Source organism: Hymenobacter ruber (assembly GCF_054783255.1).
Genome location: NZ_BAAGQX010000002.1, coordinates 631,654 through 744,894 on the forward strand (window position 1 = coordinate 631,654; position 113,241 = coordinate 744,894).

General features: G+C 61.7%; 97 protein-coding genes, 1 tRNA gene and 1 riboswitch (1 of these 99 only partly in view). Of the genes, 48 read left to right on the forward strand and 50 right to left on the reverse strand.

The annotated features are described in order from the left end of the window. Positions 1-106: 106 nt before the first annotated feature. The gene (locus tag ACYVM5_RS03335) at positions 107-493 is read right to left on the reverse strand and encodes a T9SS type A sorting domain-containing protein (protein WP_460616761.1); all 387 of its coding nucleotides are present in this window, start codon (positions 491-493) and stop codon (positions 107-109) included. 173 nt (positions 494-666) lie between these two features. On the opposite strand from ACYVM5_RS03335, the gene ACYVM5_RS03340 reads away from it, so the two are divergent. The 3 genes from ACYVM5_RS03340 (at position 667) to ACYVM5_RS03350 (ending at position 3,881) form a co-directional block, all read left to right on the forward strand. Next, positions 667-1,785 carry an NAD(P)/FAD-dependent oxidoreductase gene (locus ACYVM5_RS03340; RefSeq protein WP_460616762.1) on the forward strand — a complete coding sequence of 373 codons (1,119 nt, stop codon included), beginning with the start codon at positions 667-669 and terminating at the stop codon, positions 1,783-1,785. Between the two features lie 187 nt (positions 1,786-1,972). Beyond that, positions 1,973-3,163: a type III polyketide synthase gene (locus tag ACYVM5_RS03345; protein WP_460616763.1), complete on the forward strand. Its 1,191-nt coding sequence runs from the start codon at positions 1,973-1,975 to the stop codon at positions 3,161-3,163. Between the two features lie 16 nt (positions 3,164-3,179). Beyond that, positions 3,180-3,881, forward strand: a complete 702-nt coding sequence (locus ACYVM5_RS03350) for a class I SAM-dependent methyltransferase (RefSeq protein WP_460616764.1) — start codon at positions 3,180-3,182, stop codon at positions 3,879-3,881. Between the two features lie 52 nt (positions 3,882-3,933). Here the strand turns inward: ACYVM5_RS03350 and ACYVM5_RS03355 are convergent, their stop codons facing one another. Then, positions 3,934-4,833, reverse strand: coding sequence for a histone deacetylase family protein (locus tag ACYVM5_RS03355; protein ID WP_460616765.1), 900 nt, complete (start codon positions 4,831-4,833; stop codon positions 3,934-3,936). A 223-nt stretch (positions 4,834-5,056) separates the two neighbouring features. Further along, a complete protein-coding gene (locus tag ACYVM5_RS03360; protein WP_198075124.1) occupies positions 5,057-5,398 on the reverse strand; it encodes a hypothetical protein in 342 nt (113 codons plus the stop codon). Between the two features lie 405 nt (positions 5,399-5,803). Between ACYVM5_RS03360 and ACYVM5_RS03365 the strand changes: the two genes are divergently transcribed. Together ACYVM5_RS03365 and ACYVM5_RS03370 are read left to right on the forward strand one after the other, a co-directional pair. After that, entirely contained in the window at positions 5,804-6,211 is a 408-nt protein-coding gene (locus ACYVM5_RS03365; protein ID WP_460616766.1) for a cupin domain-containing protein, read from the forward strand. Between the two features lie 161 nt (positions 6,212-6,372). Next, on the forward strand, positions 6,373-6,813 hold the full coding sequence (locus tag ACYVM5_RS03370; RefSeq protein WP_460616767.1) for a nuclear transport factor 2 family protein: 441 nt from the start codon (positions 6,373-6,375) through the stop codon (positions 6,811-6,813). A gap of 104 nt (positions 6,814-6,917) precedes the next feature. Here the strand turns inward: ACYVM5_RS03370 and ACYVM5_RS03375 are convergent. Further along, positions 6,918-6,992: transfer RNA gene (locus tag ACYVM5_RS03375), tRNA-Val, on the reverse strand. A gap of 189 nt (positions 6,993-7,181) precedes the next feature. On the opposite strand from ACYVM5_RS03375, the gene ACYVM5_RS03380 reads away from it, so the two are divergent. The 6 genes from ACYVM5_RS03380 to ACYVM5_RS03405 all read left to right on the forward strand — a co-directional run bounded on the left by ACYVM5_RS03380 (position 7,182) and on the right by ACYVM5_RS03405 (position 16,341). After that, the gene (locus ACYVM5_RS03380) at positions 7,182-7,862 is read left to right on the forward strand and encodes a porin family protein (RefSeq protein ID WP_460616768.1); all 681 of its coding nucleotides are present in this window, start codon (positions 7,182-7,184) and stop codon (positions 7,860-7,862) included. An 86-nt stretch (positions 7,863-7,948) separates the two neighbouring features. Beyond that, on the forward strand, positions 7,949-8,461 hold the full coding sequence (locus ACYVM5_RS03385; protein WP_460616769.1) for a DUF6992 family protein: 513 nt from the start codon (positions 7,949-7,951) through the stop codon (positions 8,459-8,461). 249 nt (positions 8,462-8,710) lie between these two features. After that, positions 8,711-9,829: an alpha/beta hydrolase gene (locus ACYVM5_RS03390; protein WP_460616770.1), complete on the forward strand. Its 1,119-nt coding sequence runs from the start codon at positions 8,711-8,713 to the stop codon at positions 9,827-9,829. A 231-nt stretch (positions 9,830-10,060) separates the two neighbouring features. Next, complete coding sequence (locus ACYVM5_RS03395; protein WP_460616771.1) at positions 10,061-11,260, forward strand: efflux RND transporter periplasmic adaptor subunit; 1,200 nt, start codon at positions 10,061-10,063, stop codon at positions 11,258-11,260. 156 nt (positions 11,261-11,416) lie between these two features. Continuing rightward, the gene (locus ACYVM5_RS03400) at positions 11,417-14,728 is read left to right on the forward strand and encodes an efflux RND transporter permease subunit (RefSeq protein ID WP_460616772.1); all 3,312 of its coding nucleotides are present in this window, start codon (positions 11,417-11,419) and stop codon (positions 14,726-14,728) included. Between the two features lie 47 nt (positions 14,729-14,775). After that, entirely contained in the window at positions 14,776-16,341 is a 1,566-nt protein-coding gene (locus tag ACYVM5_RS03405) for an outer membrane factor lipoprotein domain-containing protein (protein WP_460616773.1), read from the forward strand. 90 nt (positions 16,342-16,431) lie between these two features. Here the strand turns inward: ACYVM5_RS03405 and ACYVM5_RS03410 are convergent, their stop codons facing one another. The 3 genes from ACYVM5_RS03410 to ACYVM5_RS03420 all read right to left on the reverse strand — a co-directional run bounded on the left by ACYVM5_RS03410 (position 16,432) and on the right by ACYVM5_RS03420 (position 19,505). Further along, positions 16,432-17,010, reverse strand: coding sequence for a type 1 glutamine amidotransferase domain-containing protein (locus tag ACYVM5_RS03410; protein ID WP_460616774.1), 579 nt, complete (start codon positions 17,008-17,010; stop codon positions 16,432-16,434). Between the two features lie 103 nt (positions 17,011-17,113). Beyond that, positions 17,114-18,979 (reverse strand): sensor histidine kinase, encoded by a 1,866-nt coding sequence (locus ACYVM5_RS03415; RefSeq protein ID WP_460616775.1) that lies wholly within the window; start codon positions 18,977-18,979, stop codon positions 17,114-17,116. An 82-nt stretch (positions 18,980-19,061) separates the two neighbouring features. Beyond that, positions 19,062-19,505 carry a BLUF domain-containing protein gene (locus tag ACYVM5_RS03420; protein ID WP_460616776.1) on the reverse strand — a complete coding sequence of 148 codons (444 nt, stop codon included), beginning with the start codon at positions 19,503-19,505 and terminating at the stop codon, positions 19,062-19,064. A 373-nt stretch (positions 19,506-19,878) separates the two neighbouring features. Between ACYVM5_RS03420 and ACYVM5_RS03425 the strand changes: the two genes are divergently transcribed. Together ACYVM5_RS03425 and ACYVM5_RS03430 are read left to right on the forward strand one after the other, a co-directional pair. Beyond that, on the forward strand, positions 19,879-21,204 hold the full coding sequence (locus ACYVM5_RS03425) for a HupE/UreJ family protein (RefSeq protein WP_460616777.1): 1,326 nt from the start codon (positions 19,879-19,881) through the stop codon (positions 21,202-21,204). Positions 21,205-21,315: 111 nt separating this feature from the next. Next, positions 21,316-22,710: a DUF3500 domain-containing protein gene (locus ACYVM5_RS03430; protein ID WP_460616778.1), complete on the forward strand. Its 1,395-nt coding sequence runs from the start codon at positions 21,316-21,318 to the stop codon at positions 22,708-22,710. 167 nt (positions 22,711-22,877) lie between these two features. Here ACYVM5_RS03430 and ACYVM5_RS03435 read toward each other — a convergent pair whose 3' ends face one another. Continuing rightward, positions 22,878-23,411, reverse strand: a complete 534-nt coding sequence (locus ACYVM5_RS03435; protein WP_460616779.1) for a hypothetical protein — start codon at positions 23,409-23,411, stop codon at positions 22,878-22,880. Positions 23,412-23,555: 144 nt separating this feature from the next. Between ACYVM5_RS03435 and ACYVM5_RS03440 the strand changes: the two genes are divergently transcribed. After that, a complete protein-coding gene (locus tag ACYVM5_RS03440) occupies positions 23,556-24,239 on the forward strand; it encodes an SGNH/GDSL hydrolase family protein (protein WP_460616780.1) in 684 nt (227 codons plus the stop codon). Positions 24,240-24,387: 148 nt separating this feature from the next. Here ACYVM5_RS03440 and ACYVM5_RS03445 read toward each other — a convergent pair whose 3' ends face one another. Both ACYVM5_RS03445 and ACYVM5_RS03450 read right to left on the reverse strand, forming a co-directional pair. Further along, the gene (locus tag ACYVM5_RS03445) at positions 24,388-25,461 is read right to left on the reverse strand and encodes a PKD domain-containing protein (protein WP_460616781.1); all 1,074 of its coding nucleotides are present in this window, start codon (positions 25,459-25,461) and stop codon (positions 24,388-24,390) included. A 183-nt stretch (positions 25,462-25,644) separates the two neighbouring features. After that, positions 25,645-27,987, reverse strand: coding sequence for a mechanosensitive ion channel family protein (locus ACYVM5_RS03450; protein WP_460616782.1), 2,343 nt, complete (start codon positions 27,985-27,987; stop codon positions 25,645-25,647). Between the two features lie 241 nt (positions 27,988-28,228). Here ACYVM5_RS03450 and ACYVM5_RS03455 point away from each other — a divergent pair, with 241 nt between their 5' ends. Further along, positions 28,229-30,088, forward strand: coding sequence for a M1 family metallopeptidase (locus ACYVM5_RS03455; RefSeq protein ID WP_460616783.1), 1,860 nt, complete (start codon positions 28,229-28,231; stop codon positions 30,086-30,088). Between the two features lie 156 nt (positions 30,089-30,244). Here the strand turns inward: ACYVM5_RS03455 and ACYVM5_RS03460 are convergent, their stop codons facing one another. Further along, positions 30,245-30,757: an acyl-CoA thioesterase gene (locus ACYVM5_RS03460; protein ID WP_460616784.1), complete on the reverse strand. Its 513-nt coding sequence runs from the start codon at positions 30,755-30,757 to the stop codon at positions 30,245-30,247. A gap of 175 nt (positions 30,758-30,932) precedes the next feature. Here ACYVM5_RS03460 and ACYVM5_RS03465 point away from each other — a divergent pair, with 175 nt between their 5' ends. From ACYVM5_RS03465 to ACYVM5_RS03480, 4 genes are read left to right on the forward strand one after another with little or no spacing between them, the layout of a single operon-like run. Beyond that, a complete protein-coding gene (locus ACYVM5_RS03465; RefSeq protein ID WP_460616785.1) occupies positions 30,933-32,939 on the forward strand; it encodes an FAD-dependent oxidoreductase in 2,007 nt (668 codons plus the stop codon). 45 nt (positions 32,940-32,984) lie between these two features. Continuing rightward, positions 32,985-34,589, forward strand: a complete 1,605-nt coding sequence (locus ACYVM5_RS03470) for a hypothetical protein (protein ID WP_460616786.1) — start codon at positions 32,985-32,987, stop codon at positions 34,587-34,589. Between the two features lie 54 nt (positions 34,590-34,643). Next, the gene (locus ACYVM5_RS03475) at positions 34,644-35,003 is read left to right on the forward strand and encodes a hypothetical protein (RefSeq protein ID WP_460616787.1); all 360 of its coding nucleotides are present in this window, start codon (positions 34,644-34,646) and stop codon (positions 35,001-35,003) included. Positions 35,004-35,060: 57 nt separating this feature from the next. Then, positions 35,061-35,477, forward strand: coding sequence for a hypothetical protein (locus tag ACYVM5_RS03480; RefSeq protein WP_460616788.1), 417 nt, complete (start codon positions 35,061-35,063; stop codon positions 35,475-35,477). 17 nt (positions 35,478-35,494) lie between these two features. On the opposite strand, the gene ACYVM5_RS03485 is transcribed toward ACYVM5_RS03480, so the two are convergent. Then, positions 35,495-36,094 carry a Uma2 family endonuclease gene (locus ACYVM5_RS03485; RefSeq protein ID WP_460616789.1) on the reverse strand — a complete coding sequence of 200 codons (600 nt, stop codon included), beginning with the start codon at positions 36,092-36,094 and terminating at the stop codon, positions 35,495-35,497. A gap of 75 nt (positions 36,095-36,169) precedes the next feature. Then, on the reverse strand, positions 36,170-37,636 hold the full coding sequence (locus ACYVM5_RS03490; RefSeq protein ID WP_460616790.1) for an aldehyde dehydrogenase family protein: 1,467 nt from the start codon (positions 37,634-37,636) through the stop codon (positions 36,170-36,172). A gap of 383 nt (positions 37,637-38,019) precedes the next feature. Here ACYVM5_RS03490 and ACYVM5_RS03495 point away from each other — a divergent pair, with 383 nt between their 5' ends. Together ACYVM5_RS03495 and ACYVM5_RS03500 are read left to right on the forward strand one after the other, a co-directional pair. Beyond that, positions 38,020-39,087, forward strand: a complete 1,068-nt coding sequence (locus ACYVM5_RS03495) for a phosphatase PAP2 family protein (RefSeq protein WP_460616791.1) — start codon at positions 38,020-38,022, stop codon at positions 39,085-39,087. 106 nt (positions 39,088-39,193) lie between these two features. Continuing rightward, positions 39,194-39,676: a DinB family protein gene (locus ACYVM5_RS03500; RefSeq protein WP_460616792.1), complete on the forward strand. Its 483-nt coding sequence runs from the start codon at positions 39,194-39,196 to the stop codon at positions 39,674-39,676. Positions 39,677-39,812: 136 nt separating this feature from the next. Here ACYVM5_RS03500 and ACYVM5_RS03505 read toward each other — a convergent pair whose 3' ends face one another. After that, positions 39,813-40,481, reverse strand: a complete 669-nt coding sequence (locus tag ACYVM5_RS03505; protein WP_460616793.1) for a hypothetical protein — start codon at positions 40,479-40,481, stop codon at positions 39,813-39,815. A gap of 237 nt (positions 40,482-40,718) precedes the next feature. Here ACYVM5_RS03505 and rluF point away from each other — a divergent pair, with 237 nt between their 5' ends. From rluF to ACYVM5_RS03530, 5 genes are all read left to right on the forward strand, one after another. Continuing rightward, positions 40,719-41,807 (forward strand): pseudouridine synthase, encoded by a 1,089-nt coding sequence (gene rluF / locus ACYVM5_RS03510; protein WP_460616794.1) that lies wholly within the window; start codon positions 40,719-40,721, stop codon positions 41,805-41,807. 45 nt (positions 41,808-41,852) lie between these two features. After that, complete coding sequence (locus ACYVM5_RS03515) at positions 41,853-42,698, forward strand: hypothetical protein (protein WP_460616795.1); 846 nt, start codon at positions 41,853-41,855, stop codon at positions 42,696-42,698. A gap of 11 nt (positions 42,699-42,709) precedes the next feature. After that, a complete protein-coding gene (gene rlmF / locus ACYVM5_RS03520) occupies positions 42,710-43,687 on the forward strand; it encodes a 23S rRNA (adenine(1618)-N(6))-methyltransferase (protein ID WP_460616796.1) in 978 nt (325 codons plus the stop codon). 163 nt (positions 43,688-43,850) lie between these two features. Next, complete coding sequence (locus ACYVM5_RS03525; protein ID WP_460616797.1) at positions 43,851-44,654, forward strand: class I SAM-dependent methyltransferase; 804 nt, start codon at positions 43,851-43,853, stop codon at positions 44,652-44,654. A gap of 131 nt (positions 44,655-44,785) precedes the next feature. Beyond that, positions 44,786-45,265, forward strand: coding sequence for a cold-shock protein (locus ACYVM5_RS03530; RefSeq protein WP_460616798.1), 480 nt, complete (start codon positions 44,786-44,788; stop codon positions 45,263-45,265). Positions 45,266-45,345: 80 nt separating this feature from the next. On the opposite strand, the gene ACYVM5_RS03535 is transcribed toward ACYVM5_RS03530, so the two are convergent. The 4 genes from ACYVM5_RS03535 to ACYVM5_RS03550 all read right to left on the reverse strand — a co-directional run bounded on the left by ACYVM5_RS03535 (position 45,346) and on the right by ACYVM5_RS03550 (position 47,985). Continuing rightward, positions 45,346-45,591, reverse strand: coding sequence for a hypothetical protein (locus ACYVM5_RS03535; protein WP_460616799.1), 246 nt, complete (start codon positions 45,589-45,591; stop codon positions 45,346-45,348). Between the two features lie 51 nt (positions 45,592-45,642). Continuing rightward, positions 45,643-45,993, reverse strand: a complete 351-nt coding sequence (locus tag ACYVM5_RS03540) for a hypothetical protein (RefSeq protein WP_460616800.1) — start codon at positions 45,991-45,993, stop codon at positions 45,643-45,645. 112 nt (positions 45,994-46,105) lie between these two features. After that, positions 46,106-47,239: a putative sensor domain DACNV-containing protein gene (locus ACYVM5_RS03545; protein WP_460616801.1), complete on the reverse strand. Its 1,134-nt coding sequence runs from the start codon at positions 47,237-47,239 to the stop codon at positions 46,106-46,108. Positions 47,240-47,397: 158 nt separating this feature from the next. Beyond that, positions 47,398-47,985, reverse strand: a complete 588-nt coding sequence (locus ACYVM5_RS03550) for a YdeI/OmpD-associated family protein (RefSeq protein WP_460616802.1) — start codon at positions 47,983-47,985, stop codon at positions 47,398-47,400. 142 nt (positions 47,986-48,127) lie between these two features. On the opposite strand from ACYVM5_RS03550, the gene ACYVM5_RS03555 reads away from it, so the two are divergent. Together ACYVM5_RS03555 and ACYVM5_RS03560 are read left to right on the forward strand one after the other, a co-directional pair. Beyond that, positions 48,128-48,640: a nuclear transport factor 2 family protein gene (locus ACYVM5_RS03555; protein ID WP_460616803.1), complete on the forward strand. Its 513-nt coding sequence runs from the start codon at positions 48,128-48,130 to the stop codon at positions 48,638-48,640. 368 nt (positions 48,641-49,008) lie between these two features. After that, a complete protein-coding gene (locus ACYVM5_RS03560; RefSeq protein WP_460616804.1) occupies positions 49,009-49,614 on the forward strand; it encodes a hypothetical protein in 606 nt (201 codons plus the stop codon). A gap of 180 nt (positions 49,615-49,794) precedes the next feature. On the opposite strand, the gene lpdA is transcribed toward ACYVM5_RS03560, so the two are convergent. Together lpdA and ACYVM5_RS03570 are read right to left on the reverse strand one after the other, a co-directional pair. Beyond that, positions 49,795-51,201 carry a dihydrolipoyl dehydrogenase family protein gene (gene lpdA / locus ACYVM5_RS03565; RefSeq protein WP_460616805.1) on the reverse strand — a complete coding sequence of 469 codons (1,407 nt, stop codon included), beginning with the start codon at positions 51,199-51,201 and terminating at the stop codon, positions 49,795-49,797. A gap of 142 nt (positions 51,202-51,343) precedes the next feature. Next, entirely contained in the window at positions 51,344-53,014 is a 1,671-nt protein-coding gene (locus ACYVM5_RS03570; protein WP_460616806.1) for a M1 family metallopeptidase, read from the reverse strand. Positions 53,015-53,129: 115 nt separating this feature from the next. Here ACYVM5_RS03570 and ACYVM5_RS03575 point away from each other — a divergent pair, with 115 nt between their 5' ends. Then, positions 53,130-54,056 (forward strand): DMT family transporter, encoded by a 927-nt coding sequence (locus tag ACYVM5_RS03575; RefSeq protein WP_460616807.1) that lies wholly within the window; start codon positions 53,130-53,132, stop codon positions 54,054-54,056. A 198-nt stretch (positions 54,057-54,254) separates the two neighbouring features. Beyond that, positions 54,255-54,644, forward strand: coding sequence for a group III truncated hemoglobin (locus ACYVM5_RS03580; RefSeq protein WP_460616808.1), 390 nt, complete (start codon positions 54,255-54,257; stop codon positions 54,642-54,644). 4 nt (positions 54,645-54,648) lie between these two features. On the opposite strand, the gene ACYVM5_RS03585 is transcribed toward ACYVM5_RS03580, so the two are convergent. The 3 genes from ACYVM5_RS03585 to ACYVM5_RS03595 form a co-directional block, all read right to left on the reverse strand. Continuing rightward, on the reverse strand, positions 54,649-55,188 hold the full coding sequence (locus tag ACYVM5_RS03585) for a DUF4126 family protein (RefSeq protein ID WP_460616809.1): 540 nt from the start codon (positions 55,186-55,188) through the stop codon (positions 54,649-54,651). Positions 55,189-55,394: 206 nt separating this feature from the next. After that, positions 55,395-57,059, reverse strand: coding sequence for a 2-oxoglutarate dehydrogenase complex dihydrolipoyllysine-residue succinyltransferase (gene odhB / locus ACYVM5_RS03590; RefSeq protein WP_460616810.1), 1,665 nt, complete (start codon positions 57,057-57,059; stop codon positions 55,395-55,397). A gap of 99 nt (positions 57,060-57,158) precedes the next feature. Next, complete coding sequence (locus tag ACYVM5_RS03595) at positions 57,159-60,083, reverse strand: 2-oxoglutarate dehydrogenase family protein (RefSeq protein WP_460616811.1); 2,925 nt, start codon at positions 60,081-60,083, stop codon at positions 57,159-57,161. Between the two features lie 72 nt (positions 60,084-60,155). On the opposite strand from ACYVM5_RS03595, the gene ACYVM5_RS03600 reads away from it, so the two are divergent. Then, on the forward strand, positions 60,156-60,416 hold the full coding sequence (locus ACYVM5_RS03600) for a hypothetical protein (RefSeq protein WP_460616812.1): 261 nt from the start codon (positions 60,156-60,158) through the stop codon (positions 60,414-60,416). Between the two features lie 251 nt (positions 60,417-60,667). Beyond that, positions 60,668-61,042 carry a hypothetical protein gene (locus ACYVM5_RS03605; protein ID WP_460616813.1) on the forward strand — a complete coding sequence of 125 codons (375 nt, stop codon included), beginning with the start codon at positions 60,668-60,670 and terminating at the stop codon, positions 61,040-61,042. Positions 61,043-61,131: 89 nt separating this feature from the next. Here the strand turns inward: ACYVM5_RS03605 and ACYVM5_RS03610 are convergent, their stop codons facing one another. From ACYVM5_RS03610 to ACYVM5_RS03625, 4 genes are all read right to left on the reverse strand, one after another. Beyond that, positions 61,132-62,304: an NHL repeat-containing protein gene (locus ACYVM5_RS03610; protein ID WP_460616814.1), complete on the reverse strand. Its 1,173-nt coding sequence runs from the start codon at positions 62,302-62,304 to the stop codon at positions 61,132-61,134. A gap of 134 nt (positions 62,305-62,438) precedes the next feature. Continuing rightward, a complete protein-coding gene (locus tag ACYVM5_RS03615) occupies positions 62,439-63,131 on the reverse strand; it encodes an SHOCT domain-containing protein (RefSeq protein WP_460616815.1) in 693 nt (230 codons plus the stop codon). Positions 63,132-63,156: 25 nt separating this feature from the next. Next, positions 63,157-63,885, reverse strand: coding sequence for a hypothetical protein (locus ACYVM5_RS03620; RefSeq protein WP_460616816.1), 729 nt, complete (start codon positions 63,883-63,885; stop codon positions 63,157-63,159). Positions 63,886-63,909: 24 nt separating this feature from the next. Continuing rightward, complete coding sequence (locus ACYVM5_RS03625; RefSeq protein WP_198075081.1) at positions 63,910-64,164, reverse strand: hypothetical protein; 255 nt, start codon at positions 64,162-64,164, stop codon at positions 63,910-63,912. Between the two features lie 134 nt (positions 64,165-64,298). On the opposite strand from ACYVM5_RS03625, the gene ACYVM5_RS03630 reads away from it, so the two are divergent. Next, entirely contained in the window at positions 64,299-64,487 is a 189-nt protein-coding gene (locus ACYVM5_RS03630; protein WP_198067526.1) for a hypothetical protein, read from the forward strand. A 100-nt stretch (positions 64,488-64,587) separates the two neighbouring features. On the opposite strand, the gene ACYVM5_RS03635 is transcribed toward ACYVM5_RS03630, so the two are convergent. Then, positions 64,588-65,400: a class I SAM-dependent methyltransferase gene (locus ACYVM5_RS03635; protein WP_460616817.1), complete on the reverse strand. Its 813-nt coding sequence runs from the start codon at positions 65,398-65,400 to the stop codon at positions 64,588-64,590. A 115-nt stretch (positions 65,401-65,515) separates the two neighbouring features. Here ACYVM5_RS03635 and ACYVM5_RS03640 point away from each other — a divergent pair, with 115 nt between their 5' ends. Further along, positions 65,516-67,582 (forward strand): alpha/beta hydrolase family protein, encoded by a 2,067-nt coding sequence (locus tag ACYVM5_RS03640; protein WP_460616818.1) that lies wholly within the window; start codon positions 65,516-65,518, stop codon positions 67,580-67,582. A 164-nt stretch (positions 67,583-67,746) separates the two neighbouring features. Then, positions 67,747-69,672: a sensor histidine kinase gene (locus ACYVM5_RS03645; RefSeq protein ID WP_460616819.1), complete on the forward strand. Its 1,926-nt coding sequence runs from the start codon at positions 67,747-67,749 to the stop codon at positions 69,670-69,672. A gap of 147 nt (positions 69,673-69,819) precedes the next feature. Here ACYVM5_RS03645 and ACYVM5_RS03650 read toward each other — a convergent pair whose 3' ends face one another. The 4 genes from ACYVM5_RS03650 to ACYVM5_RS03665 all read right to left on the reverse strand — a co-directional run bounded on the left by ACYVM5_RS03650 (position 69,820) and on the right by ACYVM5_RS03665 (position 73,960). Then, positions 69,820-71,973 carry an FUSC family membrane protein gene (locus ACYVM5_RS03650; RefSeq protein WP_460616820.1) on the reverse strand — a complete coding sequence of 718 codons (2,154 nt, stop codon included), beginning with the start codon at positions 71,971-71,973 and terminating at the stop codon, positions 69,820-69,822. A gap of 132 nt (positions 71,974-72,105) precedes the next feature. After that, positions 72,106-72,390 carry a hypothetical protein gene (locus ACYVM5_RS03655; RefSeq protein WP_460616821.1) on the reverse strand — a complete coding sequence of 95 codons (285 nt, stop codon included), beginning with the start codon at positions 72,388-72,390 and terminating at the stop codon, positions 72,106-72,108. A 139-nt stretch (positions 72,391-72,529) separates the two neighbouring features. Beyond that, entirely contained in the window at positions 72,530-73,492 is a 963-nt protein-coding gene (locus ACYVM5_RS03660; protein ID WP_460616822.1) for a bestrophin family protein, read from the reverse strand. Between the two features lie 57 nt (positions 73,493-73,549). After that, positions 73,550-73,960, reverse strand: a complete 411-nt coding sequence (locus ACYVM5_RS03665; RefSeq protein WP_460616823.1) for a RidA family protein — start codon at positions 73,958-73,960, stop codon at positions 73,550-73,552. Positions 73,961-74,145: 185 nt separating this feature from the next. On the opposite strand from ACYVM5_RS03665, the gene ACYVM5_RS03670 reads away from it, so the two are divergent. Next, entirely contained in the window at positions 74,146-74,961 is an 816-nt protein-coding gene (locus ACYVM5_RS03670; protein WP_460616824.1) for an energy transducer TonB, read from the forward strand. A 208-nt stretch (positions 74,962-75,169) separates the two neighbouring features. Next, positions 75,170-76,696: a DNA integrity scanning protein DisA nucleotide-binding domain protein gene (locus ACYVM5_RS03675; RefSeq protein ID WP_460616825.1), complete on the forward strand. Its 1,527-nt coding sequence runs from the start codon at positions 75,170-75,172 to the stop codon at positions 76,694-76,696. 221 nt (positions 76,697-76,917) lie between these two features. Here ACYVM5_RS03675 and ACYVM5_RS03680 read toward each other — a convergent pair whose 3' ends face one another. From ACYVM5_RS03680 to ACYVM5_RS03700, 5 genes are all read right to left on the reverse strand, one after another. Next, entirely contained in the window at positions 76,918-77,415 is a 498-nt protein-coding gene (locus tag ACYVM5_RS03680; protein WP_460616826.1) for a PaaI family thioesterase, read from the reverse strand. Positions 77,416-77,431: 16 nt separating this feature from the next. Then, positions 77,432-77,959, reverse strand: a complete 528-nt coding sequence (locus tag ACYVM5_RS03685; RefSeq protein ID WP_460616827.1) for a PPC domain-containing DNA-binding protein — start codon at positions 77,957-77,959, stop codon at positions 77,432-77,434. Positions 77,960-78,018: 59 nt separating this feature from the next. Further along, positions 78,019-79,311: a hypothetical protein gene (locus tag ACYVM5_RS03690; RefSeq protein ID WP_460616828.1), complete on the reverse strand. Its 1,293-nt coding sequence runs from the start codon at positions 79,309-79,311 to the stop codon at positions 78,019-78,021. Continuing rightward, the gene (locus tag ACYVM5_RS03695; RefSeq protein ID WP_460616829.1) at positions 79,308-80,093 is read right to left on the reverse strand and encodes a hypothetical protein; all 786 of its coding nucleotides are present in this window, start codon (positions 80,091-80,093) and stop codon (positions 79,308-79,310) included. Before ACYVM5_RS03695 ends, ACYVM5_RS03690 begins: the two co-directional genes overlap by 4 nt. Positions 80,094-80,221: 128 nt before the next feature. Then, the gene (locus tag ACYVM5_RS03700; RefSeq protein WP_198067510.1) at positions 80,222-80,800 is read right to left on the reverse strand and encodes an RNA polymerase sigma factor; all 579 of its coding nucleotides are present in this window, start codon (positions 80,798-80,800) and stop codon (positions 80,222-80,224) included. Positions 80,801-81,004: 204 nt separating this feature from the next. Further along, positions 81,005-81,093, forward strand: a riboswitch (SAM riboswitch). Between the two features lie 269 nt (positions 81,094-81,362). Between ACYVM5_RS03700 and ACYVM5_RS03705 the strand changes: the two genes are divergently transcribed. From ACYVM5_RS03705 to ACYVM5_RS03745, 9 genes are all read left to right on the forward strand, one after another. Continuing rightward, the gene (locus tag ACYVM5_RS03705; RefSeq protein WP_460616830.1) at positions 81,363-82,121 is read left to right on the forward strand and encodes a phosphoadenosine phosphosulfate reductase family protein; all 759 of its coding nucleotides are present in this window, start codon (positions 81,363-81,365) and stop codon (positions 82,119-82,121) included. A 138-nt stretch (positions 82,122-82,259) separates the two neighbouring features. After that, positions 82,260-83,174: a sulfate adenylyltransferase subunit CysD gene (gene cysD, locus ACYVM5_RS03710; RefSeq protein WP_460616831.1), complete on the forward strand. Its 915-nt coding sequence runs from the start codon at positions 82,260-82,262 to the stop codon at positions 83,172-83,174. A gap of 110 nt (positions 83,175-83,284) precedes the next feature. After that, on the forward strand, positions 83,285-84,577 hold the full coding sequence (locus ACYVM5_RS03715; RefSeq protein WP_460616832.1) for a sulfate adenylyltransferase subunit 1: 1,293 nt from the start codon (positions 83,285-83,287) through the stop codon (positions 84,575-84,577). A gap of 15 nt (positions 84,578-84,592) precedes the next feature. Further along, positions 84,593-85,402 carry a uroporphyrinogen-III C-methyltransferase gene (gene cobA, locus ACYVM5_RS03720; RefSeq protein WP_460616833.1) on the forward strand — a complete coding sequence of 270 codons (810 nt, stop codon included), beginning with the start codon at positions 84,593-84,595 and terminating at the stop codon, positions 85,400-85,402. A gap of 45 nt (positions 85,403-85,447) precedes the next feature. After that, complete coding sequence (locus ACYVM5_RS03725; RefSeq protein WP_460616834.1) at positions 85,448-87,262, forward strand: diflavin oxidoreductase; 1,815 nt, start codon at positions 85,448-85,450, stop codon at positions 87,260-87,262. Positions 87,263-87,419: 157 nt separating this feature from the next. Next, positions 87,420-90,320 carry a TonB-dependent receptor gene (locus ACYVM5_RS03730; protein WP_460616835.1) on the forward strand — a complete coding sequence of 967 codons (2,901 nt, stop codon included), beginning with the start codon at positions 87,420-87,422 and terminating at the stop codon, positions 90,318-90,320. A gap of 127 nt (positions 90,321-90,447) precedes the next feature. Then, positions 90,448-92,160 (forward strand): NADPH-dependent assimilatory sulfite reductase hemoprotein subunit, encoded by a 1,713-nt coding sequence (locus ACYVM5_RS03735; RefSeq protein WP_460616836.1) that lies wholly within the window; start codon positions 90,448-90,450, stop codon positions 92,158-92,160. 20 nt (positions 92,161-92,180) lie between these two features. Next, the gene (locus ACYVM5_RS03740) at positions 92,181-93,704 is read left to right on the forward strand and encodes a TSUP family transporter (protein ID WP_460616837.1); all 1,524 of its coding nucleotides are present in this window, start codon (positions 92,181-92,183) and stop codon (positions 93,702-93,704) included. Positions 93,705-93,761: 57 nt separating this feature from the next. Further along, positions 93,762-94,310: a hypothetical protein gene (locus ACYVM5_RS03745; protein WP_460616838.1), complete on the forward strand. Its 549-nt coding sequence runs from the start codon at positions 93,762-93,764 to the stop codon at positions 94,308-94,310. A gap of 84 nt (positions 94,311-94,394) precedes the next feature. Here ACYVM5_RS03745 and amaB read toward each other — a convergent pair whose 3' ends face one another. The 13 genes from amaB to ACYVM5_RS03810 form a co-directional block, all read right to left on the reverse strand. Next, entirely contained in the window at positions 94,395-95,999 is a 1,605-nt protein-coding gene (amaB, locus tag ACYVM5_RS03750; RefSeq protein ID WP_460616839.1) for an L-piperidine-6-carboxylate dehydrogenase, read from the reverse strand. A gap of 65 nt (positions 96,000-96,064) precedes the next feature. Then, positions 96,065-97,249, reverse strand: a complete 1,185-nt coding sequence (locus ACYVM5_RS03755) for an AAA family ATPase (protein WP_460616840.1) — start codon at positions 97,247-97,249, stop codon at positions 96,065-96,067. A 323-nt stretch (positions 97,250-97,572) separates the two neighbouring features. Beyond that, positions 97,573-99,075 carry a S1C family serine protease gene (locus ACYVM5_RS03760; RefSeq protein WP_460616841.1) on the reverse strand — a complete coding sequence of 501 codons (1,503 nt, stop codon included), beginning with the start codon at positions 99,073-99,075 and terminating at the stop codon, positions 97,573-97,575. Between the two features lie 245 nt (positions 99,076-99,320). After that, entirely contained in the window at positions 99,321-99,842 is a 522-nt protein-coding gene (locus ACYVM5_RS03765; protein WP_460616842.1) for an Hsp20/alpha crystallin family protein, read from the reverse strand. Between the two features lie 233 nt (positions 99,843-100,075). Continuing rightward, entirely contained in the window at positions 100,076-100,894 is an 819-nt protein-coding gene (locus ACYVM5_RS03770) for a hypothetical protein (protein ID WP_460616843.1), read from the reverse strand. 63 nt (positions 100,895-100,957) lie between these two features. Next, a complete protein-coding gene (locus ACYVM5_RS03775; protein ID WP_460616844.1) occupies positions 100,958-102,157 on the reverse strand; it encodes a M20 metallopeptidase family protein in 1,200 nt (399 codons plus the stop codon). Positions 102,158-102,392: 235 nt separating this feature from the next. After that, positions 102,393-102,950 carry a hypothetical protein gene (locus ACYVM5_RS03780; RefSeq protein WP_460616845.1) on the reverse strand — a complete coding sequence of 186 codons (558 nt, stop codon included), beginning with the start codon at positions 102,948-102,950 and terminating at the stop codon, positions 102,393-102,395. Then, complete coding sequence (gene deoC, locus ACYVM5_RS03785; protein ID WP_460616846.1) at positions 102,931-103,599, reverse strand: 2-deoxyribose-5-phosphate aldolase; 669 nt, start codon at positions 103,597-103,599, stop codon at positions 102,931-102,933. The genes ACYVM5_RS03780 and deoC overlap by 20 nt, the downstream gene beginning before the upstream one ends. 106 nt (positions 103,600-103,705) lie before the next feature. Next, positions 103,706-105,424, reverse strand: coding sequence for a T9SS type A sorting domain-containing protein (locus ACYVM5_RS03790; RefSeq protein ID WP_460616847.1), 1,719 nt, complete (start codon positions 105,422-105,424; stop codon positions 103,706-103,708). Between the two features lie 135 nt (positions 105,425-105,559). Continuing rightward, positions 105,560-108,970 (reverse strand): preprotein translocase subunit SecA, encoded by a 3,411-nt coding sequence (secA, locus tag ACYVM5_RS03795; protein WP_460616848.1) that lies wholly within the window; start codon positions 108,968-108,970, stop codon positions 105,560-105,562. A 145-nt stretch (positions 108,971-109,115) separates the two neighbouring features. Next, positions 109,116-110,294 (reverse strand): UDP-galactopyranose/dTDP-fucopyranose mutase family protein, encoded by a 1,179-nt coding sequence (gene glf / locus ACYVM5_RS03800; protein ID WP_460616849.1) that lies wholly within the window; start codon positions 110,292-110,294, stop codon positions 109,116-109,118. A gap of 86 nt (positions 110,295-110,380) precedes the next feature. Then, positions 110,381-111,685, reverse strand: a complete 1,305-nt coding sequence (locus ACYVM5_RS03805) for a glycosyltransferase family 1 protein (RefSeq protein WP_460616850.1) — start codon at positions 111,683-111,685, stop codon at positions 110,381-110,383. Positions 111,686-111,862: 177 nt separating this feature from the next. Then, entirely contained in the window at positions 111,863-112,366 is a 504-nt protein-coding gene (locus tag ACYVM5_RS03810; protein WP_460616851.1) for a GNAT family N-acetyltransferase, read from the reverse strand. 129 nt (positions 112,367-112,495) lie between these two features. Here ACYVM5_RS03810 and ACYVM5_RS03815 point away from each other — a divergent pair, with 129 nt between their 5' ends. Together ACYVM5_RS03815 and ACYVM5_RS03820 are read left to right on the forward strand one after the other, a co-directional pair. Further along, a complete protein-coding gene (locus tag ACYVM5_RS03815; protein WP_460616852.1) occupies positions 112,496-112,948 on the forward strand; it encodes a MarR family winged helix-turn-helix transcriptional regulator in 453 nt (150 codons plus the stop codon). Between the two features lie 45 nt (positions 112,949-112,993). Next, on the forward strand, positions 112,994-113,241 hold the 5' portion of the coding sequence (locus ACYVM5_RS03820) for an organic hydroperoxide resistance protein (RefSeq protein ID WP_460616853.1). 187 nt of this gene lie beyond the right edge of the window; 248 of the gene's 435 nt are visible here — the first part of the coding sequence; its start codon is at positions 112,994-112,996; its stop codon lies beyond the right edge, outside the window.

The following is a 113,241-nucleotide window of genomic DNA, read 5'->3' on the forward strand; positions in this document are numbered from 1 at the left end:
TTACTCCCATCCCGGTGCGGGCCCGGTAATTTCTCCGTTTTTGACAATAAAAAAAGCAGCCCAAAAGCTGCTTTTTTTATTGTCTGATAATTGACTGGTTTTGCGATTAGCGAATAACTAATTTGCACATCTGGCTGGTATTGTCCGATTCGAGCCGGACGTAATACAGGCCGTTGGCGAACTTGCTCAAATCGAGCGTCCGCGAATATTTGTCGTTGAATTCCGTTACGGTTTCGTGGTACAGCACCGAGCCAATTACGTTCAGCACGCTCAGCTCCACTTTCTTGCCCTGCAAGTTGTTGATGGTGAGGTGGACGATGCCGGTGCTGGGGTTGGGGTACACGAGCAGGTTTTTGTCGTCGCCGGGCCGGGCTTGCTGGCCGTGGCGGTGCACAACGGCGGCCGAAGCAGCGGGCACCGTGCGCAGTAGTGGCCCCACTCCGAGGCTAAGACAGACAAATAATAACAGAGGTAAAAGTAAGCGTTGCATCATAGTATTAATTAGTGGGTTGGTAGAAAGAGCGGCAGGTGTAGAAGTAACGAAAAAGGTTGCTTTTGGTTGACAAAGGTACGGTGCTTATTTAGTAAGCTACACCAGAATATCCAAAAACCTCGATAGACTACGTTACTTTCGCCACCATTGTTCGTATTCTCCCGACCAATTAAATGGACATTTTATTGATTGGCGGTGGCTTGGCCGGTTTAGCGGCAGCCCTGGACCTGGCCCGGCGCGGCCATCAGGTGGCGGTGGTGGAGCGCAAGCAGTATCCGTTCCATAAGGTGTGCGGCGAGTACGTGAGCAACGAGGTGCTCCCTTACCTGCGCCGTCTCGGGGCCGACCCGGCCGAACTGGGCCCGGCGGCCATTTCCAGGTTTCTGCTGTCGTCGCCGGGTGGCCGCATGCTGAGTAGCCCGCTCGACCTGGGCGGCTTTGGGGTGAGCCGCTACGTGCTCGATGACTTTCTCTACCAGAAAGGCTTAGCAGCGGGCGTGGTTTTTCACTTGAAAAGCACGGTGACGGATGTGGCCTTCGACCCCGCCGCAGACCAGCACACTGTGACCCTGGCCGACGGCCGCACCCTCACGGCCCGCGTGGTGCTGGGCACCTATGGCAAACGCGCCAACCTCGACCGGCAGCTGCAGCGGCCGTTTTTTGCGCAGCGCTCGCCCTACCTCGGGGTGAAGTACCACCTGCGGCTGCCGGGCTTTCCACGCGATGTGATTGCGCTGCACAATTTTGCCGACGGCTACGCGGGCATTTCGGCTATTGAGGAGGACAAGCTGTGCTTTTGCTACCTCAGCACCCGGCAGAATTTGAAGAACCACGGCACCATTCCGGCGTTGGAGCGGGAGGTGCTGGCCCGCAACCCGCGCCTGCGTGAAATCCTGGACGCGGCCGAAGTGCTGTACCCGCAGCCCGAAGTCATCAACGAAATATCCTTCGCGCCCAAGCAGCCCGTGGAGCAGCATGTGCTGATGTGCGGCGACGCGGCCGGCCTCATCACGCCGCTGTGCGGCAATGGCATGGCCATGGCGTTGCACGGCGCGGCGCTGGCCGCAGCGGCAGTCGACCGTTTTTTGGCGGGCCGCACCAGCCGGCTGCAGATGGAAGCGGACTATGCCCGGGCCTGGCAGGCACAGTTTGGGGCGCGGCTGCGGGTGGGCCGGGCAGTGCAGCAGCTCTTTGGCGGGCCGCTGCTGAGCGAGGCGGTGGTGGGTGGCCTGCGCCACTGGCCGGGGGCCGTGCGGGCGCTGATGCGTCGCACCCACGGCCAGCCGTTCTAAAACCTGGCGGCGGCACAGCGGGTTGCTGAGCGGAGGCCGGAATGTTGTTGGCCTTTTTTGGGGGCCGAATGTGCAAAATCATGCCTTATTCCGTAAGTAGGAGACCAATGTGCGGGGCCGCCCGTACTTTCAGCCGTTAGGCGCGTTGGTTGTCATCCGTTTTCAGAATCCGAAAATCCTTCCCGGAATGCCGAGTTACTTAGGTGCCATTGGCACTGCCAATCCTGCCCACCGCATTGCGCAGCCACAAATTGCCGATTTCATGGCCCAGGCCCTGCAATTTGGCGAGGACGACACGCGCAAGCTGCGGGCACTGTACCGGGTTTCGGGCATTGCGCACCGCTACTCGGTGCTGCCCGACTACGGCCGGGCCAACGGCGACTACACGTTTTTCCCCAACACGCCCACGCTGGAGCCATTCCCGAGCGTGGGCCAGCGCATGGCCGCGTACCGCCGCGAAGCCCTGCCGCTGGCTACCGAGGCCGTGCGTGAGTGCCTACGTCAGGTGCCCGACGTGGCAGCAGCCAGCATCACGCACTTGGTCACGGTGAGCTGCACGGGCATGTACGCGCCGGGGCTGGATATTGAGCTGGTGCAGGCGCTGGGACTGCGCCCCGACGTGCGCCGCACCTGCGTGAACTTCATGGGCTGCTACGCGGCGGTGAATGCCGTGAAGCTGGCCGATGCCTTCTGCCGTGCCGATGCCGAGGCCCGCGTGCTGATTGTGAGCGTGGAGCTGTGCACGCTGCACTTCCAGAAAAGCCCCGAGGAGGACCACCTCATCAGCAACGCGCTGTTTGGCGACGGGGCGGCGGCCTGTCTGGTGCAAGCCCAGCCGCTGCCCAATGGCGTACCCAGCCTGGCTTTGCAGGCCTTTCACTGCGGCCTGGAGCCTGACGGGCACGACGACATGGCGTGGCACATCAACGATTTCGGGTTTGAGATGACGCTGAGTAGCTACGTGCCGAAGCTGATTCAGCGCGGCATCCGGAGCCTGACGGACGGGCTGCTGGCCAGCCTGCCCGTGGAGCTGGGCGACATCCGGCACTTCGCCATTCATCCCGGCGGGCGCAAGATTCTGGAAACCATCGAAACCGAGCTGGGCCTGACCCACGACGACAACCGCCACGCCTACCGCGTGCTGCGCGACTACGGCAATATGTCGTCGGCCACGGTGCTGTATGTGTTGCGCGACGTGCTGGCCCACGCCACTCCGGCTGATAATGGCGCGCCCGTGCTCAGCTTTGCTTTCGGCCCCGGCCTGACGATGGAGGCGATGCTATTGCAGTTAACAGTTAACAATGACCCGTTAGCAGTTGTGGCACAACATCAGGAAGCAGCAGCAGCGCAGGCTTCAGAGCTACTCACTGTTCTCTGATAACTGCTCACTAAACATGTTTGAAAAACGAGCCTCCGGCCCGGAACTGATGGACGACCTGACGCTGGCCAATGACGCCCTGCGCCAGAACCTCGACGAGCTGGAAACCATCAATACCTGGCTGGGCGGCTACGAGCCGGTGCTCAATGCGCTGCAACGGCTGAAAATCGGGTTTCCGGCCAGCCGGCCCCTGCGCCTGGCCGACCTGGGCAGCGGCGGCGGCGACACCCTGCGCCACGTGGCCCGCTGGGCCCGTAAAAATGGCGTTTGCGTGGAACTGACAGGAATTGATGCCAATGCCTTCATGCTAGAATACGCCACTGCCAAAAGCCAGGAGTATCCGGAAATCAGCTACCGGCAGCTCGATATTTTCTCCCCGGAATTTCAGGCCCAGCCCTACGATGTACTGACGTGCAGCCTGTTCTGCCACCATTTCACCGATGAGGAACTGGTGGCGCTGCTGCGGCAATGGCAGCAGCAGGCTGGCGTGGCTGTCATCATCAACGACTTACACCGGCACTGGCTGGCCTACCACAGCATCAAGTGGCTGACGCGGCTGTTGGGCGGCTCCTACCTCGTGCGGCACGATGCGCCGCTGTCGGTAGCGCGGGCCTTTCGGCGCCAGGATTGGGTGGCGCTGCTGGCACGGGCGGGCATCACGCGCTATGAGTTGCGCTGGCGGTGGGCCTTTCGTTGGCAGGTGATAATTAGTGATTAGTGATTAGTGGTTAACGGTTAGTAACTCACCATTTACCACTAACCGTTAACCACTAATAAAGTCCGGCCGCCACGCGGTAGGTATTGGCGTGGGCTTCCACGATATCGATGATGCGCTCGGAATAGCCGCCGCCCATGCACACCACCACGGGTAGGCGGTGGCGGTGGCAAAGGCCGAGCACCAGCTCGTCGCGTCGGCGGCAGCCCTCGCGGGTGAGGGCCAGGTGGCCGAGCTTGTCGGTGGCCAGCACATCTACGCCGGCCAGGTAGAACACGAAATCGGGCTGCACTTCATCAATGAGGCGAGGCAGGGTTTCGGCCAGCAGCTGGAGGTAGTGGGCGTCGTCGGTGCCATCGGGCAGAGGCAGGTCGAGGTCGGAGGTTTCTTTGCGGGCGGGGTAGTTGCGGCCGCCGTGCATGGAAAAGGTGAACACCCGGGGCTCGTGCTGAAAAATGGCGGCCGTGCCGTTGCCCTGGTGCACGTCGAGGTCTACGATGAGGACGTTGCGCGCGTGGCCGTGGGCCAGCAGCCAGGCGGCAGCTGCGGCCTGGTCATTCAGGAGGCAAAATCCTTCGCCCCGCGCCCGAAACGCGTGGTGCGTACCGCCCGCAATATTGAACGCCACGCCGTGCGCCAGCGCCCGCCGGGCTGCCTCGATGGTGCCGCCCAGGATGGTTATTTCGCGTTCAAACAGCTCCTTCGACCACGGGAAGCCGGTGGCCCGCTCCTCCTGCCGGGTGAGCTGGCCGGTGCGCAGGCGGTGGTAGTAGTCGGCATCGTGCACCCGCAGAATGTCTTCATCAGGCGGCGGCTGGGCCACGAAAAAATCGGCGGTGGTGGCGGTGCCTTCGTGCAGGAGCTGCTCGGGCAGCAGCTCGTATTTGAGCATGGGAAAGCGGTGGCCGGCGGGCAGCGGATGGGCGTAGCAGGGCGCGAAAGCAATGGGCAGCATCGGGGCAAAAGTCGGTAGTACGGCCCGGGGACAGGCTACGCAATTTTATAACATCAGGACCGGGCTGAAATGCTTGTCTTTGTGCGGCCCGGTGTGCTTCTTGCTGCTGTGAATACGGCCACCAGCTGCTGGCAAAGCTGAGGAAACCCCAGAGACATCAAAAAACGCCCCGGCGGCTGAAGTCGGGGCGTTTTTATTGGCTTTCAGCGAGGGGGTTGAAGCGTTAGGGCTGCTCGCCCACGCGCCGTTTCCATTCGGCCTGCGCCGCCGCGCCATACCATACCGTGCACCGGGTAAGCAGGGCGGGGTTGCCGGGCTCGGCAAACAGCTCCAACGGCCCGATGCCCAGCAGCGGCACCTCATCGCGGCTCACGAGGTGGAATCCGTCGAGGGCGGTGTCGATGAAAACACTGGCCGCGTAGTCGTAGAGCAGTTCCGCGTCCTCATCGGGCACGTACTCGCCGGCCGCCAGCAGCACCCGGCGCAGGGCCGTGGCCAGCGGGTACTGACGGTGCCGCAGGATAGCATCGGCGAGCAATTGCTGCTCAGCGGTGACTTCGGCCATTTTTTATAACAGATTCCCCATGTCGAACAAGCCCCGCTGGTAGGCGGCTGCCGCAACAAGCAAGTGCCCGGCTACCCAAACGGCGAGGCTATCGTTAACAACCCTCGGCCTCAAAAGTACCAGCCCGAAGGCCAATGCCTGGAATTGGTGCCGAAATAGCCTTGCCGCAGATTAGGTCCGGGGCTTTGGTGATGCATAGACAGTTTTGACTATCCGGCCGGGTAAGATGAAGCGCTGAAGCTTTTTAGCTAAAGTGCATCCGAACTCGCGCGATTCTGTGCTACCCAGATTGTTTGGTTTTTATACGCATTGGGTTGGTTCCTGCTCATGGCCAGCATGGCACTTTTGAACCCTTGTTTCGTAACACCCCAATCTGCAACCCGCAGCGACAAACAACCCTGTTTTATGAGCAATCAAGAAAAACCAATGGCCCCGGCCGGGGCCCAGCCCGCCCAGGCCCAATACTTCACCGGCAAGGCCTGGGTGAAAATGATGGCCCCCGCCGCCAATGCCACTGACTGTACGGTGGGCGACGTTCTCTTCGAGCCCAGCTGCCGCAACAACTGGCACTCGCACCCGCACGGGCAATTGCTGGTGGTGACCACCGGCACGGGCATTTTTCAGGAAAAAGGCCAGCCTGCCCGCTTGATTCGCGCTGGCGATACCGTGGTAATTGCCCCCAATGTGGTGCACTGGCACGGGGCCACGGCCACCGACTGGTTTGCCCACTTGGCCATCAATCCCAGTGCCAGTCAGGGCGCACCCGTATGGCTAGAACCGGTAACGGATGCCGACTATCAGGCCGCGCAGTAAGCCCGGCAGCCCTGAAGTTGGCCCATGAACATGGCCGAGTTCGGATATGCCGCCTGTTTTCAGCACTTCTTAAGGCCACGCACCGCCACCACGCCGCGTGCTTCTTGCCAAGTGGCGGGCGTAGTGGCTTTCATGCACTGGTTATTTTTCAGCAATTTCCCATGGCAAATAAATCAACGCTGCTAGTGATGGTAATTCTGGCGGCTGCCGGTTGCAGCCGGGCAACCGATGAGGAAGCCGCTATTCGGCAGGTGCTGGAACGGGAAGCGGCCACCTGGCGGGCTGGCGACGCGCCGGGCCACGCTGCCTGCTGGCACATTCAGCCCTACAGCCGCATCCTGGTGTCGACGGCCGATGGCAAGGCGCTGGATATTCCCCCCGCCCTGATGGTTTCGGCATCGCCGGCAATGGGCCAGGGCGGCCAAGCAGTGCAATCAAACTTCAAGATGAGTATTGCCGGCAACAGGGCCTGGGTGAGCCACGACGAAGAATCGACGGCCAAAAGCGGACAGAAAACCTTTTCCTACGAAGTCCGGCTGCTCGAGAAGATTGATAACCAGTGGAAGCTCGTAGGGCAGTCTATTCATGCCTACAAGCCCTAAAAAGCTCAGCCCGATGAGGAAGGACGCACCAAACCCTATCTGCAACGAAACCGGGGGCTAAGTAATAAAAAAACCCTCACTGCGCCGTGCAGTGAGGGTTTCCGTGAGGCGTATTGGGCTCGAACCAACGACCTCCACCGTGTCAGGGTGGCGCTCTGAACCAACTGAGCTAACACCCCGGAGCCGGCCATGCCCGTGGGCCGCTACGCCAAAGGTAGCGCCGCCCGGCGCATAACGCGAAATGAGCCCTTTTTTTTCAGGGTAAAAAGTGAAGTCAGGCAACCTTCTGGTCCCGGCAAAGTATAGGGGCAAACGGGAATAGTAATTTTCCCGGGCTTCTGGCCTATTACCCTCACTTCATTTCACCCATGAAAAAGACTCTCCTATTGTTGCTGCTGGCCATTACTTCAGCCTCTTCTGCGTTTGCCCAAGCGGCTCCCGGTGGTGCCCTCTCTTCGAAAGACTATACCGGCGGCAAAACTACCGATTCGCGCAATACCGGCTTCGGCGTGAAGGGCGGCTATAACCTCAACGGCCTGCGCGGTGATGATGTTAAGGGCATCGACCGCAACTCGCATAGCGACTTCCATGCCGGCGTGTACGGGCAGTTTGGCTTCGATGACTTTTCTTCGGTACAGGTGGAACTGCTGTACTCGCGCTTGGGCTTCACGGGCAATACCGGCCCCGGCAAGGCTGAGCAAACCTACCGCACTACGTACATCCAGCTGCCCATCATGTATGTGGGCAACTTCACCGACAACCTAAGCTTTCATGTGGGTCCCCAGGCCTCGCTGCTTATCAATGCCACGAAAGACGGTTCGACCCTGGGCTTAGCCGACAACGGCTTCAACACCTTTGATTTTGGCGGCGTGGGCGGCTTGGAAGCCCGCATTGGTCCTGCCCGTATAGGCGCCCGCTACAACCTGAGCCTGGGCAAGGTATTTGAAGACAATATTCCCACCGGCAAAGCCATCGACCCGGCGTTCGGCAACGCCAAAATCTACAACAACCTGTTGCAAGTTTACGTGGGCATCGGCTTCACGCAATAGGCTTACAGTCTTTAGCATTGTTTGAAAAAGGAAGCTCTGCCAGGGCTTCCTTTTTTTCTTTCCCTCTATTTATTCCCTTCCCTGCCATGCCCGCCGCTCCTGCCGCCGTCAATATTACTAGCCTCTTCATGGCCCGCGAGCTGCTGCTGGGCCGGGGGCTGGCCGTGCTGGCAGCCTGGGTGCTGCTGAACCTAGTGGGCAGCGGCTACTACCTGGCGCGGAGCGACCGACGGCACGAGCCGTACTATTTTCACGGCATGAACGTAGGCTGGGGCCTGGTGAATGCCGGGCTGGCCGCTTGGGGCATTCTGCACCTACACTTCGTGGCCCCCGCTGGCTTGGTGCCCGCCGAGCTGTTCCAAACCCAGCTCTTCAACGAAAATCTGTTTTTGCTCAATGCCGGGCTCGACGTGGCTTACATCATGACGGGCTCCTACCTGCGGGCGCGGGCCCTGGCACCGGGGCAGGCGCTCCCCGTGCGGCTGCTGGGTTTCGGCCGCTCGCTGTGGGTGCAGGGCGGTTTTTTGCTGGTGTTTGATGCCACAATGTGGAGCCTTGTGCACTGGGTGGGGCGCGACTGGTTTCAGCTGCTGGGATGAAAGCCGTAATTATCCCAAAATGAGAATACCGGCCCAGTTTGAGAAAACCCGGTTTTCGTTCGCACGGCGATTGGAGATGTAAGGCGGGAGAAAAGGCTGATTCGACGGAAAACGGCCGCCTGGGAAAACGATTAGCAGAGCTTTGCGTAGCTGTCACACCACGGCCCTCACCCCAGCATCTGGGAAGGCGTGGTTTTCAGTTCCCTGCTTATGTGCCCTTTTTTCTCCGTTCTCTTTTCTATATGCCTGTTGTTGGCTTTTGGCGCGCAGGCCAGCACCCTTGACCGGGTGGAGGCCGTGGTGCTCTCGTCGCCCGCTGGCGGCACGCGCCTCAACGGCATTCTGCGGTTGCCCACTGGCGTCGGCCCTTTCCCGGCGGCGGTGCTGCTGCCCGAGCACGCAGCCGGCACCCTGGCTCCCAACGAGGCCGATAAGCAGTTGCTGAGCAGCCTGGCCGACTACCTCGTGAGCCAGGGTATGGTGGTGTTGCGCCTCCAGGAGCGCGGCCCCGGCGAAGGTGTCGGCACGGTGGCCGACCGCTCGGCCGATGCCTTGGCGGCCCTGAACTACCTGCGCACCCGCCCCCAGGTTGACGTGACGCGGCTGGGTCTCATTGGCCACGGCGAGGGCGGCAACGTGGCCCTGCTGGCCAGCGCGCAACTGCAAGCTCCTACGTTTGTGGTGGCGCTGGCCGCATCGGGCCTGCCCGGCCGCGAGCTGCTGGCCGCCCAGCCCACCATGTACGGCAAGGTGCTGGGCAACGACTCCACCGACGCGCAGCGCCAGCGCAAATACCTGCTCGACCAGGTGGCCGCCGAGCAAGAGGCCGCCAAGCTGCGTGCCCACGGCTCGAACAGCGCCCAGGTGCAAACTTACTTGGACCAGCAGCGCCTGCGCCAAAAAATGGCCATGCGCCGCGACGAGGAAAACCTCGTGAAGCACCAGCGCGCCATGCTCGAAATAGTGCGCCAAACGCCCGATAATGCCCAGGCCCAGGCCATTCTCAGCAACATGCTGCGCCAGCGCTACCCCGGCATTGCCCCGCAGGATGTGCAAGCCAGCGTGCAAACCCTGACCACGCCCGCCTACCGCAACTACCTGGCCTTCGACCCCGTGGCTGCACTGCCGAAAGTGCAGTGCCCCGTGCTGCTGCTTCACGGCGACGACGATGCCGAAGTAAACACCCCGGTCAACCTGGCGCTGCTCAAAAGAGGCCTTCGCAGCAATGCCCGCGTGACGGAAATGCACGTGCCAGGCCTCAACCACGCCCTGCAGCTGAGTAAGGCAGAGGCCGCTGGCATGTCGCCCGCGCCTATTTCGCCCGATGCCCAGGCCAACATTTACACCTGGATTATGAGCCAGAAATAGCCCTGGCGGCTTTCCGATTTCTTATCTGAAATAGCATATTGAAGCCCGGCACTTTGGTTTGCCGGGCTTTTTTATTTCCAGCCAAATCAACTGGCTTGGTCAGCAAAGTTGGGCCGGTGGTCGGGCAGGCACCGGGCCAGGCCGATTACCGCCGGCAGAAATCGGCTTTTTGCAACCGGCTTTCGTATCGGTAAGCGGCTCGCATACAAATGTGAAGCGCTGCTACTGCATATGAAACTATTTTTGCCCGGCCGGGCGGCCCTGCTGCTGGTGCTACTGAGTGCGGCAGCCTGCAACTCGAAGAAGAAAGACGACGAAGCCGGCGGCCCCGGTGGCAAGGGCGGCAAGGATGGCGGCCCCGCGCCCATCAAGGACTACCCGGTGCTGGTGGTGCGGCCCGATACCGTGACGCTGTTCCAGGACTATCCTGCCACCATTCAGGGGCAGCAGAATGTGGAAATCCGGCCCAAGGTGGACGGGTTTGTGGAAGCCATTTACGTGGACGAAGGCTCCAGTGTGAAGAAGGGCCAGAAGCTTTTCCACATCAGCGCGCCGCAGTATGAGCAGGAAGTGCGCACGGCCCGCGCCGGCATCAAAACCGCGCAGGCCGACGTAGATGCCGCCCGCATGGGCGTAGAGAAAGTGCGGCCGTTGGTCGAAAAGGGCATCATCAGCAAGTACCAGTTGGAAGGCGCGCAATACACGCTCGAATCGAAGGAGGCCGCGTTGGCGCAGGCGCAGGCCACGCTCGCCAACGCCCTCACCAATCTGGGCTACACCACCATCACCAGCCCGGTGGATGGCGTGATGGGGACCATCCCCAACAAAATCGGCAGCCTGGTGAGCAGCACCTCGGCTGACCCGCTCACCACTATTTCCAGCACCGGCAACGTGTTCGCCTACTTCTCGCTCAGCGAAAAGGCGCTGCTGGATTTTGCCCGCCGCCGCCCCGGTAATACCCTCCAGGAAAAGCTCTCGAACGTACCCGACGTGCTGCTGGTGCTGGCCGACGGCAGCGTGTACCCCTACCACGGCCGCGTGAAAACCGCCATCGGCCAGATTAACACCGAAACCGGCGCCAGCAGCTTTCGCGCTACCTTCCCCAACCCGCAGGGGCTGTTACGGAGCGGCAGCAGCGGCTCGGTGCGCACCCAGCGCCCGCTGGATAATGCCCTCATTATCCCGCAAAGCGCCACCTACGAGTTGCAGGGCAAGCGCTTCGCCTACGTGGTGGGCCGCGATACGGCCGCGCACGCCGCCGCCATCACGGTAGTGCCCACACCGGACGGCGCGTCGTTTGTGGTGCAGAAAGGCCTGAAAGCGGGTCAGCAAGTAGTGCTCGAAGGCATCAGCGGGCTGAAGGAAGGCTCGAAGATTCGGCCAAAGGTGGTGAAGGCCGTGCCGAAAAAGCCGGACGTGGCGGGTAGCTGAACGGCTGAAAAAGACCGTCATGCTGAGCGCAGTCGAAGCATATCTACCGCAACACTAACCAATGACGACTGCAACGAAGCGGTAGAGATGCTTCGACTGCGCTCAGCATGACCGCCGACCTATAAAAATTGCCTGATAGAAGCCTGATAGAAGATTATGCTAAAAGTATTCATCGAGCGCCCCGTGCTCTCCACCGTTATTTCGGTGATAATTGTGCTGTTGGGCGTGCTGGGGCTGCTGCAGCTGCCCATTGCGCAGTACCCCGACATTTCGCCGCCCACCGTGCAGGTATCGGCCAGCTACGCGGGTGCCAACGCCGACGTGGTGCTGAAAAGCGTGCTGGTGCCGCTGGAGGAGCAGATAAACGGCGTGGAAGGCATGACTTACATGACCTCCTCGGCCACCAACGAGGGCGCGGGCAGCATCCAGGTGTACTTCAACGTGGGCACCGACCCCGACCAGGCGGCCGTGGACGTGCAGAACCGCGTGGCCAGCGCCACCAGCCTGCTACCCCAGGAAGTAACCCTGGCCGGCGTGACGGTGCGCAAGCAGCAGAGCAGCAACCTGCTGATTTTCGCGCTCTACTCCGACAACCCGGCCTACGACCAGACTTTCCTCCAGAACTACGCCCAGATTAACATCGTCCCCCAAATCAAGCGGGTGAACGGCGTGGGCAACTCCAACGCCTTCGGCTCGCGCGACTACGCCATGCGGGTCTGGCTCAAGCCCGATGTAATGGCCATCTACGGCCTCACGCCGGCCGATATCTCGGCCGCGCTGGCCGACCAGAACGTGGAAGCCGCCCCCGGCAAATTCGGCGAAAACTCCGACCAGAGCTTCCAGTACGTCATCAGGTACACCGGTAAGCTGGTGTCAGTGGAGCAGTTCGAGAATATTATCCTCAAGAGCACCGGTTCGGGCCAGCTGCTACACCTCAAGGACGTGGCCCGGCTGGAGCTGGGCGCCCAGGCCTACAGCAGCAACAGCGCCACCTTCGGCAAACCCTCGGTGGGCATTTCGGTGAACCAGACGCCGGGCTCCAACGCCCGCGACGTGATTGAGAAGTCACTGGAGGTGCTGAAAACGGCCGAAAAGTCGTTTCCGGCCGGCATTCATTACACCAACCTGGTCAACATCAACGACTTTCTGGACGCCTCCATCAGCAAGGTGATTCACACGCTGCTGGAGTGTTTTGCGCTGGTTTTCCTGGTGATTTTCATTTTCCTGCAGGATTTCCGGTCTACTATTATCCACGGCGTGTCGGTGCCGGTGTCCATTATCGGCACGTTTTTCTTTCTTAAGGTTTTCGGGTACAGCATCAACCTGCTCACGCTCTTTGCGTTGGTGCTGGCCATCGGCATTGTGGTCGATGATGCCATTGTGGTGGTGGAGGCTGTGCACGCCAAGCTGGAAGGCGGCTACACTTCTCCGCGCAAAGCCGCCATCGATGCTATGAGCGAGATAACCGGGGCCATTCTCAGCATCACGCTGGTAATGGCGGCGGTGTTTCTGCCGGTCACGTTCATCACCGGTTCGGTAGGGGTTTTTTATAAGCAGTTCGGCATCACGCTGGCGGTGGCCATTCTGATTTCGGCCGTGAATGCCCTGACGCTGTGCCCGGCGCTGGCGGCCCTGTTCCTGAAGCCACCGCACCACGAGGGCGAGGCTGGAACTGAGGCAGCGAAAAACGGCGAGAAAACCACCGACCCCAAAGCAGCTGCCGAAGCAAAAGATGCGCAGAAACCGCCGCAGAAAAAGGGCTTCATGAAGCGGTTCAGCATTGCCTTCAATGCGGCCTACGATGCGCTGGTGGGCAAATATACCAAGGCCGTGACGTTCCTCTCGGCCCGCAAGTGGCTGTCGCTGATTGCGGTGGCGGGCTTCGGGGCGGGGCTGTATTTCCTGATGACGACCACGCCCAGCAGCTTCGTGCCGAACGAGGACATGGGCACCATTTTCGTGAACGTGAGTTTGCCGCCGGCCTCCACCCTGGAGCGCACCACGGCCGTGAACACCGAAGTCGATAGCCTGATTCGGACCATTCCGGCGGTGAAGGGCACGCTGCGCATCACGGGCCAGAACTTCCTGGCCGGGCAGGGCAGCGCCTACGGCATGGTCATCGTGCGCCTCAAGCCCTGGGACGAGCGCAAGAAGATGAACAACGAGGCCGTTATCAAAGAGATAAGCAAGCTCACGGCCAACATTCGGGCCGGCGATATCCGGGCCATTTCCCAGCCCACCATCACGGGTTTTGGCGCTACTGGCGGCTTCACCTTCCAGCTGCAGGACAAGGGCGGGCATACCACGGCCGAGTTCTTCAAAGTGGCGCAGGATTTCCTGGCCGAGCTGAATAAGCGCCCCGAAATCCAGTACGCCAGCACGGCCTTCAACCCCGGCTTCCCGCAGTACCAGATGGCCGTGAACGTGGCCAAAGTGAAGCAGGCCGGCCTGACGGAAAAGGACGTGCTGAATGCCATGCAGGTGTTCTACGGCGGCTCTTACGCCTCCAACTTCAACCAGTTTGGCAAGCAGTACCGGGTGATGGTGCAGGCCGACTCGGCCTACCGCGCCAATCCCGAGGGCCTGAGCAAGGTCTTCGTGCGCAACGCCGACGGCGTGATGGCCCCGCTCACCGAATTCGTGACCCTGACGCGCATTTACGGCCCCGAAAGCCTCTCGCGCTTCAACCTCTTCACCTCCATTTCGGTGAACGGCTCGCCCAAGGAAGGCAGCAGCTCGGGCGAGGCCCTGATTGCCATTCAGGAAGTGGCGGCCAAGCTGCCGGCCGGCTACGGCTATGAGTTTTCGGGCATCAGCCGCGAAGAACAGGGCAGCGGCAAGCAGTCGCTCTACATTTTCGCGCTGTCGCTGGTGTTCGTGTACCTGCTGCTGAGCGCGCAGTACGAGAGCTACATCCTGCCGTTCGCAGTGCTGCTGTCGATTCCGATTGGCTTGTGCGGCACGTATTTGTTTGCCAAGATTTTCGGCATCGACAATAACATCTACCTGCAGATTTCGGTGATTATGCTCATCGGCCTGCTGGCCAAAAACGCCATTCTCATCATCGAATTCTCGCTGGCCCGCCGCCGCGACGACGGCATGGAAATTCTGGAAGCCGCCATTGAAGGGGCCAAAGCCCGTCTGCGCCCTATTCTGATGACTTCGTTCGCCTTCGTGTTCGGGCTGATGCCGCTGCTGTTTGCCAGCGGCGCGGGGGCCAATGGCAATAAGAGCATCGGGGCCGGGGCCATCGGCGGCATGCTGTTTGGCACGCTGGTCGGGGTGTTTTTCATCCCCGTGCTGTTTCTCGTGTTTGAGGGCTTGCAGGAAAGCATCAGCGGCCCGCCCAAGACGAAAGAGCAGCTCGAAAAAGAGGAAACCGAAGGCGGCCCGCCTGCCAAGGATGGGGATAAGAAGCCGGATAACAAACCCGAGGACAAGCCGCAGCCCGAACCCGCTGTGGCCTAGCGTTGCCAGTGCTCCACTGCCCGCGTACCAGTATTAATTCCACTGCAATGACTGCCAGCAAATTTCTCAAGTATCTATCTCCTGTGCTCGCGCTGGCGGCTGGCTGCCAGCTGCTGCACCCCTACAACCGCCCCGAAACGGCTACCACCGGCCTTTTCCGCGACGCGGCCACGACGGATACGACTTCCCTGGCCGCCCGCCCCTGGCAGCAGCTCTTCACCGACCCGCAGCTGCAAAAGCTCATCACCGAAGGCCTCGCCAACAACCGCAATCTGCAAGTTGCCCTGGCCCGCATCGAGCAAAACCAGGCCCTGCTGGCCCAGAGCCGCGCTGCTTTCCTGCCCAGCCTGAGCGGCCGGGCCACCACCACCCTCTCGCGCATCGGCGGCGCTTTCGTGAGCACCGGCACCGGCGGCAGCACCACTACCACCGGCACAACTACGGGCACCACGACTGGTGGAACAACCACCGGAGGCACCACGGGAGGCACTACCACCGGCGGGACGACTACCGGCACCACAACCGGTGGCACCACTACGGGCACAACTACCGGCACCACCACCACCGACCAATCCTCAGTGGTGACCGGGGGCACGGCCCACCAGTACCTGCTGGGCCTGAGCAGCAGCTGGGAAGCCGATGTATGGGGCAAGCTGCGCAGCACCAAACGCTCCTACGCCGCCGCCGTGCGCCAGAGCGAGGCCTACCGCCGCGTGGTGCAAACCCAGCTCATCGCCGACATCGCCGATAACTACTACGCCCTGCTGGCCCTCGATGCCCAGCTCGATATCACCCAGCAAACGGTGCAGAACCGCATCAAGGACGTGGAAACCATGCGCCTGCTGCTGGAAGGCGACGTGGTGACCGGCGCGGCCGTGGTGCAAAGCGAAGCCCAGCGCTACGCCGCCGAAGTCACCATTCCGGACCTGCAACGCAACATCCGGGAGACGGAAAACCTGTTGGCCACCCTGCTGGGCCGCACGCCCGGCCCCATCGACCGCGGCACGCTGGCCGCTCAGGACGCGGCCCCGCCCCTGCTCACCGGTGTGCCCGGCCAGCTGCTGCGCAACCGTCCCGATGTGCAGCAGGCCGAATTTGCCTTCGAGTCCACTTTCGAGCAAACCAACGCGGCGCGGGCCTACTTCTACCCCAGCTTCACCATCACGGCCAATGGCGGCCTGACCAGCACCACGCTCACGGATTTGTTCTCGCCCACGGCAGTTTTCGCCAGCATCGTGGGTGGCCTGGCGCAGCCCATTTTCAGCCAGGGGCTTAACCGGGCACGCCTGCGCCGGTCCGAAGCGCTGCAGAAAGAATACCTCAATACTTATCAGCAAACGATGTTCGTGGCCGGCCAGGAGGTTTCCAATGCCCTCTTCTCCTACCAAAGCGCCGCCGATAAAGCCCGTCTGCGGGCCCTGCAGCTGGAGTCGCTCCGCAAGTCGGTCGAATACACGCAGGAGCTGTTGCGCGCCGGTTTCGCCAACTACACCGAGGTGCTCACAGCCCGGCAAAACCTGCTGCAAGCGCAGCTAAGCGGTGTGAACGACCAACTACAGCAGCGCCAAGCCGTCACGGATTTGTATCACGCACTGGGCGGCGGCTGGCGGTAGCAACTTGAACTGCTGGAATTCAACGAACAAAAAAAGACCGTCATGCAGAGGCACGACGGTCTTTTTGTTCAACTGAAAATGGAAGCCACCCTAGTTCTGACCGCCGTGCTGGGGCTCCAGCATCTCTTCCACAATTTTCTTGTTGAAGGCCGGAATGTCTTCCGGTTTGCGGCTGGTGATGAGGCCGTGGTCGCAGACTACTTCGGAGTCTTCCCACTGCGCCCCGGCATTTTTGAGGTCGGTGTGCACGCTGGGCCAGCTGGTTACGCGTTTGCCGCGCACCACATCGGCCTCCACCAGCAGCCACGGGCCGTGGCAGATGGCGGCCAGCACCTTGCCCGAGCCGGCAAACTCTTTCACGAAAGCCACCACGTCCTTGTTCATACGCAGGATATCGGGGTTCATCTGGCCGCCGGGCAGCACCAAGGCGTCGTAGTCGGCCGGCTTCGCGTCGGTGATGACTTTGTCGACATCAACTTTGTCGCCCCAGTCCTTTTTGGGGCCGTCCCAGCCCTTGATGGAGCCGCTTTTGAGGGAGATGACGTGGGTTTCGGCGCCCTCGCCTTCGAGGTATTTCTTGGGCTCGTCGAGCTCGGCCTGCTCGAAGCCGTCGGTGGCAATGATGGCAATTTTCTTGCCCTTGAGTTTGTCGCTGCTGAAAATGCTCATAGTGTTTTGAAAGAGAAATAGCGGAAATAGTAAAAGGCCGGGATTGCGCCCGGCCCTTTGCTTTACGCCCGCTTCATGCCTTTCGTTGAAGAAGATTATGGCATCAGGCCCCAAACCAGTGCACCGTGAAGGTGGTGCCCTCGCCCACGGTGCTGCTTACCTCCAGGTGCCCGCCGCGGCTAGCCACAATGCGCTGCACGAGGTACATGCCCACGCCGGCCCCGGCAATGTGCGGGTGCTGGCGGGCAAAGGGCTGGAACACCGGGGCCCGGTGGCTGGGCAGTTTCATGCCCAGGCCATTGTCCTGCACCGCGAGGAAGGGCTGGCCGGTTTCGGCAACGCCGCTGCGCACCTGGATGTGCGGCGGCCGCGCGGGGTCGGCAAACTTGAGGGCGTTGCTCAACAGGTTGTGCAGGATGGAGCGCAGGTTGGCCCGGCCGTAGGTGAGCATAGGCGCCGCCGCAAAATCCAAGTCGATGACGGCCCCGGATTCCTGCACTTGGGTGCGCAGACCCAGCAGCACCTCATCGGCCACGCTGCGCAGCTCCAGCGTTTCGGGGGTGGCCGAAAGGCCGCGCTGGTCCTCCACGGTAGCGGCCAGCTCCTGCAAGGTGGCATCGAGCTGGCCCAGCGCCTCGTCCAGCATGCCCACGATTTCGCCTTCCTGTGGGTCGTCGAAGGTGGCGGTGCGGCGCAGCTCGTCAAACAAGCCGCGCAGGTTGAGCAGGGGCTGCTTGAGGTCGTGCGAGGCCGTGTAGACGAAGGTATCGAGGTCGCGGTTGGTGCGGGCCAGCTCGTCGTACTGGGTTTGCAGCACCTCGCGCAGGCGGTGCTGGTCGTCCACGTCGGTGCAGGCCCCAAACCAGCGCGGGCCGCGTTCGTCGGCCAGCTGCCGCGCCCGGATGATGTGCCAGCGGTAGCGCCCATCGTGCCGCCGCATCCGGAACAGGCCCTCGTAGGGCTCGCCCGTGGCAATGCTGTGCACCCAGCGGCGGGCGGCCCCGGCCTGCTCGCTGGGGTCGAGCAGGTTTATCCAGCCGGTGGGGCCCAGTTCGGCCTTGGTCAGGCCCGAGTATTCGGCGGTGTATTCGTTGTAGTAATCAATGAAGCCCTCGGCCGTGGCCGTCCAGATAAGCTCCGGAATGCTGTCGGCCAGGAAGCGCAGCTCGGCCTCGCCGCGGCGCAGGGCTTCGGCCAGCTCGCGCTGGTCGTGGATTTCGGTGAGGGCCCCGTGCCAGAACACGGCCTGGTCGGGGCCGTGCAGCTCGGGCAGGGCGCGGCTCAGCAGCCAGCGGTACTGGCCGTCGTGGCGGCGCAGGCGGTACTCGTAGCTCCAGCCAATGCCGGCCGCCCGGGCCGAGTCGGACTGGTAGAGCACGCGCAGGCGGTCGTCGGGGTGAATGAGCAGGGGCCAGATGGCGTTCAAATCGGCCGTGGGCGGCTGCCCGGTGTAGTAGTACCACTGCGGGCTCACATATTCGTACTTGCCGGCAGCATCCACCGTGAAGGTGATTTGGGGCACCGTTTCGGTGAGCACCCGCAGGCGCGTGTCGAGGCGGCGGGTTTCGATGGACAAGTGGTGGGCCTTCTGCCGGGCTTCCTCCTGCACCGTCACGTCCACGGCAAACAGCAGCAGGCCGCTCACGGGCCCGTCGCCCTCGCGCACCGGTTCCAGGGCAATGTCGAAGTAGCGCGGCGTGGGCGGCTGGCCATCAGAAGCGGGCAGCGGAATGCCGTAAGCCTTGGCCACGTAGGGCCGGCCCGAGCGGAACACCTGTTGCATCACTTCCAGCAAATCGGCGGGAATGGTGCCGGGATGCTCGGCCACGGCCTGGCCTTCCTGCACGGACGCGCCCAGCACGTTTTGCATGGTTTCGTTCACGAAGCCAAAGCGCAACGCTTCGCCCTGCAGCGTGGCCACACCGGCCGGCATGTGCCGCAGAATATCTTGTAGCTGGTGCTCATGCATGGCTCAAAGCGAAAGAGAACAAGGAACGCGCCGCACCAGCAAAGATGCATCCGACAGCGGGGCGCCCATTTTCTGGCGTCCGCTACGCATCGGCGGGGACCGGGGCGACGTTGGCCCCGAACACGGCCAGCTTCACCAGGTCAACCAGCATGGCGTCGGCAATACTGAGCGAACTGGGCGGCGGCGGCAGGTGATGGGGCAGCAGAAAGCCCTGCAGGGCCTCGAAACCACTGGGCTCGATGGGGTGAAAAGCCATCGACCAGTCCTCAAAGCTGCGGGCACTGATGGGCTTGTCCACCAGCTTCACCACGTTGGAGTGCCGGCCGTCGCGCGAGATGACTTCGAACAGCGGTTCCAGCACCTCTTTTTCGCCTTCGATGAGCTGGGCGATGTTGCCGTGGCTGTAGAACAGCACGCCCGTGACGTTGCGCGCGGCGTTGTCGCGGCGGCACTGGTCGAGCAACACCTGCAAATCCTGGTCGGAGAGCGGGCGCACCGCCCGGCTCATGTACACGATATGAATCATACTAATAGACAGCCTTGAACGCGGCGGTGCCGTTGAGGCAAACAGAAACGAATAGTAAGAACTGCCCTACTACGCAGCAAGGTCAGATAAGATATGCGCTTTCTGAAAATCACCGGTTCAATAGCTTCCGACCGCCTTGCGGGTTGGTAAAAATACAGTCTCAGCCGGCTTTAGCCTCGCAGTGGCGACAAGGCTGCGCCGTTCATGCCACCAGCTCGCCAACAAACCTGCTGGCAGTGAAGCCATTTTGATGCGGTCGGCTGCAGGGCGGCACTCGTCGGGACTAGCGGGCAAACGGACGAATACGTTTTGGGCAGCAGCCAGGCTGCGGGATTTTTGGGCAATTCTTCCTTCTGATAAGCTCCCCAATCACATGGTCCGGCAACGTTTTCTGTGTTGTTTCCTGCGGCTGCGGCGGCCAAGCTTGTGGGCGTTGGTAGCCTGGCTGAGCGTAGCCGCCGCCAGCGCCCACCCCATGCCCAACTCGGTGGTGCTGCTCGACCTGCACCCCACCGGCGTGGGGGCCGAATTGCAGCTGCCGCTGGGCGAGTTGCAAGCCGCCTTCGGCCACGACGTGGCCCGGCACCCCGAAACCCTGGTGGCCCGCCTCGGCCCCGCGCTGCGCGAGTACCTCGCCCAGCACGTCCGCCCTATGAGCCCCGACGGCAACGCCTGGACCGTGGCCGTGCGCGACCTGAGCGTGCACGCCGCCGAGCAAACCAATACCGGCCCCTTCCAGCAGCTCACGGCCCACCTCTGGCTTACGCCGGCCGCCGGCGAAACGCCCCGCGCCTTCACGTTTTTTTACGATGTCATCGTGCACCAGGTCGTAACGCACGTTGCGTTGGTGTCCGTCCGCCGCGACTGGGAAACCGGCCGCGTGGGCGCGGACACGCCCAGCGAAGTCGGCATTATCCGGCTCGATGTGCGCGACAATTTCATTCCGCCGCTGGTCATCAACCAGGCTGCGGGCAGCTGGTGGGCGGGCTTTCGGGGCATGGTGGGCCTGGGCGTGCGCCACATTGCCGAAGGCACCGACCACCTGCTGTTTCTGCTGGTGCTGCTGTTGCCCGCGCCGCTGCTGCTCACCAAGGGCCGGCGCTGGGGCCGGTTTGGCGGGGTGCGCTACAGTCTGGTTCGGCTGCTACGCGTGGTGACGGCCTTCACGCTGGGGCACTCGCTCACGCTGCTGGCCGGGGCGCTGGGCTGGCTGCGGCTGCCGAGTCAGCCCGTCGAGATTCTGATTGCGGTGTCCATTCTCGTGTCGGCGGCGCACGCGCTGCGGCCGTTGTTTCCGGGGCGCGAGGCGTGGGTGGCGGCGGGTTTTGGGCTGGTGCATGGGCTGGCGTTTGCCAGCACGCTGGCCGAGCTGCACCTGCCGGCCGGCCCCATGGCCCTCAGCATTCTGGGCTTCAATTTGGGCATTGAATTGATGCAGCTGTTCGTCATCGCCCTCACCGTGCCGTGGCTGATTTTGCTGAGCCGCACGCCCAGCTACGCCGCTGTGCGCGTGGGCGGAGCCATTCTCGCCGCCGTGGCTGCCCTGGCCTGGATTGTGGAGCGCACTTCGGCTCAGGCCAACCCGCTGGCGGCGCTGGTGAGCCGCGTGGCGCACTGCGCGCCGTGGCTGCTGGCGGCATTGGCCGTGGCGGCTATTGGCAGCTACTGGCAGCAGCGCAAGACTTCCGTCAGCTTGTAGGGGCGGGGCTTGTCCCCGCCCGCCTTCGGAATCGTTGAATCGGCTCGCACACCCGGGCGGGTGCAAGCCCCGCCCCTACTTCTCATCGTCCACTTTTTACCTCGCCTTATCATGAACAAATTCCTACTGGCAGCGCCCCTGCTATTCGCCTCCCCGGCCCTGAACCGGGTCGCGGACTTCTTCGCGCCCTCAGCCCCGGCCGCGCCCACCGCCCTGCGGTTGCCTGCTGCCGCCAAAACCCTGAAAGGCACCAAAGGCACCGCCGCCACCGTCACCGACGTGGTGAACGCCGCCAACGCCTTCATTGCCACGCTCAGCACGGCCCAGCAGGCCACGCTGCTCCAGGCCTTCAACTCGACCACCGTCACCAAATGGTCGAATCTACCAGTGAACTCCACCAACCGCATCGGTCTGCGGCTTGATGCCCTCAACGCCACCCAGCAGGCCGCCGCGATGGCCGTGGTGCAGGCCGCCACCGGCACCGTGGCCGGCGATGGCTACAATGAGATTCAGCAAATCCGGGCGGCCGACGACAACCTGGCGGCCAACGGTGGCGGCTCGGCCTACGGCAGCGGCGTATACCTCATCGCCTTCCTGGGCACGCCCAGCACCACCGGCACCTGGATGCTGCAATTCGGCGGCCACCACCTGGCCACCAACATCACCTATGGCAATGGCACCGTCACCGGGGCTTCACCCAAGTTTGAGGGCGTGGAGCCCCTCACCTTCACCACGGCCAATGCCAACGTGCTGCCCACCGGCACGGTGTGCGCGCCGCTTTCCAACGAAGGCTCGGCCATGCTGGCCATGCTCAACAGCCTCACCACCGCTCAGAAAACCACGGCCAAGCTCAGCACCACGTTCAGCGACGTGGTGCTGGGGCCGAACGGCAACGGCCAGTTTCCGGCCACCAAAGTGGGGCTGGCCGTGAGCACCCTCACCACCGCCCAGCAGCAACTGGTGGTGGAAGCCATGCGCCCCTGGGTGCAGGATTCCGACGATGCCACCGCCGCCAGCCTCATGGCCATCTACACCAACCAGCTGGCCGGCACCTACATCGCCTACTCCGGCACCGGCAACTTCACCGCACAAGGCGACTACGTGCGCATCGACGGCCCCAACGTCTGGATTGAGTTTGTGTGCCAGGGTGGCATCGTGTACCAGAGCCAGATTCATTACCACACCGTGTGGCGCGACCATGCCCGCGACTACGGCGGAAACTTCTACACGACAGTAACGGGCACGAAATCGGCCACGGCGGCCCAGCAGTTTTCGGTGTACCCCAACCCCGTGGGCACCGGCCAGGCCCTGCAAGTGCAGCTCGCCAACCCTGCCACCGCCGCCACCTACACCCTGCGCAACGCCCTGGGCCAAGCCGTCCTCACCGATACCTTCCGGGGCAGCGGCGTGGCCGTACCCATCGCCAGCATGGCCGCTGGCCTTTACCTGCTCAGCGTGCAGGCCGATGGCAACGCCGCCGCTACGCAGCGCGTGACGGTGGAGTAGCAGTCGATTTTCTGTGATTGAAACGGCCCGTCTGGAAATTCCAGACGGGCCGTTTTTGTGGGATGTAGCTGCTCCTGCTGGCCGGCGCTGAGGTTATCTAGCTCCTCAAGCAGTACCCGTATTTGCAGCAACGAGAGCTCGGTGCAGGTGGATAGTTGAGTATTTACTTATTGCCACTTGATTGAATTAATCATCTGCCGAAACATGGCTCGGGTATTCTTGTCAGTAGTTCCAGGATGGCTCACAGCCATGCCCATCAGACTAATCATCTTATTCTCTTTTTTATAAAACGCACAGGTTATTGCTAAGTCCAATCGTAATTCCAGATTACGGCAAGTCGATTCTACTATTGCCAAATTTCCGTTATGAAGTAGCGTATCATGAGATGCAAGCAGTTGCATCTGATTTGGCACACTGAAATTTTTCACCATTTCCGTGGCCGCTTTATCGACGTGCTTAATTCCTTCACGTTCATCAATCATCACCACAAGCGTCTCGCGCACGGTATCCCGAGAAGCCGTATTTAGGAAAAGAAACCGTTTGTACTTACGCGTCGGCACTGAATCCAAATTGGTATAATCGGTCGATTTCCAGACTTCAGGAATCGTAATTGAAACGGTACCTAAGTCGTATGTTTTAGTTTGATTAATTACTGCTTCCTCTTGTGGATGTTCAGGCGCACAACCAACGAGCAGGGCCATTACTAAAGCGTAACTCGTCCGGAATAATGGCGACATGTCGTGAAATTATTTTGACTGAAATGAAACTTGATTCCACCGGTTTCCAAAAGCCAAAATAACGGTTAAATAAGCTAGGCCAACCTTACCCCACCAGTATCTCCCGATATGAAAAAGCTTCTCCTGTTTCTGTTGCTCCTGCCGGCCCTGCTGCCCGCGCAAACCCCGGTGGCGTCGGACAAGGCCCTCAACATCTTTACCCTGGGCGACAGCAACGGTACGTTTCCGCACAGCTGGCCCAAGCAGCTGGAGTTGGCCCTGCCCCGCGCGCAGGTCTTCAATATCAGCAAATCAGGCCGCACCATCGGGTTCGTGAACAACGGCGACAGCACCTTGAATTCGCTGCTGGTCATCGACGAAAACCTGCGCAAAGCCGCCGAGTTCACCAAGGACCAGCCGTTCGATTTCGTGGTGCTGGAACTGGGCACCAACGACAGCAAAGCCGTTTTTGCCGACCGCCAAAAAGAAGTCCCGGCGAACCTGGAAACCCTCCTCCACAAAATCAAAACCTGCCCCTACCCCGCCATCCGCCAGGCCCGCATTATCATCATCTCCCCGCCGCCCTACGGCACGAAAGCCGAAGCCCTGCCCAAGTACCAGGGCGGCAACGAGCGGGTCCGCGCCATGAGCACCGCCTTCCAAAAGGTGGCAAAACGCACCCACTCCCTCTTCGTGAACGGCTACCAAACGCCGGGCCTCGACATCAACACCATGACCGCCGACGGACTGCATTTGGATGCTGCTGGTTCCCGGCTATTGATAGCGCCTGTGCTGGCCATTATGGCGCGCTAATCAGGGTATTGAACGAGGTAGAGACGCATACTTGCGTCTCGTCGTTGAACGAAATTGGTAAGTCTTACCCAACGGCTGCCGTCCAACGACGAGACGCAAGTATGCGTCTCTACATCAAGATTCCTCCCGCTGGCGCGCGTTCATCTTTTCACTTCACGGCCACGTCCCACACTTTGGCCATGCGGGCTTTGCCGGCCGGGCCGTCCACGTCCAGCACTACGAGGTACTTGCCAGCGTCTTTATAGCGGTGCACGGGGCTGGGCTCGGTGGAGGTGGTTCCATCGCCGAAGTCCCAGTGCCAGCGCTTGATGGGGCCACGGCTTTCGTCGAGGAAGGTTACCTGACGGTGGGCCATGTCGGTGACGCGGAAGGACCATTGCGCCGCTAGTTTCGGCAGGTATTGCTCGGCCAGCGGCAGCAGCGTGAAGACGGTACCCAGGCTGGAATTGCCGTACATCTTGTGGTTCTTCGACAGGTTCCAGAAGCCTTTTTTGCTTTCGTCGGCCACGTCGTCGTAGTCAATCACGGCCCAGGTGAGGCCAATTTTCTTGCCCTCCGTCAGCACCGATTCCACGGCGCGGGCCGGGCCCTCGGCCCCGGCGTAGTCGAAGGGCGTAATCCAGAACTCGGCCGTGAGCTTGCCGGGTTGGCCGGGTTTGAAATCGTAGCTGTAGGCGATGTTCGAGTAGGGCAGGTTTTTAATCCAGGGCTGCGCACCCCAAGCCAGGCACCAGTCTTTACCCTCGGCAGGCATGAAAATGTGGTAGTTCTGCGCGTGCACGCCGTGGAAGGCGAAGTAGCGCTCCATCAGCGGCAGTTCCTGGTTGGGGTGCTGCTCGGCAATGAGCGGACCGCCGGAAAGGTCGCCGTCCACCACAATTTCAAAGGTGTCGTTGTGCAGGCCCGGCAGGCTGAAATCCCAGTAGTTGTCGTAGGCTTCGTAGAGAAAATAGAGCCGGTTCAGGCCCGCTACCCAGGCCACGCGCACCTTCACGTCGAGGTTGGTGGAATCGGCTTTGGGGTAGTGGCCGGAGTCGTCGCGCAGCTGGTCGGTGCCCACAATATACTCCTTCGGAAACGTGGCCCAGTCGTCGGCCTTGCCGTCGATGCGCGGAATCATGTTGGCCGGAAACTGGTAGACTTTGAAGCCCCGGTCTTCCTGCGCGTGGGCGGCGGGGCCGAGGGCACAAAGCAGCAGGGCCGGCAAATAGAACGGTTTCATAAGGGGACGCGGGCCGATGGAGAGACGCAAGCACCAGGTTTTTCGCCCCACAACCCTCCTGCACTCTGCTGCGCAACATCCCTGTAGGCGGCATTTTTGGCCGATTGTAGGAACGGGGCCTAACCGGTGCGCGTGGCGCGGGCAGGGTGGCAGGGGTATAGCGACGCAATAGTTGGGGCGGGTCTAGCTCAGCGTTAATCCCTCCGCCGTAAATCGCCGGTAAATCCCCGCCAGAATCTCGCTTTTGGTGAGCTGCTCCTGCCGGATGTTGGTAATCCAAAACAGCACTTTCAACTCGTACACCTGGCCGTTGATGCTGCTGAGCAGGATTTCGGGCGGCAGGTTGTGCATGGTGTAGGGGCTGGTTTTGATTTCTTCCTGGATGAGCTCGCGGGCCTTCTGGAGGTTGGTCTGGAGGTCGTCGGTGCCGGAAGTCATCTTCAGCGAGAGGTCCGTGCGGATGTGGTCGTTGGTGCGCGTCCAGTTGATGACGTGGTTGGAGAGCAGGTCGCCGTTGGGCACAATGATTTCGGAGCCCGTGACGGAGGTGAGCTTGCTGGACCGGATGCCGATGTCCTGCACCCGGCCCGATTTGCCGGCCACTTCGATGAAATCGCCGACGTGAAACGGCCGCTCGAAAATCAGGATAATGCCCGACACGAGGTTATTCACAATGCTCTGCAAGCCCAGGCCGATGCCCACGCTGAGCGCCCCGAATACGATGGCGATTTTGCTCAGGGGCAAGCCCGTGGCGGCCGTGGCCAGCGCAAAGCCCACCAGCACCAGCAGCAGCCGCAGCGCCACCAGCCACGAGCCGCGCTTGCGGGCCTCGGAATCATCGTCGCCCACCTCGCCGAAGAAGTAGCCGATGTACCGTTGCAGCAGCGCCGAAATGTAGAGAATGAGGAAGAACAGCCCGATGTTGCCAAACGTGAAAACGGTGCTGCCGATGGTGTGCGGGGCCGTCAGAAAATGCTCGAACAGGCCGTAGATGAGGTTGTACAGGTTCAGGTTGGAGGTGAATACCACCAGCCACAGCGCGCCCGCCAGCACCGTGAGCAGGCGCATGAGCTGGGGCTCGATTTTGTCGTAGTCGAAGGCCGCCGTGCCACCCTCGCTGCCCCGGCTGCACAGGATTTGGAGGTGGAAGGCCTCAGTGAACGCCTCGATGAATACGGCCAGCCCAATGCCCTGCGTGAGCCCGAAAATGGCCGCCGTGCTGAACATTTTGGCCAAGCTCAACTTGCCCACCGCGTTGCAGATGATGGCCAGGCCATTGAGCCCGATGAACAGCCAGGTGATGGGTAGCAAAAACCGCATCTGGGCCAGCGTGTCGCGTAGCCGCCACAGCAGCAGCGCGCCCACACCCACCGCCAGCGCATTGAGCCCCAGCAGTCCCCAGCGCGCGCCCAGGCCGGTAGCAGCGTTGGCATTCGTCACCGACAGCCACACGAAAAATGCCACCAGCCCCAGCCAGTACAAAAACAGCCGACGCGGCCAGCTCCGGGCAAACACGGCCGTGAGGGCCACCAGCAGCAACAGCTGCAGCACCGCTAGGTACACGGGCGGCGGGTGCAGCTCCAGGGCCGGCGCCAGGCTGAACATCACTACCAGCGTGGCCGCAATGGGCCCGGGCCGCAGGTAGCGGAAGGGCTCGGTGAGCACCAATTCCTGTTTTTTGGCCCGGCGGTAGTTGAAGGACACCCAGCCATAGAACACCAGCCCGATGAGGGCCATGTAGGCCCAGTTGTCCCAATTGTTAGCGAAGTAGAAGTTGATGATTTCGCGGCGGTACTGGCCGGCTTTGCGGGCTTTGGGGTCGGCGGGCAGCTTGGGCGTGGCCTGCGCTTCCCAAAGTGGCGGGTAGTTGAGCTTGGCGGTGGTGCGGCCGTAGCGGCGCAGCTGGTCGCCCACCTCGTCCTGCAATTCCATGCCCTGGATGTAGCTGGCGGCCACCTGCGTTTGCAGCTGCTTCACTTTCAGAAACCGCTTGGCCAGCAAACCGCCGATGCGCTGCTGCCGCGCCAGCAGGGCCGAATCGGAGCGTTCCAGGGCCAGGGTGGTGGCATCGGGGTGGGCGGCGCGCGGGGGCGGCGGGGCAATGGTTTTGAGCCGGGCCTGCATGGCGGCCAGCTGCGTGTGGGCTTCGGCCAGGCTGGTGCGCCAGTCGGCCAGCTCGTCCTGCAGCGTCACCAGCATGAGCTGGCACATTTGCAATTGCTTGATGTCGACCACCTCGCCCTTCTGCTTGAGGGTGTACTGAATGGCTTTCAGATTCTCCACCACATCGGGCAGCTCTTCGGCCAGGCCCCGGGTATCAAACACCTTGCGCACCTGCCCCGAAATGCTGCTGAGCGTGGTGTAGCCCACTTCGAGGCGGTAGGAATCGTCGCGGGCCACGGTGGTGTCCACGGCCATGCTGTCTTCTTTCACGACGGTGCTTTGGGCGTGGGCGGGGGCCAGCGCCAACAGCAAAAAAAGGGTGCTGAACCAGGCTGTTTTCAACGGCTTTGTGCGGGTCGGCAAGGGATTTGGAACGGGCATACTGGAGCTTTAGACGGGAAAAGTACGCGCCACAGGGTAGGGTTTATTCGGACAAAAGATGTGGCCCGAGGTTATGCCGCTGAATGGGGCCATTGCATCGACGGGAACCGTAGTGTGGACTCTGTGAGTCCGCGCGGCGTCAGAACGTGCGCTCGGGCGCGGACTCGCAGAGTCCACGCTACATCTTTGCAACGCTCTTTCGCTAACCCCGTCTGTCTTTGCTATGAATAAACCACTCCTAACACTCCTGCTGCTCGCCGGACTCGCCGACACGGCCGCCGCGCAAACGCAGCCGCTTTACATGCCGCGCGACATCAAAGCGGCATTCAACAAAGGAACCCGCAGCCCCGACGGCCGCCCCGGCCCCAGGTACTGGCAAAACCGCGCCCGCTACGACATTACCGTGCAGGCCGCCCCGCCGGCCCGCGACATCCGCGGCCGCGAAACCATCACCTACACCAACAACAGCCCCGACACGCTGAAACAGGTGGTGCTGCGCATCATCCAGAATATTCACAAGCCCGGCGCCTCCCGCGACGGCGACGCCTCGGCCGATTACCTCACCTCCGGGGTGGTCATCGACACTTTCCGGGTGGCCGGCCAGCTCAAGGCCATGCCCCAAAACCTGGGCACCGCGCCGGGCGTGCGCCTGCCCCGCCCCCTGGCCCCGCACGATTCGGTGAAGTTTGCCGTGGCCTGGCACTTTCCTATTTCGGTGGAAAGCGGCCGCGAGGGCATGATTGACCCCACCACTTTTTTCCTGGCCTACTTCTACCCCCGCGTGGCCGTGTACGACGATTACAACGGCTGGGACCGCCTACCCTTCGTCGACAGCAAAGAGTTCTACAACGATTTCAACGACTACACCCTGCGCGTGCAGGCTCCGGCCAACTACATCGTGTGGGCCACCGGCACCCTGCAAAACCCTGACCAGGTGCTCCAGAAGCCAGCTGCCAAGCGCCTCAAGCAGTCGATGACCAGCGACGCAGTGCTGCACATTGCCACCGCCGCAGATTTGGCCAAAAAGAGCATCACCGCCCAGCAGCCCACGAACACCTGGGTGTGGGCCGCGAAGGAGATTTCCGACGTGACTTTTGGCCTGAGCGACCATTACGTATGGGACGCCGCCAGCGTGATTGTGGATGCCAAAGCCAAACGCCGCACCAGCGTGCAGGCCGCCTACGCCGACTCGACGGTGGATTTTCGGCAGTCGGTGAAGAATGCGCAGTACGCACTGGGCTGGTTCTCGAACCCCAATAACTGGCCCGGCGTGGCCTACCCCTTCCCCAAAATGACGGCGTTCCAGGGCTTTGCCGACATGGAATACCCAATGATGGTGAACGACAGCCCGCAGAAGGACCCCAAGTTTGCGCAGTTTGTGCAGGACCACGAAATCGCGCACACCTATTTCCCCTTCTACATGGGCATCAACGAAAGCCGTTACGCCTACATGGACGAGGGCTGGGCCACCACGTTCGAGCTGCTCATCGGCCGCACCGAAAACGGTGTGGAGGCCGCCGACAAGCTCTACAAAATGTTCCGCGTGAACCGCTGGATTAACGACCGCGCCACCGCCGAGGACCTGCCCATCATCACGCCCAGCAGCGAGCTGCGCGCCGGCTACGGCAACAACGCCTACGGCAAGCCCTCCCTCAGCTACCTGGCCCTGAAAGACATGCTCGGCGATGCCCTCTTCAAGAAAAGCCTGCACGAATACATGGACCGCTGGCACGGCAAGCACCCCATTCCGTGGGATTATTTCAACTCGATGAGTAGCGCCAGCGGCCAGGATTTGAACTGGTTTTTCAACAACTGGTTCTTCACCAACAACTACATCGACCTGGCCGTGACGGCCAGCGGCAGCACCGTCACCGTGCAAAACATCGGCGGCTTTGCCGTGCCCTTCGACATGAACGTGGAGTACACCGACGGCACCAAAGCCACGTTGCACCAGTCGCCCGCCGTGTGGCAGGCCAACCAGAAGCAAGCCACCATCACCGTGCCCAAAGCCGTGAAATCGGTGAAGCTGGACGGCGGCATCTTCATGGATGCCAACGAAAAGGACAACTCGTTTGGGGGGTAGGGCTTCGTCCCACTAGCGCCTTCTGTCATCCTGAGCGCAGCGAAGGACCTTATCACGACTGAACAAGCAGCATCATTATTTAATGCAAGTCGTTCAGTCGTGATAAGGTCCTTCGCTGCGCTCAGGATGACAGACGCCCCCAACTATTAGCTCAACTCACCCTTCCCGCCGCAGCTTCTTTAGCTCCTGGCGCACCTCTTTCACGCGCTCATCGAAGCCGTCGGGGTCGTAGCTCACGCTTTCCACGTCGAGGTCGTCGAGCAGGTCCATCATGGCGTTGGAGTGGTCGGTGCGGGTGCCGGCGGGCATGCTCACGAAGGTCATTTCCGACCACAGCAGGGCCAGCAGGCGCTGGCCGTCCTCGCTGCGCATCTGCATTTCGAGCACCAGGTTGGAATTATCGAAGTGAATGAGCTGGCTCAGGATGCGGACCCGCACGCCCTGCCGCGCCGGCTTGAGGTAGCTGATGTGGTGCTTGGTGATGACCCAGCCGGCCTTCTGCTCGCGGGCTATTTCGCCCATGTTCAACTGGTAATGCTCAGTGGTGTGGTCTTCGCGGGCGTTGAGGAAGTAATCGAGGTAGCGGGCGTTGTTGAGGTGGCCCAGCATGTCGCAGTCCTGGAAGTGGACGCAGTACGTGGTTTCGGGCGTTTGGAGGAGCTTGGGCATGGGGTGTAGGGTGTCTTGGGAGTGCAAAGGTCGCCGTCAGAACGTCATGCTGAGCGCAGTCGAAGCATGACGTTCTTTTTTGCTACCCCCACACCCTTTCACCTCAAAAACTACTCGGCACGCCTAACACTTAGCGGAAAAACCCTTACCTTTTACCATCCAAAATTCCCGCCGCATGTTTTCGCTTACGCCCGCCCGCTCCGCTGTCCTCTTAGCCCTGGCCGACACCTTCATCCCCGCCCTACCCGATGGCAGCCCCGCCGGCTCCACTGGTCTGAATCTGGACAAGTTGCAGGAAGCCATCCGCGAACAGCCGGAGGGCGCGCAGAACGAGTTCGGCCAGCTGCTCGACCTCATGGAGAAGCCGCTGCTGGGCCTTACCTGGTTTGGCCCCCTGAAACCTTTCCGCAAGCTGGAACCGGCCCAGCGCGAGCAGCTGCTGCAAAGCTGGGCCGCCAGCAACGTGCCGCAGTTGCGCAAGGGCTTCAACGCATTGCGCAAGCTGTGCACGCTGCTGTACTACGGCGGCAGCATGGCCGAAGTACCGGCCGCATGGGGTCGCCTCGGCTACCCCGGCCCCGATGAAAAACCGGTGGATTCGCCCAAGCCCATCCGCACCCTACACCCCACCGAAAGCACCACGTATGAGTGCGACGTGCTGGTAATCGGCAGCGGGGCAGGCGGTGGTGTGATGGCTGGCGAGCTGGCCGAAGCCGGCTTTGATGTGCTGGTCATCGAAAAAGGCCCCTATTGCCACGGCTGCGACTTCACGCAGCGCGAAGTAGACATGCTGGGCACGCTCTACGACGCCAAAGGCACCCTCTCAACCCAAGACGGCAGCATCGGCATTCTGGCCGGCTCCTGCCTGGGCGGGGGCACCACCGTAAACTGGGCCGGCGCTTTCCGCACCCCCGACTACGTGCTGCAGGAATGGGCCCGCGAGCACAACGCGCCTCATTTCACCACGCTGGAGTTCAAGGAAAGCCTCAACGCCGTGGCCCGCACCATTGGCGTGAACACCAACTACACGCGCCACAACGGCCAGAACCAGGCCCTCTGGGACGGCTCGACCAAGCTGGGCCAGGAAGTGAAACTGATTCCGCGCAACGAAAAGGGCCTGACTGACTCAGATAGCCACTTCCGCAGCCTCGGCTACACCACGCTGGGCGACGCCCACGGCATCAAGCAAGGCACGCTAAACACGTATTTGCTTACTGCTTTCGAGCACGGGGCCCGCATTCTGGCCGACACCAAAGTCGACCGCGTGACCATCAGCCAGGGCCGCGCCACCGGTGCAGCCGCCGTGCACACCACCGCCGACGGCCGTCAAGTACAAATCACGGTGAAGGCCAAACGCGTGGTAGTGGCCGGCGGGGCCATTCAAACACCCGCGCTGCTGCTGCGCTCCGGCCTGAAGCACCCGCACTTGGGCCGCCACCTGCACCTGCACCCCACGGTGGTGGTGGGCGCGCGCTACCCGCAGGCCATGAATTCCTGGCACGGCCCCAGCATGAGCGTGGTGAACGACACCTACACCCAGCTGCACGGTACCAATTTCGGCGCGAAGCTCGAAACGCCCCCCACCCACCCCGGCCTGCTGAGCATGGTGCTGCCCTGGCTATCCGGCAAGCAGCATCACGAGCTGCTGCGCGATGCCGACCACCTCGGCTCGTTCATTGTGCTCACCCGCGACCGCGACGGCGGCCGGGTCAGCATCGACAAAAACGGCGCGCCGCTGATTGACTACACGCTGTCGGATTTCGACCGCGCCAACCTGCTGGAAGGCGTGCGTGCCGCCGCCCAAATCCACGTCGCGGCCGGGGCCTCAACAGTGTACCTGCCTCACGGCACCCTGCCCACGCTGCACGCTAAAGATGGCGTTTTGCAGAACCCCGAAGTGCTCGACAAGCTGCCCCACCTGAGTTGGAAGCCCAACCAGTTCGGCCTCTACAGCGCCCACCAGATGAGCACCTGCCGCATGGGCGGCGACGCCGCCACGCACCCCCTCAGGCTCAACGGCGAAACCGTGGAGGTGCAAAACCTCTTCGTGGCCGATGCCTCGGCGTTCCCCGCGTGCAGCGGCGTGAACCCCATGCTCACCATCATGGCACTGGCGCACTTCACAGCCCAGGGCCTGAAAGCCGGCCGTGCCGTGGAATCCCAAGCTGCGGCCCTGGCCTGACGCCCCGCGCCGGAAGCTACCTTTGGGGTCGATTTCAGGCACTTCATGGGGAAGATTGACAATACAAAACGGCGGATTGCAACCGGCCTGTTTTTCGGGATTTTATTACTGCTCGGCCCGCTGCTGGTGCGCGACTACGGCATGGGCTGGGACGAGCGCGCCGACCGCATGGTGGGCTACATGAGCCTGCGCTACGTGGCTCAGCTGCTGGCCCCGCAGGTGCTGGCCGCCGGCCATTTCGCTGGCATCCACGAGCTGGCCACCCACGGCGACGCCGACCACGGTCCAATATTCCAGATGCTGCTGGCGGGGCTGGAAATCGTCTTTTTCCGCCACGACCCGCGCGGAGCCGGCTGGATGCGGCACCTGCTCACCTTCGGCGTATTCGTGGCCGGCGTGTGGGCGGTGTACCGGCTGGGGCGGGCGCGGTTTGCCAGCTGGCGCTGGGGGCTGGTGGGCGCGGCGCTGCTGGTGCTCTCGCCACGCATCTTCGCCGAGGCGTTTTACAACTACAAGGACATTGTGTTCCTGAGCCTGTTTGCGCTGGCCGTGCTCACACTCACGCGCTTGCTGCACCGGCCCACGGTGCGCGGCGCGCTGCTCCACGCGCTGGTCTGCGCCCTGGCCACCGATGTGCGCACCATGGGCATTCTGCTGCCGGGCCTCACCGTGGCTTTCGGGGCGCTGGAGATGTGGGCACGGCCGGCGCGGCGGGAGGCACTGCTGCGGGCCGGGACGTGGTACCTGGGGGCGCTGGCGCCGCTAGTGGTGCTGTTCTGGCCGTTTTTGTGGGAAGCGCCGGTGTCCCGGTTCTGGGCGTGTTTCGGCAGTTTCCGGCGCTACCGGCAGACGATGAAGGTGTTTTACCTGCGCGAACTGATATCCTGCCAGCGGCTGCCGTGGCACTACCTGTCTGTGTGGCTGCTGGTAACCACGCCGGTGGCCTACACGGCGCTGGCCGTGGGTGGGGCCTGGGCGGTGCTGCGCGGGCTGTTGGCCCGCCCCACCGCCTGGTTGCGCCATACCACCAACCGGCAGGACCTGCTGTTCGGAGCTTGGCTGCTGGGGCCATTGGTGGTGATAGTTGCCATTCAATCAGTAGTATATGATGGCTGGCGGCATGTTTATTTCATCTATCCGGCCTTTGTGTTACTGGCGCTGCGCGGGCTGCGAGCGGGGGTGCGCGCCTGGCAGGAAGTTCCGCCGGCTTCGGTGGGCCGGCGCGTGGGTTGGCTCACTGGCGGGCTGCTGGCTTTGGGGGTGATGCACACAGTCTTCCGGCAGGTGCACGACCACCCGTACCAGTACGGCTACTTCAGCTTCCTGCCCGGACGGGTAGCGCAACGCCTGTTCGAGCGCGACTACTGGGGCGTATCGGGCCGCGACGGGCTGGCATGGGTGCTGGCCCACGACTCCAGCGCCACCGTGGCCGTCAGCGACACGCTGCCCCAGAAAATAGTCCTGCACAACAATTCGCTGCTACTCCCGGCCGCCCAGCGCGCCCGGCTGCGCTTCGTACCCCACGCGCAGGCCCAATACTTTCTGGGAATCTACCGCTGGCACCCCGGGCCGTATGAGCCGCAATTTGGTACGCCGGTGCATAATATCCAGGTTGACGGCATGACAATTCTAACCATGTTCCGGCGCTAAGGTGGACGCGGGTTAACTTTCTGTTCATGCGCATTTTACCGTATGTTTGAATAGATGAAACGCCGCCCGCCGCTGCCCTATCTGTGCCTGTTGCCATTGGTAGCAATACTATTGTTCGGCAACTGCAACGGCGGGGTTAACCGCTTCCTATACAATCTGGAACGCACCAACCACCTGGTCCGGCTCGACAGCCTGCTACGGGAGCGCCAGGTGTTGCGCCTGCAGGCCCGCAAGCTGCACGGCCAGCCGCGCCGCGACCAACTGCGCAGTATCGAGCGGCGCACCAATGAGCAGACTCAGCTGCTGTTGTCCTCTGAGTGGCAACGCCAAAAGCTCGCCCGCCGGCGGCCCAAGATAGAACGGCGTCTCCGCCAGGGTACCCCGCTCAAACGGCCCTGGTTTGTGCCACAATAGCTGTTTGGGTGTCCATCGCCGTATAAGGGTTTAGCCGGCCAAAACCGGCTTTTTCTTATGCTTACTTCTCCCCTCCGTTTGCCGCTGCTGCTGTCCGCCAGCCTGATTTTTGGCAGCTGCTCCATCTTCCATCACCGCGACAAGACTGCGCCCGTGGTCGAAACCGTGCGTACCGCCGACTCGCCCACGCCGCCCACCGCCGCCCGCGACCTCGCCGATGTGATGGCCACCGACCTCCAGCTCACGCCCGAGCAAACCGGCCGGGTGCGCAGCATCCTCAGCAATACCGTGACGCAGGCCAACGCCGCCAAGGAGAAATTCCCGCCCCAGTCGCCGCAGCTGCTGGCCGAACAAAAGCGCATCAACGCCGCCTCCCAGCGCGAGTTGCAGCAGACCCTCGGCCCCGTCAAATTCAAGCAATTCATCGCCAACCAGCGCAAAATGGCTGCCGAGATGCAGCAGCGCCAGAAGTAGGTGTTGCGACCTGGCGGCTACGCTTCCGGCGAGGCCAGCGGTAGCAGCGGGGCCACGTCGGTGTCGTCGTACGCGTCGGCCAACGGCAGGCGCAAGTTTAAATCCGGGATTTCCAGCACGTCTGCCGGGTCGCTGAGTACGGTGTAAATCCACTGCCCCAACTCGTCGCGCCGGAACCACTCCAGTACCCAGGCCGTCTGCGAGACCAAGATGTAATGGCGTAGCGACCCCATTTTCTTGTATTGGTTGAACTTCTGGCTGCGGTCGTACTCGGCTGTGGAGGGCGACAGCACTTCCACGATGAGCACGGGCTGGCGCACCAAATAAGGGTCGCGCCGGTCAGTGGGGTCGCAACTCACCATTACATCGGGATATGTATAGTGAAAGTTGTCTTGCACCGCTAGTCGCACATCTTCCATAAACACTTGGCAGCCTTTACCACGCAATGCTCCTCGCAGGCTGAGTGCGATATTTTGCGTGATTAAGTTGTGTGACTTAGTGCCACCTGCCATCGCAAACACCTCGCCATCAAAAAATTCATGCCGCAGTTCGCTCTTCTCTTCCAAAGCAAAATATTCGGCGGAAGTGTAATGACGTTGGATTTCTGGCTGGCCCATAGCTGGAATGGAAAATAAATAGCCCTCAAAGATAAAAACGGCAAACCGGCCTCGCTTCTGGTTGCGCTGGCCCCACTACAGATACTTCACCAGCAGCGCTACCAATTGCTTTACCCGCCCGGTATAGGGCGGGTACATGGCCTTGATGCCGGTGAAGCCCACGCGCTGCCGCATCACGCCCTTCTCGTTGCTAAACGCCAGGAAGCCAGCGTGGCCGTGGGCCTTGCCGAGGCCGGAATTGCCCACGCCGCCGGTGGGCAGTTCGGGGTGGGCGAAGTGCAGCACCGTCTCATTCACCCCCGCGCCGCCGGCCGAGACGTTTTCGAGCAGGTAGCGGCGGTTTTCGGCGCTGGTGCTGAACACGTACTGCGCCAGCGGCTTGAGGCGGGCGTTGATATATTCCGTGGTTTCGCGCAGGGTTTTGAAGGTGAGCACAGGCAGCAGCGGGCCGAAAATTTCTTCCTCCAGCACGCGGGCCGTGGCCGGCACGTTGGTCAGAATGGTGGGTTCGATGTAGTTCTGGGTTTCGTCCACAGTGCCGCCGGCGGCCACGGTCGCCCCTTTGGTCTGAGCATCTTCGAGCAGGCCGGCGAGGCGGGCAAAGTGCTGCGCGTTCACGATGCGGGCCAATGAATCGGACTGTTCGATGCCTGCCCCATCGGGATTATAGGCCCGCTGGATGGCGGCCGTGAGCTCGGTCAGCAGCGCGGGCTGCACGCTTTCCTGCACCAGCAGGTAGTCGGGGGCCACGCAGGTCTGGCCGTTGTTGAGAAACTTGCCCCACACGATTTTCTCGGCCGCGTCGCGCAGGTCGGCGGTTTCGTCCACCACGGCGGGATTTTTGCCGCCCAGCTCCAGCGTGAGGCCCGACAAATGCTCAGCGGCGGCGCGCATCACAATCTTGCCCACCGCCGGGCTGCCGGTGAAGAAAATATGGTCCCAAGGCAGCTTCAGCAGTTCGGTGGCCGTTTCCTTACCGCCTTCCAGCACCAGCACCTCATCGTGCCGAAATAGGTCTTCGCACAGCCGCCGCAACAGAGCGGAAGTGGCCGGCGTCTGTTCAGCGGGCTTGATGACCACGGCGTTACCGGCCGCGATGGCCGAAATCAGCGGCCCCACGGCCAGGTAAAACGGGTAGTTCCAGGGCGCGATGATGAGCACCACCCCCTTGGGCTCCACCTGCACCCAGGAGCGAGTGCCCAGCAGGGCCATGCTCACGCCCACTTTGCGCGGGGCCATCCACTTTTTGAGGTGGCTGCTGGTGTGCTTGAGCTCGACTAATGAGGTCCAGATTTCGGTCAAATCGGTTTCGGTGGCGGGCTTGCGGAAATCGGCATAAAGGGCCTGCTGAATCTCGGTGCGGTGCGCGTGCAGCCAGCTGCTGAGCTTTTGCAGCCGGGCCCGGCGGGCTACCACGCCCTCGCTGCGCAGGGCGGACGTACGCTGCCGCAACGCCTCAAACTGCGCTTGAAATTTGTTTATCAGGTTCATCGGCGCGGCGTGCTCTTCCGCAGCATCATTCACTAAAACAGCAGGTTGCATAGAAAGCGCAATTAGCTCTGCCGGCCTCCGCGGCCAGCTTTGCAGAAAGATACGCGGCTTGCACAACATTTCGGGTAGCTGTGCGTCTGCACGCTTGTCTTTGGCTTGTAGGTACATCCAACGTGAAGTAGGTGTTACCTTTGCAGCTTGCTATTTGGGCTCCGGCCCGCGTTTTTTCATCCTATACCACCCGCCCCGCCGGCGCTAAAACCGGCCCGGCCCGCTGATATTACTGGTACTTTTTTTCCGTGATTTCTCTTTATCCCCGTCGCATTTCGCGGCTGTTTGTTGCGCTTCTGGTTCCCTTGCTTGCTACTTCCACCGGCCTCACGCAGGCCCGGGAGCGGCATTTCACAAACCATGAATCGCTCATTGTCAACACTATGTCAGCCGACACGCTGGCCGTGGCAGCCCAAAAGCCCAAGCCGACCCGCCTGACGCCCCTGCCGATGGATTCGCTGCCGCACATCCACCCGCGCGACGCCAAAGGCCGCATCACCGACTACACCGTGGCCCCGGGCGTGACCTGGCACTACGACAAGCCCAAGCCTTTCGAATGGGCTTACCACATTCCACGCGATTTGGGCCAGTTTCCGGGCTTCGCCTTCCGCAAGGAGAACAAGGAAACGCTCATTGAGCTGGCAGCCGGCTCGGTGGTGCTGTGGGCGGCCGACCAGTACATCATCGACTGGAGCCAGGATGTAGGCAAGCAGTTGGGCCTGAAAGCGGCCAGCACCCAGCGCACGCTGGTGCATGTCCCTTTCCACATCGGCTCGGCCAACCTGCCCTTCGAGTTCAACGTGCCCGATAACCTCAACAGCACGTTTTACTTCCTTGGCGACGGCTGGACGCACCTCACGGTGGCCAGCAGCTTCTGGATTTACGGCGGCATCAAGAAGGACAACCGCGCCCTGCGCACGTCCAGCCAGCTCGGCGAGGCCATTTTCAGCACCGGCCTGGTGGTGCAAACCATGAAGCGCCTCACCGGCCGCCAAAGCCCTTACGTGGCCACCAAGGACCGCGGCGAGTGGCACCTGTTTCCGTCGTACAACACCTACCAGAACTTCGTCCCGAACTACGACGCCTTCCCCACCGGCCACCTGGCCACGGCCATGGCCACGGTCACGGTCATCGCCGAAAACTACCCCGAATACCACTTCATTCGGCCCGTGGGCTACGGCCTGATGGGCCTGCTGGGCTATTCGATGCTGAACAACGGCGTGCACTGGGCCTCCGACTACCCGGTGGGCATCGCGCTGGGCTACGCCTTCGCCAAAATTGCGGTGCGCAACGGCCGTACCCGCGTCGAGCAGCCCGAAGCCGCCGACCCGGCCGTGCACGGCACCGGCTTCCAGGTGCTGCCGCACCCCAAGCCGTGGTACCGCCGGGGCCTGTTTGCGCCCTACACCTACGGGCCGTTTACGGGAGCCAGCTGGTCGTTGCGGCTGTAGAACGAGCAAATATCGCCATTCATCTATTTATTTACCACAAAGCCTGACCGGTGGTTTAACTTGATTGTATCAATTGGGCCTTTCCCCAACAGTTAGCGTTACCACTATGGCTGTTTACTCCCCCTCGCTTGCCACCCCAACCCTCACCGAGAGCTGCACGCAGCTGGCCGAACAGCTCGACCTGCTAGCCCGCTATTGGGGAACGTATTCCGAGGCCGACCTGACCGAATACCCCGGGCCCGGCCGCTGGAGCCGCAAGGAAATACTGGGGCACCTCATCGATTCGGCCCTCAACAACTACCGCCGCATTGTGCTGGCGCAGTTGGGCCCGCCCCCGCACCGGCTGCGCCCCTACGACCAGGATGCCTGGGTGCGCATCGGCGACTACCAGCACCTGCCCAGCGCCGAGCTGCTCACCCTCTGGACCAGCCAGAACCGCCTCATTCTGCACGTGCTGAACCGCCTGCCCGCCGAACTGCTCGACCACGAGTACCTCACCGTCAACGGCAATCCCACCACCTTGCACTGGCTCATTGCCGACTACGTGCTGCACCTGGAGCACCACGTCCGGCAGATTATTCATTATTAATCAAAACACAAAAAAGCCCGCTCCTGAACTGGAGCGGGCTTTTTTGTAAACTGTCCTTCCAACGAAGGCGGAATCTGAGAGAAGCTCTTCAAATGGCTTTACCCCGATTTCTGCTGCGTCGGAATGACAAAAGTGCTTATTTGAACAAGCCTTTCTTTACGGTGCGGTTGCCGTTTTCGTCGATTTTAATCTTCGTGCCGTCGGCGCGCTTGATTTTCACCGAGCCGTCGTCGTCACGCTTGATTTTAGCGCCGTTTTCGTATTTCACTTTGTGGTCGCCGTCGTTTTCATTGTCCACTTTTTTCACGCCTGAACCCTGGCCCACGCTACCGCCGGTGCGGTGCACGGTGGTAGTCGTGGTGGTTACCGTGCCGGGAACCAGCGAGTAGGGACCTTCGCCGTAGTTGGCGCGGTTGGAGGAGTAGGTGTTGTAGTACGCCGGGTTGTTCAGGTCGGTGCGGATGGCGTTATCGGCCTCGTCGTTGGCCTGGCGGATGGCAGCGTAGCGGCCGGTGGTGTCGGTGGCGTACTGGGTTTGCAGCGCGTTGATTTTGCGGCCGCGGGTGTAGTAAGTGCGCTCGATGCGGCGCACCACGGTGGTGTCGGTCAGCTTGAGGTCTTCGGCTACGCGGGCGGCCATGCGGCGGGCGTCGTCGTAGGCGGCCATCGTGTCCACGGTGGTCGTGGTGGTTGTAGTCGTGGCTTCCGGCGTGGTCGTGGTGGTAGTTTCAACCTTTTTGTCCTGGGTGCAGGAAGCGGTGGTGAGCGCGGCGGCGGCCATCAGGCCGAGCAATTTGAAGTTCATGGAATGCAAAGATTAAGGAATTAAAAACGGCCATTTAACCATTTTTAGGGGCTGATACGGTGGCGCTTGTCGGGAAGTTGTGCCGGCCGGCGCGGCAGCCCGGTGCCAGGACCGAGCAAAATGCCCGTTTTGCGCTCCGTTTGGCACCCATGGGGCATCGGGTCGGCCCCGTTTCTGCACGGCGTACCTTTGTTGGGGCGCTTGTGCGCCGCGTTTCTTCTTTTTGATTTTTTGCCCATGCCTGCTGCCTCGTACACGCGCCTCAATAAGTTCATCAGCGAAAGCGGCCTGTGCTCGCGCCGCGAGGCCGACCGCTACATTGCCGAAGGCGCGGTGCTGCTCAACGGCAAGCCCGCCCAGATTGGCGACCAGGTGGGCCCGCGCGACCGCGTGACCGTGAACGGCCACAAGCTGGAACCCAAGCAGGCCGAAGACGCCGTGTACCTGGCCTTTAACAAGCCGGTGGGCATCACCAGCACCTCGGAACCGGGCGTGCGCGGCAACATCGTGGACTATGTGAACCACGCCGCCCGCGTATTTCCCATCGGGCGGCTCGATAAGGACTCGTCGGGCCTGATTTTCCTGACCAGTGACGGCGACATCGTGAACAAGATTCTGCGGGCCGGCAACCAGCACGAAAAGGAATACGTGGTGACCGTGGACCGCATCCTCACCGACCGCATGCTGGACGAAATGGCCCACGGCATCCCCATGCTGGGCGTAGTCACGAAGCGCTGCGTTATCGTGAAAGAAACGCCCTACATCTTCCGCATCACGCTGGTGCAAGGGCTGAATCGCCAGATTCGGCGCATGGTGGAGCATTTCGGTTATGAAGTGACCAAGCTGGAGCGCGTCCGCATCATGAACATCAGCCTCAAAGGCCTGCCCGTGGGCGACTGGCGCGAGCTGACCCCGGAAGAAGTGGCCGGCATCATGAAAATGGTGGCCCATTCGAGCGGCACCGAGGAAGCCTCCGGCGGCCGCAGCCGCGCCAAAACGACCAAAGTTGCGCCACAAGCCAAAGCCACGGGTGAAGGCCGCCCCGCCCCGCGCCCCCGCAAGCCCGGCCCGCCCACGATGTACAACCCCTCGGGCACCGGCTGGTGGGGCCCCCGCCCCGAAAAGCCCGGCGCATCCGGCACCAAGCCCGGCCTGGGCGGCACCAAGCGCCCGGCCAAAGCCGGCCCCGGCGGCGGCTCACGCCCCAAAAGCAGCGGCGCTGGCGGCCCTGCCCGTCCTAAAACCGGCAACCTGGGCACCCGCCCGGCCGCCAGTGGCAAAGGCAAATCCGGCGCGGGCCGCAAAGGCCCGGCCCGGCCGCGCTAGTCCGGCGGCGGAATTATCACTCCCCGGTTTGCCGTTAGCCTTCGGATGAAGCATTTTTTCCTGCTACTCTGCCTCTGGCTGCCCGGCGTGGCCGCGTGGGCCGGCCCCGCGCCGCTGCTTCCGCCGCTCGTCATTGCCGAGCAGTTTGTGGCACCCGCCGGGTGGCCCGCCATGAAAAGCTACCTCTGCTGTGAGGTGGCCGGCCAGGCCAAGCGCCAAACTCTGGGCCAGCAGATTCCGCCCCGCGTGCAGCGCGCCTGCCAGCTGGTGCGGCAGGATTCGGCCACGGCCGTGGTGGCCGTGGAGCTGCGCGACTCAGCCAGCCGCCGCGATTTCTACCTGCACTTTCGCCGCGAGGCCGAAGGCTGGAAACTAAGTGCCATCCGCAACCTGGCCATGACGCATCTGGGGCCGCCCATGGTGGCGCTGCTGGCCGCCATGCCGCCCGCCGAAGTGGCCGACTACAACCGCAAGCACCCCGACGCCAGCCACGCCTTCACCATCGGCAACCTGCGCCTCTGGACCAGCGCCGATGCCGACATTGCCGCCCACTTCTACCAGCACCGGGCTGCCTTTCAGGAAGTATTGAGCCGAGTTCAAAGCGGCCGGTTTTTCGACCCTGCTATTGGGGCCGACGAAGCCACCGACGAGCAGGCTGCCAACGCCGACCCGGCCGTGCACGCCCTGCTGCGGCAGCTTTACCTAGGCCGCGTCACGCGGCGTGCCACCGATTGCGGCAGCTGCTTGGAGTTCGTCATCGGCGGCAAAATCGACAGCACGGTGGGCCTGCTCTACCAGCCCGAGGCGGCGCTATTGCCCGCTATGCAGCCCGATGGCCTCATCGTGCTCCGGCCACTGGGCGATGGCTGGTATCTCTATAAAACGACGTAATTACCCCATTAATGAAGCTCGACACTACGCCTCCCCCACTCGCCGAAAAAGACCAGCTGCACCCGCGCAACCCGCACCGCGCGCCCTACGATTTCCCGCTCCTCAGCAAGGTTAGCCCCGAGCTGGCGGCCTTCGTGCGGCCCAACCCACACGGCAGCTTGTCGATTGATTTCGCCAACCCTGCCGCCGTGAAGGCGCTGAACCGCGCCCTGCTGAAGCATTTTTATGGCGTCGAACACTGGGATATTCCGAAGGGCTACCTGTGCCCGCCCATCCCCGGCCGGGCCGACTACGTGCATTACCTGGCCGACTTACTGGCCGAAAGCAACGGCGGCGTGCTGCCCCCCGGCGAGGAAATAACCGTGCTCGACGTAGGCGTGGGCGCCAATTGCATCTACCCCATCATTGGCCGGCGCGCGTATGGATGGCACTTCGTGGGCTCCGACATCGACGGCGTGGCCGTGCGTGCCGCCCAGCAGATTGAGGCCGCCAACCCCGCCCTGGCCGGGGCCATAGAAGCCCGCCTGCAACCGGCCCGTACCCGCATTTTCGACGGCCTCATCCAGTCGGGCGAGGTGTTCGACTTGACCATGTGCAACCCGCCGTTTCACGCTTCGGCCGCCGCCGCCGCCGCCGGCTCGCAGCGCAAAACCGCCGGCCTGGGCACCGGGCGCGGTCCCCGGCCGGTCCTGAACTTTGGCGGCCAGAACAACGAGCTGTGGTGCGAGGGCGGCGAGGCCAGCTTCATCCGGCGCATGGTGCAAGAGAGCGGCCGGCGGCCCCGCACCGCTTACTGGTTCACCTCGCTCGTCTCCAAAAAAGAAACCCTGCCCGGCGTGTACCGCGCCCTGCAAACGGCCGGGGCAACTGAAGTGCGCACCATTGAAATGGCTCAGGGCCAGAAGAAAAGCCGCCTCGTGGCCTGGACCTTCCTCTCGCCCGCGCAGCGGGAAACCTGGCGCAAAACGCGGTGGGCGGCTTCGCATTAAACACCCCTTGCCAACCACCATCCGCCGCCTGACTGTAATAATCAGGTTAACTGGCGTTTCACATAAAATCGTTTACTTGCCAGTGCGCTGACCATTTTATTCCGCCATTTTCCGCTCTGCCAAACTGCACCCGGTTTTCTTTCCACCCGCCTGTCGCTTACTTATGAAAATCCGGAATAAGCATTTGTTATTTCTCTATTGCAAGCTGCGATACCTGCGTAACCACCAAACACTCAAGTCCCTGAAGGTTCTCAACGAAGGACGGTTTTTCATTTATGACCTGGGTGATATTCGCATCGCCAGCGAGTCATTTAGCTGGTACCTGACCCGGGCACACTTGACTAAAGAAGTACAACGGGTGAGCGCGCATTACTATACCCCCCAGCCGGGCGACACCGTAGTGGACGTGGGCGCAGGCCTCGGCGAGGAAACCAGCATTTACACCGACTTGGTGGGCCCAGCGGGCATGGTATATGCCATCGAAGCCAACCCGGCCGTGTACCAGGTGTTGCGTCAGTTGATTGAGGACAGCCACCTACGCAATGTGAAGCTATTCAACCTTGCCATCAACGATAAGCCGGGCCCTGTCATCATTGACGATGCCCCCACCAGCTATTTGTCTTCTTCGCTTAACAGCCAAAGCGCTGGCACGGCCTACGAGGTACCCGGACTGCCGTTTGAGGATTTTTGCGCGGCTGAGGGCATCAAACGAATCGACCTGCTGAAAATCAATATTGAGGGGGCGGAGCGGTTCTTCAGCACCGTGTTTGCCCGGCCCGAACTGGATATCCCCAACGTGGCCATTGCCTGCCACGATTTCCGGTTTGAGGCCGAAGGCAATGAATTTTTCCGGACCAAGCAGCTTGTGATGGACTACTTGCAGGCCAATGGCTACGACACTTGGTCGCAGGAAACCGGCACCCGCTACATCGACGATTGGGTGTATGGCCGGAAGTTGCCGGCCTAAGCATGGCCTCAGCAAAAGCGGAATCTTGAATACCCTTCAGTTATTTCGTATCTTCGTCGTGTTCACTCCCCCGCTTGCCTTTCTCATCAGATTTGCGTCAGGCGGATACAATGATTTAGCAACAAAAAACTATGGGTAGGTCTCAAGAGACATTTGGTAAGAAAGACAACGAGAAAAAGCGCGCGAAGAAGAAAACCGAAAAGGAAGAGCGCAAAGCCGAGCGCCAGGCCAACGCCAAGTCCGGCGCGGCCTTAGAGGAAATGTTTGCTTACGTAGACGAAAACGGCAACATTACCTCTACCCCGCCCGACCCCACCAAAAAGCGGGTCATCAAGGACGAGGACATCCGCATCAGCATTGCCAAGCAGGAAGACCGCGAGCCGGAGGACACCGTCCGCACCGGTTCGGTTACCTTCTTCAACGACTCGAAAGGCTACGGCTTCATCAAGGATTCGGTGACGCAGGAGAGCATTTTCGTGCACGCCAACGGCCTGGCCGGCGGCCCCATCTCGGAAGGCGACAAAGTAAACTTTGAAGTGGAAATGGGCGCCAAAGGCCCCAACGCCGTGCGCGTGAAGAAGGCCAGCGCCACGCCGCCAGCCGCCGAATAGCGTCTCGACTTATACCGAAAAGCCCCGCTTCTGAAGCTCTCGCAGCTTCGGAAACGGGGCTTTTCGGTGAACAGGTAGTTTTAGGCGTTGGCGTCCAGCGCGGCGAGGCTGTCCTCGGCGGCGGCAGTATCGGGGCTGGTGGCTTTGCCGTTGCGCTTCGCCAGCATGCCTAAGCCTACAGCAGCTAGTGCCGCGCCGGCCAATACCTTTTGGGTGGTGGTGAGCTTGCTTTTGCGCAGCTTTTTGAGCGATTTGGTGGCTCCGCCGAGCAGGGTTTGCTTTTTGGCGGGCTTGTTTTTGGCGGCTTTATCCTTGGTCTTTTTCATAGCGCGGGCTGATTGAGGGTGACGCGGGACCGGGCGGGCACTTGCCGCCGGCTATTCCTCGGAAAAATGCTTGGGGGCTTTGCGGTGGCGGTGGGGCGCCGCAACGGCATCGGCACCATCGGGCAAGGCTTTGGGGTCGGAGTTGGCAGCCGTTTCGTCGGTTTCGCGGGTGGCCAGGTAAACCAGGCCGGCGGCGGCCAGCGCCAGGCCCCCCACCAGCTTCTGGCCGGTGCTGAGCTTGGAAATTTCCTTGGTCACCTTCCGAAACTTCTTGATTGACAGGGCCACGGCATCCAGAACATTCTCCGAAGTCTGGTCCTTCTTCGAGTGCTTCTTTTTGTCCTTGCCCATAAGAAGTTGCGGTAAAACGGTTTCTAACAGGAATTGGAAGGGGAAAGCCATGGCGATAAATGGCAAGTGCAGAGCCAGATGAGCCCGGCAGCGCGGTTAGCTTAGGGTATTCGCAAGAGGCTGCCGGAAGGTTGCCGTTTTGTTGGTGCGGCTGCCTGTGACATCACAGCAGCAGCACGTCAATCTTATGCGCGTGCACCAGTTGCAAGGAATCTGACCACGCGAAGACCGTGAAGAACCCATCCACCGACGCCACCAGGGCAATGGTGTCGCGCTGGTCGTGCACGAACTGGGCGGCGGCCAGGTGGCGGGTGCCACCGTTCTGGGCGGGGTGCAGGTTGCGGGGCTCGCTGCCCACCACCGGCTCGGTAAGGACCAGCTGCTCGACGGGCGTGCTGGTTTTGGCCCGCGCCACTTTGGCCCCGAAAGCCAGCAGCGTGTATTCCTGGGTGATGACCGTGGCCCCATCTACGGCCGTGAAGCCGCCCACGATGCCGATGTTGCGCCGCAGCGCGGCCTGCCACTTGCGCCTCGACTGGCCCGGCCGCTGCACGGCCCGGATGCCGGTATAGGCCGGAGCCACGGGGTAATTCAGCGGCTGCACGATGGATTTTTGCCACTGCTCGGAACCGGGCGGCACCACCAGCACCAGCCCGCCCCGGCCGTGGGCGCGCATGGCGGCGGCCAGTTCCAGCAGCACGTTGTCGGTTTCGCCGGTTTCGGGCGACGGCAGGCTGCGGCCGGGCAGGAAGGCCCGCAGGGCCGCGCAGTCGCTAAGGCCGCCGTGCTCTTCATCAACGAGCTGGAGGTGGTCGCCGCGCAGCACGGCCACGTTCACAAACTTGCCGAAGCCGCCGGCGCGGCGGTGCTTCACCACCAGCAGGCCGGGCTCGACCACCTCCAGCACGAAGCACAGCGGCGGCACCCGCGTGGCCGTGCCCCACACATAGAGCCCGTCGGCATCGTGCCACACGCCGAGGTGCAGGCCGGGCTGCTCCACGGCGGGGGCCAGCTTGAGCAGGTTGGCGGGCGTGAGGTGGCGGCGCTGGCCAAACACCAACGGCTGCCGGGCCTGCTCCAGCGGCAGCAGCGCCAGCGAAATGCGGGGCGGGTGGCCCTCCTCCCGCCGCAGGCTGGCCCAGAAGGCCGCATCAATCACGGCTTCGACCCACTGCGCTTCGGGTGGGGAGGCGAGGCGTTTTTCGTCCTCCACGCTGGCAGCCCGGTGCCGCGCGAAGTGGGCTTCAACCATGGGGGCGGCCATGCGGGCCGTGAGGTAGGTGGGTTCGGAGAGCATGGGGCAAAGATGGGGACGGGTGGCGGGGTGAATGAGCAAGTCTTGCCCAGTCATGAAATGGTGTAGAGACGCGACACTTCGCGTCTCCTCGTTGAACGTCCGTACTCGAACAAGTCTGGCCCCAATTGTTTAACGAGGAGACGCGAAGTGTCGCGTCTCTACATCCGGTCGAAGTTTGCCCGCTTGCCCAGCGCTGCCATTCGCACAGCTTCGGTCACGCGGCGGGCGCGGGTTGCGGGCTGCTTCGCGCCCAGCACCCAGGTCAGAATTCCTTTGCGGGCCGAAAGCGAGAAGGCGGCGAAGTGCCGTGCGGCCGCGTCATCAGCGGCTAAAGCTGCGGCCAGGTCTTCGGGCACCAAGCCGGCTTCGGCGGCATCTAGGCTTTCCCAGGCGCCGTTTTGCTTGGCGCGGGCAATGGCAGCCAGGCCGGCGGGCATCAGCTGGCCGGCAGCTTCCAGGCGCTCCAGTCGTTCTTTGTTCACCTTGCTCCAGCCGCTGCGGGGCTTGCGCGGGGTGAAGAGCAGTTGCGTGCGCTCGGCGTCGAGCTTGCGGGGGTGCGAGTCAATCCAGCCGTAGCAGAGGGCTTCTTCCACGGCTTCGGCGTAGCTTACGCTGGGCTGGCCACTGGCTTTTTTGAAGTAGACCAGCCACACGCCGGGGGCGCTGGCGTGGTGCTCGGCCAGCCACTGCCGCCACGCGGCGCGGCTGGTGGGCTGGGCCTGGGCGTAGGCATCGGTGCGGGACATTGGGTGCTACGTTTAATTTAGAAGCTGCGGTGGGATTGCAAGGCCGGGGTAGAGACGCATATTTGCGTCTCGCCGTTGGCCGGTTTTGTTCAACGACGAGACGCAAATATGCGTCTCTACATCTTTCCAACCGCTTTCATGTATGCGTAGCGCCATCGCCACTCTCCTGCTGCTTTTTGCTCTTTCAGCCACTACCGCCCACGGCCAGAGCACGCCGCGCCAAACGGGGACAACCAGTCCGCCACCAGCGGCGGCCTCAAAGCCCCTTACCAAAGAGGAGCTATACCAAACGGTGGCCCGGCTGGATACGGAAATGTTTGCCGCCTTCAATGCCCACGACGTGAATAAGCTCATGTCCTACTTCGCCGATAACCTGGAGTTTTACCACGACAAAGGCGGCCTGGGCAACTTCACCCAGACCAAAGAAGGCTTCACGCGCCTCTTCGCCCAAAGCCCCGACATCACCCGCACGCTGGTGCCGGGCACCCTGGAGGTCTACCCCGTGAAAGAATACGGCGCCATGCACATCGCCACGCAACGCTTTTGCCACCAGGAAAACGGCCGCCAGGACTGCGGCAACTCCAAGTTTGTGATGGTGTGGCAGCAGCAGGCCGGCACCTGGAAAATCACCCGCGTCGTGAGCTACGACCACTGATAGAAGGTTTGTGCTTCGGAAGGAAGGTTTGTACTTCGGCACGAAGGTTTGTGCTTCGGAAACGGTTGGCGAGCGTCCCGAAACGGTTGGTGGGTATCCGGAAGCGTTTGGCGAGGCTTCGGACGCCAAGGTTTGTGGTCCGGAAACGTTTGGCGGGCATCCGGAAACGGTTGGCGAGCGTCTGGAAGGGAAGGTTTGTGGTCCGGAAGCCGCTGGCGGGGCAGCGGAGGCGGTGGGCGGCTGGGTGGCGGGGGCTCACCCCGCTCTCTACTGACGTGCATCAGCCAAGAAGAAACATAAGCGTAGATTTGGAAAGAATACGTTGCAAACCAGGGCTTGGACTCTAATAAATTAACTTTTGAAAATGTATGGAAAAGGAAGATAACAAAACAACGGAATGGGATTGGCTTCCTTTTTTATCTAACTGGCATGAAAAAGAATATGAGCGAAGGTTTACACTCGATAGTGCTGTTTCAATTCCAATAAGTTTACTGACTGGTATTTTTGCGATACTATACATTCTATCAACTCAATACGATTACACTGTTTTTCCTTTTATAGTCAACTGTATTTACATAGCATCTATTGGTGTCACTTTATATTTCGCATGCGTCGGCTCATACTTTATTTATAAATCGTACGCTATAGTCAAAAACAAGTCATATAAGAACCTCTCTCCAGCGCTTGAATTAACGTCTTATTTAAGCGCGTTAAAAAACCACTATGGTAAAAACAATGAGCATCTTGCAAATGCGGAGTTTAAAACATGGTTTGTTGGCGAATTAGCGGACCAACTTAATGTGAATATCGAAAACAACGATGTTAGAACCGAGAATTTACAAGATGCCAAGCCTAAAGTTATGTACTCACTATTATGCATCGCTATACCGTGCATTTTTTTAATTTTCAACAATTTATATAAGAAAGAACCGGTTCATCAGGTTAAATTCGTATCCACTTCATCACAACCATAATATGTCCACATCTCAACCTACTACCGTACCTCAGCCTCCTAAGCCAAGGGAAATAAGAAGCTTACCTGGAAGCCCTTACCCTAAAAAACCAGCTTGAGGCATTATATAAAGAATGCATAAAAAAGAGGCTGAAGCTCATGTAGCTTCAGCCTCTTTCTGTTTCTGCCGCAGGGCGGGGTATTACATATGAATGGCGCGGTTCTCCGTGGCCGCCAAACACGCTTCTTTCATGGCCTCGGCGTAGGTGGGGTGCGAGTGGCTCATGCGGGCCACGTCCTCGGCGGAGGCGCGGAACTCCATGGCGGTCACGGCTTCGGCGATAAGGTCGGCGATGCGCGGGCCAATCATGTGCACGCCCAGGATTTCGTCGGTGGTTTTGTCGGCCAGCACCTTCACGAAGCCGTCGGTGTCGCCGCTGGCGCGGGCACGGCCGCTGGCTTTGAAGGGGAAGCTGCCGATTTTGTAGGCCTTGCCCTGCTCCTTGAGCTGCTCCTCGGTGTAGCCCACGCCGGCCACTTCGGGCCAGGTGTACACCACGCCGGGGATGAGCAGGTAGTTGATGTGCGGCTTCTGGCCCACGATGGTTTCGGCCACGAACACGCCTTCTTCCTCGGCCTTGTGGGCCAGCATGGCGCCCCGAATCACGTCGCCGATGGCGTAGATGCCGGGCACGTTGGTTTGCAGGTGGGCATCGACCTTGATGCTGCCGCGCTCTTCCATTTCCACGCCCGCAGCTTCGAGGTTGAGGCCGGCGGTGTAGGGAACGCGGCCCACGGCCACCAGGCAGTAGTCGCCTTCAAATTTTACCTCCTCCCCTTTTGGGTTGAGGGCGGTCACGGTCACGCTGTCGCCCTCGCGGGTGGCGCCGGTCACTTTGTGGCTCAGGAAAAACTCGATGCCGATTTTGCCCAGCACGCGCTTCAGCTCCTTGCCCAGGCCACGGTCCATGGTCGGGATGAGCGAATCCATGAACTCGACTACCGACACTTTCGCGCCGAGGCGGGCGTAGACGGAGGCCATTTCGAGGCCAATCACGCCGCCGCCAATCACAATCATGTGCTTGGGTACTTCGCGGATGTTCAGGGCCTCGGTGCTGGTGATGATGCGCTCCTTGTCCTGGGCAATGAACGGCAGCACCGTGGGCTTGGAGCCGGTGGCGATGATGACGTTTTTGGTTTCAATCTGCTGGGCTTCGCCGCCCGCGGTGGGTGCGATGCTGATGTGGTTTTTATCAACGAACGAACCCACGCCGGTGATGACGTCGATTTTGTTCTTCTTCATCAGGTAGGAAATGCCATCCACGTTGGCCTTCACCACGCCGGCCTTGCGGTCAATCATGCGGTTCATGTCCACGGTCAGGTTGTCGAGGCCGATGCCGTGCTCGGCAAATACCGAATGGGCGTTGTGGTAGTGCTCGGAGGAGTCGAGCAGGGCCTTGCTGGGGATGCAGCCCACGTTGAGGCAGGTGCCGCCCAGGGTGGGGTATTTCTCGATGATGGCCGTTTTGAGGCCAAGCTGGGCGCAGCGGATGGCCGCTACATAGCCGCCCGGGCCGGAGCCGATGACGGTGACGTCGTATTGATTCATGAGGAAGTATTCGATGATTGTACGCTCGGGCGAAGGTACGGCACAGCGGATGCGGGTGAAGTGGTTTTTTGTAGCATGGACGCTGTGAGTCTGCGCATCGCCAGTGCCGTCTCGCCCAGATGGACTCGCAGAATCCACGCTACTAATCAACCAGCACGCCGATGTAATAGTTGAACGTGTCCACCTCCAGCGTTTCTTTGGTCGCGCCGGCCAGTTCCTTCATCTCCGTAAACCGGGTGGTGGGCTTAATAAACTGGTACTCGCCGCCTTTCAGCCGCACGCGCACCGGCATGTCGAACTTGTCCACATCGGCCACCCAGCGGGCTAGGGTTTTGCCATCTTCAAAGCGGATTTCCAGTGTGGGAATGTTGCGGTGCTGCTGGTACTGGGCGAATATCTTGGTAAAGTCGCGGCCGCTTTCCTGATTGAAATAGTCGATAACCTGCTGGCCGGTCACGGTCTGGTGGTAGTACTTGGCGGAGAGCCCGCGCAGGAGTTGGCGCCACTTGGCGTCGTCATTTAGCACGGTGCGGATGGTGTTCAGCATCATGCTGCCCTTGTCGTACATGTCGCCGGAGCCTTCTTTATTCACGCCGTAGGCTCCGATGATGGGCCCGTCGTTCGAGATGTTGCGGCGCTGACCGTGGATGTATTCTTGGCCGGCCGGCTTGCCAAACTGGGTTTCCACAAACAGGGCTTCGGAGTAGGTGGTGAAGCTCTCGTGCACCCACATATCGGCAATGTCCTGGCTGGTGATGTTGTTGCCGAACCACTCGTGGCCGCTTTCGTGGATGATGATGAAGTCCCACTTCAGGCCCCAGCCGGTATTGCTGCGGTCTTTGCCGAGGTAGCCGTTCTGGTATTTGTTGCCATAGGCCACGGCGCTCTGGTGCTCCATGCCGAGGTGCGGGGCATCCACCAGCTTGTAACCGTCCTGGTACCACGGGTACGGGCCAAACCACGATTCCATACTCTTGAGCATGGGCTTCACGTTGGCGGCGAACTGGGTTTTGGCTTTGGCGAGGTTTTCGGGCAACACCCAGTAGTCAAGTGTAAGCGGGCCTTTCTCGCCCTGGTAGGAGTCGGAGAAGTGTTGGTAGTCGCCCACATTTAGGGCCACATCGTAGTTGTTGATGGGGTTGCGCACGGCCCAGTCGAAGCGGGTATAGCCGTCCTTGAGCTTGGTGGTGCGGCGCAGGCGGCCGTTGGACACATCTTTCAAACCCTGCGGCACGCTGATGCTGATAAGCATACTATCCACTTCATCAGCCTGCTGGTCCTTGGTGGGCCACCAGATGCTGGCTCCCACGCCCTGGCAGGCCGAAGCCACCCAGGGCTTGCCGGCGGCATCCGTAGTAAAGACTAGGCCGCCGTCCCAGGGCGCTTTTTTAGCCACCGTAGGGTTGCCGGAATACTGCACCGTAAACTCATCCTTGTTGCCCTGCGAAATGGTTTTTGGGAAGGTGACGAACACCGCGTTGGCCTCGCGGGTGAACGGCACGTCCTTGCCTTTATACAGCACCTTGTCCACTTGCAGGTTGGCAAAAAGGTCGAATTGCAGCCGCGTGAAATCGCGCATGGCCGTGAAGCGGAAGAGGTTCGAGCCACTGATGAAGCGCTTGGCCGGGTCCAGCTTCACATCGAGGTGGTAGTAGTTGATATCGTAGCAGGTGCGCAGCGGCGTGGTGAGGCTGCCACGCAGCGAGTCGGCACGGGTGAAGGCCTGGGGCTTGGGCTGGAGCAACTGGGCGGCTGCAGGATTCAGGAGCGCCAGCGAAGCCAGCAGCGGGAGGAAAAATTTCGCTTTGTTCATCATGCAAAGCAACGACAGCAAGGCACAAGGCCGGCACTTCCCCGGGGCGAACTTTAGCTGCACCAGCCTGCGCGCTAAAGTCAGGCGTAATTTTGCGGCAGTCTGTACTGATTTTATGCCCGACGCCTCTTCTACCGCTGCACCATCAAGGGCCGCATTATTCACGGCCTTTGCCCTCGTTTACCTCATCTGGGGTTCCACCTATCTGGTAATGAAGTTTGCCGTGGCCAGCATGCCGCCGCTGCTCATGGCCGGCACGCGCTACGCGCTGGCAGGCGGCTTGCTCTACGGCTTCATGCGCTGGCGGGGCGAGCCCGCCCCCACCCTGCGCGGCTGGGGCTATGCGGTGTTTATCGGGGTGTGCTTGCTGGGGTTTGGCAACGGCGGCACCACGCTGGGGGTGATGTATCTGCCCAGCGGCATCACGGCGCTGCTGGTGGCCACGGTGCCCATGTTTCTGGCGGTGCTTGGGTGGCTGAGCGGCATTTCGGCCCGGCCCACCAAGTGGGTGGCGCTGGGGCTGGGCGCAGGCATGGCGGGCATGTACCTGCTGGCGGCGCACCCCACGGCCACGCCCGTGAAGGTGCCGGGCCACCAGGGCCTGGGCATGGTCATCGTGCTGGTGGCCTCGCTGGTGTGGTCCATCGGCTCGCTCTATGCCAAAAACCATCAGCCTGCGCCGTCGCCCTTCGCCTCGGGCGGCATGCAGATGCTGTGCGGCGGCGTGGCCATGCTGGTAGTGGGCTTCGTGCGGGGTGAGGCCGACGGGTTTACGCTGGCGCAGGTAACCACCAAGTCGTGGGTGGCCTATGCTTACCTGGTTACATTTGGCTCTATTGTGGCCTTCACGGCCTACATATGGCTGCTGCGGGCCGTGGAGCCGGCTCTGGCGGGCACGTATGCTTTCGTGAATCCGGTGGTGGCCGTGCTGCTGGGCTGGGCCTTCGCCGGCGAAAGCCTGAACCCCGAAATGCTGGGCGGCGCGGCGCTCATCGTGCTGGCCGTGGCGCTGGTGCTGCTGGGCGGGCGACGAAAAGCATAATTTATAGTGGTTAACGGTTAGTGATTAGTGGTTAATTACCAACTAACCGTTAACCACTAACCGTTAACCACTAACCGTTAACCACTAACCGTTAACCACTAACCGTTAACCACTAACCGTTAACCACTAACCGTTAACCACTAACCGTTAACCACTAACCGTTAACCACTAACCGTTAACCGCTAACCACTATAAATTATGGCTACTCTTCCCGACCTGCACACCGAAGCCGACATCATCCAACTGGTTGATGCCTTCTACGCCCGCGTCGATGCTGACGACCTGCTGCGGCCCATTTTCCACGACGTGGCGCAGGTGGATTGGGTCGCCCACCTGCCCAAGATGTACGATTTCTGGAGCAGTGTGCTGCTGGGCACCAGCCGCTACAAGGGGCGGCCCATGGCCCGGCATTTCCCGCTGCCCATTCAATCGGCCCACTTCCAGCGCTGGCTGACGCTGTTCACCGCCACCGTCGATTCCCTTTTCAGCGGCTCTAAAGCCGACGAAGCCAAGACCAAAGCCCAGAATATCGGGGCCATGTTCGAGCACCGCATGACGCCGAACCCGCTGTCGCTGCTCGGCGGCTAAGTCTTTACAGCGGCCGCCACTCGCCGTGCGCGGGCCGCACGCCGTGCAGCAGGACCGCGCCGCTGCCTACCACCAGCGCATCCTCGCCCACGCCCACCAGCGCGATGGGCGTCCCCGTCTGCTGGCTGATGCCCGTGCGCAGCGCAAAGCTTACAAACGTAGCGGCCACCGCCGCCAGCCCACCCAACACGCCGCCGCTCAGGGCGCTGCCGTGGCGCGACTTGTACCACGCCGCCCCCACCAGCGCGCCCGAAAGCAGCCGGCCCAGCAAGCCTGCCGGGGCCGTGCGGTTGGGCGTGGTGGGCAGCTTGTCCACCACCATCTCGCCGGCGGCCAGGGCTTTCAGAATTTGTGCCATAACGGGCTTTTGCAAAAACCGCAACGACGACCCAGCCAGGCCGGCGTGCGGCTGCCGCGATAGATAGTGGCTCAGAAAGGCCGGCGCGCTCATGCTGCGCATCCCGGCCAGGGCAGCGAAGCCCATCACGGGCCAGAATTTAGCTGAACGGTGCTTGGGAGTGGGGGCTTGGGGCTTTTTTTTCATCGGGCAAGAGAATAACGGAAGCGCACGAATTCAGCTTAACGGAATAGCCCAGCCGAAGGCTACCACCGCCCACAAAAAAGGTCCGTCCAATACCGGACGAGCCTTTTTGAGAAAATTAGCAGGTGGGGTTTAGTTTCAAAGGCCACAAAACAAAAATGCCAATTCCCGTATTGGGAATTGGCATTTAAAAAGCCCTAAATACGTAATTACACTCCCAACAAGAGACGAGTCGGGTCTTCGAGCAATTCTTTCACCCGCACCAGGAACGACACTGACTCGCGGCCGTCGATGATGCGATGGTCGTAGCTCAGGGCGAGGTACATCATCGGGCGAATTACTACCTGGCCGTTTTCGGCCACGGGGCGCTGGATGATGTTGTGCATGCCCAGAATAGCCGACTGCGGGGCGTTGATAATCGGCGTGCTAAGCATGGAGCCAAATACCCCGCCGTTGGTGATGGTGAACGTGCCACCGCTCATCTGCTCGATGGTGAGCTTGTTGTCACGGGCCAGGCCCGCCAGGCGCACCACTTCTTTCTCAATGCCGTCGAAGCTCAGCTGCTCGGCGTTGCGAATAACGGGCACCACCAGGCCTTTGGGGGCCGATACGGCGATGCTGATGTCGGCAAAGTCGGAGTACACGATTTCGCCGTTGTCAATCTGGGCATTCACGGCGGGCCATTCCTTCAGGGCCACGCACACGGCTTTGGTGAAAAAGGACATGAAGCCCAGGCCCACGCCATTTTTCTCCTTGAACTTGTCTTTGAACTTGTTGCGCAGGTCCATGATGGGCTGCATGTTCACCTCGTTGAAAGTGGTGAGCATAGCAGTCTCATTCTTCACCGTCACCAGGCGGCGGGCCACCGTTTTGCGCAGGTTGCTCATGCGCTCGCGGCGCACTTCGCGGCTGCCACCCGTAGCGGGCGCAGCGGCCGGAGCCGCCGCAGTTGTAGGAGCCGATGCGGCCGGAGCAGCTACCGGAGCCGCGGGCTTGGCCTGCGCATTCTGGGCATCCTCCTTCGTAATGCGGCCATCGCGGCCGGTGCCGGCAACGCTGTTAGCGGAAATGCCTTTCTCATCGAGAATCTTGCCGGCGGCCGGCGAGGGCACGCCGGTAGCGTAAGTGGCCGCGCCACCAGCAGCGGGAGCCGAAGCCAGCGCCGCCACGGGAGCAGCAGCAGAAGCTGCCGGAGCAGCCGCCGGGGCCGGAGCCGCCGAAGCACCGCTACCGCCTTCGATGCGCGCAATCACGGCGCCGATGCTGATGGTTTCGCCTTCTTTCACGGCATGGCGCAGGGTGCCGGCCGCTTCGGCGGGCAGCTCAAACGTGGCTTTGTCCGATTCCAGCTCGGCAATCACCTCGTCGCGGTTTACCTGAGCACCGTCTTCTTTCAGCCATTTGGCCACCGTCACTTCCGTGATGGATTCGCCCACGGTGGGGATTTTCATTTCTACCGAACCTCCGCCAGCAGCGGGAGCGGCAGCCGGAGCTGCCGGGGCCGCGCCACCGGCCGGGGTGCCACCGTAGCCGGCCTGGTCACTGGCAGCGGGGTTTTCCTCGCCTTTGTTGATGGGGTCGGCAGCGGGGACGCTGGCCGGAGCGGGCGCAGCGGCCGGGGCCGAAGCAGCACCAGTAGCGGCACCGTCCAAATCAGCAATCACGGTGCCGATGCCGATGGTTTCGCCTTCGGCTACGCGGATTTTCAGAACGCCGTCGGCTTCGGCGGGCAGCTCAAACGTGGCCTTGTCCGATTCCAGCTCGGCAATGACCTCGTCGCGCTTCACGGCCTCGCCGTCTTTCTTGAGCCACTTGGCAATGGTGACTTCGGTGATGGATTCGCCAACGGCGGGAATTTTGATTTCGAGGGCCATAAACTAGGGTGGCGTGGGAAAGTGTAGTTTCTTCTGATGTTTGATTTACTGCAAGCAACGTGCGCGGACGGCAAGCCGAAACTTCACCGTCTGAAGGGGCTATTCTTCCTTCTTGGCTACTTCTACCGTGGCTTTGATGTTGGCATCGGCCACGGCCTCCTTGGGCTTGTCGAAGGCGCGGGCCACGAGGTCCTTTTGCTCCTTGACGTGGATTTTATTGTAGCCGGTGGCCGGCGAGGCCGAAGGCTTGCGCGAAATCACGTCTTCCAGCTCGCGGCGCATGTAGCGCAGCATGAAGTTCCAGTAGCCCATGTTTTCGGGCTCTTCCTGCACCCAGTACAGCTTGGCTTTGGGGTACTTGGCCAGCTCAGCGTCGAGCTGCTTTTTGGGGAAGGGATGCAGCTGTTCCATTCGCACGATGGCCACATCCTTGCGGTCGGAATTGCGCTGCTCTTCCAACAGGTCATAATACACTTTGCCCGAGCACAGCAGCACGCGCTTCACCTTTTTGGCTTCGGCGAAATCATCGCCCAGCACCTCACGGAAGTGGCCGCTGGTGAACTCCTCCACCGGCGACACGCACAGCGGGTGGCGCAGCATCGACTTCGGCGACATCACCACCAGCGGCTTGCGGAAGCTCCAGGTGAGCTGGCGGCGCAGGGCGTGGAAGAAGTTGGCCGGCGTGGTGATGTTGGCTACCACGATGTTGTTCTCGGCCGCAAGCTGCAGGAACCGCTCGGGGCGGGCGTTGGAGTGCTCCGGGCCCTGGCCTTCGTAGCCGTGGGGCAGTTGCATCACAAGGCCGTTCATGCGCTGCCACTTGCTCTCGGAGCTCACCACAAACTGGTCAATCATGGTCTGGGCGCCGTTGGCGAAATCGCCGAACTGGGCTTCCCAAATCACCAGCGCCGTGGGGTTGGCCATGCCGTAGCCGAATTCAAAGCCCAGCACCGCGTACTCGCTCAGCAGCGAGTTGTAGATGCTCAGCTTCTCGTTTTCGCCTTCCATGAAGTTGAGCGAGTTGTACGGGGCCGACGTTTCGGCATCATGCAGCACCGCGTGGCGGTGCGAGAACGTGCCGCGCTGCACGTCCTGGCCGCTCACGCGCACAATGTGCTTCTCGCTCAGCAGCGAGCCATAGGCCAGCAGTTCGCCGGCGGCCCAGTTCAACGAACGGGTTTCGTAGAACATCTTGCGGCGCTCCTTCAGCAGGTTATCAATCTGCTTAATGGGCTTAAAACCGTCCGGAATCGTGGTCAGGGCCTTGGCCACTTTCTCCACCACTTCGGCCGAGATGCCGGTTTCGGGCGACTGCTCAAAATCCTCCGGGGTGCTGCGGCGCAGGCTGCGCCACTCGTTTTCGAGGGCCTGATACTTATAAGGAAGCGGTTTCTGCTTCACCATATCCAGGCGCGCTTGCAGCATGTCGCGGAACTCGCGGTCCATCTGATTGGCCAGCTCGGCGTCCACGTCGCCGCGCTGCACCAGCATGGCATTGTACACCTCGCGCGGGTTCTGGTGCTTCGAAATGAGGTTGTAGAGCGTGGGCTGCGTGAACTTGGGCTCGTCCGATTCGTTGTGGCCGTGGCGGCGGTAGCACACCATGTCAATGAAGATATCGGCGTGGAACTGCTGGCGGTACTCTGTAGCCAGCTGCACGGCGAATACCACCGCTTCGGGGTTGTCGCCGTTCACGTGCACCACCGGCGCATCAATGATTTTGGCCAAATCCGTCGAGTAAATCGACGAGCGGGCATCCTCAAAGTCGGTGGTAAAACCAACCTGGTTGTTAATCACAAAGTGGATGGTGCCGCCCGTCTTATAGCCTTCGAGCTGCGACATCTGCGTCACTTCGTAGCCAATGCCCTGGCCGGCCAGCGCCGCGTCGCCGTGAATGAGGATGGGCAGAATCTGGTGGTAGTCGCCGCCGTACTGGTGCTCAATTTTGGCCCGCACGAAGCCTTCCACCACAGGGTTCACCGCCTCCAGGTGCGAGGGGTTGGGGGCGAGTTTCAGGTTGACTTTCTGGCCGCCGCTGGCTTCTACTTCCGACGAGTAGCCCATGTGGTACTTCACGTCGCCGTCGCCCATGGTCAGGTCGGGCACGGCCGTGCCTTCAAACTCCGAGAAAATCTGCTCGTACGTCTTGCCCATGATGTTGGCCAGCACGTTGAGCCGGCCGCGGTGGGCCATGCCAATCATCACCTCTTTCACGCCCAACTCCGCACCCTTGCCAATGATGGCATCCAGCGCGGGAATGGTCGTTTCGCCGCCTTCGAGCGAGAAGCGCTTCTGGCCCAAAAACTTGGTATGCAAGAAGTTCTCGAAAACCACGGCCTCGTTCAGCTTCTTTAGAATGCGCTTCTTGTACTCCACACCGGGGTTGAAAGCCAACGAGTCGCGCTCTACTTTCTCACGGAACCAGTCCAGTACCTGCGGGTCGCGGATGTACATGTATTCGAAGCCGATGGCTCCGGTGTAAATCTTCTCCAGCGCGGCCACGATGTCGCGCAGCTTGGCCTGGCCGCCGAGGCCCAGCACTTCGCCGTTGCGGAACACGGTATCCAAATCGGCTTCGCCCAGGCCAAAATCGCCAAGGTCGAGGCGGGGCTTGCGGTCTTTGCGCTCGCGCACGGGGTTGGTTTTGGCGCGCAAGTGGCCGCGGCTACGGTAGGCGTGGATGAGGTTGCGCACGGCCGTTTCCTTGTCGGCGGCCACTTCGCCGCTGGCCAGCGTGCCGGGCGCGTTGTTGGTCGAGGCAGAGGTGTTGAGTACACCATAGTCATCGGGCTGGGGCGCGGCGGGGGCAGCAGCTTTAGCCGCTCCGTTGGTAGCGGCGGGCGCGCCGTTGGTGGCCGCACCGGGCACTACGGGCGCGCCTTCGGGGAACTGCTGCGAGAAGTCAAACCCTTCAAAAAACTTGCGCCAGCCAAAATCCACCGATTCCGGGTTCTGCTGGTACGCCTGATACAGGGTTTCGATGGCCGCCGCGTCGGCGTTGGCGATATAGGAATAAGAGTCCATTGGGAATTCAGCTTAGGTAAGGCTGCGTAAAAGTAAGGTGCTTATAACACAGGCAAAAACCTGCATTCGGTTATGCAAATCTTTCTGATAACCAGCAGCAATACACCGCCACTTTTTGCCCCGTACGTTGACTTGGATGGTCAATTTATCGAAAAAACGGCAGGATGCCCGGCTTTATTTCTACGTAAGCTGGACAGTGATGGCCCGGCTTCTCACAATTTCCAACCACAAAATCCGAGTGCGGAAAGTAGCAGAGGGGCCATGCTTTATATAAAGTTTTTTCTATATAACGTCCTCACGCGCCGTCAGGCTATTTCTGAATTGGACATTTAGATTTATCAGAACTTATCTGCTAATCAAATCGTTAATACCCTCCTGCCCGTTTCACAAGCCCGGGCAGGGCCTATACCGCCGGGCATTTTGGCGGGTGGACGAATACTATTTGGATGAACAATGTTAAATTATTAGCCGACCTACTTATTGCTGCTGCGGCCCTGACTACGCCGCTTTTTCACAGTGCACCCGCCGTCGAAGCAAAGGGACTCAAGGAGTTTCTAATACCGCACCGAACCATGCTGCGGCACGTGGCAAGTGCAAAAAAACTGGCCACCCGCGCCCTCACCTACACGGTGACGGCCACCGCCTACCAGGCCGTAGCCAGCCAAACGGACAGCGAGCCGTTTATCACCGCCGATAATTCTCGCATTAAACCGCATTACGGGAGCAAAAAGCGCTGGATGGCTCTGTCGCGCGATTTGCTGAAGCCCTGGGGCGGCCCTTTCAACTTTGGCGATAAGGTGCGCGTGCGCGGCATCTCGCCCAAACTAGACGGCGTGTACACCATTCATGATACCATGAACCGCCGTCACCATCACTGCATGGACGTACTGACCCACCCCAGCGAGAAATACGATATTTTTCAGAAGGGCGTGAAGATTCAGCCCATTGCAATGCTGTAAAAACGATTATTGCTATTCTATGAAGGCACAAAAAGCCGCTCCTCAGTCAGGAGCGGCTTTTTTGTTTTTTAAATATTGTGAGGCAACCGCTATTTCGGCAAAGCCATTTTGAAGATGCGGAAGGGCTGGCGGGGTTGGCCCACGCCCTTGTTCCAGGTAGCCGTTTTGTGGATGGCGGAATTGGCCACGTACAGGTTGCCATCGGCGGCAAAGCTGTAGGTATCGGGCCATTGTAGGCGCGAATCTTTGGCCACGGTTTCGATTTTGCCGGCGTGCGTGCGGCGCAGCAGGGCGCTTTGCTCGAAGGACGTGAGGTAGACGTTGTTGGCGGCGTCGATTTCGAGTCCGTCGGAGGCGGGGATTTCGCCCACAGTTTCAACAGCCTGGGCCAGTTGGGCTTCGCTCATCTTGGCATCGCGCAGAGCGGCGGTTTTGATGCGGTAGAGGGTGTGGCCGGTGAGCGGGCAATAGTAGAGGTAGGCGTTGTCAGTACTCAGGGCAATGCCGTCGGCATTGAATTGGGCAGGCTTGCCCTGCGCGTCAATCATGGGATGGCCTTCGGCTTTCACTACCAAGCCTTTCACAGCTTTGGTGGATGGGTGGTTAGCCAGTAAGCGGCGCGATTTCAGCGTTTTCAAATCAGTAACGACGAGTGCGCCGGTACCCGATTCGGTGAGGTAGGCGTAGTTGTTTTGGAGGTCGATGCGGACGTCGTTGAGGTAGGACTTGCGCGGGGCTACGTCGGCCGGGAAGGGAATGGTGAGCAGGACCTGGCCGGATTTGGGGTCGGTTTTCACCAGCTTGGGGCCGCCGGGCACGGTGAATTTCAGGCCGGGCGCGGCGGGGTCGAGTATCCAGACCATGCCGGATTTGTCAGCAAATACAGTTTGGGGGCAAATCCAGTGCTTGAGCGGCTCCGATTTTACGGAGTCGTTCCACATGCACCAGCTGGCGTTGGGGTACGGCGTGAGGGTGTTGTTGGGGCCGACTTTGGCGATGGGATACACGGGGTTGTAGTCCCAGCGCGGAAAGCAGGCGAACATTTCGCCGCCGGGAGCCACGGCTACGCCCACCATCTGCGGGTCGGTGAATTCGGCCACCACTTGCAAGGGCGAATCGGTAGCGGCCGTATCGGTGCGGGCACTGGTCGAATCGGTGCCGGTACCGGTGGTGGCCGTTTCGGTTTTGCTGGTGGGCGACGAGCAGCCGGCCAGCAACAGGCCGGCAGCAGCATTGAGGAAGAGAAGTCGGGAAAGCGACATAACTAAGTGGTGTTTAGGCGGACAGATAAGCTCAAAAAGAAACCCCAGCCGAGGTGGGCTGGGGTTTCTCATACGGCCGGTTGGCACGCACGTTGAAGCAAATGGGAGTAAGCCCAGCCTTAAAAACAGCTGGCTTATTGGTGCGCAGCCGAATCCACAACGGTAGTTGGCGGCGCGGTTGCAGCCGAATCGGAACGGGTGGGCGTGGCCCGGGGCTGAATGACCGGCGCGGGATGCGCAGGGGCGACGCGCACGGTTTCGGGAGTGGCGACGGTGGCGGGCAGTGGCTCGGCCTGCGGACCCGTCTCGACGGGCGCAGCCAATGCCAACGAATCGGCGGCGGTCTGACTGGTGCTGGAAATGTGTTCTGATGGAGGCCGGTTGAGGTTCAGGTACAGTACCACGGCCAGAAACGCCAGCACGCCGCCGATGGCAAAAACCAGGGCCAGCGGGTTGCGGGCCGGCTCTTCGGCCATGGGCGGAAACTCGTTGCGGGTTCGCCAGGCGGGTTCAGGCTCGGGCATTGGCTCAGGGCCGGCCGTGAAGTACACAGGTTCGGGCTCAGGGGCGGGCAATTCTTCGGCAAGCGGCAAAACCGGTTCAGTGGCCACAGGCGGGCGGTCGAACCCAGCTGGTGTGGGCGGCACTACTGGCTCGGGGAGGGCAGATTCTGGCGCGACTGGAGTGGAAGGAGCCGTGGGCGCAACGGGCGCGGTGAACACGAGCCGCTGCTTCAGGGCTTCGAACTCGGTGGGCGTGATGGCCCCGGCATCCAGCATTTCCTTGAGCTGGCGGAGGGTGTCGAGGGGCGAATTGGGGTTGTCCATGACCAGAATACGGCCGAAGGCGGGGCTAGTTTTTGCGGTCGAGGGCCGAGAGGCGGTCGCGGCGGCGCTGCAGGCGCAGGCGGCTTTCGTCGAGCAGCTTGTTGTTTTTGAGTTGCGAGGCCGAATCGGTGCGCGATTGCAGCAGGTTTTCGGCATTCTTTTTCTTCAGCTCCTCAATGCGGGCGAGGTTGGCGGCGGTGTTGGTTTTCAGGGCGGTTTGCTCCTTTTCGAGGCGGTCTTTTTCCTTTTCGGTGGCTTTGAGTTTCTTCTCGGCTTCGGCAATCATGTCGCGATAGGCCTTGAGGCGGGCGGCACCAGCGAAGTTCTGGGCCACGGCGCGCAGGGCGTCGTACTCGGCCTTGGTGCTGCTGGGGTCGAAGAAGGTATTGTCATCGAAGCCCCCAAAAATGGCCACTTCGGCCACCGAATCCGACGGCGCGATGATGGTGGCGTAGAGGTCGACGAGCTTGCCCGAAATGGTGCTGGCGGGCGTTTGGCGGGCCACCAGCACGTCGCTTTTGCCCATGCCCAGCACGCCGCCGGTCTTGAACTTCACGTTGTAGCTGCTCTTCATCCAGTCCTGGAAAAACTCGCGCACGTCAGTGGCTTTGCCGTCGACCTGCACTTTAAGGGCGGCGCGGGGCTTTTTGTTATAGTTCACGTCGCCGGGGCGCACGTCGTAGAGCTGGGCCGCGGCCGGGGCGGCCGAAAGCAGACCGGCCAGCATCAGCAGCAGGAAGTAAATTTTAGACATATCGCGGGGGAGTAAAATCGGCGGTTAGCGCAGCTCGTGGCGGTCGAAGGCGGCCTGCAAATCGTCGCGCATGGCCTGGAAACGGGCAATGGCGGCGGCCAGAAATTCATCATCGAGCAATTCCCGAACCTCGGCGTCGGAGCCGGTGAGCAGGTCGAGCTCGGCCACTTTGTAAGTCTGCTCCAGGTTGCCCTGCTCCAGTTTCAGCAGGAACTTGCCATTCCAGGCCAGGAGCGTGATTTTGACGGCGGGATGGGGGATGTCGGCGACGTGGCGCATATAGAAAAGGAAATGGCCGGAACCGGGCACGAAGGTAGTAAGCTCGGCCTAACTCCTCTCCTGCCTCGTGCGTAAAAAACCCGGTGGCCCGGCACCGCGGGCCGTGTTCTTTCCATTTTTATTTCACTACTGCCATGCCTCAGGGAGATAAATCGAAGTACACCGACAAGCAGAAGCGCCAAGCCGAGCACATCGAAGAAGGCTACGAGAAGAAAGGCGTTTCGGAGAAAGAAGCCGAGGCCCGCGCCTGGGCTACAGTGAACAAAAACGACGGCGGCGGGAAACAGCCCGGCGGCTCAGGCCGAAAAAAGGCCGATATTTGACTTCTTGGTTCGTTTCGGCGATACCAAGTGGCTGTCATCCCACAAAAGAAAAACCTCCTGCAAACGATTGTGGGAGGTTTTTCTTTGAATTCGCGGTTGGCTATAGCGGTTTTTGGGCCACCATTTTCACCAGCCGCAACTGCTGTTTGGTGAAGTCGGCGGTGCCGATTGGCTCCTCGTAGCGCACTATTTTGAGGCCGGCGGCGGTGTATAATTTTGGCAATTCGTTGGTCTTGAAAAATACGCGGTAGTCGCCGCCCACCACCTGCAACTTCTCGGTGGCGTCCATGTGGAAGGCTTCGAGCACGACCAAGCCGCCGGGTTTCAGGGCGCGCATAATGCGGTCGGCGTAGTCGCGGCCGCCGGCGTAGCTTAGCACGATGAGGTCCCATTTGTTGGTGCCCCAGTCGTATTTGGCCATGTCGGCTACTTCGGTGGTGATTTTGACGCCCAGCTTGGCGGCTCTTTTTTGAGCATAATCGAGGGCTTTTTCGGCCACGTCGGCACCCGTTACCTGCCAGCCCTGCTGGGCCAGGTAAATGGCGTTGCGGCCCTCGCCCATGTCGGCATCGAGCGCGGTGCCGGGCTTGAGCCCCTTCACAGTTTCGACCAGCAGCGCGTTGGGCTGCTCGTTGAGCACCCGGGCCCGCATCAGCGAATCGGTGAGCAGGTAGTTCCAGCGGACGCGGGTGCGCTCGGCCATTTCGCGGTTGTAGGCGGCCCGCTGGGCGGCAGTGGGGTTGGCGGGCAGCACCGGGTCGGGGCCGAGGCCGGGGATGGGCGGCAGGCTGCGTTTGACCGGGGCGGCGGGGCTGGCGGGTTGCTGGGCCTTCGCGGAAGCTGCAATCAGCAGCAGGGCCACGGCTAGTAACAGGCTGGCGGGCAGGAGCCGACGGAGGAAAATCGATTTCATAGCGCGTTCAGGACAAGTGGATTAATATAAACGTAGTTATTAAATAGCGGATAACATATATTCATCTGGCGGGCCGGCTCGTGCGCCATGTGCCGGTAGTCCGTAATTTTCGGGCATGAACAAGCTCTTTCTTGGCGCCCTGGCTTTGCTCCCACTCGCAGCGGCCGCCCAAACCCCTCCCCCATCGTCCGTGCTCACCCCCGAAAAGCTGTGGCAGTTGGGCCGGCTGGGCGAAATGCAGGTATCGCCCGATGGCAAGACGGTGGCCTACACCGTGACCAAATACAACCTGGCCGAGAACAAGGGCAACGCCGACATCTGGACCGTGCCCGTGGCCGGCGGCACGCCTAAGAAGCTCACCGATACGCCTGGCTCGGAAAATACCCTGAACTGGCGGCCCGATGGTAAGCTGACCTTTATTTCGGGCGAAAGCGGCACCGACCAACTCTATGTGATGAGCGCCGACGGCAGCGGCAAAACTAAGCTCAGCGACTTCCCCGACCAGGGCTTGAGCAATTTGAAATACGCGCCGAAGGCCAATTTCATCCTCTATACGCAGGACGTGAAATCGAGCCCGACCACGCTGGATATGTTTCCGGACCTACCCAAGGCCGACGCTAAAATCATCGACGACCTGAACTACCGCCACTGGAACGTGTGGGACGACCACCTCGCCAGCCACGTTTTCTTTCAGCCGATTAATGCCGACGGCAAGCCCGAAGGCTACGGCAAGGATGTGATGGCCGGCGAAAAATTCGACTCGCCACTGCTGCCCGATGGCGGCTCCGAGCAGCTGGCTTTCTCGCCCGACGGCTACAAAATCGCCTACACCAGCCGCAAGCTGACCGGCCGCGCCGAGGCTGAAAGCACCAACTCCGACATCTACCTCTACTACATTCACGACCAGAAAACCGTGAACCTGAGCGAGGGGCTGGGCGGCTATGACACCGAGCCCGCCTTCGCGCCCGATGGCAAGCAAGTGGCCTGGCTGAGCATGGCCACGCCGGGTTTTGAGAGCGACCGCAACGGCATTGTGGTGTATGATTTTGCCAGCAAAAAGCGCGTCGATATCACCAAAGGCTCGGAGCTAAGCGCGGCCAACGTGCGCTGGAGCGCCGACGGCAAAACCATCTACTTCATGGCCGTAATAGAAGGCACCGAACAGCTGTTCTCGCTGCCCAGTAAGGGCGGCAAAATCCGCCAGCTCACCACCGGCGCGCACAATTACAACTCGTTTGAGCTAGTGGGCAAGGACCAGGCCGTGGCCAACCGCACCACCCTTTCGGCCTTTGCCGACATTGTGCGGCTCGATTTGAAAACGGGCAAGGAAACGCCGCTCACCACCATCAATCAGCAGGAGTTGGCCGGCATCAAAATGGGCAAGGTGGAGGACCGGCGCGTGACTACCACCGACAACAAGCAGATGCAGGTGTACGTGATTTACCCGCCCGATTTCGACCCGGCCAAGAAGTACCCCACGCTGCTCTACTGCCAGGGCGGGCCGCAGTCGCCCATCACGCAGAGCCAGAGCTACCGCTGGAATTTCCAGCTGATGGCGGCCAACGGCTACATCATCGTGGCGCCCAACCGGCGCGGACTGCCCGGCTTCGGCCGCGAGTGGAACGATGCGATTTCGGGCGACTGGGGCGGCCAGCCGATTAAGGATTACCTCTCGGCGATTGACGCGGTGAGCAAGGAACCCTACGTGGACAAGGACCGGCGCGGCTGCGTGGGCGCCAGCTACGGCGGCTACTCGGTGTACTACTTGGCCGGCCACCACGAGGGCCGCTTCAAGACCTTCATCGCCCACGACGGTCTCTTCAACCTCACCAGCTGGTACCCCAGCACGGAGGAAATGTTCTTCGCCAAGCACGACATGGGCGGCGCGCCCTGGGACGTGCCTCAGGCCAAATCCTACCAGGAATTCAACCCCCAGCAGTTCGTTGGAAAATGGGACACGCCCATTCTGGTCATCACCGGTGGCAAGGATTTCCGGGTGCCCGAGGGGCAGGCGATGGAGGCCTTCGGCACGGCGCAGCTGCGCGGCATTCCGAGCCGATTCCTGTACCTGCCCAACGAGGGACACTGGGTGATGAAGCCGCAGAACTCGGTGCTCTGGCAGCGGGTGTTTTTTGAGTGGCTGGGCCGCACGCTCAAGCCCGACGGCACGGCTGCGAAGTAACTGATATACCAACCAAACCAATATTCGGCCGGGCCGGTGGGCTTTGCGGCCTGCTGGTCCGGCCGGATTTATTTTGCATTAAAAATGAATTATTAGTGAATTAATGTTTATTTGCCAAGCCGACTTTTCCTGGCCTTGCAGAGCCTATGCGGGTGTGTTACGTTTTGCTGGTTTTGCTGCTGGGACTTGGAACGGGATTTTGCCCGGCCGTGGGGGCCACGCCGCCGCCGCACGTATTGCGCGACACGCTGCTGCTGAAGGACCCCAAGGGCGTGCACATATCGGAAGCCTACCGCTATTACACCGAGCCCTTTGGCCCTGCGCCTGCCGACCCCGAACGTGCCGAAGCCGCGTGGCGGGCTGGCCGCTTCCGGCCCGGCCCCTGGCACGAGCCGCTCAACCTGGGCCTGATGCACCGCCGCGTGTGGATGCGGCTGCCCGTGCGCAACACCGAGCCTCAGCGCCTGCGCTTTCTGTGGAGCATATTTAACTTCACCGACAGCGCGGCGCTGTACTGCCGGCGGGCAGGCGAGGCAAAATTTACCCGCCTGGGCGCGGCTAGTTCCTGGGCACCGGCCGCCGACCGCACCTTTCCGGCCCGCTCGCTCAGCTTTCCGTTTGCGCTGGAGGCCGGCGAGGCGGCGGTGCTCTATCTGCGTGTCGATGCCCACACCGGCGGCATCTACCTGCCCACCTACATCGAAACCACCGAGCATTTTCTGGCCTGGGAAATGGGCTTTCCGTTTGAGCGGCACTGGGTGTGGCTGCTGGGTTTTTATATGGGCAGCGCCTTGTTTAATCTGGTGCTGTTTGTGTTTCTGCGCGACCGAATTCACCTGTGGTACGTGGCCTACGTGCTGGCCGTGACGCTGTTTTTAATGATGGAAGACGGGCTGGATGCCATGCTGCTGCCGGCCGGGCCGTACCGGCTGCTGTGGTCGGTGGGGCAATACAACTTTATGCTGCTGGCGGGCGCGGCGGGCATCCGCATCATGCAGCTGTTTTTGCGGCTGCGAGGCGGGTGGCCACGCCTGCACCGGACCGGCAACTGGCTGGCGGGCACGGCGGTCCTGTTTGTGGCAGGCTATGCGGCGCTATTTCCGTGGGCCGTGCGCCACAGCCTTCCCACCGTGGAAGCATTGAACTGGGCGCGTGAGCTGCTGATGGCGCTGGTGTTCGGCTACGGCTGGACGGTGCTCATCACGCTGCTGCTGCACCGGCACTGGCAGCGGCTGGCGGCCTACTACGCCCTCACGTACCTGTTCTTTTTCATCGGCTACGGCATTTTCTGGCTGAATCATCTGGGCCTGACTAGCTTCAACCCCATCTACCCCAACCCGCTGGCCTGGGGCCTGATGCTGGAGCTGCTGGTGCTGAGCGCGCTGCTCACCGGCCGCTTGCGGCACACGCTGCGCCACAATGCCCGGCTGCGCGTGCAGCACCTGCGGCAGCGCAACGCCCACAGCGCCCGCCTCATTGCAGCGCAGGACGAGGAGCGCGAGCAGCTGGCCCGTGAACTGCACGACGCCCTCGGACCCAACATCGCCGCGCTGCACATGGCCTGGCAAAGCGAGGCCGTGCGCGAGGCGCTGGCCTCGGCCCCCGCGGCGGCGGCCGTGGGCCAGCTCACCGAAGATATTCTGCGCGAGCTCTACAACCAGGTGCGGCAGCTCAGCCACGTGCTACTCCCCGCCGAATCGGTTACCAACCGCCTCACTACGTCCATCAGCGCGCTGCGCGACATGCTCAACCTGCACAGCACGCCGCAGGTCCACACCGATTTCGGCCCTGGGCTTGATGAGCTGCCGCCGGCCGTGCAGTCGGCTGCGTTCCGCATTGTGGCCGAGCTGGTGAACAACGCTGTGCGCCACGCCCAGGCCCACAAGGTGTGGGTGTACCTGCGTCGCCACTCTACCGCCCTGGAGCTGTGCGTGTCCGACGACGGCCGCGGCTTCGGCCGGGGCGAGGACACACCGCTCACCGGCATCGGCCTGCGCGGCGTGCGGACGCGGGCGGCGTACCTGGGCGGCAGCGTGACGATTGAGGTACCGAAGGTGGGCACGCGGGTGCGGGTGCGGCTGCCGTGCTGAGGGTGTATGGGGATTAAACGACGCTAAAGGAAAACGTCATGCTGCGCGCAGTCGAGGCATCTCTACCATAGCAGTAAATGATATACTTACGCGGTAGAGATGCTTCGACTGCGCTCAGCATGACCGTTCCTCCTCACCGCTTTGCCCCTACCCCGCCAGCACCTCCGTTACTTTCCCGATATCCCCACTCACCTTCTGCAGAAACGTGAGCTGCTCCAGCAGCAGCTTGTCGTCGGCGGCTTCCACGGAGATGTTGGGCTCGGGCGCGGCCAGCTCCACGGCGGGCGGAGCCGCGCTGGGCGCAATACGGGTCAGGCTTTTGCTAAGGGCCGCCACGGCGCTGGTGAGGGCGCGGCGGCTGTCGGGCGGGAAGGGCGGCACGGCGGGCGCGGCCTCGCGCAAGGTGCCGGTGAGGGCCGCGATGTTGGAGGAGAGAATATGGTTCAGCACCACAAATTCGTGGGTTTCAGTGGGGTGGTGCTGCTTGCTTTTGGGCTCGGTGAGCATGCGCTGGAAGGCCGCCGCGAGGTTGGCCCCGCTCACGTACACCTCCTTGCGCAGCAGGCGGTAGTTGTTGGGCGTGAGGGGGCGGCCGGCGAGGCGGTCGGCCAGCTGGCGCAGGTAGGCCAGGTTGGCGCGCAGGGCGGCGGCCATGTAATCGGTGAGCCGTTCCGATTCCCAGCTGGGAAACAGGAAATAGCCGGCCGAAAACGCGATGGCGCAGCCCATCAACGTATCAACGATGCGCTCCTGCGCCACGCCCAAGTAGCTCAGCCCCAAAAACCGGAACATGATGAGCAGATACGCCGTCAGAAACACCACCGTGACCAGGTACACGGTGCGCTGGAAGCTATACGCCACCACCATAAACACCACCAGAATGGCAAACCGGGCCTCGGGCCACGGCACCGCCCACAGGATGAGCCCGCCCAGCGCCCCGCCCGCCAGCGTGCCGATGATGCGCTCGGTGTTGCGCTGCCGCGTGAGGCTGAAGCCGGGCTTGAGCATGATGGTCACCGTCATCAGAATCCAGTAGTTGTGCTGGCCGTGCCACAGGGTTTCGGCCACGGCGTAGGCCACCAGGCAGGCCACCATCATGCGCACGGCGTGGCGGAACACGGCCGATTTCATGGTGAGGTTCTGGCCCAGGGCACGCAGCTCAATCTCCTGCCGGGCCACAAATTGGGTGTGCTCGGCGGCGCGGCTGGCGGCGGGCGCGGCAGCCGAAAGAGCCTCATCGAAGTAACGGCGGATGTTGCCCACGCGCCGGATGATGTCGCGCAGGTTCACCAGTATTTTTTTCAATACCAGCGTGTTTCCATTGCCAGTCGCGGGGCCGTCGAGGGCGCTGATGCGGGCTTGCAGGCGGTCCCACTCGGCGGTGAGCACGGGGCCGGTGCCGGGGTGCGCGTGGTTGGTCTGGATGGCCACGCCGAGGTGGTCAAGTTCGGTGGCAACGTGCCGGATGAGCCGGGCCACATCGTCCAGAATGCCGGTGTGGGCGAAGGTTTCGCGCACGGCCGAATAGTCGTAATACCCCACCGTGATGCGCTCGTACAGGTCCACCGTTTCCACGAAAGTGAGCACCAGGCGGCGGCCGGTGGTGGTGGTTTCGTTCACAATCTGGCGGGTGCGAAAGAGCAGGTCGCGCACGGCTTCCTGCTTTTCGTTCACCACTACTTGCTGGGCCACCAGCTGGCGGTAGTCCTCATCCAGCGCCGTGGCGGTGTTGTAAAACTTGGCTTTGAGGTCGAGAAACCGCGCCAGGGCATGAATGCACTCGCCCAGCGCCTGCTGGGCCGGGCGGTAGGGCCGCACCTGATAGGCCAGCATGGCCAGCCCTGCGTACCAGATGCCGCCCAGCAGGAGCAGGCCCGCGTGGGCCGGCGCATTGGCCAGCGCGGGCGGGTGGGCCAGCAGCAGCACCACATTGAGCAGGGCGGCGGTGCCCACGGCCCCGGCCCGGGCGCCCCACACCAGCAGCATGGTCAGCCCGAAGCTCAGTACCCCGACTTCCAGGGCCAGCGTCCAGACGTTGAGGGCGGCCACGCTCGTGAGCAGCGCGGTGGTGCCCACCAGCACCAAGGCGGCCAGCATGCCGTTGCGGCGGTGGGCGGCGGGGCCGGGCGTGTCGGTCACGCTCACGCACACGGCCCCGGTCGAGATGCTCAGCCCCTCGGCAAAGTGGCCCCACTGCCCCAGCAGCACCGCCGGCAATAGGATGGATACCGTGATGCGCACTCCATCGGAAAAATTCTGGCCGGAGAAAAAGTAGCGGAGGCGGCGCGTCTGGTGGTTCATGCAGCGAGAACGGGTAATGCGGCAATTAACGCGAAGATGGGCCAAATGGGTTAGCCAGCTGTAGCGCGGACTCTGTAGTCCGCGAGTCTGAACAGCTTTAACGGCGCGGAGTCGCGGACTACAGAGTCCGCGCTACAGCTGTTTCAGCGTGGGGCGGTCGGGCTCGTCGTCGTAAGCCGTTGAATCCCCGTCGTCGTACACGGCGCTTTCCAGGTCATCCACGCAGGTTTCGAGCTCGGCCACTTCCTCTTCCTTGTCGGCCAGCTGGCGGCGCAGGCGGGCCAGCTCCTGAGTTTGCTGAGCCTGCACGGCTTCGAGGCGGGCCAGGCGCTGCTGGTCGACCTGGCAGGCGGGCAGCGCCAGGCCGACGAGCAGCGCAGCACGGCGGGCATAGGCAAAAGTCAACGAAGCTCTCATGACGCCAAAAATACAGCCTTATGATTGCAGAAGGGGTAATTAACCTCTGCCGGACTTTGCCCGGCGCAAGCCCGTCCGATAGGCAGCGGCGATGCTTTGGCAATTGCGCCGCCGGTTTTGCACCGGCTATCCGCGTGCCTTAATACAGCACGTCGTTCACCGGCTCAATCCGGGGCGGCAGCTGGGTTTCTTCGAGCAACTCGCGCAGGTCGATTTCGATGCTGCGGCAGATGGACGTCATCGGCACGTCGTAAATGTCGTTTTCGAAGGGGTTTTCGCTGGTGTGGCCCACCACTTCAATCACGTTGAACACCCACGACACGAGTACGGAGAAGGGCACCATCAGCCAGACGTGGTACTGGCCCAGCGCCAGGCGGCTGTCGAATTCCTCCACCAAGCCCAGCGGCAGAATGGCCGCAAACACCCACACAAACACGAAGCTGAAATAGGCAAACTGGCGCGGGAACGGCGTATTCTTGATGCGCTCGCAGCCGCCCTGGGCATTGAGCAGGTCCTGGATGGTCTGCATCAGGGCCACCTGGCGGAACTCGGTGAGCAGGCCGCGCTTGTAGAGCTCGCGCAGCTCCACGCTCTGGCGGCGCAGCAGATGGGTGGGCGGGTTGCTGAGGTTTTTGGCTTGCTCGGCTTCGTTGGGGGGCAGAAAGGGCGCCACTTCGGTGTCCCAGAGGGCGGTGGTCTGGCGGCGCAGGTGCAGCCGTAGGGCATTCACCCAGGCAATCTGGCGGTAGAGCAGGCGGCGGTGCAGTTCGGTGAGGTAGCGTGGGTCGGGGCCCACGCCGTCGGGTACGGCCTGCACAAAATCGAAGGTGCGGATGGCCCACACGCGGCTCGTGTTCACGATGCTGCCCCAGAGCTGCCGGCCCTCCCAGAACCGGTCGTAGGAGCCGTTGCTTTTGAAGCCGATGTAGAAAGCCACGGCCGTACCAAGTAGCGCCACAGGCTGCCACGGAATGTCGAGGACGTGCACGTTGAGCGGCCCGTAGAGCAGGCACACCAGCGTATTGTAAATGAGAAAAATGAGCAGGCTGCGGCGCGTCAAGCGCCATACTACGCTCCAGCGAAGGTTTTTACGGATATACATGAGGGGCAATAACCGCTAAAACTTCCGGGGTGTTGCACTAAAAGCATTAAATCCCAATTAATTCGGCAGCGCAGCGATGCACTTCAGCTCGATGGCGATGGGCGTAGGCAGGCAGTTTATTTCGAGGGTGGTGCGGCAGGGCTGGGCCGTGGCGAAGTACTCGGCGTAGAGGCGGTTGTAGGTCGGAAAGTCGTCCTTCATGTTGGTCAGGAATACGGTCACGTCCACCAAATCATCCCACGCAGCCCCGGCCTCTTCCAGAATGTAACGCACGTTCTGGAATACGGCGCGGCACTGGCTTTCAAAGTCGTAGCGCACGATGGTGCCATCGGCGGCCAGCTCTACGCCAGGAATGGCCTTCTGGCCGCGCTGGCGCGGCCCCACGCCGGATAGAAACAACAGGTTGCCCACGCGGCGGGTGTAGGGGTAAGCGCCCACGGGTTCGGGGGCGCGGCTTTCGGTTGTCATGTTATTTATGCGTTGAGGGATGCAGTATTTCGCTTCAAAGAACGTCATAATAGCAGGGAAGGCGAAACCAGACGGGGCGCGGGCTGCCGTTCTTTGCAAGGTCCGCCGGCACTATTTCGGCGGGCACGGCCTTTGCGCTGCAACTGTCTTTTTCAATTCCCCCTCCCCTTCTCCCTTTTCTACGCATGAAAACCCCGATGCTCCTGCTGCTTGGCGGCCTTAGTTTCTGCAGCCTAGCAGCCCACGCCCAGAAGCGCAAGATGCCGCCCAAGCCCACCGCCAATACCGTGTACGACTCGGTGCAGCAGCCCGCCGTGCCCCTGGGCGGCACCGAGCGCTACGCCCAGTTCCTGGCCTCGCACCAGAAATACCCCGCCAGCGCCATGCAGAAGGGCATTCAGGGCACGGTGAAGGTGAGCTTTGTGGTAGAAAAAACCGGCACCGTGAACGAGGTGAAGGTGGAAACGCCCGTGGCCCCCGAGCTCGATGCCGAAGCCATTCGCCTCATCAAAAGCGGCCCGAAGTGGACGCCCGCCAAGCACCGCAACCAGGTGGTGCGCCAGCGCGTGGTGGTGCCCGTGTCGTTCGTGATGTCGCCGGGCAGCACCGTCACCATCGGCGGGCCGGCCAAGGAGCGGCCCATCACCACCTCGGCGGCCGACATTGCCGCCTCGGCCAACCCCGACCGCCCCGCCGTGGTAGCCCCCGACCGCCCCACCCAGCCCGTGGGCGGCAATCAGGCTTTTTTCGATTGGATTGAAAAAAATCAGAAGTATCCCGCCCTGGCCCGCCAGCGCAAAATCCAGGGCAAGGTCATGGTTGAATTCATGGTGCAACAAGATGGCAGCCTGACCGATGCCCGCGTTATCAAGAAGATGGGCTCCGGGCTGGACGAGGAAGCTCTGCGCCTGATAAAGGCCGCCCCGAAATGGGAGCCCGCGATGTTTCAGGGCAAGCCGATGAAGCAAAAGATGGTGTTGCCTGTTCTATTCCAGCTGTAGGTTAAAACTCCCCTCCTTACCAAGGAGGGGACGTGGCCGCGAAGCGGACACTGGGGTGGTTGTGGGCGTTGGATGACAACTGCTGGCATTACCACGTAAACTGTTCAACGCCTACAACCACCCCCGTTCGAGCCTTCGGCTCGAACATCCCCTCCTTGGTAAGGAGGGGAGTTTTTTCATCCTGCCCCACCCTTCGCCTCGCCCGCCCATGCTCTCTTCCTGCTCCTTCACTTCATCCAAGCACCCGCTCACCATCGCCCCGCCGGCCCAAATCTGGCCCCACCAAGTGCGCTATCGCGAGGGCGCGCAGGCATTGGCGCAGGACTTATTTGATGCGCTCGACGATGACCTGAAGCCGTTTGTGATACTGCTGGCCTTGCCCGCCGACGACGCGCATCCCGCCCGCTGCATTGAGCCCACCGACACCAGCCTGCCGGGCGCGGCCTTTTCGGATGCCGTGGCCCGGGGCCGCGTAAAGCAGCTCACCACGCCCTGGCCCTTCCCCGACCGCGACGACGTGCCCGTCGCGGCCATCCGGCGCAAGCATCAGGGCATCGGCATCCGGGATGCGGTGCAGGAAACCCTGAATGAGATTGACGAGCAGGGCCAGTACCAGCACTTTGGTGGCTGGCCGGTGGAAATCAACGGCTACTTTGTGGTGACGGTGCTGCGCCTGCTGCGCAAGCCGTTGAAGACTTATCCCTCGCTACAGCCGTCGCGCTACTACACCGACGGCAAGCCGCTGGCGCCGTCGCTGCTGCTAGCCGCCGTACACCGCTTCAACGAGGAAGGCGTGAAGGCCCTGAGCGAGCCCGAGCCGGGGGCCAGCATCTTCGTGCGGCCCCGCGAAAGCGAGGAGCTTCTGCGCGCCGCCGGCAAAACCTTCCTCGACACGCCCGCCCAGGCCTTGGGCCTCGACCCGGCCACCACCAAGCTCTTTGCCACCTGCAACACCATCAGCAGCCTGCGCTACGAGGGGGCCGAGGGCGTGGGTAAGCTGCTGCTGGCCAAGCGCGGCCACCCCAACATTGAGGAAATCTTCGCCCTCACCTGCCCCACCGAGCTCACCGACTATCGCGCCGTGCGCAAGCTACTGGAAATGACCACGCCCGACGTGCACCTGCTCGCCGACGGTGAGAACGTGTATGCGCTGGGCCGCCAGATAGGCCACTACGATGCCGTGCGCGAAGATTTGTTCTGCATCAGTTTCGTGACGCACTATGCCTGGGAGCTGCAACACGCCGGGCAGGTGCTCATGCGCTCGCACTACGGCCTGCCGGGCCTGCCGCGCACGCGCCTCAGCCGCACGGCCTTTCGCAAGTCGCTCAAACGCACCTTTGCCCTCACCGATGCGCCCAAAGTGGAGCGTCTCTGGGACGTGGTGCTCGAAGCCAGCCGCCAGAAGCACGGCACGCTCCTGGTCATCACCACCGAGGCCCTGGCCGAAGCCGACCGCCTCAAGCTGCAATGCACGCTCATCGAGCCCGTGCCGCTCACGCCGCTCATCACGCGCCTCGTCACCAGCATCGACGGCGCGGTACTGCTCGACCCCGAGGGCTACTGCTACTCCATCGGCGTGATTCTGGACGGCCGCGCCTCGGGCCGGGGCGACGGCACCCGCGGCGCGCGCTACAACTCGGCCTTGCGCTACGTGGAAAGCTCCGATTATCCCTGCATCGCCATTGTGGTGAGCGAGGACGGGATGGTGGACGTGATTTCGTCGGTGCAGGAGTAAGCGTTGTCAGAACGAGGAGGCATTTGTCATTGCGAGCGAAACGCGGCAATCCGTCCTGTAAAAACCTTCTTATATCAGAAAGCCCCGACACTTCGTAGTATCGGGGCTTTTTGTTGGTAAAATGGCTTTGGATTCGCTGACCTTCGGTTGTCATAACTCAGGGCTAGTCGCCAATGAGAGGACGGATTGCCGCGCTTCGCTCGCAATGACAAACGAAGGACCTACTTCTTCGCCCGAAACGACCAGGTCAGCTTGAACACCGCTACCACGTCGCCGGACTCATCCACGCCCGTGCTGGTGCACACCACGGTGCGGCCTTCGCCGGTAGCGCGGCTTTCGGCAATGGCCTGGGCGATAAAGGAGCCATCGGGGCAGGTGAAGGCAATGAGGCCCACGGCTTTCTTCGTGAAATCACCCTGAATGCCCACCACCAGCATCGAAACCGGCCCGCCCGCCTGCACGTGCATCATGGCCTGAATGCCGCTGGCCAACTCCGCCGCCATAGCCAGGCAAGCGAAATAGAGGCTATGAAACGGGTTCTGCGTAAGGTATTTGTAGCGGATGGTGACCGTGGCCGCCTCCGGTGTGAGCTGCGTGAGGCGCAGGCCCGCCAGCCACGCCATGGGCAGCTTGCGCAGCATAAACAGCCGCAGCTTCATGGGGTTCAGAACCTGGCGGCGGAAGGCGGCGGCTTGCGGGGTGTCGAGGGCGGTGGTCATGGGGCGAAGGTACGTTTTAGTGCTTGCGCGCTTTGCCCTTCTCATCGGCGGGGCCGGATGCCGGCCGCACCACCAGCTCCTGGTAACCAAACGTGTCGTCCTTCTCGCGCCGAAACTCCAGCTGCGGCAGTTCGCCCAGCACAATTTCGGCGGTGGTGTACACTTTACAGCCATCCAGCAAGTGCCCGCCGATGGTGCGGCCTGTGCTATCCGAAACGGCCAAGTGCAGGTGCGAGCCATTGGTGGAGAGCGTGCCGACCAGCGACACAATCTCAAAATGCCCTTTGTAAACTGAGGGGCCTTCCTGGTTGGCCAGCCGCAGCGTGGCCACCGTGAGACTGCCCACGCAGGTTATCATAGTGCCGGCCACAATGTGGTTTTTCTGCGCGAAGGCGGTGAGCTGCTGGCGCAGGTCGTCGCCGGGGCGCAGGCGCAGGGCGTAGGTTTTGAGGGCGGAATGTGGGGCGGCGGGCACGGGGGCCGGGGTTTGGGCCAGCGCGGAGGTGGCCAGCAGGGAAAACAAGAGAACGAGGCGGGTCGACATTACCCCAAAGAACGTCATGCTGAGCGCAGCCTGACGTTCTCATTGCATTCTCTTACCAGTTACTTGCTGAACCGCACCGTTCCGTAGCGCACTTTGATATTCACATTGCCGGCTCCCCGGGCCGGGGCGGCCGCCCCGAACGTGCCCAGCACGTCGCTGGTTTGCGGTCCGTTTTCCTGCGAGAGTACGCGAACTAAGTTTTTATCGACCAGCAGTTGACCTTGCTCGGTGCTCACATCGAAGCGGAAGGCAGGCGTTTCGGCAAAGCCCAGCCGGATGGTGCTGAAACCGCCGTCGAGGTTCACCTGACGGAAGTTGGCGCCCATGTCGCGCACCACAAAATCGGGGCAGTAGCGCAGGGCCATGTCGAGGGCTTCGTCGAGTTTTTCGATGGTGAAGCGCGAGTAGCCCGACGAGCCGCGCAGGTTGCGCACGGTGCCCAGGGCCACGTCGCCGTACTTGCTGTGCACGGTCAGGTCCTGCACCGTTCCAATGTCCACGTCCGAATAATTGTTGCGCAGGTCCACCGTCGTGCCCGTGTCGAGGCGCAGCTGGGCGTAGCTGGCATCAATGCTGGCGCGGCTGGCGAAGGCAATGCGGCAGTCGCCGTTGCCGATGCGGATGAGGTTGCGGGGGCCTTCGAGGCGGGCGGTGCGCAGGGTGCCGTATTCCACGGCCAGCTCGGTGGGGCCGCTTACATCGCCAGCCAGGGTCACTTCGCCGAAGTTGTTGTAGATTTTCAGGGCAGTGGTGCGGGGCAGCCACACGGTGTAATTCACCTCGTAGCGGCAGCCACCGGCCCGGCCGCGCAGCGCGGGGCCAAACTGCGTGCTCACGGCCACGCCGCCGGTTTTGGCGTCGTAATCAAGCCACTGCACGCCCAGCGCATCAAGAATCTGGCGGGCGCCGGCGTCGCTCTCCGAGCGCGCCACCAGCTCGGCATCCACCTTTATTTCCTTCTTATTCCAGGTATTGATTTGCACCCGGCCGTAGCGCGTATCGAGCGAAAACGGACGGCCGGTTTTCGGCACCACGTAGCTGCGCACCAAGTGGCGGCGCTGCTCTACCTGCAGGCTGGCGCTGCCCTGCCCGTCGGTTTGGTCCACCAGCGGGTTCTGCTGCGCCTGGGGTTGCAGCTGATTCTGTTGCTCGGGTTCCGGCTCCGGACCAAACAAAGCAGCTTCGGCGCGGCGCGCTTCGGGGGCAAGAATATTGATGGCCACGCCGTGGCCCACCACTACCCAACGGGTCTGGCGGTCCTGCGCCTGAACGCTGCGCGGGCTCAACAGGCCCAGCAGCCCGCCGCACAGCACCAACAGGCGGCCCATTCGGAAGCCCATGTCATGGTTCATTCGGCCTGGCGCCGGCTATCGGCCAGCACGTAAGAGCTATTGTTGGGCGCGGCCTGGGCGTTGTTGCCGAGGTTCAGCTGCCGGTCCAGAATATCGAGGCGGATTTGCAGGTTGCGGTTCATGGCCGTGAGCACGGCATCGGGCTGCGGGTGGTGCAGCAGTTGCTGCTTGAGCTCGCGGTAGCTGGAATCGAGCGAAACCAGCTCGTGCTGCCAGTCGGCGTTCATGGCGGCCATGCCGGGGCCACTCAGCTGGCTCAGCTCGGTTTGGCGGCGGGCCAGTTGGTTGGTGTAGTAGGCTTCCATACCGCGCACGGCCCGTACCAGCTGGCTATCGGCCCCGGTGGTGTGCTCGGCGGCGGTGAGAGAAAGCGGGTTACCGCCCTGATATAGGGCCGCGTCGGGTTCATTGGCGGCGCTGCCGAGCGTGGCGACCGGCGCGGCAGCCGCGGCCGTTTCGGGCGCGGCACTGCGAGACTTCCAGGCTTCGCTGGCCCCGGCGGCGAACACCAGCAGGGCCAGAGCGGCCGCTACGCCGTAGCGCTGAAACCAGCGGAGACGAGCTTCGGGCTGAGCAACGGGAACCACAACGGCCACGGGTGCCACAAACGGCACTTCCACAGCCTCGGCCACGCGCATGGCCGGGATTTGGGGCGCGGGCGTGGCGGCGTTGAGCTGCTCCTCCAGCGCGGCCCAGAGGTCGGGGCGCGGCTCGTGGGTGTCGAAATCGGCGCGGTGCCGCTCGACGAAGGTTTCAAGGGAATTATTTTTCTTGGTATCCATGAATGAGTAGCAGACGCACGGTTCGTCCAGGTTCAGGGCGGGCCACGGGGCTATACGAAAACCGCGGCCGGGCGAAAACGGATGAAGGGTAGTGAACGGTTAAACGACTAGTGATAACGGATAAAAACTTAGCTAAGGCCGCGCTGGGCGGCTAATTCGCGCAGCCGAACCCGTGCCCGGCTGTACTGCGATTTGGAAGTAGATTCGGAAATGCCCAGGATGCCGGCGATTTCGAGGTGGTCGTAGCCCTCCAGCAAATACAGGCTGAGCACCACGCGGTAGCCGTCGGGCAGCTCCTGAATGCAGCGGCGCAGCACGTCGGCGCGGTAGTGCATATCGGCCTCGTCCTCGGGCGAGTGCGCGGCGGATTCGGCGGGTTCTTCGTGGTGCTGCTCGCCCAGCGGCACCAGCGCCAGCCGCCGCTGCCGCAGGCAGTTGATGCTTTTGTTCACCACAATGCGCTTCAGCCAGGCCCCGAACGACGAGTCGCCCTTATAGCCGCTCAACTCCCGAAAAGCACTCAGAAACGACTCCTGAAGCACATCTTCGGCCTCGGCATAGTCGCCGGTGATGCGCAGGGCGGCGTTGAACATGGCCTTGGAATAGCGCCGGTAAATTTCGGCCTGGGCCTGGCGGTCGTTGAGGCGGCAGCGCTCCACCAGTGGGGCGTTGATGTCGACGTAGGCGGAGTGGGCTAGGGCTTCCATGCAGAAAACGGGGTATTAGAAGTGCTTAAGCAACCCATAGACCACGCGGCAGGTTCAGGGGTTGCACGGCAAATTACGCGGCGAATGCACGGCCGCCAAACCTTTTGCGCAGCCGGCAGTTTCATCTCCGCGAAACAAAATTTTGGCATTTCGCATTTTCGTCCTTTACATTTGCCCAGCAACCCTCGTTTGGGGCGCTATTCATTTTTATACAGAGGCGCGGAGAGACAGGCTCGACGAAACGCCGGCAACCCCCATCCGTTGGAACGGTGCCAAGTCCTGACATATAAAAACGCCGTGAGCACATCCACCAATCCCCGCCTGCACTCCGCCACCCTCGCCGCTTCGCGCCGAATGTGCTGTTGCATGTGCTGTTCTCTGGCCGCTATGCCGGGGAAGATTGCTGGTTGTTGAACTAGGGCTTCTCTTCCGGCGGCCGTTGCGACGGCCACCCCGCTATCCCTTTTGTGGTGATTGATTCATTGCGCGACGCGTAGCGGGTTTTTGCGGCCTCCACGGCCCAGTTTGGTTTTTTCTGCGGAGAAAAACTCCCCTTCCCATCATGGCATTACCCCTTGAAAGTCAGGTTGCTGACCTGCGCCGCTACCTGCCCGAGTGCTCAGTACCAGAAACGCTGGCCCTGCTGGCCGACCACTTCCCCGGCCGCGTCTCGTTTTCCACCTCCTTCGGCCTGGAGGACCAGATACTCACACATTTCATCTTCGAAAACGACCTGCCCATCCGGGTGTTCACGCTCGATACGGGCCGCAATTTCCAGGAGACTTATTCGACCTGGAACAAGACCTTGCTGCGTTACGAAAAGCCCATCGAAGTCTTCGCCCCCAACGGCGCGGCCATTGAGGAGCTGACCCGCCAAAAAGGCCCCAACAGCTTCTACGAGAGCATTGAGAACCGGAAAGAGTGCTGCAACATCCGCAAGGTGGAGCCGCTGACGCGGGCGCTGGCCGGCCAGCAGGTGTGGGTAACGGGTATCCGCGCCGAGCAATCGCAGAACCGCCAGACCATGCACCCCGCTGAGTGGGATGCCGGCCACGGGCTCATCAAAGTGCACCCGCTCTTCGGCTGGGCCTGGGCCGAGTGCGTGGCCTTTGCGCAGGCCAATGGCATTCCGGTTAATCCGCTGCATAACAAAGGATTCGTGAGCATCGGCTGCGCGCCTTGTACCCGCGCCATTGCGCCGGGCGAGGACTTCCGCGCCGGCCGCTGGTGGTGGGAAGATGCCGCTGCCAAGGAGTGCGGCCTGCACGCCACCGCCGCCCACCAGGGCCTCGACCCGGTGGTGGAGCAATTGCTAGGCTAGGCCCGAACCGATGCGCCAGCGGCAAGTCTGCTGGCACTATTTTCTTCCCCAAAGGCACCGCGTGCGGGCCTTATCCCACCCACCTCTTCCGGTTTTTCAATTTCGTCCGATTTTTTCGGACCATGACTTCCTATGCCAATGCCAACCGCTGCTTATCTCGATTACCTCGACCGTCTGGAGGCCGAAGCTATTCATATCCTACGTGAAGTGGCCGGGCAGTTCGAGCGGCCTGCACTTTTGTTTTCCGGCGGCAAAGATTCCATTGCCCTCACCCGACTGGCCGAAAAAGCCTTCCGTCCGGGCCGGTTCCCGTTTCCGCTGGTGCACATTGATACGGGCCACAACTTCGAGGAAATCATCAACTACCGCGATGAGCTGGCAGCGCACCTGGGCGAGAAACTGATTGTGCGCCGGGTGGAGGATACCATTCGGGAGCGCGGCTTGCATGAGCCGGGCGGCAAATACCCCAGCCGCAACCCACTCCAAACCTACACGCTACTCGACGTGATTGAGGAATTCGAGTTCGACGCCTGCATCGGCGGGGCGCGGCGCGATGAAGAGAAGGCCCGCGCCAAGGAGCGCATCTTTTCGGTGCGCGACGACTTCGGCCAATGGGACCCCAAGCGCCAGCGGCCGGAGCTCTGGAACATCTACAACGGCCGCATCCAGAAGGGCGAAAACGTGCGCGTGTTCCCCATCTCAAACTGGACCGAGCTGGACGTGTGGAACTACATCCAGCGCGAAAATATCAAGCTGCCAGACATTTACTTCTCGCACGAGCGCCAGTGCGTGGTGCTGCCCAGCGGCCAGCTCCTGGGTTTCAGCGAACACCTGAACCTGGACGAAACCGACGAAATCGTGAACCGCCGCGTGCGCTTCCGCACCGTGGGCGACTCCACCTGCACTGCTGCCGTGGAAAGCGACGCTTCTTCCGTGGACGACATCATCCAGGACCTGTTGCTGGCCAAAGTGAGCGAGCGTGGGGCGACGCGGCTGGATGACAACCTCTCCGAAACGGGGATGGAAGACCGGAAGCGCAACGGGTATTTCTAAGGTTGGTGCTTGGTTTCCGGTGCTTGGTGCTTGGCTGTTCTAATGCCACACAAAGCCCCGGATTATCAACCGAGCGCCAGAAACCAAGCACTAAAAACCAAGCACCAAAAATGGACCTTCTCCGATTTATCACCTGCGGCAGTGTTGACGATGGCAAAAGCACGCTCATTGGCCGTCTGCTTTATGACAGCGACTCCGTTTCCCTTGATGTACTGGCAACGCTGGAAAAGCGCCGCGCCACCACCGGCGGCGATGTTGATTTGGCGCTGCTAACCGATGGCCTGAAGGCTGAGCGCGAGCAGGGTATCACCATCGACGTAGCCCACAAATACTTCACCACGCCGCGCCGCAAGTTCATCATCACCGACGCGCCGGGCCACGTGCAGTACACCCGCAACATGGTGACCGGCGCGAGCAATGCCGACCTCGCCATTGTGCTCGTGGATGCCCGCCAGGGCGTAATTGAGCAGACCCGGCGGCACACGCTGCTGGCCTCGCTGCTGGGTATTCAGCACTTCGTGCTAGCCGTGAACAAGATGGATTTGGTGGGCCACGAGGAAGTTGTTTTCCGCAACATCGTGGCCGATTATCAAGCTATTGCCGAGCAGTTGCGGTTGCCGAATGTGGTAGCCATTCCGCTCAGCGCGCTCAACGGCGACAACGTGGTGCGCCGCTCGAACTGCTTGCCTTGGTACCAGGGTCCCAGCCTGCTGGAACACCTCGAAAGCGTGCCGGCCGCCATTGATGCCAACCCGAATGAGCCCCGCTTTCAGGTGCAATATGTGATTCGGCCCCAGACGGAGGAATTGCCCGACTACCGGGGCTACGCCGGCCGGATTCAGAGCGGTACTTACCAGGCTGGCGACCGGGTGCGCATCTGGCCTTCGGGCTTGGAAACGGTGATTGAGGCCATTGAGGTGAACCAGCAGGAAGTGGCCGCCGCCAGCGCCCCACAAGGTGTGGTGCTGCGCCTGCGCGACGACGTGGACGTGAGCCGGGGCGATACCATCGTGCCCACCGCCGCCCATCCGGCCGTGGTGCGCGAGCTGGAAGCCACCCTGTGCTGGATGGATGAGCGGCCCCTGCGTGCCGGCCGCAAGCTGCTGGTGCAGCACCACGCGGCTATGGTGAAGGCAGCCGTGACCACCATCCTGCAAAAAACCAACATCGAAACCTTCGAAAGTCAGGGCACCGACGAAGCCCGGCTGAACGACATCGTGCGGGTACGCCTCAAAACCGCCCTACCCCTGGTGGTGGACGAGTACCGCCAGAACCGCGTGACGGGCGCCTTCATCCTCGTCGATGAGCAGACCGGCGCAACCCTCGCCGCCGGCCTTGTCGCCGCCACCGACCCCGAGTATTTCACGGACGAAGTGCTGGCCGAAGCGGCTTTTTCCATCTAGCATTTGATACCCATCATGGCTGATTCCCCTCTTTTCCTGCCTCGCCTGACCGTTGTAGGGGCCGGGCCCGGCGACCCGGACCTCCTGACCCTGCGCGGCGCCAAAGCCCTGGCTGCGGCCGATGTGGTGCTGTATGATGCGCTGGCGAATGATGCGCTGCTGGCTCACGTTCGGCCCGGTGTGCCACTGATTTTCGTGGGCAAGCGCAGCGGTTTTAAGGCTTATACCCAGGAAGGCATCAACGACCTGATTGTGCAGCAAGCCTACCGCCACGGCCACGTCGTGCGGCTGAAGGGTGGTGACCCGTTCGTATTTGGGCGGGGCCGCGAGGAAATGCTCTATGCCGAAGCCCACGGGCTGGCTGCGGACTACGTGCCGGGTATCAGCAGCGCGGTGGCGGCGGCGGGCAGCGTGGGCATTCCGGCCACGCACCGTGGCCTGAGCGAAGGATTTCGGGTGCTGACGGCTACCACCGCCGACGACCAGCTTTCCACCGCGTTGCTCGAAGCCGCTCAGACGCCCAGCGTCACCACCATCATTCTAATGGGAATGAGCCGGTTGCCGGAAATCGTAGCACTTTTTGCCCGCTACGGTGGAGCTGCGGTTCCGGCAGCCATTATCCAAAATGGCACCCTGCCCACGGCCCGCGTGGCGGCCGGCACCGTGGCCAATATCGCCGAACGGGCCAGCACCGCCGGCCTGGGCGCACCGGCCGTGATTGTGCTGGGCGAGGTGGTGCGGCTGATGAAGCAACCAGCTACAGAAGCGGCTGAAGTGCCTGCAGAGCTGCTCCCGGAACTGTTGAATTACGCGAAAGTGGCTTAGGCACAACTGCGTCCTTGAGTCTCCCCTATTGTACCCGGATTGATTATGTCTGCTTTCCCCATCCTTCCCCCTCACCTCGACGAGGCACACCTTCAGCAGCTTACCGAAAAATTATCGGCGCAGCAGCTGGTGTGGCTGAGTGGCTATTTCTACGGTCAGGCCACCAGCGGCGGCGCGGCAGTTGCAGCTGTCGCGCCCGCCCCCGCCGTGGCGGCCCCGGTAGAGAAGCTGACCATTCTCTACGGCTCGCACACTGGCAATGGTAAAAAAGTGGCCCAGCAAGCCGCCGAAGCGGCTAAGCAGCGCGGCCTCACGGCCGAGGTGCGCGACATGAACGACTACCCCACGCGGCAGTTGGCGCAGGAGCAGAATCTGCTCATCATCGTGAGCACGCACGGCGAGGGCGAGCCGCCCATTTCGGCCGAGGAATTACACCAGTTTATCAACGGTAGTCGTGCTCCGAAGCTACCGAAACTACGCTTCGCCGTGCTGGCGCTGGGCGATACGAGCTATCTGCATTTCTGCCAGACGGGCAAGGATTTCGACCAGCGTTTGGCGGAATTGGGCGGCACCCGACTGCTTGACCGCGTGGATGCGGACGTGGATTATCAGGATGCCGCGAGCCAGTGGATTGAAGCCGCTTTGGAGAAGATTGCCGGGACTGCTGCCAGCAACGCCGAGAATCCGATTGCAGCTGGAGCATCAGTGTCAGCAGTTTCCCTACAGCCAGTTGAAGCCGTCGCTACTTTCACCCGTGAAAATCCTTGGCCGGCTCGCGTGCTGGAAAGCATTCAGCTGAACGGGCGCGGCTCGGATAAGGAGACGTACCACATCGAGCTGGATTTGGCCGGCTCGGGCTTGCAGTACGCACCCGGCGATGCGCTGGCGGTGCGCTCCATCAACCATGACCCGCTGGTGGAAGAAGTGCTGCGCGCCGCCCGCCTTTCCGACTCTGCGCCGGTGCAACTGGGGGCCGAAAGCCTGCCGCTGGCCGCCGCCCTGGCCAGCGGCCGCGAGCTCACCGTGCTCACCCGCGACGTGTTGGAACGCTACGCTGCCCTGGCTCCGCACGCCGAATTGCATGGCCTGCTGGCCGATACCACGCGCCTGCAGCCCTACCTCTACGGCCGCGACGTGGCTGATTTGCTCACCGATTTTCCTACCGACCAGCTCACCGCCCAGGCCTTGGCCGACACGCTGCGCCCACTCCCCACCCGCGCCTATTCCATCGCCAGCAGCCTGCTGGCCCACCCCGATGAAGTGCACCTCACCGTGGGTGCGGTGCGCTACGAGGCCCACGGCCGCCGCAAGCACGGCGTGTGCTCGTCGTTCCTGGCCGACCGCGTGGCGGTAGGTGACGAGGTGCGGGTGTTTGTGGAGCACAACGAGTATTTCAAGCTACCCCAAAACCCGGCCACCGACATTATCATGATTGGGGCCGGCACGGGCATCGCGCCGTTCCGCGCCTTTGTGGAGGAGCGGGTGGAGCTGGGCGCTACCGGACGCAACTGGCTGCTGTTCGGAAACCCGCATTTCACCACCGATTTTCTGTACCAGGCTGAGTGGCAGCAGCACCTCAAGCGCGGCGGGCTGGCCCGGTTCGATGTGGCTTTTTCGCGCGACCAGACCGAGAAAGTCTACGTGCAGGACCGGCTGCTGGAGAATAGCCGCGAGGTATTCAGCTGGCTCGAAAATGGCGCGCAGTTCTACGTGTGCGGCGATAAAAACCGGCTGGGCGGGGCGGTGCAAACGGCACTCACGCAGGTAGTGCAGCAGGAAGCCGGCCTCTCGGCTGAAGATGCGGCGGCTTACGTGAAGAGCCTACGGAAGCAGCGCCGCTATTTAGAGGACGTGTACTAGTCCGAAATGGGTAATCCACTGAATACCATACTGAATGCACCTTCATTCCTCTCACCCAACCAATCTATGAAAACCACCTCCGCCTTAAATAATCCCTGTTGTTGTCGAATGTGCCCGCTTCTCAGCCTCTCATTTTCGACTTCAACTTCCCCGATTCATGAAATCCTATTACCCCTCATTCCTCCTTTTTCTCATCCTGTTTCTGGCTAGCATCAGCGCGGCCTTTGCCCAAACCCAACTGATTGCAATCAGCGGTGTGGTGCACGAGAAGGGCACCAACGAGGCCCTGCCCGGCGTGAGCATCAGCGTGAAAGGCGCCAGCACCGGCACCCAGAGCGACGGCGACGGCAAATTCGCCCTCAAAGCCAAACTCACTTACCCGTTTACGCTCGTCTTCAATGCTCTGGGCCACGAGGCGGTGGAACTGGAAATTCTGAGCAGCAGCCAGCCGCTGAATGTGACGCTCGAAGCCAAGGGCGTGCTCACCAACGAGGTCGTGGTATCGGCCTCGCGGGTAGAGGAAAGCCGGCTGAAATCGCCGGTAGCCATTGAGAAGCTGGACATTCGGGCCATCAAGGAAACGCCCGCGCCCAGTTTCTACGACGCGCTGGAAAACGTGAAGGGCGTGCAGATGCTCACCAGCAGCCTCACCTTCAAAGTGCCGAATACGCGGGGCTTTAACATCCCGAACAACTTCCGTTTCATGCAGTTGGTGGACGGTGTAGATATGCAGGCGGCCACGCTGGGCGTGCCGCTGGGCAATGCCATCGGGCCAACGGAGCTTGACATTGCCAGCGTGGAGGTGACGCCCGGCGCGGCCTCGGCCCTCTACGGCATGAACGCCATCAACGGTATGGCCAACCTCACCACCAAAAGCCCTTTCACCTACCAGGGCCTGAGCGTGTACCAGAAAGTAGGCGTGAACCACGTGGGCAGCGCCGCCGACCGCAACCCCAGCGCCCTCACCGAGACCGCCATCCGCTACGCCCAGGCGCTGGGCAGCCGCTGGGCCTACAAGGTGAACGTGGACTACCTGCGCGGCACCGACTGGCTGGCCAACAACCAAACCGACCAGAACCCGCAGGGCCTGAGCACCTCCAACCCCGGCTTCACGGAGCTGTCGGGCGCGGCCAACCCCGCCGCCGACCTCTGGAACCGCTACGGCGACGACACCAACTCCTCGCTCACGGTAACCATTCCCTACCAGGGCAAAAACCAAGCGTTTACGGTGACGCGCACGGGATATTATGAGAAGGATTTGGTGAATCCCATTGTGCGCAACATCAAGGCCGATGCCAGCCTGCACTACAAGCTGACGAATAAATTGGAGCTGAGCTACGGCTACCGATTCGGGCTGATGGACGGCGTGTTTCAGCGCGGCAACAAGATTCAGCTCGACGGCGTGACCGTACAAAACCACAAGCTGGAACTGAAAGGCGCCGACTTTGTGGTGCGCGCCTACGCCTTGCTCGAAAACACCGGCGACTCCTACAACCTCAATCCCCTGGCCCTGAACCTGGACCTGCAAAACGGCTCGAATGCTGTATGGGGCAACAAGTTCAAGACCGCGCTGCAAAGCCAGCTGGCCAACGGCATCGCCCTTGCGCCCGCCATGGCCGCCGCCCGCGCCGCCGCCGATGCCGGCCGCGCCGAGCCCGGCACGCCTGCCTTCGACGCTCTGAAAGCGCAGATTGTAGCCACCAACAACTGGGACAGCGGCGTGAACGTGGCCGGCGCGCCCACGCCCGGCGGCGCGGCCCTTTCGCAGCACAGCCGCACCTACCACACCGAAGGCGTGTGGAACCTGGGCCAGCGCGTGAAATTCGTGGACTTACTGGTGGGGGCCGATGCCCGCGTGTACCAGATTATCCCCGACGGCAACAATTTCGTGGATTTCAGCCTGCCGCTGGCCGAGCGGAATCAGGCCGGCGGCGACTTCGTGTACTACAAGAAATACGGTGCGTTTGGCCAAGCTACCAAACTGCTGCTCGGCGATAAGCTGAAGCTCACCGGCTCGCTGCGCGTCGATTACAACCCCGAGTTCACCGCCAAAGTGAACCCGCGCTTGGCTGCCGTGTACACCGTAGCCGAGAAGCACAATTTCCGCGCCTCCTACCAGAATGGCTGGCGCTTTCCCTCGCTGTTTGAGGCGCTGTCGTTTGTGAACAACGGCAACGTGCGCCGCGTGGGTGGCCTCTCCCGCGTGAACGAGGGCCTGAACTACCTGCAAAACTCCTACACCCGCACCAGCATCGACCAGTTCAACGCGGCCGTGAATGCCTACGTGGCCGCCAATGCCGGCAGCACCGCCGCGCAGGCCGCCGTACTGCCCCAAAACCGCGACTTGCTGAAAGTCGCCAACCTGCCCACCGAGCAGCCCGAGCAAATCAACGCCTACGAAGTAGGCTACCGCAGCGTACTCCTCGACAACCGCCTGGCCATCGACGCCGACGCGTACTACAACGTGTACTCCGGCTTTCTGGGCCAGGTGGAAGTGAGCGTGCCCAAAGACGCCAACGGCCAGCAAGTGCCCGTCGGCTCAGATGCCGCCGCCCTGGCCGCCCTGCGCACTAACCGCGACGCCCGCCAGGACCGGTACCGCGTCTACACCAACTCGCGCCAGGACTACCACAGCTATGGCTCCACGCTGGGCCTCACCTACAACTTCTACCAGAAGTTCACCGTGGCCGGCAACGTGAACTACAACGCCCTGTCGAAGAACAGCCAGGCCGATGTGTTCGTGACCGGCTTCAACACCCCAAAATGGGCCACCAATGTGTCAGTCGGCAACCGCGAAATCGTAAAAAACTTCGGCTTCAACGTGAACTGGCGCTGGCAGGACTCCTTCTATTGGGAAAGCCCGCTGGCCAACGGCCAGGTGCCCGCCTACTCTACTTTGGATGCCCAAGTGAACCTGCGCGTGCCCACGCTGAAATCGACTGTGAAACTCGGCGGCACGGACATTCTCAATAAGCGCTACTTCCAATACGCCGCCGGCCCCACGATTGGGGCGCTGTACTACGTGAGCGTGGTTTTCGACGCCACGGTGCTGCACTAACTGTGCTGCATTAGTAGGGTGCGGGGCTTGCCCCCGCCCGCCATTGAATGAAATCATGCATCCGGCACAGACGCCGGGCGGGGACAAGCCCCGCACCCTACCTCAAAATTTCAATACGGTGTATTTTATGTCCGATATCCTAGCTCCGCAGAAACTCTCCGAAGTCGAGCACGTCAAAACCGCCAGCCGCTACCTGCGCGGTACCATCGTCGAGAGCCTGCGCAACCGCCTCACCGGCGCGCTGAACCACGATGACACCCACCTCATCAAGTTCCACGGCTCGTACCAGCAAACCGACCGTGACCTCGATTCCGAGCGCAAGCGCCAGAAGTTGGAGCCGCTGTTTTCCTTCATGATTCGGGTGCGGATGCCGGGCGGCGTGGCCTCTTCCGCCCAATGGCAGCGCATGGACGCCTTGGCCGACGCCTATGGCAATGGCTCCCTCAAGCTCACCACCCGTCAGACCTTCCAGTTGCACGGCGTGCTGAAGCGCGACCTCCGCCCCACCATCCAGGGCTTCAACGATGCGCTGCTGGACAGCATTGCCGGCTGCGGCGACGTGAACCGCAACGTGATGTGCAACACCAATCCGCACGAGTCGCCGGTGCACGCCGAGGTGCAAGCCGTAGCGGCCGAAATCAGCGCCCACCTCACGCCGCGCACCACCGCCTACCACGAAATCTGGCTCGACGGCGAGTTGCAAAACACCACCGAAGCCACCGACGACGCCGAGCCTATCTACGGCAAAACCTACCTGCCGCGCAAGTTCAAAATCGCCCTGGCGCTGCCACCCTACAACGATTCAGACATTTTCTCGAACGACATCGGCCTCATCGCCATCGAGGAAAATGGCCGGCTGCTGGGCTTCAACGTGGCCGTGGGCGGCGGCCTGGGCATGACCTTCGGCCTGCCCGAAACCTACCCGCGCCTCGCCGACCTCATCGGCTTCGTGCCCGCCGAAAACGTGGTGGACGTGTGCGAGAAAATCGTAACCATCCAGCGCGACTGGGGCAACCGCGAAAACCGCAAGCTCTCGCGCCTCAAGTACACCATTGACCGAGCAGGCTTGCCCGCCTTCGTGGCCGAGCTGCACCAGCGCTTGGGCTACGCGCTGGCCGAAACCCGCCCCTATCAGTTTCACAGCTCCAGCGACGCCTTTGGCTGGACCGGCAATGCTGACGGCCCTTCGCACCTGGTTTTGTTTGTAGAAGGTGGCCGCGTACTCGACCGGCCCGGCTACCGCCTCAAAACCGCGCTACGCGAAATCAGCGCCTTCCACACCGGCGAATTCCGCCTCACCGGCAACCAGAACCTGATTCTGGCCAAAATCGAACCCGCTCACCGCGTCCGCATTCAGGCCATCCTCGAAAGCCACGGTGTCGGCCCCAAAGCCGAGCAACTCACGGCCCTGCGCCGCAACGCCCTGGCCTGCGTGGCCCTACCTACCTGCTCCCAGGCCTTCGCTGAAGCCGAGCGCTACCTGCCCCAGTTGCTGGATAAGCTCGACGCCGTTATCCGCGCCCACGGCCTGGCCGAAGCGGGCATTCTCATCCGCATGACCGGCTGCCCCAACGGCTGCGCCCGGCCCTACCTGGGCGAAATCGCCCTTGTCGGCAAGGCGCCCGGCCGTTACAACCTCTACCTCGGCGCCAACCACGCCGGCGAGCGCCTCAACAAGCTCTATCTCGAAATGCTGGACGAAGACGGTGTCCTGCGCGAGCTCACGCCCCTGCTGGCCGCCTACGCCGCCAACCGCCAGCCCACTGAGGGCTTCGGCGACTTTGTGGTGCGTACCGGTGTTGTGAAAGCCACCCGGCACGGGTTGGACTTTCACGCCTGATTTTATTATCTTTCTGAGCTATGGATTCCAATTTCCCTAATCCCACCAGCCCGGCGGTGGCCCCCCCGCCGCCAGATGCTACTTCACCGGCCAACAACCTGTTTCCCATCTTCCTGAAGCTGGAAAACATGCGCGTGCTGCTGGTGGGCGGCGGCAACGTGGGCCTGGAAAAGCTAGGAGCCATTCTGCGCAACAGCCCCGCTACGGCCGTGACCGTGGTTGCGCCGTACATCCTCCCCGAGCTGCGCGAACTGGCCGCCCGCCACCCCAAAGTGCAGCTGCACCAGCGCCCCTATCAGGACCGCGACCTCGACGACAAAGACCTCCTGTTCCTGGCCACGGACGACGTGGCCCTGCACCGCTATATCGGCGCGGCGGCGGCGGCCCGCCAGCTCTTCACCAACGTGGCCGACACGCCCGAGCTATGCGATTTTTACCTCTCCTCGGTGCTGCAGAAGGGCGATTTGAAAATTGCCATCTCCACCAACGGCAAGTCGCCCACGGTGGGCAAGCGCCTACGCGAAGTGCTGGCCGAAGTACTGCCCGCCGAGCTGGCCTCGGTGCTGGGCCAAATGACCATCATCCGCAGCCGGCTAAAGGGGGATTTCGCCGAAAAAGTGAAGTCGCTGAACGCCGTGACTGCCGAGCTGGCCCACGGCCCCGCCTACGAAACGCCCGCCACCGTGTACTGGCGGCGCGTGGCCACGGGCGCGCTCGTCACGTTCGCGGTTTTCATTTTCATCAACATCCTCTCCTACTACTTCACCCCGGCGCAGGCGTGGCAGCTGGTGCGCTCATCGGGCACGTTCTACACGTTTGTGGCCGTGGGCTTCCTGGCCCAGATGGTGGACGGCATGCTGGGCATGGGCTACGGCGTGGTATCGGCCATCAGCCTGATGTCGCTGGGGTTGAGCCCGGTTTCGGTAAGCGCCAGCATTCACACGGCCGAGGTCTTCGCCAGCGGCGCATCGGGTTACAACCACTACCGGTTTGGCAACGTCAACAAGCGCCTGTTTCGGGTGCTGCTGCTGCCGGGCATCGCTGGCTCCGTTAGCGGGGCGCTGCTGCTGGCGCATTTCGGCGAAACCTACGCCGGCTACGTCAAACCGATTCTGGCCGTGTACCTGTTGTTTCTGGGCCTGCGCATCATTACCAAAGCATTCCAGAAAGCAGCGAAAAAACGTAAAAAGGTGAAAAATGCCGGCTGGCTGGCCGGAGCCGGCGGCTTCCTCGATTCCTTCGGCGGCGGCGGCTGGGGGCCGCTGGTTACCAGCACGCTCATTACCAACGGCCGCACGCCGCGCTACGTCATTGGTACGGTGAGCTTGGTCGAATTCTTCGTGACGTTTGCCAGTGCCTTTACATTTTTCACCATTCTGGGCATTTCGCACTGGCAGATTGTGCTGGGCCTCATCGTGGGGGGCGTGGCGGCGGCCCCCATTGCGGCCCGGCTGGCCGGCCGCCTGCCCACCCGCTGGATGTTCGTGGGCGTGGGACTAATGGTTATCATCTGGAGCCTCTGGGCGCTGCGCAAGCTGCTGTAGAACCGGGGCGGAGTTCCGTTTTTACCTTTGACGCTTTCGCATCACCAATCTCTTTCCATGCGCCAGCGTTTCCTACCCATTCTATTGCTCGCTACCCTGCTGGGATGCAGCAAGTCCGACTCCAACCCCATCGTCGATTTTGGCGAGGGCGAAGGCATCACCTACCGCACCGGTTCAAACTTCCCCGCCGGCCCCAACGACCCTACCGACTGGACTTCGGACGGCGAGTGGAACAAGCAGGAACGCGCCCTTTTCGCCGACCTCGGCTTCGACCTGAACGGCGCGCAGCAAGCCGGTGGTTTAATAAGTTCCTCTCCCGCTTATCCTAACCCTTCGGCCGGCCAAGCTAGCTGGTCCCTGAATGCCCAACGTCCGGCTGGCGGCCTAGCCACTATTTATTCGATGCGCGCCCTGTTGGTGAACCGTCAATATAAAATCATGCGCCAGTTGGGCCCTACCGAATTTGTCAATGGCATAAGGTTTTCGCTGGATTACATCGGCGCGGGCCTCGGTCCCAACGAACTATATCGGCTTTACTACGTGGTGTACGATGCCAATGGCCTTATGTATAAAGGCCACGGCGACGTGCGCTACAGCCCGCAATAGCCGGTTATATCCAGACACAAAAAAGCCCCGCCGAATCCATCGGCGGGGCTTTTTTGCTTATTAATGCGCAAGCTAAAGCATACGCTATACGTCAAACTTGATGCCCTGCGCCAACGGCAATTCTGTCGAATAGTTAATGGTATTCGTCTGGCGGCGCATGTACACTTTCCAAGCGTCGGAGCCGGATTCGCGGCCGCCGCCGGTTTCCTTCTCGCCACCAAACGCACCACCGATTTCGGCCCCGCTCGTGCCGATGTTCACGTTGGCAATGCCGCAGTCGGAACCGCTGGCGGCCAGGAAAACTTCGGCTTCGCGCATGTTCAGCGTGAAGATGGACGATGACAGGCCTTGGCGCACGTCGTTTTGCAGCTCAATGGCCGTTTCCACGTCGCCGCTGTACTTGATGAGGTAGAGGATGGGTGCGAACGTCTCCTCCTGCACCGTGTGGTAGTGGTTTTCCACTTCTACCAGGGCCGGGGTCACGTAGTGGCCGCCGTTCAGCTCGGGGCGGGCTAGCACCTCGCCGCCGCTCAGCAGCTTGCCGCCTTCGGCCTGCACGGCCGTCAGCGCATTTTCGAACATTTTCACCGCGTCGGCGTCAATCAGCGGGCCAACCAGCGTGCCCGTTTGCAGCGGGTGGCCGATGGGCAGTTTGGGATAAATGGCCAGCAGGCGGTTTTTCACTTCCTCAAACACGCTGTCTTCGATGATGACGCGGCGGGTGCTGGTACAGCGCTGCCCGGCCGTGCCCACCGCCCCAAACACAATGGCCGGGATGGCAATTTTGAGGTCGGCGTTTTTGGTCACGATGATGGCGTTGTTGCCGCCCAGCTCCAGCAGGGCGCGGCCCAGGCGCGCGCCCACCACTTCGCCCACCTTGCGCCCCATGCGGGTGCTGCCCGTGGCCGATACCAGCGGAATGCGCTTGTCGGCGGCCATTGCGGCCCCGATGCTGGCATCACCGATAATCACGCTGAATACGCCTTCGGCAATGTTATTCTCAGCCAACACGTCCTTGATGATGTGCTGCACAGCCACGGCGGTGAGGGGCGTTTTCTCCGAAGGCTTCCAAATGCTCACGTCGCCGCACACGGCGGCCAGCATGGCGTTCCAGCTCCACACGGCCACCGGGAAGTTGAAGGCCGAAATGATGCCCACGATGCCCAGCGGCTGGTACTGGTCGTACATACGGTGTGCGGGGCGCTCCGAGTGCATGGTGAAGCCGTGCAGCTGCCGGCTCAAACCCACGGCAAAATCGCAGATATCAATCATCTCCTGCACTTCGCCCAGGCCTTCCTGGAGGATTTTGCCCATCTCGGCGCTCACCAGCTTGCCCAGCGGCTCCTTGAATTCGCGCAGCTTGTTGCCAATCTGGCGCACGATTTCGCCGCGCTTGGGAGCCGGCACCAAGCGCCAGGACTTGAAGGCTTCCTGTGCGGACTTCACTACGGTTTCGTAGTTATCAGCGGTGGCGAAAGCCACGCTGGCAATGCGACGGCCATCGGCGGGCGCGTTGATGACGCGGCGGTCGGCGTTCTGGTCGCCGCCCCAGGTGCGGCCGGTGCTGTAGGCGGCGTTATCGGCCTGCACGCCCAGCTGGCGTAGCACGTCCTGAATGCCGTGGGGGTCGTGGTGGGGGTGCTCAACGGTAACGTCGGCAGCGGTGGCTTCTTCGAGGGCCTGCTTCATGGGGTGGTTGGGGGTGGGATGTTGCTGCGGCAAAGCTACGGGTTGCCGGGGAGTTGGCCCAGCCGCTACACCTTGCGCGGCTCCTGCGCCAGCAGGTGCAGGTTGCTGAACACATCGAGGCTGTTGCGGCGCATGCCCCGTACTTCCTCGTCCGACAGTTGCCGGATTTTGGTGTGAAAGTCCTTGTAATACACCATAAACACGGCCAGCTCCGTTACCCGGTTCTCATAGGGCACCATGTTTTCCAGCACCGCATCAAAGAAAACCGGGCTGTGCGTGGTCACGAAATACTGGTTGGTTTGCTGAGTGGCAATGCGTTCGGCCAGTTGCGAAACGTATAGCGGGTAGGAATGCGCCTCGGGCTCTTCCAGCAAAATCACGGTGTTCCGGTTCGATTCCATGGCCGCCAGGTGGAAGCCGTAGCGCTGCAAAGTATCGCCGCTGCTCGAGTACGGATAGGCAAAGCTCAGGCCGTCCAGCTCCTTCATCACCTCGAAGCGGTTGGCATCGGGGCGCACGCGCAGGCGCAGGTTGTGGTCGGCAAAGAGGGTGGCAAATTCGTGGCGCAGGTCGGCGCTGGCTTCCAGCACCTGCACCAGATTGTTGCCGTGGGGCGGGCGCAGGCCGGCATCGGCATAGCGGCGGTCGAGGTGGGTGTTGCGCTTGAAACGGTAGGATTTCACGGCCCGGGGCTGCCAGACCGGCCGCGACGCTAGGTAGCGCCCGTCGGCACCCGGCCGGTCGGTCACCCCGTCGCGGTCGAACTCGGTGTAGATGAAGCCGGGCTCGGGCAGCGCGACGGCATTGGCCAGGTGGCTGTGCAGGCGGGCCAATAGCAACGCATCGTCGTTGCTTCGGGTGCGGCTCCGGCCTTCCAGCAGCGGCAGTCCCAGTTGGGCCCGCAGCAGCAGGTAAGCCGTTTGGCTGAACGCTCCGTACTGAAACCGCTTGGCGTCGCCTTCGCCCACGCGGCCTAGCAGGCACACGTCGCGGTCGGTTTCCACCCGGATGGGGGCCGTCATCAGGCTGTCATGGAACAGCTGCGCCGGCTTCTCATACCGAATGAAGCTGCGCATAAAGCGTTTTTTCTGCTCAAACGGAAAGCTCCCCAGCAGGCTCATGGACTCCAGCACCGTCGATTTACCCACGTTGGGCTGCCCGATGATGAGATTGACCCGCCGCGGGTGCAGCACAGCACCCCGAATCGACTTGAAGTTCTGAATATAAAGGGTGTTGATTACGTTCTCCATTGAATAAGGGAAAGCTGGGCACGCTGTATAAACCAAGTAGAAACACTAAGCCATTCGACTCCCAACTTGGGATAACAACTACGTTAGAACCCACCCATAAGGGCTAATTACGAACACATGAAAAGACGCATTTTTTATATTTTTTCTTTGACGGTCAACGCCATACCTGGTTTATGATGAATACAGAGTCAACCACGTCCGCCTCATCGATTCCTCAGCTCAATTTTTTCCCAAAATGGGATTCCAACATTGTAAAAACACCGAAAACGAAAAAAGCCCCTGCCGCGTCGGCAGGGGCTTTTTCGTTATTCAACCACGACGGGCTATTCCTGCCCGATGGGGTAGTAGGCCTTGCGGCCGTCGGGGTACACGCCTTCCACCAGCGCGCCCGAGTTTTCGCGGGCCTGGTCGAGGTAGCTTTTCACGTCGGCGGGCTTGGTCACCTGGTTCTTGTCGATGCGGGTGATGATGAAGCCATCGGCCATGCCCGTCTCGCGGAAGTTACTGCCTTTGATGCCCGAAATTTTGGCCCCGCCTTCCAGGCCGAGTTTGGCTAGGTCACGGGCCGGCACGGCGGCAATGGTTGCGCCCTCGTACTTGATGGCGGCTGCTATCGCATCCTCGCGCACGATGCCGGTGGTGCCGGTGGCATTGCGCAGAATGGCTTCGGCCAGACCGGCCGTACCGCCGCGCGTGTAGCTCACCTTGATTTTGTCGCCAGGACGGAAACGAGCCACCTGCTCTTGCAGCTGCGACGAGGTATTCACCGCCACGCCGTTGATTTGGGTGATGATGTCACCCATCTTCAAGCCAGCCTGCGACGCTGCGCTGCCTTGGGTGAGACCCTGCACGTACACGCCATTCAGGGTATTCAGCTTTTTCTCCGAAGCCAGCTTGGCGTCCACTTCCTGGATTTGCACGCCGAGCAGGGCGCGCTGCACCACTTTGTATTTCAGCAGGTCATCGACCACTTTGCTGGCCAGCGAGCTGGGGATGGCGAACGAGTAGCCTTCGTAGGAACCCGTGTGCGAGGCAATGGCCGAGTTGATGCCAATCAGGTCACCGTTCAGGTTCACGAGGGCGCCGCCCGAGTTGCCGGGGTTCACCACGGCGTCGGTCTGGATGAACGACTCGATGCCCATGTTGTCCTTACGGCGCAGGATGTCGATGTTCCGGCCTTTGGCCGAAATGATGCCGGCCGTCACGGTCGAGTTCAGGTTGAAGGGGTTGCCCACGGCAAGCACCCACTGGCCCACTTTCACATCGTCGGAGTTGCCATACTTCACGAAGGGCAGGTTGTCGGCCTTCACTTTCAGCACGGCCAGGTCGGTGTTGGGGTCGGCCCCCACCAGCTCGGCTTCGAACTTGCGCTTGTCGTCGAGCACGACCTCAATCTTGGAGGCTTTGTCGATAACGTGGTTGTTGGTCACGATATAGCCGTTGGCGGCGATAATCACGCCCGAGCCCGAACCCTGGCCGCCGCCCTGCGGCTGCTGGCCATGAAACTGCTCCAACTGGTCGCCAAAAAACTGGCGCAGGAACGGGTCCATCTGCTGCTGGCGCTGGTCGACGGACGGCGCGGCATATTCGGTCATTACGTGCACCACGGCCGGGGTTACGGCGGCGGCGGCGGCCACAAAATTCAGGCCCTCGGGCACGGCGTAGGGCGTGCTCCGCATCTCGGAAGTGTAACGCACCTGGGGGTCGGCGGCTACGGCCTGAGGCGCCACCTGGGCCGGCTCGAGCAGCTTGTATCCCCCCACGGCCACGCCGCCGCCGAGAATGGCAGAACCGAGCAGGCCGAGCATCATTTGTTTTGCTTGCATGGGTAAGGGAAAATTTGAAAAAAGGGTGAATGGGGTGAACAGAGAGCCTAATTTAGCATCAGTCGAATGAAAACCGGATGAGTCCAGCCAGGTTATTTCCGGCTTAACGCAGAAAGGATTCGCTTTCGCGTGCGAAGGTTGCTTTCAGCAGAAAACAGGCCAAAACCAGCTTGTCAGCAGCCCAACGCTGGCGGCTGCAAAAAAGGCACCCCGAGAGGTGCCTTTTTTTACAAACCGGCCCGCGCTTAGCGGATTTCGATGTGCTGGGTGGTCACTTTTTCAGTGTCGAAGGGCAGCGTCACGCGCAGGATGCCATCGGTCAATTCAGCGGCAATGGCCTTCACGTTCACGGTATCGGGCAGGCGGAAGGTGCGCGAGAAGTGGCCATAGTTGGTTTCGACGCGGCGGAACTTGGGCGCGGCCGGAGCCTCGGGAGCTACCACAGCGGGCGTATTTTCATCGGTGGGAGCGGCGGCTTCGGCAGCAGTGGCGGCTTCTTTCGCAACAGCCACCGGGTTGGGCCGGGAGCCGGAGACGACGAGCTGGCCGTCGAGGAATTCCAGGTTGACGGCCTCTTTTTTCATGCCGGGCAAGGCCAGGTGCAGTTCAAAACCGGTAGCGGTTTCGAGGATGTCGGCGGCGGGCACGAAGGCGGGCGTGGGCTGCGCGGTGGCCGTTTGCGGCTCGCGGAGCATGTCGGCCAGCATGGCGCTCAGAGCGCGGCTGGGACGGAGGGAAGGGCGGTTATTATACAGCAGGGTTGCCATTGAAATATAGAATGTTAGGAGAAGTGAAAGAATCACAGCCGGCTGACGGCCTACTTCGCTTCCTTAAATTCTATACCAATCGATTTATGCGGGCTTTTTAACGACAATTTGTCTTATTCAGGAAAGCCACGTAAATATTAACTGCTCATCCCAACTGGCAGAAAGCCCGTCATATTCATTCAAGGCATAATTACCCCTAAAGCCAAGACTGAAATTTTGTCATCAGGCCGGTATCAGTGTTGGGTGGGCAGCTGCTGGCGACCCTCAGCGCTATGGAGCTGGAGGATGGTGAAGCGCAAATCAATTCCCAGTACCGGGGTTACGGCGTTGAGCCTGCCGCCGGAGGTCTGGATGCCCATCGAATTATACTGCGGCAGCGTGACCAGGTAATTGGTCTGGTACGCAAACCAGGGCGTGAAATCGAACAACCCGGCCACCCGGACGCCTACCTCGCCGCGCAGGCTGGTGAATTGGATGGTGCGCTCGTCGGGGTCGGTATCGGACGTGAGGAGACGGACGTGGGTGACGGCCTCGTAGCTCAGGCGGGGGCGCAGAGCAAAGCTACCGGTGCCGAGGGGCAGCAGCTTTTCGAGGTCGACGCGCAGGCGGGCGTTGGTCTGGCCTTTGGCCCCGGTGGCGCTGGGAAAGGTGCGCTCCAGGCTCAGGCGCTGGCCGAAGGTGAGCGGGCCGAGGGGGCCGCGGTGGCGCAGTAGCGCCTCGGGTATCAGCAGGTAGTCCTTACTGCTGGCGCTGAAGTAGCCCAGGGTAGCACCCAGGCTCCAGTGCTCGTTCAGGAAATGCTCGTAGGCCAGGTTAAGGCGCTGCTCGTCGAAGCCCAGCACCCGTTTGGGCTCGGCCCCGATGAGGTGGTTGTTGTCGGTATTTTGTTGGCCACGGGCGGTCAGGAGCAGGTAGTCGTTGCCAGGCAGGGCCAGCTCGGCTTGCACTTCGGGCCAAAGCTGCAGGCCGGAGACGGAGCGGCGCGTTTGGGCGGCGGCGGGCCAGGCCAGTAGGGCGGCTAAAAGCAGGACGCAGGGCAGAAATCGGTTCATGAGGGGAAAGTAGCGCGGACTTTTAGTCCGCGAATGGAATGGCGTAGATGATTCACTCGCGGACTAAAAGTCCGCGCTACTCAGCTCCTTGATGGCCAGCCAGGCCATGAGGCCGGGGCCGGTGGCCAGCGCCTGCTCGTCGATATCGAAAGTGGGTGTGTGCACGGAGGCGGCAAAACGGCCATCGGCGTGGCGCGTGCCGAGGCGGTAGAAGCAGGCCGGCGCGGCCTGCGAGAAGTAGGCGAAGTCCTCGGCGGCCATCCATTGGTCGAGCTCAACCACGTTTTCGGGGCCGAGGTATTCTTCGGCGGCGGCGCGGACGCGGGCGGTGAGGGCAGGCTCGTTTTCCAGGTAGGGGTAGCCGTGGCGGATTTCGAGCTCGCACACCGCGCCCATGCTTTCGGCCAGGCCTTCGCAGAGCTTGCGCAGGTGCTGGTGGGCCTCGGCGCGCCACTCCTCGTTGAGGGTGCGGAAGGTGCCTTCGAGGTAGACTTCGTTGGGAATAACGTTGGTGGCACCGTTGGCGATGACCTTGCCGAAGCTCAGCACCGAGGGGATTTTGGGGTTGGCGCGGCGGCTCACGATTTGCTGGGCGGCCACGATGATGTGGGCGGCTACCAGCACGGGGTCGAGGTTCATTTCGGGCATGGCCCCGTGGCCGCCCTTGCCTTTTATCGTCAGGTACAATTCATCGGTGCTGGCCATGTAACGGCCAGGGCGCAGGCCGATTTTGCCGGCTGGCAGGTGCGGAAAAACGTGCTGCCCCAGCACATGGCCCACGGCCGGATTTTCCAGCACACCTTCCTTTATCATCAATGAAGCGCCGCCCGGCAGCCGCTCCTCACCGGGCTGAAACATCAGCTTCACGGTGCCTTTGAACTCGCCTTTCAGCTCATTCAGGATGCGGGCCGCGCCCAGCAGCGAGGCGGTATGCACATCGTGGCCGCAGGCGTGCATCACGCCGGGGTTGGTCGATTTGTAAGGCACGTCGCTGGTTTCCGTGATGGGTAGCGCGTCCATATCGGCCCGCAGCGCGATGGTGGGCCCGCCGGGCTGGCCTTCGATAAGGGCCACCACGCCGGTGTTGGCAATGGGCTGCGGCTTCAGGCCCAGCTTCTCCAGCTCCCGCGTGACAAATGCGGCAGTGTTCACTTCTTCAAACGAAAGCTCGGGGTGCGCGTGCAGGTGCTGGCGAATGGCAACGGTATCGGCGGCGTGGGCAGCGGCGAGGGCCTGGATGCGGGGAATGAGGGTGTCGGGCATGGGTAGTAGGCGTTAGGCAGTCAAACGCCCCTCCTTACCAAGGAGGGGATGTTCGAGCCAAAGGCTCGGACGGGGGGGGTGGCACCGCGGGGTGGGCGTTGAGCGGCTTGCGTTGGCATCGTTCCGGGTGGTTATTCGGCCTTGGTTCAACGCCAACAACCACCCCAATTTCAGCTTCGCTGAAATGTCCCCTCCTTGGTAAGGAGGGGAATTTTTCGTTCTATCTGCCCCTCCCCTACGGGTTCTTGTTCAGCACCACCTGGGTGGCTTCGAGCTCCAGCTTAGGGGTGAGGCCGCGCAGGCGGGCCATGGCGCGGGCCGCGTCGAGCTTAGTAAGGTAGTCGCCGATATAGAGGCGGTAGACCGGCGATTTGAAGGTGATGTAGTCCGTCTCGTCGGGGTAGCGGCCGATGACGGTGCGACGGATGGCCATCACTTGGTCGCGCTCCAGACCGAGGTACACCAGCAGGCGGTAGCCCTGGGCATACTTCACGTTCTGGTTGGTGTAGGCCTGGTCACGCAGGCGCTGCTCTACCTGGGGGTTGACGTGGTTGGTGGGCAGCACGATGGTTTTGGCGGGCGCGGTGGCCAGGATGGGCGTGGCTTTGGGAGCGGCGAATACCGGGCGGTACTTCGTCACGTCCTCGGCGGGCATGGGAGCGGCGGTGGCGGCTTTTTTAAGCGTGGTATCGGCGGGGGTGCTGGTGCGGGGGGCCTGCGGGGCCGTGCCAGCGCAGGCCGTGAGCCCGAAAAGCAGGGAGGCGACGAGCATCTTAGGCAGCAGTCGGTTCATCGGATTCAGCAATCAGGGCCAGGCTATTGGACGAGCCGATGCGGTCGGCACCGGCGGCCACCAGGGCCAGCGCAGCTTCGCGGGTGCGGATGCCCCCGGCCGCCTTGATGCGCACGGTATCGGGCAGGGAGCGGCGCATGAGCTCGATGTCGGCCACCGACGCGCCCCGGCTGGCAAAGCCGGTGGAGGTTTTCACGAAATCGGCCTCGCCTCCCACGCAGAGGCGGCAGGCCAGCTCGATTTCCTCGTCCGAGAGCAGGGCGGTTTCGATGATGACCTTGAGCAGGGCCTGGTGCACGTGGCAGAGGTCGGCCAAGTCCAGAATTTCGGCCTGAATGGCATCGGTCTTGCCCGATTTCAGGGCCGAGACGTTGATAACCATGTCCAGCTCCGTGGCCCCGTCATACAAGGCCACCTCGGCTTCCTTGAACTTCACGGCCGAGGTAGCATAGCCCAGCGGAAATCCGATGACGGTGCAGATGCCCACCGCCGTGCCCGCCAGCCGGCCGGCGGCCAGGGCCACGTAGCAGGGCGGCACGCACACCGTGGCGAAGCCGTGAGCGGCAGCCTCTTCGCAGAGCTGAATGATTTGCGCTTCCGTGCAATCGGGGCGCAGCAGGGTGTGGTCGATTCGGGCGGCGAGAGTCATGGGACAAAGGTACGGCGGGGGGCGGTGCTACGCCGCCCCGCCCCCCGGTACAAGAAAGGTCCGCTGCACGTGCAGCGGACCTTTTGGTTTTACGAACGGCTGCTCCCTACTCCACCACCAAGCGGGCCGTGGCCGTGCCTCCGCTGCCGGCCACGCGCACGGCGTAGAAGCCGGCGGGCAGGCCCGTGAGGTCGAGGGTGGTGCGGGCGGCGGGCTGGGTGCGCACGGGGCGGCCCAAGGCGTCGAGCACGGTGAGGTTGGCCGCGCCCAGGCCGGCGGGCAGTTGCACGGTGGCCGTGCCGTGGGCCGGGTTGGGACTGAGGCTGAAGCCTGTCAGCGCTACCGCACCGGCCGTAGCCAGCGGGCTGGCAGCCAGCGAGGCCAGAAAGCCCACGCTCGCCGAGGCCGCTGTGGCAATGGACTGGCTGCCAAACGTGGCCGGCGGCGTGGCGACTCCCCCCACATATACGGTGCTGCCCAGCACGGCCACGGTATTAGCGCCATCGCCGCCGGGGCCGCCGGCTTTCTGGGCCCATACAAACGTGCTGGCCGGACCGCTGTCATTCAGCTTGGTCACAAATATGTCGGCCGTGCGGGCGGTAGCGCCCGAGCTATTGGCCAGGTTGATGGTGCCAAAGGTGGCCGTGCTGCTGGTGAAGCCGCCGGCCATGTACACATCGGGCCCGCTCACGGCCAGGGCGGTGGCGCCGTCGGTGGCGGTGCCGCCGGCCTGCTGCGCCCAGATAAACGTGCTGCTAGCGCCAGCATCGGCCAGCTTGGCCACAAAGATGTTGGCCGGGCCGGCGCTCACCACGCCGTTTACATCAAAAATGGCGAGGCCGCCAAAACTGCCGGCCACGTACACATTGGTGCCGCTGAAGGCCAGGGCGGTGGCCAGGTCGGCATTGGGGCCACCGGCGCTTTTAGCCCAGGCCAGGGCGGGGTTATTGCCGCCATCCGTGAATTTGAGGACGTACGCATCGCGCCCACCGTTGCTGCTGAGAGTGGTGCCGCCGCCCAGGCTCAGGTTACCGGTGTAGTCGCCGGCCAGGTACACGCTGGTGCCATTCGCAGCCAGGGCAGCGGCGGCATCGTCGGCGGCATTGCCCCCAAAGGCCCGCGCCCACACAAAGCCGGCCGTGGTGCCTGCATCGGCGAGCTTGGTGAGAAAAACGTGGGCCAGGCCGGGCGTGGTGGCCCCGGCGGTGGGGTTATTAATAGTGAGACGGCCCAGCGTGGCCGTCTGGCTGCGGAAAGTGCCGGTGAGGTACACGTTAGCCCCGCTCACGTCGAGCGCCGTGGCCCGGTCTTCGTTGAGGCCGCCGACCGGCTGCGCCCACACAAAGCTGGCGCTGGTGCCCGCATCGCTCAGCTTCACTACAAAACCATCAGTAGCGCCGGCCGACGTCAAATTGATAGTACCAAAGCTGGCCGCCACGCCAAAGGTGCCGGCCACAAACACGCTCGCGCCCCGCACCGTGATGGCCAGGGCCTGGTCGTTGTTGGCCCCGCCGGCCCGCTGCACCCAGGCAAAGCGCTGGTTGGCCACGTTCCATTTGCCCACGAAGACATCGGTGGCCCCGGCACTGGTGAGCAGCGCCCCGCCCATGGCTACGGTGCCCGCAAAGTAGCCCGTCACGTAAAGGTTGGTACCGGTGGCATCAGGCGCGCTGGCCGTTACGGTATAGGCCCCGTTGCTGGCCGTGGCTACGGCTGTGGCCATTTGCCAGGCGGGGGCCTGGGCATGGGCCGCCTGCGGAGCAGATTTTCCAAGCAGCAGCCCGGTTAGCAGCAAGCTGCGCATCAGGGTAAAGGTGTGTTTCATAAAAGCGGGGGAATTCGGGGTTGTGCGTATTCCCGTTGACCACCGCGGCCGCGGCTGGTTTAATCCTGCTCTCAGCAAAAACGCCCCGACCAACCGGCCGGGGCGTTTCATTTTCCATTTAAAAAGCGGGCGGAACTAGTCTACCAGTACGGCACGGCCGCTTTCCACGTCCTGCTCTACTGATTTGTATTTCACGTCGCGCTTCACGGTGCCGTCCATGTACTGCACGTTCACTTTGTCGTTGCGGTTGGCCACTTTCTGGCTGCGCACCGGCACTTGCTTTTCGGCTACCTGGGGCGACTGGTAGTCGGGTCCCATGTCCTCGGGGCCGGCTCCGAGCGAGTCGAGACTGCTTTCGTGCTCTACGGTGAAGTTGGTTTGCTGCTCCTCGTCTTCGAGGTAGTAGTCCTGCTCTTCGTTGGTGCCCACCATGCTGGTGTTCACCGGTACATCGGCGTGGAAGAGGAAGGTGGTGGTTTCCTCGTTCACCTTGCCAATCATGCGTTTGAACAGCTCGAAGCTCTCGAACTTGTACACCAGGAGGGGGTCTTTCTGCTCGTACACCGCGTTTTGCACCACCTGTTTCAGGTCGTCCATCTGGCGCAGGTGCTGGGTCCAGGCCGTATCAATTACGCTTAGCACCACCACTTTCTCCATCTGGCGGAGGATGTCGTGGCCGCCGGTGGCCTGGGCACGGCGCAGGTTGGCAATGGCCTGCACCTGCTTTTTGCCATCGGTGAAGGGCACGGCGATGTTCTCGTAGGGCGCGCCGTTGCTCAGCAGGTCGTTCACCAGCGGCAGCGAGTTCGAAGCAATGTGCTCGTTCTTGCTCTGGAAGTAGCCAAGGGCCTCATCGTACAGCTTCTGCGTGAGAGCCGGCACCTGCAGGCTGGTGAGGTCCTGCGCTGTGAGGTAGGTATCGTAGCCGAATACCTTGATGATGTTCAGCTTGAAATCCTCGAAATCACCCGTGATTTTGTGGCCGGCGGCGATGTCCTCGCTCACGTCGTAAATCATGTTGAGGATGTCGACTTCCATGCGGTCGCCGTGCAGGGCGTTGCGGCGGCGCTTGTACACCACTTCGCGCTGGGCGTTCATCACGTCGTCGTACTCCAGCAGGCGCTTGCGCGTGCCGAAGTTATTTTCCTCCACCTTCTTCTGAGCGCGCTCGATGGAGTTGGTAATCATTGAGTGTTGGATAACCTCGCCCTCTTCCATGCCCATGCGGTCCATCAGCTTCGCAATCCGGTCCGAGCCGAACAGACGCATCAGGTTGTCCTCAAGGGAAACAAAAAATTGCGAAGTACCCGGGTCGCCCTGACGGCCGGCGCGGCCCCGCAGCTGGCGGTCGACGCGGCGGCTTTCGTGGCGCTCCGTGCCGATGATGGCCAGACCACCGGCCTCACGCGAGGTTTCGCGCAGCTTGATGTCGGTACCACGGCCAGCCATGTTGGTGGCAATGGTCACGGTGCCGGGGTAGCCGGCGGCGGCCACAATCTCAGCCTCGCGCTGGTTCTGCTTGGCGTTGAGCACCTGGTGCTGAATGCCGCGCAGTTTGAGCATACGCGACATCAACTCCGAAATTTCCACGCTCGTGGTACCCACGAGCACGGGGCGGCCGGCCTCTACCAGCTTCTGGATTTCCAGGGCCACGGCGTTGTATTTCTCACGCACCGTTTTGTACACCTGGTCGTCGGAGTCTTTGCGCGAAATCACCCGGTTGGTGGGAATCACCACCACGTCGAGCTTGTAGATTTCCCAGAACTCGCCGGCTTCGGTTTCGGCCGTGCCGGTCATGCCGCACAGCTTGTGGTACATCCGGAAGTAGTTCTGCAGCGTCACCGTGGCGTAGGTTTGGGTGGCGTCTTCCACGCGCACATTTTCCTTGGCTTCGATGGCCTGGTGCAGGCCGTCGGAATAGCGGCGGCCTTCCATTACGCGGCCAGTCTGCTCGTCCACGATTTTCACCTTGCCGTCGTCGGTCAGGATGTACTGGTCATCCTTCTCAAACAGCGTGTAGGCTTTCAGCAGCTGGTTCACGGTGTGCACGCGCTCCGATTTCTCGTTGTAGTCGCTCATCAGCTTGTCTTTCTGCTGGAGCTTTTCTTCGGCCGAGAGGGCGGCATTTTTCTCGATGTCGGCAATGGCCATGCCGATGTCGGGCATGATGAACAGCTTGGGGTCTTCGCCCTGCGCCGTAATCAAATCCAGCCCTTTTTCGGTCAGCTCAATCTGGTTGTTCTTCTCGTCAATCGTGAAGAACAGCGGCTCGTCGGCTTTCGGCATCTGGCGCGAGTTGTCGGCCAGGTAATGGTTTTCGGTGGCTTGCAGCACGGCACGGATGCCGGGCTCCGACAGGTACTTGATGAGCGGCTTGCTCTTGGGCAGGCCGCGGTGGGCGCGGAACAGCATCAGGCCGCCTTCGCCATTTTTGTCACCTGGTTCCACGCCGGTTTTGCCAGCAGCAATCTGCTTGCGGGCTTCTACCAAGTAGGCTTGCACTACTTTTTTCTGCTCATCCACCAGGCGCTGAATGCGCGGCTTGAGCTGGTAGAACTCGTGCACGTCGCCACGCGGCACCGGGCCCGAGATGATGAGCGGCGTCCGCGCATCGTCAATCAGCACGGAGTCCACTTCGTCGACCATGGCGAAGTGGTGCTTGCGCTGCACCAGCTCCTCGGGGTCGCGCGCCATGTTATCGCGCAGGTAGTCGAAGCCGAATTCGTTGTTGGTGCCGTAGGTGATATCGGCCTGGTAGGCGGCGCGGCGCTCCGGTGTGTTGGGCTGGTGCTTGTCGATGCAGTCCACCGTGATGCCGTGGAATTCGAACAGCGGCGCGTTCCATTCGGAGTCACGCTTGGCCAGGTAGTCGTTGACGGTAACGAGGTGCACGCCGCGCTTCGACAGCGCATTGAGGAACGAGGGCAGCGTCGAAACCAGCGTTTTGCCTTCGCCCGTCGCCATTTCAGCGATTTTGCCCTGGTGCAGCGCAATGCCGCCAATCAGCTGCACGTCGTAGTGCACCATGTCCCAGGTGATTTCGGCGCCGGCAGCCGTCCAGGTATTGCTCCAGATGGCCTTGTCGCCCTCAAAAGTCACGTTGGCGTGCGTAGCGGCGTACTCACGGTCACGGACATTGGCAGTTACTACCAGGCGGCCGTTTTCCTTGTAGCGGCGAGCCGTATCCTTCACAATGGCAAAGGCCGAGGGCAGCACTTCCAGCAGCACGGCTTCGAGGTCCTTGTTGCGCTGCTTTTCCAGCGCGTCAATTTGCTCGAACAGCACTTCTTTCTGGGCCACGTCCAGCTGCAGCTGCGTGTCGATTTGCTGGTGCAAACCGGCAATCTGCCCGTCGAGGCCGGCGAGGTGCTCGGCAATGCGGGCGCGCACGGCGTCGGTCTGGTCGCGCAGCTGGTCGTCGGTCAAACCGGCCAGTTTGGCATATTCGGCATTAATCAGCGCCACGTAGGGCACGATTTCCTTTAAATCGCGCTCCGACTTGGAGCCAAATATTTTGGCGACGGTCTTGCCTAGGAATTCAAACATCAGGTAGTTTTTATAGCGATAAGCGCGGTGGCGCACCTCAAATTTACGGAGCGTTCCGCTAAAACCGTCCCAAAACGAAAAGCCCCGCCAAAATGGCGGGGCTTTTTATGCAGCGTGCACTCGCAGAGTCCGCGCTACTGCGTGGCTACTCCTGCTTCGGCGAACGGCTGATGAGCTTCTCCACCAGCGACGTGCTGCCCGAAATAGCGGGGAGCACCGGCTTGCTGGCATTTTCCTTCTCCGTCAGCTTCTTATAGAGCGTCAAGGCCTGGGCTACCACCTGGTCCATGTTGTAATACTTGTAGGTGGCGAGGCGGCCCACAAAGTGTACGCCCGGCGTTTCATCGGCCAGCTTCTTGTACTTGTTGTACAGCTCGGCGTTTTCGGGCATCGGGATGGGGTAGTACGGGTCGCCCTCGGCCTGCGGGTACTCATACACAATGGCCGTTTTGGGGTGGTCCTGACCGGTCAGGGCCTTGAATTCGGTAATGCGGGTGTAGGGGTGCTCGTTGGGGTAGTTCACCACGGGCGCGGCAAGGTGCTTCTCCTTGTTCAGCGTTTCGTGCTTGAATTCGAGCGAGCGGTAAGGCAGCTTGCCAAATTTGAAGTCGAAATACTCGTCTACGGGGCCGGTGAAAATCATTTCCTTGAAGGGAATGAAGTCCATAATTTCGTGGTAATCCGTATTCAGCATCACCTTGATATTCGGGTGGTTGAGCATGTTCTCAAACATCCGGGTGTAGCCGTGCAGCGGCATGGCCTGGTAGGTGTCGGTGAAGTAGCGGTCGTCGCGGTTGGTGCGGGTGGGCACGCGGCTAGTGACGGACTTATCGAGCTGCGAGGGGTCGAGGCCCCACTGCTTGTTGGTGTAGTTCTTGAAGAATTTGTTGTAGAGCTCGCGGCCTACTTTGCTCACCACCACGTCTTCCGAGGTCTTGATAACATCAACGTGCTCGGCTACGGAAGCGAAGAATTCCTCCACTTCAAAGCTGGTCAGGTTCAGCCCGTAGAGTTTGTTGATGGTATCGAGGTTGATGGGCATCGGCACATGCTGGCCATCTACCGAGGCCAACACGCGGTGCTCGTAGGGGCGCCAGTCGGTGAAGTTGCCAAGGTAGTCGAACACGTCTTTCGAGTTGGTGTGAAAGATGTGCGGGCCGTACTTGTGCACCAGGATACCGTCTTCGTTGTAGTGGTCATAGGCATTGCCACCAATGTGGCTGCGCTTGTCAACTACAAGGACTTTTTTATTGCTGCGGGTGGCCAGCCGTTCGGCCAGCACGCTACCGGCAAAACCGGCCCCAACGATGAGGTAATCAAACATAGTGCAGGGTATGGAAATGAGGTAAAGAAAGAACGTTACTGAAAGCGAATTGATGCGTTAATAATCAGGCAAACAATGCAATACGTTTACCGAACAGGGGTGACGGGCGGTAAGTACACCTCCGAAACCTTGGTGGGCATGAGGGGCGCCCCGGCCACGGTGGTGGTGGAAGCATCGGGCTTTTTGGCCCAGAGGCGGTCCTGCATCAGGTCCACCATCTGCTGCCAGGTCTGGTCCCAGGAGATGGTGGCCAGGTAGTCGTCGGTACGCTGGCGCCAGTCGGCGTCGTCGCGCTGGGTGAGGGCCTTGGCAATGGCCTGGCCGAAATCGGCGGCGTTGTCGGCAATCTGCACCAGGTTCAGGTCGCCGTAGGGCCGCACCACGTCACGGATGGGCGTGCTCACTACGGGGTTGCCGGCGGCCAGGTATTCCGGCGTTTTAGTCGGCGAGATGAACTTTGTGCTCTCGTTATCAGCAAACAAAAGCGTTGCTACATCCCAACCCTTTAAATAGGCCGGCAGTTCCTTATAATCCTTCCCCCCGAGGTAGTGCACGTTGGCGGTGTGGGGCAAAGTGGCAGGGTCAATCTTTACCACCGGGCCGATGATGACAAACTGCCATTCGGGGTGGTTTTGCGCGAGCTGGCGCAGCAGCTCAATATCGAGCCGCTCGTCTACCACGCCAAAGAAGCCGATGCGCGGGTGCGCGATGCCGGCCTGGTCGGCGGGCTCGGCCATCGGGCCACGGGCCTGGCCGAAGTGGGCCTTGTCAATACTGCTGGGAAATGGGTGCGCGTCGGGGTGCTGCTCGCGCTTGGCTTCGAAGAGCGTGTGGCCGCCGGTAAACACAAGGTCGGCTTTGGCAAAGAGCTCCTGCTCACGCTTTTTGAGCTCGGGCGGGGCAAATTTGAAAGCGGCCAGTTCGTCCATGCAGTCGTACACGGTGAGTTCGGGGTGGAACTGGCGCGACTTGCCCAAGGCCATGGGCGTATAGTACCAAAAGATGTACTTCGTGACGCCCTGCTCGGCGAAATAGTGGGTAAGCACCTCAAATTCGGCCTGTTCGGCTGCGGTTTCATCGGCCCGCAGGCGGTTGGGCAGGTGCACCACTACCACTTTCACGCCGTTGTCGCGCTCTTTGATTTCAACGTGCGGCTCGATGAGGTCGTCGTTGTGGTAAAAAGCGTCTTCGACGTAAAAAACCCGGCCCTGCTGGGCAAAGCGTGACATGAGGTGTTGCGGCCGCTGCCACACAAAATCCCAGTGCAGGTGCGCAAAGCACACCAGGTCGGGCAAGGCATAAGGACGTTTGTTTTCGGCGGCTGGGTCGCTGGGCCGGGCAGCGGTGGTGGAGGCACGCAGGGACGCATCCACCGTCGAAGAAGGGGGCATGAAAAGTAGCAGGAAAGAGGGTTTTTCGCGCCGCGCCGGAGGTACTCTCAACCTACCCGGCCGGGGCGCTTGCTACCCTATACGGAGCCCGCCGGCCAAAGGATATAGCCCAGCTTATTTTGCTAAAACTCACCAATCCTTCACTTTATCAATGAAATATACAGCTATGCTATTTCTCTAGCGACTTAGCAAACACTGCCACTCCACGGCATCCTGCCAGCCGGTGGCGGTGCGCAACCACGCCTGTCGCGTGCCCACTCGCCGGAAGCCAGCAGAGGCAAAAAGTCTCATACTGGCCGGGTTATCTGCCCCTACGGTGGCATAAATCTGGTGCAGGCGCAGGACGGCGCGGGCGTGGTTTTGCAGCAGTTCCAGGGCCTGACGGGCGTAGCCGCGCTGCCGCTCGCGGGCCAGAATGGTGATGCCCACGCCTGCCCGCTGATGCAGCGGGTCGTAGTCGAACAGGTCGACGACGCCCACGGCTGGGCTGCCAATATCAGTAGTAATCACCAGCCGCAACTGGCGCACTACGTAGAAATCTGCACCGGCGTGTTCCAGGTATTCGCGCAGAGCGTGGCGCGACACGGGCGCCAGCGTATCCGACACGCCCCAGATGTCGGGGTCGTTTTCCAGAGCGTAAAGAAATTCGAGGTCGTCGGGTTCGAGGGCGCGCAGGTGCATGCGGTAAAGGTAAACCACCACCCGCCCCTGCCCGCAGGGCATTGGGCAGGATACAATGAGCAAGAAAAAAATAAATTGTGCACAATTAAACATTATACAACCGTTCTCCGTTTACCTTTGCGATACCACATGGCAACGTCCCCCACCCCATCCGTCAAAGATTCGCTGCTCAAGCTGGAAAGCCAGATTTGCTTTCCGGTTTATGCCGTGTCGCGGCTCATTACCAAAGCCTACCAGCCGCTGTTGCAGGCTCTCGACCTTACTTACCCGCAGTACCTCGTTTTTCTGCTGTTGTGGGAGCATGAGCAACTGACGGTGAAGGAGCTGGGCGAAAAACTACTCCTCGACTCGGGCACGCTCACGCCGCTGCTCAAGCGCATGGAGCAGAAGCAATGGCTGAGCCGCCGCCGCGACCCGCGCGATGAACGGTCAGTCATCATCGCGCTGCAGCCGGCCGGCCGGGCGCTGGAAGCCCAGGCCCAACAAATCCCGATGCAGATGCTCGACAAAATGCAGCTATCGGAAGCCGAAATTCTGTCGCTGCGCACTCACCTCACGCATTTACTTACCCAGTTGGCCTAGCGGCCGACACTTATTGCTTACCCACTTTTTCTTACCAACATTCGGATGAAAATCGAAAAAATCTTCACGGCCCAGGCCAAAGCCAAAGGCGGCCGCGACGGCCAGATTACCTCCAACAACCAAGTGCTCGACCTGACGCTGAGCACGCCCAAGGAAATGGGCGGCCCCGGCAAAGCCGGCTCCACCAACCCCGAGCAGCTCTTCGCCGCCGGCTACGCCGCCTGCTTTGAAGGGGCGCTGGGCGTGGCCGCCCGCCAGGCCAAAGTGCGCCTCGACAACGTGACCGTGGAGGC

Coding starts and splice junctions, on each gene's coding strand:
- ACYVM5_RS03415 (WP_460616775.1), bottom strand. CDS start 18,979: ATGCATGAGCACCAGCTACAAGATATTCTGCGGCACATGCCGGCCGGT.
- ACYVM5_RS03685 (WP_460616827.1), bottom strand. CDS start 77,959: ATGTCGACCCGCCTCGTTCTCTTGTTTTCCCTGCTGGCCACCTCCGCG.
- ACYVM5_RS03475 (WP_460616787.1), top strand. CDS start 34,644: ATGAAACGCCGCCCGCCGCTGCCCTATCTGTGCCTGTTGCCATTGGTA.
- ACYVM5_RS03775 (WP_460616844.1), bottom strand. CDS start 102,157: ATGCCCGACACCCTCATTCCCCGCATCCAGGCCCTCGCCGCTGCCCAC.
- ACYVM5_RS03730 (WP_460616835.1), top strand. CDS start 87,420: ATGAAATCCTATTACCCCTCATTCCTCCTTTTTCTCATCCTGTTTCTG.
- ACYVM5_RS03410 (WP_460616774.1), bottom strand. CDS start 17,010: ATGAGCATTTTCAGCAGCGACAAACTCAAGGGCAAGAAAATTGCCATC.
- ACYVM5_RS03400 (WP_460616772.1), top strand. CDS start 11,417: ATGCTAAAAGTATTCATCGAGCGCCCCGTGCTCTCCACCGTTATTTCG.
- ACYVM5_RS03495 (WP_460616791.1), top strand. CDS start 38,020: ATGTCAGCCGACACGCTGGCCGTGGCAGCCCAAAAGCCCAAGCCGACC.
- ACYVM5_RS03545 (WP_460616801.1), bottom strand. CDS start 47,239: ATGCTCTCCGAACCCACCTACCTCACGGCCCGCATGGCCGCCCCCATG.
- cysD (WP_460616831.1), top strand. CDS start 82,260: ATGCCAACCGCTGCTTATCTCGATTACCTCGACCGTCTGGAGGCCGAA.
- ACYVM5_RS03780 (WP_460616845.1), bottom strand. CDS start 102,950: ATGAACCGACTGCTGCCTAAGATGCTCGTCGCCTCCCTGCTTTTCGGG.
- ACYVM5_RS03570 (WP_460616806.1), bottom strand. CDS start 53,014: ATGAACAAAGCGAAATTTTTCCTCCCGCTGCTGGCTTCGCTGGCGCTC.
- ACYVM5_RS03370 (WP_460616767.1), top strand. CDS start 6,373: ATGGCAAATAAATCAACGCTGCTAGTGATGGTAATTCTGGCGGCTGCC.
- ACYVM5_RS03465 (WP_460616785.1), top strand. CDS start 30,933: ATGTTTTCGCTTACGCCCGCCCGCTCCGCTGTCCTCTTAGCCCTGGCC.
- ACYVM5_RS03380 (WP_460616768.1), top strand. CDS start 7,182: ATGAAAAAGACTCTCCTATTGTTGCTGCTGGCCATTACTTCAGCCTCT.
- odhB (WP_460616810.1), bottom strand. CDS start 57,059: ATGGCCCTCGAAATCAAAATTCCCGCCGTTGGCGAATCCATCACCGAA.
- ACYVM5_RS03735 (WP_460616836.1), top strand. CDS start 90,448: ATGTCCGATATCCTAGCTCCGCAGAAACTCTCCGAAGTCGAGCACGTC.
- ACYVM5_RS03770 (WP_460616843.1), bottom strand. CDS start 100,894: ATGAACCGATTTCTGCCCTGCGTCCTGCTTTTAGCCGCCCTACTGGCC.
- ACYVM5_RS03350 (WP_460616764.1), top strand. CDS start 3,180: ATGTTTGAAAAACGAGCCTCCGGCCCGGAACTGATGGACGACCTGACG.
- deoC (WP_460616846.1), bottom strand. CDS start 103,599: ATGACTCTCGCCGCCCGAATCGACCACACCCTGCTGCGCCCCGATTGC.
- ACYVM5_RS03435 (WP_460616779.1), bottom strand. CDS start 23,411: ATGGCCCTGCTCGTTGGTTGTGCGCCTGAACATCCACAAGAGGAAGCA.
- ACYVM5_RS03445 (WP_460616781.1), bottom strand. CDS start 25,461: ATGAAACCGTTCTATTTGCCGGCCCTGCTGCTTTGTGCCCTCGGCCCC.
- ACYVM5_RS03715 (WP_460616832.1), top strand. CDS start 83,285: ATGGACCTTCTCCGATTTATCACCTGCGGCAGTGTTGACGATGGCAAA.
- ACYVM5_RS03335 (WP_460616761.1), bottom strand. CDS start 493: ATGATGCAACGCTTACTTTTACCTCTGTTATTATTTGTCTGTCTTAGC.
- ACYVM5_RS03700 (WP_198067510.1), bottom strand. CDS start 80,800: ATGGAAGCCCTAGCCCACTCCGCCTACGTCGACATCAACGCCCCACTG.
- ACYVM5_RS03535 (WP_460616799.1), bottom strand. CDS start 45,591: ATGAAAAAGACCAAGGATAAAGCCGCCAAAAACAAGCCCGCCAAAAAG.
- cobA (WP_460616833.1), top strand. CDS start 84,593: ATGGCTGATTCCCCTCTTTTCCTGCCTCGCCTGACCGTTGTAGGGGCC.
- ACYVM5_RS03705 (WP_460616830.1), top strand. CDS start 81,363: ATGGCATTACCCCTTGAAAGTCAGGTTGCTGACCTGCGCCGCTACCTG.
- ACYVM5_RS03805 (WP_460616850.1), bottom strand. CDS start 111,685: ATGCCCCCTTCTTCGACGGTGGATGCGTCCCTGCGTGCCTCCACCACC.
- ACYVM5_RS03560 (WP_460616804.1), top strand. CDS start 49,009: ATGGAAAAGGAAGATAACAAAACAACGGAATGGGATTGGCTTCCTTTT.
- ACYVM5_RS03610 (WP_460616814.1), bottom strand. CDS start 62,304: ATGTCGCTTTCCCGACTTCTCTTCCTCAATGCTGCTGCCGGCCTGTTG.
- ACYVM5_RS03405 (WP_460616773.1), top strand. CDS start 14,776: ATGACTGCCAGCAAATTTCTCAAGTATCTATCTCCTGTGCTCGCGCTG.
- ACYVM5_RS03440 (WP_460616780.1), top strand. CDS start 23,556: ATGAAAAAGCTTCTCCTGTTTCTGTTGCTCCTGCCGGCCCTGCTGCCC.
- ACYVM5_RS03615 (WP_460616815.1), bottom strand. CDS start 63,131: ATGGACAACCCCAATTCGCCCCTCGACACCCTCCGCCAGCTCAAGGAA.
- ACYVM5_RS03760 (WP_460616841.1), bottom strand. CDS start 99,075: ATGCAAGCAAAACAAATGATGCTCGGCCTGCTCGGTTCTGCCATTCTC.
- ACYVM5_RS03650 (WP_460616820.1), bottom strand. CDS start 71,973: ATGAACCACCAGACGCGCCGCCTCCGCTACTTTTTCTCCGGCCAGAAT.
- ACYVM5_RS03740 (WP_460616837.1), top strand. CDS start 92,181: ATGGATTCCAATTTCCCTAATCCCACCAGCCCGGCGGTGGCCCCCCCG.
- ACYVM5_RS03530 (WP_460616798.1), top strand. CDS start 44,786: ATGGGTAGGTCTCAAGAGACATTTGGTAAGAAAGACAACGAGAAAAAG.
- ACYVM5_RS03555 (WP_460616803.1), top strand. CDS start 48,128: ATGCGTAGCGCCATCGCCACTCTCCTGCTGCTTTTTGCTCTTTCAGCC.
- ACYVM5_RS03680 (WP_460616826.1), bottom strand. CDS start 77,415: ATGACCACCGCCCTCGACACCCCGCAAGCCGCCGCCTTCCGCCGCCAG.
- ACYVM5_RS03355 (WP_460616765.1), bottom strand. CDS start 4,833: ATGCTGCCCATTGCTTTCGCGCCCTGCTACGCCCATCCGCTGCCCGCC.
- ACYVM5_RS03455 (WP_460616783.1), top strand. CDS start 28,229: ATGAATAAACCACTCCTAACACTCCTGCTGCTCGCCGGACTCGCCGAC.
- ACYVM5_RS03420 (WP_460616776.1), bottom strand. CDS start 19,505: ATGATTCATATCGTGTACATGAGCCGGGCGGTGCGCCCGCTCTCCGAC.
- ACYVM5_RS03500 (WP_460616792.1), top strand. CDS start 39,194: ATGGCTGTTTACTCCCCCTCGCTTGCCACCCCAACCCTCACCGAGAGC.
- ACYVM5_RS03430 (WP_460616778.1), top strand. CDS start 21,316: ATGAACAAATTCCTACTGGCAGCGCCCCTGCTATTCGCCTCCCCGGCC.
- ACYVM5_RS03385 (WP_460616769.1), top strand. CDS start 7,949: ATGCCCGCCGCTCCTGCCGCCGTCAATATTACTAGCCTCTTCATGGCC.
- ACYVM5_RS03580 (WP_460616808.1), top strand. CDS start 54,255: ATGGCTACTCTTCCCGACCTGCACACCGAAGCCGACATCATCCAACTG.
- ACYVM5_RS03625 (WP_198075081.1), bottom strand. CDS start 64,164: ATGCGCCACGTCGCCGACATCCCCCATCCCGCCGTCAAAATCACGCTC.
- ACYVM5_RS03635 (WP_460616817.1), bottom strand. CDS start 65,400: ATGAAATCGATTTTCCTCCGTCGGCTCCTGCCCGCCAGCCTGTTACTA.
- ACYVM5_RS03550 (WP_460616802.1), bottom strand. CDS start 47,985: ATGTCCCGCACCGATGCCTACGCCCAGGCCCAGCCCACCAGCCGCGCC.
- ACYVM5_RS03585 (WP_460616809.1), bottom strand. CDS start 55,188: ATGAAAAAAAAGCCCCAAGCCCCCACTCCCAAGCACCGTTCAGCTAAA.
- ACYVM5_RS03660 (WP_460616822.1), bottom strand. CDS start 73,492: ATGTATATCCGTAAAAACCTTCGCTGGAGCGTAGTATGGCGCTTGACG.
- rluF (WP_460616794.1), top strand. CDS start 40,719: ATGCCTGCTGCCTCGTACACGCGCCTCAATAAGTTCATCAGCGAAAGC.
- ACYVM5_RS03810 (WP_460616851.1), bottom strand. CDS start 112,366: ATGCACCTGCGCGCCCTCGAACCCGACGACCTCGAATTTCTTTACGCT.
- ACYVM5_RS03575 (WP_460616807.1), top strand. CDS start 53,130: ATGCCCGACGCCTCTTCTACCGCTGCACCATCAAGGGCCGCATTATTC.
- ACYVM5_RS03460 (WP_460616784.1), bottom strand. CDS start 30,757: ATGCCCAAGCTCCTCCAAACGCCCGAAACCACGTACTGCGTCCACTTC.
- ACYVM5_RS03540 (WP_460616800.1), bottom strand. CDS start 45,993: ATGGCTTTCCCCTTCCAATTCCTGTTAGAAACCGTTTTACCGCAACTT.
- ACYVM5_RS03395 (WP_460616771.1), top strand. CDS start 10,061: ATGAAACTATTTTTGCCCGGCCGGGCGGCCCTGCTGCTGGTGCTACTG.
- ACYVM5_RS03655 (WP_460616821.1), bottom strand. CDS start 72,390: ATGAGAGCTTCGTTGACTTTTGCCTATGCCCGCCGTGCTGCGCTGCTC.
- ACYVM5_RS03485 (WP_460616789.1), bottom strand. CDS start 36,094: ATGGGCCAGCCAGAAATCCAACGTCATTACACTTCCGCCGAATATTTT.
- ACYVM5_RS03745 (WP_460616838.1), top strand. CDS start 93,762: ATGCGCCAGCGTTTCCTACCCATTCTATTGCTCGCTACCCTGCTGGGA.
- ACYVM5_RS03480 (WP_460616788.1), top strand. CDS start 35,061: ATGCTTACTTCTCCCCTCCGTTTGCCGCTGCTGCTGTCCGCCAGCCTG.
- ACYVM5_RS03690 (WP_460616828.1), bottom strand. CDS start 79,311: ATGAACCATGACATGGGCTTCCGAATGGGCCGCCTGTTGGTGCTGTGC.
- ACYVM5_RS03595 (WP_460616811.1), bottom strand. CDS start 60,083: ATGGACTCTTATTCCTATATCGCCAACGCCGACGCGGCGGCCATCGAA.
- ACYVM5_RS03790 (WP_460616847.1), bottom strand. CDS start 105,424: ATGAAACACACCTTTACCCTGATGCGCAGCTTGCTGCTAACCGGGCTG.
- amaB (WP_460616839.1), bottom strand. CDS start 95,999: ATGAAGCAGGCCCTCGAAGAAGCCACCGCTGCCGACGTTACCGTTGAG.
- ACYVM5_RS03630 (WP_198067526.1), top strand. CDS start 64,299: ATGCCTCAGGGAGATAAATCGAAGTACACCGACAAGCAGAAGCGCCAA.
- ACYVM5_RS03670 (WP_460616824.1), top strand. CDS start 74,146: ATGAAAACCCCGATGCTCCTGCTGCTTGGCGGCCTTAGTTTCTGCAGC.
- ACYVM5_RS03665 (WP_460616823.1), bottom strand. CDS start 73,960: ATGACAACCGAAAGCCGCGCCCCCGAACCCGTGGGCGCTTACCCCTAC.
- ACYVM5_RS03345 (WP_460616763.1), top strand. CDS start 1,973: ATGCCGAGTTACTTAGGTGCCATTGGCACTGCCAATCCTGCCCACCGC.
- ACYVM5_RS03470 (WP_460616786.1), top strand. CDS start 32,985: ATGGGGAAGATTGACAATACAAAACGGCGGATTGCAACCGGCCTGTTT.
- ACYVM5_RS03360 (WP_198075124.1), bottom strand. CDS start 5,398: ATGGCCGAAGTCACCGCTGAGCAGCAATTGCTCGCCGATGCTATCCTG.
- ACYVM5_RS03505 (WP_460616793.1), bottom strand. CDS start 40,481: ATGAACTTCAAATTGCTCGGCCTGATGGCCGCCGCCGCGCTCACCACC.
- ACYVM5_RS03600 (WP_460616812.1), top strand. CDS start 60,156: ATGCAAATCTTTCTGATAACCAGCAGCAATACACCGCCACTTTTTGCC.
- lpdA (WP_460616805.1), bottom strand. CDS start 51,201: ATGAATCAATACGACGTCACCGTCATCGGCTCCGGCCCGGGCGGCTAT.
- ACYVM5_RS03815 (WP_460616852.1), top strand. CDS start 112,496: ATGGCAACGTCCCCCACCCCATCCGTCAAAGATTCGCTGCTCAAGCTG.
- ACYVM5_RS03425 (WP_460616777.1), top strand. CDS start 19,879: ATGGTCCGGCAACGTTTTCTGTGTTGTTTCCTGCGGCTGCGGCGGCCA.
- ACYVM5_RS03675 (WP_460616825.1), top strand. CDS start 75,170: ATGCTCTCTTCCTGCTCCTTCACTTCATCCAAGCACCCGCTCACCATC.
- ACYVM5_RS03365 (WP_460616766.1), top strand. CDS start 5,804: ATGAGCAATCAAGAAAAACCAATGGCCCCGGCCGGGGCCCAGCCCGCC.
- ACYVM5_RS03525 (WP_460616797.1), top strand. CDS start 43,851: ATGAAAATCCGGAATAAGCATTTGTTATTTCTCTATTGCAAGCTGCGA.
- secA (WP_460616848.1), bottom strand. CDS start 108,970: ATGTTTGAATTCCTAGGCAAGACCGTCGCCAAAATATTTGGCTCCAAG.
- rlmF (WP_460616796.1), top strand. CDS start 42,710: ATGAAGCTCGACACTACGCCTCCCCCACTCGCCGAAAAAGACCAGCTG.
- ACYVM5_RS03755 (WP_460616840.1), bottom strand. CDS start 97,249: ATGGAGAACGTAATCAACACCCTTTATATTCAGAACTTCAAGTCGATT.
- ACYVM5_RS03695 (WP_460616829.1), bottom strand. CDS start 80,093: ATGGATACCAAGAAAAATAATTCCCTTGAAACCTTCGTCGAGCGGCAC.
- ACYVM5_RS03640 (WP_460616818.1), top strand. CDS start 65,516: ATGAACAAGCTCTTTCTTGGCGCCCTGGCTTTGCTCCCACTCGCAGCG.
- ACYVM5_RS03620 (WP_460616816.1), bottom strand. CDS start 63,885: ATGTCTAAAATTTACTTCCTGCTGCTGATGCTGGCCGGTCTGCTTTCG.
- ACYVM5_RS03765 (WP_460616842.1), bottom strand. CDS start 99,842: ATGGCAACCCTGCTGTATAATAACCGCCCTTCCCTCCGTCCCAGCCGC.
- ACYVM5_RS03515 (WP_460616795.1), top strand. CDS start 41,853: ATGAAGCATTTTTTCCTGCTACTCTGCCTCTGGCTGCCCGGCGTGGCC.
- ACYVM5_RS03490 (WP_460616790.1), bottom strand. CDS start 37,636: ATGCAACCTGCTGTTTTAGTGAATGATGCTGCGGAAGAGCACGCCGCG.
- ACYVM5_RS03725 (WP_460616834.1), top strand. CDS start 85,448: ATGTCTGCTTTCCCCATCCTTCCCCCTCACCTCGACGAGGCACACCTT.
- glf (WP_460616849.1), bottom strand. CDS start 110,294: ATGTTTGATTACCTCATCGTTGGGGCCGGTTTTGCCGGTAGCGTGCTG.
- ACYVM5_RS03340 (WP_460616762.1), top strand. CDS start 667: ATGGACATTTTATTGATTGGCGGTGGCTTGGCCGGTTTAGCGGCAGCC.